The 111,147-nt window shown below is 59.5% G+C and carries 107 protein-coding genes and 2 pseudogenes (2 of these 109 only partly in view); 62 read left to right on the forward strand and 47 right to left on the reverse strand.

Features of this window, described 5'->3' with window-relative positions; translation table 11 throughout:
• Together CAF87_RS10680 and CAF87_RS10685 are read left to right on the forward strand one after the other, a co-directional pair.
• Positions 1-2,391, forward strand: partial view of a fimbria/pilus outer membrane usher protein gene (locus tag CAF87_RS10680; protein WP_085731391.1) — the 3' portion only. 30 nt of this gene lie to the left of the window's left edge; the window shows 2,391 of its 2,421 coding nt (coding positions 31-2,421); its start codon lies beyond the left edge, outside the window; it ends in the stop codon at positions 2,389-2,391.
• A 14-nt stretch (positions 2,392-2,405) separates the two neighbouring features.
• Positions 2,406-2,942, forward strand: coding sequence for a hypothetical protein (locus CAF87_RS10685; protein ID WP_085731392.1), 537 nt, complete (start codon positions 2,406-2,408; stop codon positions 2,940-2,942).
• A gap of 6 nt (positions 2,943-2,948) precedes the next feature.
• Here the strand turns inward: CAF87_RS10685 and CAF87_RS10690 are convergent, their stop codons facing one another.
• Positions 2,949-4,376 carry a PLP-dependent aminotransferase family protein gene (locus tag CAF87_RS10690; protein WP_085731393.1) on the reverse strand — a complete coding sequence of 476 codons (1,428 nt, stop codon included), beginning with the start codon at positions 4,374-4,376 and terminating at the stop codon, positions 2,949-2,951.
• Between the two features lie 179 nt (positions 4,377-4,555).
• On the opposite strand from CAF87_RS10690, the gene CAF87_RS10695 reads away from it, so the two are divergent.
• Positions 4,556-4,801 (forward strand): DUF1127 domain-containing protein, encoded by a 246-nt coding sequence (locus CAF87_RS10695; RefSeq protein WP_085731394.1) that lies wholly within the window; start codon positions 4,556-4,558, stop codon positions 4,799-4,801.
• Positions 4,802-4,857: 56 nt separating this feature from the next.
• Here the strand turns inward: CAF87_RS10695 and CAF87_RS10700 are convergent, their stop codons facing one another.
• Positions 4,858-6,168: an FAD-binding oxidoreductase gene (locus CAF87_RS10700; RefSeq protein ID WP_085731395.1), complete on the reverse strand. Its 1,311-nt coding sequence runs from the start codon at positions 6,166-6,168 to the stop codon at positions 4,858-4,860.
• A gap of 145 nt (positions 6,169-6,313) precedes the next feature.
• Between CAF87_RS10700 and CAF87_RS10705 the strand changes: the two genes are divergently transcribed.
• A complete protein-coding gene (locus CAF87_RS10705) occupies positions 6,314-6,667 on the forward strand; it encodes a YkgJ family cysteine cluster protein (protein WP_007954485.1) in 354 nt (117 codons plus the stop codon).
• Positions 6,668-6,671: 4 nt separating this feature from the next.
• On the opposite strand, the gene CAF87_RS10710 is transcribed toward CAF87_RS10705, so the two are convergent.
• A complete protein-coding gene (locus CAF87_RS10710; RefSeq protein WP_003177284.1) occupies positions 6,672-7,160 on the reverse strand; it encodes an Lrp/AsnC ligand binding domain-containing protein in 489 nt (162 codons plus the stop codon).
• 154 nt (positions 7,161-7,314) lie between these two features.
• On the opposite strand from CAF87_RS10710, the gene dadA reads away from it, so the two are divergent.
• From dadA to CAF87_RS10740, 6 genes are all read left to right on the forward strand, one after another.
• Positions 7,315-8,619 carry a D-amino acid dehydrogenase gene (dadA, locus tag CAF87_RS10715; RefSeq protein ID WP_085731396.1) on the forward strand — a complete coding sequence of 435 codons (1,305 nt, stop codon included), beginning with the start codon at positions 7,315-7,317 and terminating at the stop codon, positions 8,617-8,619.
• Positions 8,591-8,944, forward strand: coding sequence for a RidA family protein (locus CAF87_RS10720; protein WP_039765240.1), 354 nt, complete (start codon positions 8,591-8,593; stop codon positions 8,942-8,944). Before dadA ends, CAF87_RS10720 begins: the two co-directional genes overlap by 29 nt.
• Before the next feature lie 96 nt (positions 8,945-9,040).
• The gene (gene alr / locus CAF87_RS10725; protein ID WP_085731397.1) at positions 9,041-10,114 is read left to right on the forward strand and encodes an alanine racemase; all 1,074 of its coding nucleotides are present in this window, start codon (positions 9,041-9,043) and stop codon (positions 10,112-10,114) included.
• 89 nt (positions 10,115-10,203) lie between these two features.
• Positions 10,204-10,752: a cupin domain-containing protein gene (locus tag CAF87_RS10730; RefSeq protein WP_003229444.1), complete on the forward strand. Its 549-nt coding sequence runs from the start codon at positions 10,204-10,206 to the stop codon at positions 10,750-10,752.
• A 182-nt stretch (positions 10,753-10,934) separates the two neighbouring features.
• Positions 10,935-11,351: a cytochrome c5 family protein gene (locus CAF87_RS10735; RefSeq protein ID WP_041071964.1), complete on the forward strand. Its 417-nt coding sequence runs from the start codon at positions 10,935-10,937 to the stop codon at positions 11,349-11,351.
• A 136-nt stretch (positions 11,352-11,487) separates the two neighbouring features.
• The gene (locus CAF87_RS10740; protein ID WP_085731398.1) at positions 11,488-13,410 is read left to right on the forward strand and encodes an acetyl-CoA hydrolase/transferase C-terminal domain-containing protein; all 1,923 of its coding nucleotides are present in this window, start codon (positions 11,488-11,490) and stop codon (positions 13,408-13,410) included.
• 69 nt (positions 13,411-13,479) lie between these two features.
• Here CAF87_RS10740 and CAF87_RS10745 read toward each other — a convergent pair whose 3' ends face one another.
• The gene (locus CAF87_RS10745; protein WP_007920398.1) at positions 13,480-14,052 is read right to left on the reverse strand and encodes a xanthine phosphoribosyltransferase; all 573 of its coding nucleotides are present in this window, start codon (positions 14,050-14,052) and stop codon (positions 13,480-13,482) included.
• A gap of 57 nt (positions 14,053-14,109) precedes the next feature.
• A complete protein-coding gene (gene rep / locus CAF87_RS10750) occupies positions 14,110-16,119 on the reverse strand; it encodes a DNA helicase Rep (protein WP_085731399.1) in 2,010 nt (669 codons plus the stop codon).
• A 264-nt stretch (positions 16,120-16,383) separates the two neighbouring features.
• On the opposite strand from rep, the gene CAF87_RS10755 reads away from it, so the two are divergent.
• Complete coding sequence (locus CAF87_RS10755; RefSeq protein ID WP_085731400.1) at positions 16,384-18,054, forward strand: bifunctional diguanylate cyclase/phosphodiesterase; 1,671 nt, start codon at positions 16,384-16,386, stop codon at positions 18,052-18,054.
• Between the two features lie 39 nt (positions 18,055-18,093).
• On the opposite strand, the gene CAF87_RS10760 is transcribed toward CAF87_RS10755, so the two are convergent.
• Positions 18,094-19,488 (reverse strand): NorM family multidrug efflux MATE transporter, encoded by a 1,395-nt coding sequence (locus tag CAF87_RS10760; protein WP_085731401.1) that lies wholly within the window; start codon positions 19,486-19,488, stop codon positions 18,094-18,096.
• Between the two features lie 158 nt (positions 19,489-19,646).
• Here CAF87_RS10760 and CAF87_RS10765 point away from each other — a divergent pair, with 158 nt between their 5' ends.
• Together CAF87_RS10765 and CAF87_RS10770 are read left to right on the forward strand one after the other, a co-directional pair.
• Complete coding sequence (locus CAF87_RS10765; protein ID WP_085685856.1) at positions 19,647-20,567, forward strand: LysR substrate-binding domain-containing protein; 921 nt, start codon at positions 19,647-19,649, stop codon at positions 20,565-20,567.
• 181 nt (positions 20,568-20,748) lie between these two features.
• Positions 20,749-22,725: a methyl-accepting chemotaxis protein gene (locus CAF87_RS10770; RefSeq protein WP_085731402.1), complete on the forward strand. Its 1,977-nt coding sequence runs from the start codon at positions 20,749-20,751 to the stop codon at positions 22,723-22,725.
• Between the two features lie 105 nt (positions 22,726-22,830).
• On the opposite strand, the gene CAF87_RS10775 is transcribed toward CAF87_RS10770, so the two are convergent.
• Complete coding sequence (locus CAF87_RS10775) at positions 22,831-23,499, reverse strand: ATP-binding protein (RefSeq protein ID WP_256576008.1); 669 nt, start codon at positions 23,497-23,499, stop codon at positions 22,831-22,833.
• 822 nt (positions 23,500-24,321) lie between these two features.
• On the opposite strand from CAF87_RS10775, the gene CAF87_RS10780 reads away from it, so the two are divergent.
• From CAF87_RS10780 to CAF87_RS28990, 5 genes are all read left to right on the forward strand, one after another.
• The gene (locus CAF87_RS10780) at positions 24,322-25,014 is read left to right on the forward strand and encodes a TnsA endonuclease N-terminal domain-containing protein (RefSeq protein WP_256576004.1); all 693 of its coding nucleotides are present in this window, start codon (positions 24,322-24,324) and stop codon (positions 25,012-25,014) included.
• Positions 25,011-26,933, forward strand: coding sequence for a Mu transposase C-terminal domain-containing protein (locus CAF87_RS10785; protein ID WP_085731403.1), 1,923 nt, complete (start codon positions 25,011-25,013; stop codon positions 26,931-26,933). Before CAF87_RS10780 ends, CAF87_RS10785 begins: the two co-directional genes overlap by 4 nt.
• Positions 26,930-27,817 (forward strand): TniB family NTP-binding protein, encoded by an 888-nt coding sequence (locus tag CAF87_RS10790; RefSeq protein ID WP_085731404.1) that lies wholly within the window; start codon positions 26,930-26,932, stop codon positions 27,815-27,817. The genes CAF87_RS10785 and CAF87_RS10790 overlap by 4 nt, the downstream gene beginning before the upstream one ends.
• A gap of 11 nt (positions 27,818-27,828) precedes the next feature.
• Positions 27,829-28,875 (forward strand): TniQ family protein, encoded by a 1,047-nt coding sequence (locus tag CAF87_RS29690; RefSeq protein WP_085731405.1) that lies wholly within the window; start codon positions 27,829-27,831, stop codon positions 28,873-28,875.
• Between the two features lie 463 nt (positions 28,876-29,338).
• Complete coding sequence (locus CAF87_RS28990; protein ID WP_139831713.1) at positions 29,339-30,316, forward strand: hypothetical protein; 978 nt, start codon at positions 29,339-29,341, stop codon at positions 30,314-30,316.
• Here CAF87_RS28990 and CAF87_RS10800 read toward each other — a convergent pair.
• Together CAF87_RS10800 and CAF87_RS10805 are read right to left on the reverse strand one after the other, a co-directional pair.
• Positions 30,249-32,069 carry a hypothetical protein gene (locus tag CAF87_RS10800; protein ID WP_085731406.1) on the reverse strand — a complete coding sequence of 607 codons (1,821 nt, stop codon included), beginning with the start codon at positions 32,067-32,069 and terminating at the stop codon, positions 30,249-30,251. The genes CAF87_RS28990 and CAF87_RS10800 overlap by 68 nt on opposite strands.
• A 339-nt stretch (positions 32,070-32,408) precedes the next feature.
• Positions 32,409-32,969, reverse strand: coding sequence for a hypothetical protein (locus CAF87_RS10805; RefSeq protein ID WP_085731407.1), 561 nt, complete (start codon positions 32,967-32,969; stop codon positions 32,409-32,411).
• A gap of 251 nt (positions 32,970-33,220) precedes the next feature.
• Here CAF87_RS10805 and CAF87_RS10810 point away from each other — a divergent pair, with 251 nt between their 5' ends.
• The 6 genes from CAF87_RS10810 (at position 33,221) to CAF87_RS10835 (ending at position 37,411) form a co-directional block, all read left to right on the forward strand.
• Positions 33,221-33,784, forward strand: a complete 564-nt coding sequence (locus CAF87_RS10810) for a hypothetical protein (protein ID WP_085731408.1) — start codon at positions 33,221-33,223, stop codon at positions 33,782-33,784.
• A 557-nt stretch (positions 33,785-34,341) separates the two neighbouring features.
• Positions 34,342-34,623 (forward strand): hypothetical protein, encoded by a 282-nt coding sequence (locus tag CAF87_RS10815; protein ID WP_139831714.1) that lies wholly within the window; start codon positions 34,342-34,344, stop codon positions 34,621-34,623.
• The gene (locus tag CAF87_RS10820; protein WP_085731410.1) at positions 34,616-34,972 is read left to right on the forward strand and encodes a helix-turn-helix domain-containing protein; all 357 of its coding nucleotides are present in this window, start codon (positions 34,616-34,618) and stop codon (positions 34,970-34,972) included. The genes CAF87_RS10815 and CAF87_RS10820 overlap by 8 nt, the downstream gene beginning before the upstream one ends.
• Positions 34,973-34,975: 3 nt before the next feature.
• The gene (locus CAF87_RS10825) at positions 34,976-35,992 is read left to right on the forward strand and encodes an ImmA/IrrE family metallo-endopeptidase (RefSeq protein WP_085731411.1); all 1,017 of its coding nucleotides are present in this window, start codon (positions 34,976-34,978) and stop codon (positions 35,990-35,992) included.
• Complete coding sequence (locus tag CAF87_RS28995; protein ID WP_085741065.1) at positions 35,989-36,639, forward strand: C1 family peptidase; 651 nt, start codon at positions 35,989-35,991, stop codon at positions 36,637-36,639. The genes CAF87_RS10825 and CAF87_RS28995 overlap by 4 nt, the downstream gene beginning before the upstream one ends.
• Positions 36,617-37,411 carry a hypothetical protein gene (locus tag CAF87_RS10835; protein WP_085731412.1) on the forward strand — a complete coding sequence of 265 codons (795 nt, stop codon included), beginning with the start codon at positions 36,617-36,619 and terminating at the stop codon, positions 37,409-37,411. Before CAF87_RS28995 ends, CAF87_RS10835 begins: the two co-directional genes overlap by 23 nt.
• 4 nt (positions 37,412-37,415) lie before the next feature.
• Here the strand turns inward: CAF87_RS10835 and CAF87_RS10840 are convergent, their stop codons facing one another.
• From CAF87_RS10840 to CAF87_RS10850, 3 genes are read right to left on the reverse strand one after another with little or no spacing between them, the layout of a single operon-like run.
• Positions 37,416-38,096, reverse strand: a complete 681-nt coding sequence (locus tag CAF87_RS10840) for a uracil-DNA glycosylase (RefSeq protein WP_085731413.1) — start codon at positions 38,094-38,096, stop codon at positions 37,416-37,418.
• A 2-nt stretch (positions 38,097-38,098) separates the two neighbouring features.
• A complete protein-coding gene (locus CAF87_RS10845) occupies positions 38,099-39,307 on the reverse strand; it encodes a nucleoside triphosphate pyrophosphohydrolase family protein (protein ID WP_085731414.1) in 1,209 nt (402 codons plus the stop codon).
• A gap of 25 nt (positions 39,308-39,332) precedes the next feature.
• Positions 39,333-39,623: a DUF4031 domain-containing protein gene (locus CAF87_RS10850; RefSeq protein ID WP_085731415.1), complete on the reverse strand. Its 291-nt coding sequence runs from the start codon at positions 39,621-39,623 to the stop codon at positions 39,333-39,335.
• Between the two features lie 11 nt (positions 39,624-39,634).
• Between CAF87_RS10850 and CAF87_RS10855 the strand changes: the two genes are divergently transcribed.
• The 4 genes and pseudogenes from CAF87_RS10855 (at position 39,635) to CAF87_RS10865 (ending at position 43,582) form a co-directional block, all read left to right on the forward strand.
• Positions 39,635-40,018 (forward strand): helix-turn-helix domain-containing protein, encoded by a 384-nt coding sequence (locus tag CAF87_RS10855; RefSeq protein WP_085731416.1) that lies wholly within the window; start codon positions 39,635-39,637, stop codon positions 40,016-40,018.
• Positions 40,019-40,317: 299 nt separating this feature from the next.
• Positions 40,318-41,625: a HEPN/Toprim-associated domain-containing protein gene (locus CAF87_RS10860; RefSeq protein WP_085731417.1), complete on the forward strand. Its 1,308-nt coding sequence runs from the start codon at positions 40,318-40,320 to the stop codon at positions 41,623-41,625.
• A gap of 102 nt (positions 41,626-41,727) precedes the next feature.
• Positions 41,728-42,047 (forward strand): annotated as a pseudogene (locus tag CAF87_RS29485) (IS5/IS1182 family transposase); the annotation flags it as partial.
• Between the two features lie 257 nt (positions 42,048-42,304).
• Positions 42,305-43,582 (forward strand): HEPN domain-containing protein, encoded by a 1,278-nt coding sequence (locus CAF87_RS10865; protein WP_085731418.1) that lies wholly within the window; start codon positions 42,305-42,307, stop codon positions 43,580-43,582.
• Between the two features lie 391 nt (positions 43,583-43,973).
• On the opposite strand, the pseudogene CAF87_RS10870 reads toward CAF87_RS10865, so the two are convergent.
• The 3 genes and pseudogenes from CAF87_RS10870 to CAF87_RS10875 all read right to left on the reverse strand — a co-directional run.
• Positions 43,974-44,825: pseudogene (locus CAF87_RS10870) on the reverse strand (YifB family Mg chelatase-like AAA ATPase); the annotation flags it as partial.
• Between the two features lie 178 nt (positions 44,826-45,003).
• Positions 45,004-45,174: a hypothetical protein gene (locus tag CAF87_RS29265; protein WP_170929585.1), complete on the reverse strand. Its 171-nt coding sequence runs from the start codon at positions 45,172-45,174 to the stop codon at positions 45,004-45,006.
• Between the two features lie 34 nt (positions 45,175-45,208).
• Entirely contained in the window at positions 45,209-45,559 is a 351-nt protein-coding gene (locus CAF87_RS10875; protein WP_367255185.1) for a hypothetical protein, read from the reverse strand.
• Between the two features lie 779 nt (positions 45,560-46,338).
• Between CAF87_RS10875 and CAF87_RS10885 the strand changes: the two genes are divergently transcribed.
• Entirely contained in the window at positions 46,339-46,608 is a 270-nt protein-coding gene (locus tag CAF87_RS10885; protein ID WP_085731421.1) for a HigA family addiction module antitoxin, read from the forward strand.
• On the opposite strand, the gene CAF87_RS10890 is transcribed toward CAF87_RS10885, so the two are convergent.
• Complete coding sequence (locus CAF87_RS10890; protein WP_085731422.1) at positions 46,603-47,130, reverse strand: Bro-N domain-containing protein; 528 nt, start codon at positions 47,128-47,130, stop codon at positions 46,603-46,605. The two genes, CAF87_RS10885 and CAF87_RS10890, sit on opposite strands and share 6 nt — an antisense overlap.
• A gap of 395 nt (positions 47,131-47,525) precedes the next feature.
• Positions 47,526-47,786 (reverse strand): accessory factor UbiK family protein, encoded by a 261-nt coding sequence (locus CAF87_RS10895; RefSeq protein ID WP_085731423.1) that lies wholly within the window; start codon positions 47,784-47,786, stop codon positions 47,526-47,528.
• A 413-nt stretch (positions 47,787-48,199) separates the two neighbouring features.
• Between CAF87_RS10895 and glnK the strand changes: the two genes are divergently transcribed.
• The 4 genes from glnK (at position 48,200) to sutA (ending at position 50,982) form a co-directional block, all read left to right on the forward strand.
• Positions 48,200-48,538: a P-II family nitrogen regulator gene (glnK, locus tag CAF87_RS10900; protein ID WP_002555808.1), complete on the forward strand. Its 339-nt coding sequence runs from the start codon at positions 48,200-48,202 to the stop codon at positions 48,536-48,538.
• Positions 48,539-48,575: 37 nt separating this feature from the next.
• Positions 48,576-49,913, forward strand: coding sequence for an ammonium transporter (locus tag CAF87_RS10905; protein WP_085731424.1), 1,338 nt, complete (start codon positions 48,576-48,578; stop codon positions 49,911-49,913).
• 214 nt (positions 49,914-50,127) lie between these two features.
• Positions 50,128-50,553, forward strand: coding sequence for a secondary thiamine-phosphate synthase enzyme YjbQ (locus CAF87_RS10910; protein WP_085731425.1), 426 nt, complete (start codon positions 50,128-50,130; stop codon positions 50,551-50,553).
• Positions 50,554-50,655: 102 nt separating this feature from the next.
• Positions 50,656-50,982, forward strand: a complete 327-nt coding sequence (sutA, locus tag CAF87_RS10915; RefSeq protein ID WP_007951900.1) for a transcriptional regulator SutA — start codon at positions 50,656-50,658, stop codon at positions 50,980-50,982.
• A 65-nt stretch (positions 50,983-51,047) separates the two neighbouring features.
• Here sutA and CAF87_RS10920 read toward each other — a convergent pair whose 3' ends face one another.
• Genes CAF87_RS10920 through CAF87_RS10945 form a run of 6 tightly spaced genes read right to left on the reverse strand, consistent with a single transcriptional unit; the run spans position 51,048 to position 55,655 of the window.
• A complete protein-coding gene (locus CAF87_RS10920; protein ID WP_085731426.1) occupies positions 51,048-51,752 on the reverse strand; it encodes an HAD family hydrolase in 705 nt (234 codons plus the stop codon).
• The gene (gene xerC, locus CAF87_RS10925) at positions 51,749-52,648 is read right to left on the reverse strand and encodes a tyrosine recombinase XerC (RefSeq protein WP_085731427.1); all 900 of its coding nucleotides are present in this window, start codon (positions 52,646-52,648) and stop codon (positions 51,749-51,751) included. Before xerC ends, CAF87_RS10920 begins: the two co-directional genes overlap by 4 nt.
• Before the next feature lie 2 nt (positions 52,649-52,650).
• Positions 52,651-53,376: a DUF484 family protein gene (locus CAF87_RS10930; protein WP_085731428.1), complete on the reverse strand. Its 726-nt coding sequence runs from the start codon at positions 53,374-53,376 to the stop codon at positions 52,651-52,653.
• Between the two features lie 13 nt (positions 53,377-53,389).
• On the reverse strand, positions 53,390-54,220 hold the full coding sequence (gene dapF / locus CAF87_RS10935; protein ID WP_085731429.1) for a diaminopimelate epimerase: 831 nt from the start codon (positions 54,218-54,220) through the stop codon (positions 53,390-53,392).
• 4 nt (positions 54,221-54,224) lie between these two features.
• A complete protein-coding gene (lysA, locus tag CAF87_RS10940; protein ID WP_085731430.1) occupies positions 54,225-55,472 on the reverse strand; it encodes a diaminopimelate decarboxylase in 1,248 nt (415 codons plus the stop codon).
• 9 nt (positions 55,473-55,481) lie between these two features.
• Positions 55,482-55,655, reverse strand: a complete 174-nt coding sequence (locus CAF87_RS10945; protein WP_085731736.1) for a lipoprotein — start codon at positions 55,653-55,655, stop codon at positions 55,482-55,484.
• 239 nt (positions 55,656-55,894) lie between these two features.
• On the opposite strand from CAF87_RS10945, the gene cyaY reads away from it, so the two are divergent.
• The 3 genes from cyaY (at position 55,895) to rnk (ending at position 56,995) form a co-directional block, all read left to right on the forward strand.
• Positions 55,895-56,227: an iron donor protein CyaY gene (cyaY, locus tag CAF87_RS10955; protein ID WP_007951887.1), complete on the forward strand. Its 333-nt coding sequence runs from the start codon at positions 55,895-55,897 to the stop codon at positions 56,225-56,227.
• A 4-nt stretch (positions 56,228-56,231) separates the two neighbouring features.
• Positions 56,232-56,456 carry a DUF1289 domain-containing protein gene (locus CAF87_RS10960; RefSeq protein WP_085731431.1) on the forward strand — a complete coding sequence of 75 codons (225 nt, stop codon included), beginning with the start codon at positions 56,232-56,234 and terminating at the stop codon, positions 56,454-56,456.
• A 128-nt stretch (positions 56,457-56,584) separates the two neighbouring features.
• Positions 56,585-56,995: a nucleoside diphosphate kinase regulator gene (rnk, locus tag CAF87_RS10965; protein ID WP_065258140.1), complete on the forward strand. Its 411-nt coding sequence runs from the start codon at positions 56,585-56,587 to the stop codon at positions 56,993-56,995.
• Between the two features lie 6 nt (positions 56,996-57,001).
• On the opposite strand, the gene CAF87_RS10970 is transcribed toward rnk, so the two are convergent.
• From CAF87_RS10970 to CAF87_RS10980, 3 genes are all read right to left on the reverse strand, one after another.
• Positions 57,002-59,845: a class I adenylate cyclase gene (locus CAF87_RS10970; RefSeq protein WP_085731432.1), complete on the reverse strand. Its 2,844-nt coding sequence runs from the start codon at positions 59,843-59,845 to the stop codon at positions 57,002-57,004.
• 194 nt (positions 59,846-60,039) lie between these two features.
• Positions 60,040-60,285, reverse strand: a complete 246-nt coding sequence (locus CAF87_RS10975) for a TIGR02647 family protein (protein WP_085731433.1) — start codon at positions 60,283-60,285, stop codon at positions 60,040-60,042.
• A 191-nt stretch (positions 60,286-60,476) separates the two neighbouring features.
• On the reverse strand, positions 60,477-60,761 hold the full coding sequence (locus CAF87_RS10980; protein WP_085708931.1) for a hypothetical protein: 285 nt from the start codon (positions 60,759-60,761) through the stop codon (positions 60,477-60,479).
• Positions 60,762-60,882: 121 nt separating this feature from the next.
• Between CAF87_RS10980 and CAF87_RS10985 the strand changes: the two genes are divergently transcribed.
• Positions 60,883-61,542 (forward strand): glutathione S-transferase family protein, encoded by a 660-nt coding sequence (locus tag CAF87_RS10985; RefSeq protein WP_085731434.1) that lies wholly within the window; start codon positions 60,883-60,885, stop codon positions 61,540-61,542.
• 59 nt (positions 61,543-61,601) lie between these two features.
• On the opposite strand, the gene argH is transcribed toward CAF87_RS10985, so the two are convergent.
• Entirely contained in the window at positions 61,602-62,996 is a 1,395-nt protein-coding gene (gene argH, locus CAF87_RS10990) for an argininosuccinate lyase (RefSeq protein WP_085731435.1), read from the reverse strand.
• 471 nt (positions 62,997-63,467) lie between these two features.
• On the opposite strand from argH, the gene CAF87_RS10995 reads away from it, so the two are divergent.
• From CAF87_RS10995 to rsd, 7 genes are all read left to right on the forward strand, one after another.
• Entirely contained in the window at positions 63,468-64,214 is a 747-nt protein-coding gene (locus CAF87_RS10995; protein ID WP_085731436.1) for a LytTR family DNA-binding domain-containing protein, read from the forward strand.
• Positions 64,215-64,352: 138 nt separating this feature from the next.
• A complete protein-coding gene (gene hemC, locus CAF87_RS11000) occupies positions 64,353-65,294 on the forward strand; it encodes a hydroxymethylbilane synthase (protein WP_085731437.1) in 942 nt (313 codons plus the stop codon).
• Positions 65,291-66,058, forward strand: coding sequence for a uroporphyrinogen-III synthase (locus tag CAF87_RS11005; protein WP_085731438.1), 768 nt, complete (start codon positions 65,291-65,293; stop codon positions 66,056-66,058). Before hemC ends, CAF87_RS11005 begins: the two co-directional genes overlap by 4 nt.
• 16 nt (positions 66,059-66,074) lie before the next feature.
• The gene (locus CAF87_RS11010; protein WP_085731439.1) at positions 66,075-67,214 is read left to right on the forward strand and encodes a uroporphyrinogen-III C-methyltransferase; all 1,140 of its coding nucleotides are present in this window, start codon (positions 66,075-66,077) and stop codon (positions 67,212-67,214) included.
• On the forward strand, positions 67,211-68,449 hold the full coding sequence (locus CAF87_RS11015) for a heme biosynthesis protein HemY (protein ID WP_085731440.1): 1,239 nt from the start codon (positions 67,211-67,213) through the stop codon (positions 68,447-68,449). Before CAF87_RS11010 ends, CAF87_RS11015 begins: the two co-directional genes overlap by 4 nt.
• A 217-nt stretch (positions 68,450-68,666) precedes the next feature.
• Entirely contained in the window at positions 68,667-69,218 is a 552-nt protein-coding gene (locus CAF87_RS11020) for a disulfide bond formation protein B (protein WP_085731441.1), read from the forward strand.
• A 185-nt stretch (positions 69,219-69,403) separates the two neighbouring features.
• Complete coding sequence (rsd, locus tag CAF87_RS11025) at positions 69,404-69,862, forward strand: sigma D regulator (RefSeq protein WP_085731442.1); 459 nt, start codon at positions 69,404-69,406, stop codon at positions 69,860-69,862.
• Between the two features lie 55 nt (positions 69,863-69,917).
• On the opposite strand, the gene CAF87_RS11030 is transcribed toward rsd, so the two are convergent.
• The gene (locus tag CAF87_RS11030; RefSeq protein WP_085731443.1) at positions 69,918-70,583 is read right to left on the reverse strand and encodes an FKBP-type peptidyl-prolyl cis-trans isomerase; all 666 of its coding nucleotides are present in this window, start codon (positions 70,581-70,583) and stop codon (positions 69,918-69,920) included.
• Positions 70,584-70,775: 192 nt separating this feature from the next.
• Here CAF87_RS11030 and CAF87_RS11035 point away from each other — a divergent pair, with 192 nt between their 5' ends.
• Positions 70,776-71,969, forward strand: coding sequence for an AlgP family protein (locus tag CAF87_RS11035; RefSeq protein ID WP_085731444.1), 1,194 nt, complete (start codon positions 70,776-70,778; stop codon positions 71,967-71,969).
• Here the strand turns inward: CAF87_RS11035 and CAF87_RS11040 are convergent.
• Positions 71,966-72,427, reverse strand: a complete 462-nt coding sequence (locus CAF87_RS11040; RefSeq protein ID WP_085731445.1) for a TIGR02444 family protein — start codon at positions 72,425-72,427, stop codon at positions 71,966-71,968. The two genes, CAF87_RS11035 and CAF87_RS11040, sit on opposite strands and share 4 nt — an antisense overlap.
• 50 nt (positions 72,428-72,477) lie before the next feature.
• Between CAF87_RS11040 and abc-f the strand changes: the two genes are divergently transcribed.
• The 3 genes from abc-f (at position 72,478) to CAF87_RS11055 (ending at position 75,717) form a co-directional block, all read left to right on the forward strand.
• A complete protein-coding gene (gene abc-f, locus CAF87_RS11045; RefSeq protein WP_085731446.1) occupies positions 72,478-74,388 on the forward strand; it encodes a ribosomal protection-like ABC-F family protein in 1,911 nt (636 codons plus the stop codon).
• Entirely contained in the window at positions 74,388-74,969 is a 582-nt protein-coding gene (locus CAF87_RS11050; protein ID WP_085731447.1) for a mechanosensitive ion channel family protein, read from the forward strand. The genes abc-f and CAF87_RS11050 overlap by 1 nt, the downstream gene beginning before the upstream one ends.
• Positions 74,970-75,084: 115 nt before the next feature.
• On the forward strand, positions 75,085-75,717 hold the full coding sequence (locus CAF87_RS11055; protein ID WP_085708946.1) for a LysE family transporter: 633 nt from the start codon (positions 75,085-75,087) through the stop codon (positions 75,715-75,717).
• Between the two features lie 60 nt (positions 75,718-75,777).
• Here CAF87_RS11055 and CAF87_RS11060 read toward each other — a convergent pair whose 3' ends face one another.
• The 5 genes from CAF87_RS11060 to CAF87_RS11080 all read right to left on the reverse strand — a co-directional run bounded on the left by CAF87_RS11060 (position 75,778) and on the right by CAF87_RS11080 (position 80,540).
• Positions 75,778-76,521 (reverse strand): penicillin-binding protein activator LpoB, encoded by a 744-nt coding sequence (locus tag CAF87_RS11060; protein WP_085731448.1) that lies wholly within the window; start codon positions 76,519-76,521, stop codon positions 75,778-75,780.
• Between the two features lie 3 nt (positions 76,522-76,524).
• Positions 76,525-77,112, reverse strand: a complete 588-nt coding sequence (gene lpoB / locus CAF87_RS11065; RefSeq protein ID WP_007951848.1) for a penicillin-binding protein activator LpoB — start codon at positions 77,110-77,112, stop codon at positions 76,525-76,527.
• A gap of 36 nt (positions 77,113-77,148) precedes the next feature.
• Positions 77,149-77,523, reverse strand: coding sequence for a YcfL family protein (locus CAF87_RS11070; RefSeq protein ID WP_085731449.1), 375 nt, complete (start codon positions 77,521-77,523; stop codon positions 77,149-77,151).
• 15 nt (positions 77,524-77,538) lie between these two features.
• Positions 77,539-78,933, reverse strand: coding sequence for a COG3014 family protein (locus tag CAF87_RS11075; protein WP_085731450.1), 1,395 nt, complete (start codon positions 78,931-78,933; stop codon positions 77,539-77,541).
• A 206-nt stretch (positions 78,934-79,139) separates the two neighbouring features.
• Positions 79,140-80,540: a COG3014 family protein gene (locus CAF87_RS11080; protein WP_085731451.1), complete on the reverse strand. Its 1,401-nt coding sequence runs from the start codon at positions 80,538-80,540 to the stop codon at positions 79,140-79,142.
• A 176-nt stretch (positions 80,541-80,716) separates the two neighbouring features.
• Here CAF87_RS11080 and CAF87_RS11085 point away from each other — a divergent pair, with 176 nt between their 5' ends.
• Positions 80,717-82,612, forward strand: a complete 1,896-nt coding sequence (locus CAF87_RS11085; RefSeq protein ID WP_085731452.1) for an FTR1 family protein — start codon at positions 80,717-80,719, stop codon at positions 82,610-82,612.
• Positions 82,613-82,616: 4 nt separating this feature from the next.
• Positions 82,617-83,072, forward strand: coding sequence for a YaiI/YqxD family protein (locus CAF87_RS11090; RefSeq protein ID WP_085731737.1), 456 nt, complete (start codon positions 82,617-82,619; stop codon positions 83,070-83,072).
• A gap of 45 nt (positions 83,073-83,117) precedes the next feature.
• Here CAF87_RS11090 and elbB read toward each other — a convergent pair whose 3' ends face one another.
• Positions 83,118-83,786, reverse strand: coding sequence for an isoprenoid biosynthesis glyoxalase ElbB (elbB, locus tag CAF87_RS11095; RefSeq protein WP_085731453.1), 669 nt, complete (start codon positions 83,784-83,786; stop codon positions 83,118-83,120).
• Positions 83,787-83,902: 116 nt separating this feature from the next.
• Here elbB and CAF87_RS11100 point away from each other — a divergent pair, with 116 nt between their 5' ends.
• A complete protein-coding gene (locus CAF87_RS11100) occupies positions 83,903-85,138 on the forward strand; it encodes a sterol desaturase family protein (protein ID WP_085731454.1) in 1,236 nt (411 codons plus the stop codon).
• Here the strand turns inward: CAF87_RS11100 and CAF87_RS11105 are convergent.
• The gene (locus CAF87_RS11105; RefSeq protein WP_085731455.1) at positions 85,119-85,775 is read right to left on the reverse strand and encodes a DedA family protein; all 657 of its coding nucleotides are present in this window, start codon (positions 85,773-85,775) and stop codon (positions 85,119-85,121) included. The two genes, CAF87_RS11100 and CAF87_RS11105, sit on opposite strands and share 20 nt — an antisense overlap.
• Positions 85,776-85,983: 208 nt before the next feature.
• Here CAF87_RS11105 and hemB point away from each other — a divergent pair, with 208 nt between their 5' ends.
• Positions 85,984-86,997 (forward strand): porphobilinogen synthase, encoded by a 1,014-nt coding sequence (hemB, locus tag CAF87_RS11110; RefSeq protein WP_085731456.1) that lies wholly within the window; start codon positions 85,984-85,986, stop codon positions 86,995-86,997.
• A gap of 18 nt (positions 86,998-87,015) precedes the next feature.
• Positions 87,016-89,241: a polyphosphate kinase 1 gene (gene ppk1, locus CAF87_RS11115; protein WP_085731457.1), complete on the forward strand. Its 2,226-nt coding sequence runs from the start codon at positions 87,016-87,018 to the stop codon at positions 89,239-89,241.
• Between the two features lie 66 nt (positions 89,242-89,307).
• Here ppk1 and ppx read toward each other — a convergent pair whose 3' ends face one another.
• The 5 genes from ppx to CAF87_RS11140 form a co-directional block, all read right to left on the reverse strand.
• Positions 89,308-90,810, reverse strand: coding sequence for an exopolyphosphatase (ppx, locus tag CAF87_RS11120; RefSeq protein ID WP_085731458.1), 1,503 nt, complete (start codon positions 90,808-90,810; stop codon positions 89,308-89,310).
• A 104-nt stretch (positions 90,811-90,914) separates the two neighbouring features.
• Positions 90,915-91,652, reverse strand: coding sequence for an amino acid ABC transporter ATP-binding protein (locus CAF87_RS11125; protein WP_085731459.1), 738 nt, complete (start codon positions 91,650-91,652; stop codon positions 90,915-90,917).
• Positions 91,639-92,289, reverse strand: coding sequence for an amino acid ABC transporter permease (locus CAF87_RS11130; protein ID WP_085731460.1), 651 nt, complete (start codon positions 92,287-92,289; stop codon positions 91,639-91,641). Before CAF87_RS11130 ends, CAF87_RS11125 begins: the two co-directional genes overlap by 14 nt.
• A complete protein-coding gene (locus tag CAF87_RS11135) occupies positions 92,286-92,966 on the reverse strand; it encodes an amino acid ABC transporter permease (RefSeq protein WP_085731461.1) in 681 nt (226 codons plus the stop codon). The genes CAF87_RS11130 and CAF87_RS11135 overlap by 4 nt, the downstream gene beginning before the upstream one ends.
• 21 nt (positions 92,967-92,987) lie before the next feature.
• Positions 92,988-93,773: a transporter substrate-binding domain-containing protein gene (locus CAF87_RS11140; protein WP_085731462.1), complete on the reverse strand. Its 786-nt coding sequence runs from the start codon at positions 93,771-93,773 to the stop codon at positions 92,988-92,990.
• 256 nt (positions 93,774-94,029) lie between these two features.
• Here CAF87_RS11140 and CAF87_RS11145 point away from each other — a divergent pair, with 256 nt between their 5' ends.
• The 6 genes from CAF87_RS11145 (at position 94,030) to CAF87_RS11170 (ending at position 101,372) form a co-directional block, all read left to right on the forward strand.
• Positions 94,030-94,737, forward strand: coding sequence for a FadR/GntR family transcriptional regulator (locus CAF87_RS11145; protein ID WP_085731463.1), 708 nt, complete (start codon positions 94,030-94,032; stop codon positions 94,735-94,737).
• 120 nt (positions 94,738-94,857) lie between these two features.
• Positions 94,858-95,187 (forward strand): thioredoxin TrxA, encoded by a 330-nt coding sequence (trxA, locus tag CAF87_RS11150; protein ID WP_003206727.1) that lies wholly within the window; start codon positions 94,858-94,860, stop codon positions 95,185-95,187.
• Between the two features lie 249 nt (positions 95,188-95,436).
• Entirely contained in the window at positions 95,437-96,696 is a 1,260-nt protein-coding gene (gene rho / locus CAF87_RS11155; RefSeq protein WP_003229334.1) for a transcription termination factor Rho, read from the forward strand.
• A gap of 174 nt (positions 96,697-96,870) precedes the next feature.
• Complete coding sequence (locus CAF87_RS11160; RefSeq protein WP_085731464.1) at positions 96,871-98,868, forward strand: acyltransferase family protein; 1,998 nt, start codon at positions 96,871-96,873, stop codon at positions 98,866-98,868.
• Between the two features lie 69 nt (positions 98,869-98,937).
• On the forward strand, positions 98,938-100,404 hold the full coding sequence (ubiD, locus tag CAF87_RS11165) for a 4-hydroxy-3-polyprenylbenzoate decarboxylase (protein ID WP_085731465.1): 1,467 nt from the start codon (positions 98,938-98,940) through the stop codon (positions 100,402-100,404).
• Entirely contained in the window at positions 100,404-101,372 is a 969-nt protein-coding gene (locus CAF87_RS11170; RefSeq protein ID WP_085731466.1) for a CDP-6-deoxy-delta-3,4-glucoseen reductase, read from the forward strand. Before ubiD ends, CAF87_RS11170 begins: the two co-directional genes overlap by 1 nt.
• A gap of 58 nt (positions 101,373-101,430) precedes the next feature.
• Here the strand turns inward: CAF87_RS11170 and CAF87_RS11175 are convergent, their stop codons facing one another.
• Complete coding sequence (locus CAF87_RS11175) at positions 101,431-101,907, reverse strand: sn-glycerol-3-phosphate transporter (protein WP_085731467.1); 477 nt, start codon at positions 101,905-101,907, stop codon at positions 101,431-101,433.
• A 353-nt stretch (positions 101,908-102,260) separates the two neighbouring features.
• On the opposite strand from CAF87_RS11175, the gene CAF87_RS11180 reads away from it, so the two are divergent.
• Complete coding sequence (locus tag CAF87_RS11180; RefSeq protein WP_085708964.1) at positions 102,261-102,929, forward strand: gamma-glutamylcyclotransferase; 669 nt, start codon at positions 102,261-102,263, stop codon at positions 102,927-102,929.
• Here the strand turns inward: CAF87_RS11180 and glpT are convergent.
• Positions 102,905-104,254: a glycerol-3-phosphate transporter gene (gene glpT / locus CAF87_RS11185; RefSeq protein ID WP_085731468.1), complete on the reverse strand. Its 1,350-nt coding sequence runs from the start codon at positions 104,252-104,254 to the stop codon at positions 102,905-102,907. The genes CAF87_RS11180 and glpT overlap by 25 nt on opposite strands.
• 225 nt (positions 104,255-104,479) lie before the next feature.
• Between glpT and CAF87_RS11190 the strand changes: the two genes are divergently transcribed.
• Positions 104,480-105,112 (forward strand): flagellar basal body-associated protein FliL, encoded by a 633-nt coding sequence (locus CAF87_RS11190; protein ID WP_085731469.1) that lies wholly within the window; start codon positions 104,480-104,482, stop codon positions 105,110-105,112.
• A gap of 15 nt (positions 105,113-105,127) precedes the next feature.
• Here CAF87_RS11190 and CAF87_RS11195 read toward each other — a convergent pair whose 3' ends face one another.
• Positions 105,128-106,105 carry an NADPH:quinone oxidoreductase family protein gene (locus CAF87_RS11195; protein WP_085731470.1) on the reverse strand — a complete coding sequence of 326 codons (978 nt, stop codon included), beginning with the start codon at positions 106,103-106,105 and terminating at the stop codon, positions 105,128-105,130.
• 150 nt (positions 106,106-106,255) lie between these two features.
• On the opposite strand from CAF87_RS11195, the gene CAF87_RS11200 reads away from it, so the two are divergent.
• Entirely contained in the window at positions 106,256-106,663 is a 408-nt protein-coding gene (locus CAF87_RS11200; protein WP_065259922.1) for a flagellar basal body-associated protein FliL, read from the forward strand.
• 16 nt (positions 106,664-106,679) lie between these two features.
• Here CAF87_RS11200 and CAF87_RS11205 read toward each other — a convergent pair whose 3' ends face one another.
• The 3 genes in view from CAF87_RS11205 to CAF87_RS11215 are tightly spaced (each overlapping or abutting the next) and all read right to left on the reverse strand, a layout consistent with a single transcriptional unit that may run on beyond the window.
• Entirely contained in the window at positions 106,680-107,798 is a 1,119-nt protein-coding gene (locus tag CAF87_RS11205) for an ABC transporter permease (RefSeq protein ID WP_085731471.1), read from the reverse strand.
• On the reverse strand, positions 107,798-110,518 hold the full coding sequence (gene rbbA / locus CAF87_RS11210) for a ribosome-associated ATPase/putative transporter RbbA (protein WP_085731472.1): 2,721 nt from the start codon (positions 110,516-110,518) through the stop codon (positions 107,798-107,800). Before rbbA ends, CAF87_RS11205 begins: the two co-directional genes overlap by 1 nt.
• Positions 110,515-111,147: the 3' portion of an HlyD family secretion protein gene (locus tag CAF87_RS11215; RefSeq protein WP_085731473.1), read on the reverse strand. The gene runs 333 nt beyond the window's last position; 633 of the gene's 966 nt are visible here — the last part of the coding sequence; its start codon lies beyond the right edge, outside the window; the stop codon is at positions 110,515-110,517. The genes rbbA and CAF87_RS11215 overlap by 4 nt, the downstream gene beginning before the upstream one ends.

The following is a 111,147-nucleotide window of genomic DNA, read 5'->3' on the forward strand; positions in this document are numbered from 1 at the left end:
TTGATGGGCACCCTTGGCTATTCGTCAAGCCATGGCGCAGAGCCGGTCAGGGTGGAATTCAATCAGGATGTGCTCAAGTCGCGTGGGCTGGATCCGCGCCTGGCTGAGTATTTCAGTCTGGCGCCGCGTTTTCGCGAGGGTGCGCAGGCGGTAACGCTATCGGTCAACGGCGTGGCGAAGGGGCGGTTACAGGTGACGTTCGATGCTGAGGGTGAATTGTGTTTTACACCGTCGCTGCTCGAGCGTGGCGGCATCAGAGACCAGGAGCACGTCGAGTCTTACGCAGAGCCGGGATGCGAGTTGTTCGCCCGGCGTTTTCCGGACTCCGTGGTACAAGCCGACCCGTCCCGTGAACTCATCGCGCTGCTGGTGCCCACCGCCGCGCTGCTGCCCGACAGTCCGCCCCGGCACAGCTTCGTCAACGGTGGTACGGCAGGGCTGTTCAATTACGACGCGTTGTTGCTCGGTAGTCGTTATGCCGGGCACTCCTCGCAGTATCGCAGCCTTAACACGGAAGTCGGCTTGAACGCGGTGGACTGGTCTTTTCGTACTCGCCAGGCCTACACCGGTTTCGATGGACAGGGGCGCGTCGATCACTTGTATGCCTACGCTTCGCACACATCCGAACACTATCGGGCCAATCTGCAGTTGGGGCAGTTGAACATGGTTTCACCACTTTTCTCCGGTGAGGCCTTCAATGGTTTCCAGGTACAGCCGGAACTGGCACTGATGGAACTGGACGAGGACAGTTCCAGTGCCAGAGTCGAGGGTATCGCCTATTCCTCCGCGCGGATCGAAGTGGCCCAGAACGGCGCGTTGATCTATACGACGGTGGTGCCTGCCGGCCCCTTCACTCTGGTGGGTTTGCCGCTGCTCAGTCAGAGCGTGGATCTGGAGGTAACGGTGCACGAAGAAGATGGCCAGCAGCGGCGCTTTCTTGTGCCTGCGTCCCGGTTGCGCGGTGCGATGCCTTGCCGGACTCCCGGCTATGCACTGGCGGCGGGCAGGGTGCGGCGATACACCGGGGATGAACGGGATGCGCCGTCGTTTGCCGCTGCCAGCAGGGACTGGCGGCTTGGCCCGCGCTGGCAGGCTACGGGCGGCGCAATGCTCGGCACGGGCTATCAGTCGCTGGGGTGGGCGATGCAAGGGGCCGTCGGTGATCGACTGGTACTGGGTGGTCGTCAGGTCATTTCCCGGGCGCAGGATCACGCGCTGTCCGGTACACAGTTGCAGTGGACGGCCAACGGGTTGCTCGATGAAGGGCTGTCGGCCAGTCTGACGCTGACACAGCAGACACAGGGTTTCCGGACGCTTTCGGATACCGCTTGGGATTCGCGCAACGATCAGCCTTACCGGCGGGTGCGCAATCAATTGGCGGCGAGCCTCAGCGCCAGTAGCCCGACACTGGGCGGTTTTTCCGCCAGCTACTCGCGGTACTCCATGTTTGAGGGCATCGCGACTTCACGGGTCGCTTTCGCCTGGTCGCAGAATGTGCGCCGGGCCAATCTGACGTTGACCCTGGAGCGCGACGTTGCCGGTTACGAGGATGACGCTCGCGGTACGGCGGTCTATTTGAGTGTCGGCGTGCCGTTGGGCGCGCGTCGCACGTTGCGCGGTGATGTGCGTAATGACTCGATCAGTGGCACTCGCAGCGGTCTGCAATTCAATGAACAGCTCAGCGATACCCTGGCCTACAGCGTCGGCACCGAGCGTTCCGATGGCGGGGTGGCCGGGTATAACGGGCGGGTCAATCTGTTGCCTCGTTACAGTCAGCTGGACACGGGTTACTCGCGTAGCGGTGCCGGCGACCAGAGCTATGACGTCGGTCTGCGTGGCGGTGCGTTGCTGCATGCTGAAGGCGTGACCTTCTCGCCCTATCCATTGCGCGACACTTTTGCCTTGCTCAAGGCGGGCGACAGTGCGGGGATAAAACTCAACACACCGCGCGGCCCTGTATGGACCGACTTCGCAGGCCGTGCCGTGGCGGCCAGTTTGCCGGCCTACAGCAAGGGGCGGGTGGAGCTCGACACCGTGAGTCTTGCGCGCAATGTCGATGTGCACAACGCTTATCAAGAGGTCGAAGCCGGACGAAACGCCGTACCGCAACTGGCCTTCGACATCGTGACCACCCGGCGTGTGCTGTTGCAGGCTCACACGGCGGACAATGGTTTGCTGCGCAAAGGCGTCGGTGTGTTCGACGCACAGGGCCGGTATGTCACCAGCGTGCTGGAGGACGGGCGGATTTTTCTGTCAGACGTTCAGCCCGACCTTCAATTGCACGTGTTGATGCCGGACGGTCAGCGCTGTCGTCTGGAGTTCGCCCTGAGCGAGGAGCGCGACCTCGACGCGTTGTACGAAGCTGCGCAGGCCACCTGTCGAACCGTTTGAACAAGGAAAACATCATGCATGGATTGAAACCGGGAACGTTATGCGGGTGGTTGTTGAGCACAATGAGCTTCATGGAGCCGGCGCAGGCGAACTCCGGATGCGCTGTCAGGCTTGGTCCGTCCGCCATCGATTTTGGCGCGGCCACGCGCGGGCAATTGTTGGCGCAGTCAGCGCCGGGGGATGCATTGAGTCTTGGTCTGCGTCGAGTGCAGGTCAATGTCCAATGCGAGCGACTCGGTCCGTTACGACTGGAGCTGATCGGGCCGGCAGCCGATGCCGCGCAATACCGCTTCGGTCCTGGCACTCTCAAAGTGCGCGTAGTGGCGGTGCGGGTGGACGGAAAACCGGCGCAATGGCTCAGCGAGGGAGACGGACCGGATGCGCATCTCCTGCGCCCGGGAGTCCGCCTGATACCTGCGCTCGCAGGCGTAGGTATTGAGGGCCTGAACATGGAAGTCGAGCTCGAACTGGACGCTCGAATTCCATCAGCTGCGAGCCGGGTCAGCGACCTGACTCGACTCGAGACCGAGCTGGGGTTTCGTATGCGTTGAGAGACGTCAGAGGTCGTGGCTTTCAGCCAGAAGCCTGATTGCCGTCGCGCCGACCTTGCGCACCGCGTCTTCGATCTGCGGCGTCGGTTTGGCCGCGTAGTTCATGCGCAGGCAATTGCGGTACTTGCCCGAGGCGGAAAAGATGCTGCCGACGGCAATCTGTACGCCCTGATCGTGCAGTGCACGATTCAGTTTCAGGGTATCGAAACCTTCCGGCAATTCGACCCAAAGCATGAAGCTGCCCTGCGGGCGGCTGGCGCGGGTACCGGCCGGGAAGTATCGCGTCACCCAATCGATCATCACGTCGCGATTACGCTGATATTGAGTGCGCATCCGCCGCAAATGCGGTTCGAAGTGCCCGGCCTTCAGAAACTCGGCGATGGCGATCTGTGGCTGTGGTGCGGTGGAGCCGGTGCTGATGTATTTCATGTGCAGCACCCGCTCGAGGTATCGACCCGGCGCGACCCAACCTATACGTAGCCCCGGCGCCAGGGTCTTGGAAAACGAACTGCACAGTAAGACGCGGCCATCCTCGTCGAAGGATTTGATCGTGCGCGGACGCGGATAGGTGTAGGCCAGTTCGCCATACACGTCGTCCTCGATGATTGCCACGTCGAAGCGCTGGGCCAGGTTGAGCAGGGCGCGTTTGCGCGACTCCGGCATGATGTAGCCGAGCGGGTTGTTGCAGTTGGGCGTGAGCTGTATGACCTTGATCGGCCATTGCTCCAGTGCCAGTTCCAGCGCTTCGAGGCTGATGCCGGTGAGTGGGTCGGTGGGGATTTCCAGGGCTTTCATGCCCAGCCCCTTGAGGGTCTGCATGGCGCCGTGAAAGCTCGGCGAATCCACTGCGACGATGTCGCCGGGCTCGCAAATCGCGTGGATGCTGGTGGACAGCGCTTCGTGGCAACCGGTGGTGACGACGAGGTCGCTGGCGCTCAACTGGCAGCCCGAATCGAGCATCAACCGGGCGATCTGTTCGCGCAGTTCGAGGGTGCCGTGGATGTTGTCGTAATACAGACCGGGCATGTCCTGACGGCGGCTGATACGGGCCAGTCCGCGCAGGAGTGGCTTCATCGTCGGTGACGAGATATCCGGCATGCCGCGACCGAGCTGCACCACGTCCTTGCGCGGCACGGCGCGAATCAGTTCCAGCACCTGATCCCACTGGGAAATCTCCACCGGGCGCTGGGCCGGACGCCCGATTGCCGGCAGTTCCGGCAACTCACGGCCGACCGGCACGAAGTACCCGGATTTGGGTTTTGGCGTGGCCAGGCCGCTGTCTTCCAGCATTCGATAGGCCTGCTGCACCGTGCTGAGGCTGACCCCATGTTCTACGCTCAAGGCGCGCACCGACGGCAGGCGATCACCAGGACGGTAGAAGCCTTGTTCGATGCGGGTGCCGAGCAACTCGGCAAGGTTCACATACAGGGTCATGGCACTGCCTCGATGCAGGTGATTCGAAAAACCAGTACAGATGCGGCGTAAATCGACAATTCAGTCTCGGAGACAGCAAATCTGTATGGAAATAATACAGATGTGTTGAATCTGTAATGCTTTTGTCGGCCCGCGCATCATGGAATCTCTGGCTACCCAAGTAAACAGGAGCGACAAAAATGAACGGCTTGAGCGATGTGCGGCTGACGTTACACAGTCAGGAACTGGAGGCAGGGCAACAGGACAGGGCGCGCAACGAGATGCTGCGCAACGCGCCGTCCGGCCTGAGTCGCTTGGGCCTGTTCTGGCATCGTCTGCACACGCGCAAGGCGTTGCTGGGGCTGACGCCGGAGCAGCTCAAGGATGTCGGGCTGACCCGGGAACAGGCGCTGGAGGAGGGATTGAAGCCGTTCTGGCGGATCTGAGATCTGTATCAGGATCGTTCCCACGCAGAGCGTGGGAACGATCTCACAGCGGAATCTCAGACCAGCTCTTTAAGGCGATGCCACAACATCCCCAACGCCAGTAATGGCGAGCGCAAATGCTTGCCGCCGGGGAAGGTGATGTGTGGCACTTTGGCGAACAGGTCGAAGCCACCGCTGTGCTGGCCGCTGATGGCCTCGGCCAGCAACTTGCCCGCGAGGTGCGTGGCATTCACGCCGTGACCGGAATAGGCCTGGGCGTAATACACGTTCGGCTGGTCGGCGAGCCGGCCGATCTGCGGCAGACGGTTGGCACCGATGCCGATCATCCCGCCCCACTGATAATCGATTTTCACTGACGCGAGCTGCGGGAACACTTCCAGCATCTTCGGCCGCATGTAGGCGCCGATGTCCTTCGGGTCACGCCCCGAGTAATGACAGGCGCCGCCGAACAACAGGCGACGGTCCGCCGAGAGACGATAGTAATCCAGCGCCACCCGCTGGTCGCAGACCGCCATGTTCTGCGGCAACAGGGCGTGGGCCTGTTCTTCGCTCAGTGGTTCGGTGGCGATGATGTAGCTGCCGGCCGGCAGCACCTTGCCGCTGAGTTGTGGATTCAGATTGTTGAGATAGGCATTGCAGCCAAGTACCAGGGTTTTCGCCCGCACCGAGCCTTGCGCGGTGTGCACGCGGACTTCGGGGCCGTAATCGATGCGGGTCACCGCCGATTGCTCGAACAGCTTCACCCCCGATTGCTGCGCCGCGGCGGCTTCGCCGAGTGCCAGGTTCAGCGGGTGCAAATGACCGGAACCCATGTCGATCAGGCCGCCGACGTAGCGTCTGGAGCCGACCACGGTGTGCATCTCGTTCGCCTGCAACAGACGTGTTTCATAGCGATAACCGAGGCTGCGCAGCTCTACGGCGTCTTCGGCAAAACCTTCCAGGTCGGAGGGTTTGTTGGCGAGGTCGCAGTAACCCCAGGTCAGGTCGCAGGGGATCTGAAATTTCTCGACGCGTCGGCGGACGATTTCCACCGCTTCCAGGCCCATGAGTTTCATCTGCCGCACGCCGTCGGCGCCGATCACGTTGGCGAACTGATCGAGGCCGTGGCCTACCCCGCGAATCAATTGCCCGCCGTTGCGACCGCTGGCGCCCCAGCCGATCCGGTGCGCTTCCAGCAGCACCACGCTCAAACCCTGTTCAGCCAATTCCAGCGCGGTGTTCAGCCCGGAGAAACCGCCACCGACCACGCACACGTCGGCGATCAGTTCACCTTGCAGCACCGGATGGTCGGGTTGCGGCAGGCTGCTGGCGGCGTAGTAAGAGGCAACGTGGTGCTGGCTCGCGGAGGCGTGGGCGCGGGCATTCATGGGCGTCATCCTGAGCGGGTGTCGAGAAAATTTGACGGAGCATAAGCCGCAGGCCCGAGGCCGGGCAACATTGGTCGGCCCGTGGTGTCTGGAACACGGCTTTTGCGGCACAATTGCCGCCTATTTCGCCCCGGTTAATGCTGCAATGAGCTGCAACAGTCAGAAAATCCGCACCCTGCGTCAGCAGATTCCCACGTTTGAGTGCGTGCCGGGCTGCCATGACTGTTGCGGGCCGGTGACCACCTCACCCGAGGAAATGTCCCGCCTCCCGCGCAAGACCCGCGCCGAACAGGACGCGGCCATGGAAGAGCTCAACTGTGTGCACCTGGGGCCGAACGGCTGCACGGTGTATGACGAGCGGCCACTGATATGTCGGTTGTTCGGCACCACCCAGACCCTGCCGTGCCCCAACGGCCGGCGGCCGGTGGAGCTGATTCACCCGAGGGTCGAAAAGCAGGTGTTCGAGTACATGGCGGAAAACCGACAGGTGCTGGTCTGAGCGCTCAGTCCGGAATCGGCAGGCTCAGGCTCTCTTTCACTTCTTCCATCACGATGTAGCTCTTGGATTCGCGCACGTGGGGCAGCTTCAGCAGGATGTCGCCCAGCAGCTTGCGGTACGAGGCCATCTCGGAAATCCGCGCCTTCACCAGATAGTCGAAATCCCCTGACACCAGGTGGCATTCCAGCACGTGGGGCAATTTCAGCACCGCACGTCGGAACTCTTCGAAAGTATCGCCGGATTTGTAGTCGAGACTGATCTCGACGAACACCAGCAGACTACCCTTCAAGTGCTGCGGATTCAGGCGGGCGTTGTAGCCCATGATGATCCCCTCACGCTCCAGGCGTCGCACCCGCTCGGTGCACGGTGTGGTGGAGAGCCCGACCTTCTCGCCCAGTTCAGTGAATGAAATCCGCCCGTCCGCCTGCAGGATCCGCAAGATGTTGCGGTCGATCTTGTCCAGCTCACGTTTGGTCTGAGTGTTGGTACGCATAGGGGATGCGCCTCCGTGAAAAGGGTTTTTGCCGAGAATTGTCGCCAAATATAGGCGCTTATACAGTGAAAAGCACTGGCGAATCTTTTTTACACTGCGCGCATCATTGCTCTAACAACAGACGTACGCGGCACGCCGCGAGAGGGATATAAAAATGCGCGTTATGGTCTTGGGTAGCGGCGTCATCGGTACCGCCAGTGCTTACTATCTGGCCCGTGCCGGGTTTGAAGTGGTGGTGGTCGATCGGCAGCCAGCCGCGGCCATGGAGACCAGCTTCGCCAACGCAGGCCAGGTCTCGCCGGGCTATGCCTCGCCGTGGGCTGCGCCGGGCGTTCCCCTCAAGGCCATCAAATGGCTGCTGCAACGCCACGCGCCGCTGGCGATCAAGGCCACCGCCGACATCGACCAATACCTGTGGATGGCGCAGATGCTGCGCAACTGCACCGCCAACCGTTACGCGGTGAACAAGGAGCGCATGGTGCGTCTGTCCGAGTACAGCCGCGACTGCCTCGACGAATTGCGCGCCGAAACCGGCATTGCCTACGAAGGCCGCAGCCTGGGCACCACCCAGCTGTTCCGCACTCAGGCCCAGCTTGATGGCGCCGCCAAGGACATCGCCGTCCTGAAAGAATCCGGTGTGCCGTTCGAAGTGCTTGACCGCGCCGGTATTGCCCGCGTCGAGCCGGCCCTGGCCAGCGTCACCGATATCCTCGCCGGTGCCCTGCGTCTGCCGAACGACCAGACCGGCGACTGCCAGATCTTCACCACCCGCCTCGCCGAAATGGCCGTGAATCTGGGTGTTGAATTCCGCTTCGGCCAGGACATCCAGCGCCTCGACTTCGCCGGTGACCGCATCAACGGCGTGTGGATCGACGGCAAGCTGGAAACCGCCGACCGCTACGTGCTGGCCCTCGGCAGCTACTCGCCGCAACTGCTCAAGCCGCTGGGCATCAAGGCGCCGGTTTACCCGCTCAAGGGTTACTCGCTGACCGTGCCGATCACCAACCCGGCCATGGCCCCGACTTCGACCATTCTCGATGAGACCTACAAGGTCGCGATCACCCGTTTCGACAACCGCATCCGCGTCGGCGGGATGGCGGAGATCGCCGGTTTTGACCTCTCGCTGAACCCGCGTCGGCGCGAAACCCTGGAGATGATCGTCAACGACCTTTATCCTCAGGGCGGTAATCTGGCCGAGGCGAGTTTCTGGACCGGCCTGCGTCCAACTACGCCGGACGGCACTCCGATCGTCGGCGCCACCCCGTTCAAGAACCTGTTTTTGAACACCGGTCACGGCACGCTCGGGTGGACCATGGCATGCGGTTCCGGTCGCTTGCTGGCTGACCTGATGGCGAAGAAAAAGCCGCAGATCAGCGCCGAAGGCCTCGATATTTCCCGTTATGGCAACAAGACCCAGGAGTCCGCAAAGCATGGCAATCCAGCGCCAGCTCACCAATGAGCGCATGAGTCAGATCGTCAGCCACAACGGTACGGTGTATCTGTCCGGGCAGGTCGGCGATGACTTCAACGCCGGGGTCGAACAACAGACCCGCGACGTACTCGCCAATATCGAGCGTCTGCTGGACCTGGCCGGCACCGATAAACAGCATCTGCTGTCGGCAACGATCTACCTGAACGACATCGAGGCGCACTTTGCCGGCATGAATTCGGTGTGGGATCAGTGGCTGCCCAAAGGTGCAGCACCGGCCCGTGCCACTGTCGAAGCGAAGATGGCCAAGCCGAGCATTCTGGTGGAAATCTCTATCGTTGCCGCGCTGCCGTAACCTTGTTGTAAAGATCCCTCTCCCGGTGCTGTTGGCGGTTCACGCCGCCAGCCAGCGCCGGTTTTTATTCCCATGACCGCCAAGAAGTCTGCTGCCATGCGTCCTGCCCGTGCCCTGATCGATCTAGAAGCCCTGCGTCACAACTACCGTCTCGCCCGTGAAGTGACCGGTGCCAAGGCACTGGCGGTGATCAAGGCCGATGCCTACGGTCATGGCGCTGTGCGCTGCGCCCAGGCGTTGGAGGTCGAAGCGGATGGCTTTGCTGTAGCGTGCATCGAAGAAGCCCTGGAGTTGCGTGCCGCCGGGATTCGTGCGCCGGTGCTGTTGCTTGAAGGCTTTTTCGAGGCCGATGAGCTGGCGCTGATCGTCGAGCATGATTTCTGGTGCGTGGTGCATTCGCTGTGGCAGCTCGAAGCGATCGAGCAGGCGTCCCTGAGTAAACCGATCACCGTATGGCTGAAGCTTGATTCGGGCATGCACCGCGTTGGCTTGCATCCGAAGGATTATCCGGCGGCTTACCAGCGTTTGCTGGCCAGCGGCAAAGTGGCGAAAGTCGTGCTGATGAGCCACTTCGCCCGGGCCGATGAACTGCATGAGCAGAGCAGTGCCGATCAGGTTGCCGTATTCGAGGCTGCGCGTCAGGGCCTGGCGGCCGAAGTCAGCCTGCGCAACTCGCCGGCGGTGCTGGGCTGGCCGCAGATTCACAGCGACTGGGTGCGCCCTGGCATCATGCTCTACGGCGCCACCCCGTTCGAAGAAGCCAACGCGGTGGCCGATCGCCTGCTGCCGGTGATGACCCTGGAATCGAAAGTCATCAGCGTGCGCGAACTGCCGGCCGGCGAACCGGTGGGGTATGGCGCGAAATTCGTCACCGACAAACCGATGCGCATCGGCGTGGTCGCCATGGGTTACGCCGACGGTTATCCGCGCCAGGCGCCGACCGGCACCCCGGTGCTGGTGGCCGGCAAACGCAGCCGCATTCTTGGCCGCGTGTCGATGGACATGCTCTGCATCGACCTGACCGACGTGCCGCAAGCAGGTCTGGGTTCGACCGTCGAGCTGTGGGGCAAGAACATCCTCGCCAGCGACGTGGCGAAGTGGGCGGACACCATTCCGTACCAGATTTTCTGCAACCTGCGTCGGGTGCCAAGGCTCTATTCCGAGGGTTGAAGCCAGGGCCGGGCCCAAGTGTTGTAAATACTGAACGCTGTCGCCATGATAACGCTCAATATTTCTACAACACTCAGGAGGCCCAAGCCTTGGACGTCGGTGAACGACTGCAATCGATCCGCAAGCTCAAAGGGCTTTCCCAGCGTGAACTCGCCAAGCGCGCGGGCGTCACCAACAGCACCATATCGATGATCGAAAAGAATAGCGTCAGCCCTTCGATCAGTTCGTTGAGGAAAGTGCTGGGCGGGATTCCCATGTCCATGGTCGAGTTCTTTTCCGAAGAAATCCTCCAGGAAAAACCGACTCAGATCGTCTACAAGGCCAACGAGCTGATCGACATTTCCGACGGCGCCGTGACCATGAAACTGGTCGGCCGTGCCCACCCGAGTCGGGCCATCGCGTTTCTCAACGAAATCTATCCGCCGGGCGCCGACACTGGCGAAGAAATGCTCACCCATGAAGGCGAGGAAACCGGGATTCTGGTGGAAGGGCGTCTGGAACTGGTGGTGGGCCTTGAAACTTTTATTCTCGAAGCCGGCGACAGCTACTACTTTGAAAGTACCAAGCCGCATCGATTCCGTAATCCGTTTGACGCACCGGCGCGACTAATCAGCGCAGCCACGCCGGCGAATTTTTAAACCGAGAGACGCCAGGCCACTGCGGCAAAGGTGTCCGAACTGTTTGACCGATGCGCAACAAGACCCCTTTAACTTTGGGGTTGTTTCAGTGTGGCGGGCTACCCGCTATACTTGCGCCCGCCTGCGAACCGTGGCCGCAGGCGTGAATAGCCACCATTGAGGGTGAACGCGTGAATCTAATTATGAAAATGCTGGCTGCACCAGCAACCGTACTGGCCCTCTGGGCTGTCAGCGCTCAAGCTGCGACGAATGACGACATTGCCAAACGCCTCGAGCCTGTCGGCCAGGTGTGTGTTCAAGGGCAAGAGTGCAAGGGGATGGAAGTCGCTGCTTCGGCAGGCGGCGGTGGTGGCGCCAAGACGCCGGACGAAGTGATTGCCAAACATTGCAACGCTTGCCACGGCACCGGCCTGCTGGGTGCGCCGAAAATCGGTGACACAGCGGCCTGGAAAGACCGCGCCGATCATCAGGGCGGCCTCGACGGCATCCTCGCCAAGGCGATTACCGGTATCAACTCCATGCCGCCGAAAGGCACCTGCGCCGACTGCTCGGATGACGAGCTGAAGGGTGCGATCCAGAAGATGTCCGGCCTGAAATAAGCCGCGCTTCTGACGAAAAAAACCGTCTTCGGACGGTTTTTTTGTGCCTGCGATTCAGGCTCGAGGCTGTTCATTGCAGCAAACAACCGGCAATCTCGGTCGTACCCCTATTCACGGAACGGGCAGGAGGCTTCAGATGGTGCAGTTGTGTTCGATCGAACAGGCAGTGGACGACGTACTGGCGCGGTTGCCGGCGCATATCCACATGGGCTTGCCGCTGGGGCTGGGAAAACCCAATCCCTTCGTCAACGCGCTGTACCGGCGGCTTACCGGATTGCCCGAACGGCAACTGACGATCTACACCGCGCTGTGTCTCGGCCGTCCAGCGTTGGGGGACGGTTTGCAGAAGCGCTTCATCGAGCCCTTCGTCGAACGGGTGTTCGGTGATTACCCTGAGCTGGAATTCCTCGCCGACCTGCGCCGCGACAGCCTGCCGGGCAACATCCGCATCGAACAGTTCTTCATGCAGCCCGGTAGCCTGCTCAACAGCGCGCCGGCTCAGCAGGACTACGTCAGCAGCAACTACAGCCATGCCGCTCGCGACATCAACGCCGCCGGGTTGAACCTGGTGGCGCAGTTGCTCGCCAGCAGCAGCGAACATCCCGATCGCGTGAGCCTGAGCTGCAACCCGGACATCACCCTCGATCTGTTCCCGATGATCGCCAAACGTCGGGCAGCGGGGGAGACCATTCTGCTGGTCGGTCAGGTGCACACCGAGCTGCCGTACATGCCGGGCGATGCCGAAGTCGACATCGATACTTTCGACCTGCTGATCGACGAGAAGGACAGCAGCACGCTGTTTTCCACACCGAACATGCCCGTCGGGTTTCAGGATCATTTCATCGGTTTGCACGCCAGTACGCTGGTGCGCGACGGCGGCACCTTGCAGATCGGCATCGGCTCGATGGGCGATGCCCTGACCGCTGCGTTGCTGGCGCGGCAGGCCGACAATGCCGGCTACCGTGAGTTGCTGGCCGATGTGAACCTCAGCCAGTGGGCGCAACTGATCGAACGCGAAGGCGGGGTCGAGCCATTCGCCAAAGGGCTTTACGGTTGCAGCGAAATGTTCGTCAACGGCCTGCTGGTGCTGGCGGACGCCGGGATCATCCGGCGCAAGGTCTACCCGGACGTGCAGACCCAGGAACAGGCCAATGCCGGTACCCTCGACGAGGTGGCTCAAACCGACGGTATTTCGGTGCACGGCGGCTTCTTCCTCGGGCCGCGCAGTTTCTATGAGCGACTGCGTGAGCTGCCCCACAGTAAACGCCTTGAATTCAACATGACCCGCATCAGCTACATCAACGAGCTGTACGGCCAGGAAGAACTCAAACGCCTGCAACGCATTGATGCGCGATTCATCAACACCGCATTCACCATGACCCTGCTCGGGGCCGGGGTGTCCGATCAGTTACAGGATGGCCGGGTGCTCAGCGGCGTCGGTGGGCAATACAACTTCGTCGCCCAGGGCCATGCGCTGCACGATGCGCGATCGATTTTGCTGCTACGCAGCTGGCGCGAATCCGGCGGCGATGTCAGTTCGAATATTGTCTGGGAATATGGCCATTGCACGATTCCCCGGCACCTGCGCGACATCGTGGTCACCGAGTACGGCATCGCCGATCTGCGCGGCAAGTCGGATGCGGTTGTGATCGAAGCGTTGCTCAATATCAGCGACTCACGCTTCCAGCAGGGCCTGATCGAGCAGGCGCAGAAGGTCGGCAAGCTGCCGAAGGATTTCCGTCTCGATCCGCGCTTTACCGACAACACCCCGCACCGCTTGCAGGCGATTGCCGCACGGCATCCGAACCTGTTTCCGGAGTATCCGCTGGGCTGCGATTTCACTGAGGTCGAGAAGGATCTACTGCGGGCGCTGAACTGGCTGAAGAGCAAGTTCAAGCTGACGGAGATTCTGGAGTTGGGCAAGGCCGCGCTGGATGCGCCGGATGCGGTGTTGTACCCGGAGCACTTGGCGCGCATGCAGCTCACTGATCCGGAAGGTCTGAAGGAAGACCTGTTTCAGCGGTTGCTGCTCACTGGGCTGAAGGCCACTGCGCAATAACTGTCCATCCCAAAACCAACTGTGGGAGCCAGCAAACTGGCTCCCACAGAAGTCCTGCGGTGTTGCGGGTTACTCGATGAAAGTCACCACGCCATCCTTCAGCGACTTCACGCGAGCCAGCGATTCGACGCGATAGCCCTGCGAATCCAGTTCCGCACGGCCGCCCTGGAACGACTTCTCGATCACGATGCCGAGGCCCGCCACGGTGGCGCCGGCCTGCTTGATGATCGAGATCAGTGCCTGGGACGCCTTACCGTTGGCCAGGAAGTCGTCGATGATCAGCACGCGGTCGCTGCTGGTCAGGTGACGCGGGGAAATGGCCACGGTGCTTTCGGTTTTCTTGGTGAACGAGTAAACGGTCGCCGACAGCAGGTTTTCAGTCAGGGTCAGGGACTGTTGCTTGCGGGCGAAGATCACCGGCACGCCGAGGTTCAGACCGGTCATGATCGCCGGGGCGATGCCCGAGGCTTCGATGGTGACGATCTTGGTGATGCCGGAATCCTTGAACAGCGAGGCGAATTCGTCGCCGATCAGCTTCATCAGGGCCGGGTCGATCTGGTGGTTCAGGAAGGCGTCGACCTTCAGGACCTGGTCGGAAAGCACGATGCCTTGTTCGCGGATTTTCTGGTGCAATGCTTCCATGAAGCTGTCCTCATTTGACGCTTTGTGCGCCGAAGGTCTAGTAAAAAGTGGTCAATTCTAGCGCTTTAACATCGCGCGTATATCAGCCAGTGCGCTATTGCCCCGCACGGCTTTGACTTCGGTCGGTGTGTCGTCGTTGCCTTCCCAGGCCAGGTCGTCCGGCGGCAGCTCATCGAGGAAGCGACTTGGCGCGCAGTCGATGATCTCGCCGTACTGTTTGCGCTTGGCGGCGAAGGTAAATGCCAGGGTCTGGCGCGCGCGGGTAATGCCCACGTAGGCCAGGCGGCGTTCTTCTTCGATGGTGTCGGCTTCGATGCTGGAGCGGTGCGGGAGGATTTCCTCTTCCATGCCCATGATGAACACGTAAGGGAACTCCAGACCCTTGGACGCATGCAGAGTCATCATCTGCACGCCTTCGGCGCCGTCCTCTTCTTCCTGCTGACGTTCGAGCATGTCGCGCAGAACGAGTTTGCCGATGGCGTCCTCGACGGTCATTTCGCCGTCTTCGTCTTTTTCCAGGGTGTTCTTCAAGGCTTCGATCAAGAACCAGACGTTGCTCATCCGGTAGTCCGCGGCCTTGTCGCTGGAGCTGTTGGTGCGCAGCCAGTTCTCGTAGTCGATGTCCATGACCATGCTGCGCAGCGCCGAAATCGGGTCTTCGCCGGCGCACTGCTCGCGCACCTTGTCCATGAAGCGCTTGAAGCGCGACAGGCGATCGGTGAAGCGGCTGTCCAGATGCTCGCCCAGGCCGAGTTCATCGGTGGCGGCGTACATCGAGATCTTGCGTTCGGTGGCGTAGTTGCCGAGTTTTTCCAGGGTCGTCGAGCCGATTTCGCGGCGCGGCACATTGATCACGCGCAGGAAGGCGTTGTCGTCGTCCGGGTTCACGATCAGGCGGAAGTAGGCCATCAGGTCTTTGACTTCCTGACGCCCGAAGAAGCTGTTGCCGCCGCTCAAACGGTACGGCACCTGGTGGTGCTGCAGTTTCAGCTCGATCAGCTTGGCCTGGTAGTTGCCGCGATAGAGGATCGCGAAATCGCTGTACGGGCGGTCGGTGCGCAAGTGCAGGCTGAGGATTTCCATGGCCACGCGCTCGGCTTCGGCGTCCTCGTTGCGGCAGCGGATCACGCGGATCTCGTCACCGTGGCCCATCTCACTCCACAGCTGCTTTTCGAATTCGTGGGGGTTGTTCGAAATCAGGACGTTTGCACAACGCAGGATGCGGCTGGTGGAGCGGTAGTTCTGCTCCAGCATCACCACTTTCAGGGACGGATAGTCGTCCTTGAGCAGCATCAGGTTTTCCGGCCGCGCACCGCGCCAGGCGTAGATCGACTGGTCGTCGTCGCCCACCACGGTGAACTGGTTGCGTTTGCCGATGAGCATTTTCACCAGCAGATACTGGCTGGCGTTGGTGTCCTGGTATTCGTCCACCAGCAGGTAACGCACCTTGTTCTGCCACTTCTCGAGGATGTCGGCGTGCTCTTCGAAGAGCTTCACCGGCAGCAGGATCAGGTCGTCGAAGTCCACTGCGTTGAACGCCTTGAGCGTGCGCTGGTAGTGGGTGTAGACGATGGCAGCGGTCTGTTCCTTGGGATTGCGGGCGTTTTCCAGGGCTTCGGCCGGCAGGATCAGGTCGTTTTTCCAGGCGCCGATCATGTTCTTGATCTCGTCGACGCCGTCGTCGCCCGCGTATTCCTTCTGCATGATGTCAGTCATCAGGGACTTGACGTCGGTTTCGTCGAAGATCGAGAAACCGGGTTTGTAGCCCAGCCGTTCATGTTCCTTGCGGATGATGTTCAGGCCCAGGTTGTGGAAGGTGCAGACCGTCAGGCCACGACCTTCGCCGGCACGCAGCAGGGTGCCGACCCGTTCCTTCATCTCGCGCGCGGCCTTGTTGGTGAAGGTCATGGCGACGATGTACTGGGCACGGATGCCGCAGTTCTGGATCAGGTGCGCAATCTTGCGCGTGATCACGCTGGTCTTGCCGGAGCCAGCACCGGCGAGCACCAATAGAGGGCCGCCGACGTAGTTCACGGCTTCTTGCTGCCGGGGATTGAGTCGGGACATACGAAAATTCGGGAGTCGTTGACGAAATGGGCCGGCATTTTAACAGGCTCAGCGATTTGTGCTGCTCTCTCCGACTTGTGACGCAGCACGCGATTCAAATTTGCCGGTTTTGTTACTTTCACGCAGGATGCGCGGTGATTTTGCGGCTAATGTTCTCATTCGTGACACAAAATAACGTTTTGATAACCGTTGTCGTTTGGTCATTGGTAGCCGCGACGGCATAATGCCCGCCGCCCACATCATTGCAGAGTCTAGGGAGTCAGCTTGACTACGCCTGTCGAACCCTTGCGTTTGCTGCTACTGGCTGAAGAGCCTGCGTGGACAGCGTTATTGCGCGAGTGTCTGGCTCCGTTGGGGAGTGCGGCGGTGCTGATCAGCGCGCCGAGCTGGGAGTCGGTCAGCAGTCTGTTCGAAGACAACCGCCACGCGGTGTTGTTGACCGTTCCCGCCCTGCAGCCGGCCCCCGGCCGTTGCAGCCTGCCGACCGTGTTGCTGCTGGAACACGAACCGGCGACCGCGCCCGATGGCGTCAGCGACTGGCTGGTGTTCGATGCCCTCGATGCCGGCATGCTTCGCCGTTGCCTGCGCCATGTGCGCGAACGCGGCGTGCTGGAAAACACCCTGCAACGCCTGGCTGAACAGGACCCCTTGACCGGCATCGCCAACCGTCAGGGTTTCCAGACTCTGCTCACGGCTCGGCTGGCGGAAAACGACGGTCGCGGCCTGGCGCTCGGGCACCTCGATCTCGACAACTTCCGACATGCCAACGACGCTCTCGGCCATCAGGCGGGCGACCGCTTGATCCTGCAAGTCGTCGCCCGGCTGAAGAGCCAACTGGAGGCCGGTGATCAACTGGCACGTCTGGGGAGCGATGAATTTGCCCTGTTGATCGACACCCGTCGCGCCCCGCAACGCGCCGAATGGATGGCCGAGCGCATCACCGAAGCCCTGGCCGAACCTTACTGGATCGACGGTGAAAGCCTGTTGATCGGCTCCAGCCTGGGCATCGCCCATGCCCGCGCTCAGGGCGGTGCCGATCCGCTGATGTGGCACGCGCATATCGCCATGCAGCAGGCCAAGAGCACTCAAGGCTGCACTTTTCACATCTTCAACGAGCGGATCAACCGCAACGCGCGGAGCATCGCCGACCTCGAAAGTGAACTGCGTCGGGCGTTGCGTCGCGATGAACTGGAGCTGCATTACCAGCCGCGCCTGAATATGCAGGACGGCCAGATTGTCGGCCTCGAAGCCCTGGTGCGCTGGCGCCACAGTGAACGCGGCTTGTTGCCGCCGAGCGAATTCGTGCCGCTGGCCGAGCAGAGCGGTCTGATCGTGCCGCTGGGTTACTGGGTGATTTCCCGGGCCCTGCGTGACATGCAGGCGTTGCGCGAACGCGGATTGCCGGCGCTGCACATGGCGATCAACCTGTCGTTCCGCCAGTTTCAGGACAGCCAATTGCTGCCGACGCTCAGCCGCCTGATCGCCGAGCGTGGTGTCGAGGCGCAATGGCTGGAATTCGAACTCACCGAAACTGCCGTGATGCGCCGCAGCGATCTGGTCAAGCAGACCATGGACGCCCTCGGTCGCCTCGGCGTGCGTTTTTCGCTGGATGACTTCGGCACCGGGTTCTCGTCGTTCGTGCACCTCAACAGCCTGCCGATCACCTTGCTGAAGATCGACAAGAGCTTTGTCGGCGGCATGGAACAGCGCGAAGAGAACCGCAAACTGGTGCACGCGATGATCAACCTCGCGCACAACCTGCACCTGGAAGTGGTGGCCGAAGGGGTGGAAACCCGGGAGCAGCTGGATCTGTTGCGCGGATTCGGCTGCGATCAGGTGCAGGGTTACCTGATCAGCAAACCGTTGCCGTTGGCGGAGTTGATTGACTATCTGATTGCTGACGCCAGCCAGCCTCCGCTGGGCATTGTGGTCTGACCAACAAGCTTACGGGAGCAGGGTTGCTCCCGTAGCCCGTCATTCCGGCTGAGCAATCTTGAATCCTTGAGATTGCGGCTCCAGTCGAATCATCCGCTTCATCTTCCATTCGAACGCCAGTGTCAGGCTGATTGCCGCGCAGGCCAGGCCCAGCGCCAGACCCCACCAGACGCCGGTCGGCCCCCAGTGCAGATGGAACGCCATCAACCACGCTGCCGGCGCGCCGATCAGCCAGTAGCAACCGAGCCCGACGAGGAAGGTGGTCTTGGCATCCTTGAGTCCGCGGATGCAGCCCATGGCAATGGTCTGCGTGCCGTCGAACAGCTCGAACCACGCCGCCACGGCCAACAGGCTCACGGCCAGATGAATCACCTCGGCAAATGCCGGGTCGTTATGGTCGAGGAACAAACCGACCAGCTGATTCGGCAGCAGCCAGAACACCATCGCAAACCCCAGCATCACTACTGCACCGAAGACGATACCGACCCGCCCGGACATCCGCGCATCGCTCAATTGCCCGGCGCCGTAATGCTGGCCGACGCGCATGGTGATCGCATACGACATCCCCGCCGGCACCATGAATGCCACCGAAACGATTTGTAGCGCAATCTGATGCGCCGCCAGTTGGGTGCTGCCCATGGTGCCCATGCACAGCGCCGCGAAGGCGAACAGCCCGACCTCTACCGCGTAGGTGCCGCCAATGGGCAGACCCAGGCGCCAGAGTTCTTTGAGGTACTGCCGGTTAGGCCGCGACAGGCCTTCACGCAGCGGGTAGGCGTTATAGGCCGGATGCCGGCGGATGTGCCAGGCCAGCGCCAGTGCCATGCAGTTGGCAACAATCGCCGTGACCAGGCCGATACCGGTCAGGCCCAGTTTCGGCAGGCCGAACATGCCGGTGATCAACGCGTAATTGAGCACGAAGTTAGCCACGGTGCCGGCGAGACTGATGACCATCACCGGCGTCGCCCGGCCAATCGCGCTGGTGAAGCCGCGCAGGGCCATGAAGCTCAGGTAGCCGGGCAGGGCAAACGGCAGGGCGATCAGAAATTGTCCGGCAGCGTTGACGTTGGTCTCGGTCTGGCCGAACAGCAACAGCACCGGTTTCAGATTCCACAACAGCAACCCGGCACCGAGTGCCATCAGCCACGCCAGCCATAGCCCGGCCTGAGTCAGGCGGGCGGCGCCGATGATGTCGCCGGCACCCTGACGGATCGCCACCAGAGTGCCAACCGCCGCGATCACGCCGATGCAGAAAATCGACACGAACGAATAACTGGCTGCGCCCAGACCACCTCCGGCCAGCGCTTCGGGACTGAGGCGCGCCATCATCAGGGTGTCGGTCAGCACCATCAGCATGTGCGCCAACTGCGAAGCAATCAACGGCCCCGCCAGCCGCAGGATGGCCCAGAGTTCGGTACGCACAGGACGCTGCATGGTGTTCACATCCATATAAAAGAGGGAGCAGGAGACCGTCGATTCTCAGGGTTTGGCGCAGGTTGCACAAAGGGATAAAAAGGATGGGTGGCATGATTAAAACTCATCCATAAGCAATTCTGCTAAGTTGGCGCAATCCCGCCATTGGAGCGCTGTGCATGTCCCGTCGTCTTCCACCCTTGTATGCCCTGCGTGCATTCGAAGCTGCGGCGCGGCACAGTTCGTTCACCCGCGCCGCCGAAGAGTTGTCCATCACTCAGAGTGCGGTGAGCCGGCATATCCGCACGCTCGAAGAGCACTTCGCCTGTCGGCTGTTCCACCGCAGCGGACGCAACCTGCAACTGACCGAATCCGCGCGCCTGCTGTTACCCGGCATCCGTGAAGGCTTTGCGGCGCTTGAGCGAGCCTGCAATACCTTGCGCGCCGAAGATGACATCCTGCGCATGAAAGCTCCGTCGACCTTGACCATGCGTTGGTTGCTGGCGCGGCTCAGTCGTTTCCGGCATTTGCAGCCGGGCAACGAGGTGCAACTGACCAGTGCCTGGATGGACGTGGATTCGGTGGACTTCAACAACGAGCCCTTCGATTGCGCGGTGTTGCTCAGTGACGGGCATTTTCCGCCGGACTGGGAGGCGAGTCTGTTGTTCCCGGAAGAACTGATCCCGGTAGGGGCGCCCAACCTGCTCAATGACCAGCCCTGGGATGTGGCACGGCTGGCCAGCGCCGAATTGCTGCACCCGACGCCGGATCGCCGGGACTGGCGCAGTTGGCTGGAACACATGGGGTTGTCGGATCAGGTGTCACTCAAGGGCGGGCAGGTGTTCGATACCCTGGAACTCGGGATGATTGCGGCGGCCCGGGGCTACGGTGTGTCCATGGGGGATTTGCTGATGGTGGCCGAGGATGTCGCGCAAGGACGCCTGAGTCTGCCGTGGCCGACGGCGGTCGCCAGCGGCCTGAATTATTACCTGGTGTGGCCAAAGACCCGTCCGGGAGGTGAACGTTTGCGCCGCCTGAGCGACTTCCTGCAAGGCGAAGTCCGCGCCATGACGCTGCCGGCGGTCACGCGCTTGAGCTGAAACGTTCGAGCCACCACAATGCCGGCCTCGGGCCATAACCCTGCTGTACGCTCAAGTATTCGCTTTCACCGCCGAATACGTTCAAGTGGAACCGTCGTGCCGGTTCCACGCATCACCCCCATTATTAGAATTTTCCGAGCCGCGATCAGGGAGGATCCGCAGACTCGGCCAGGAGCTGTCCATGTCTCAACCTCGCGCCCGGATCGCCTCGCAGCTGGGCCTTGCGCTCGCCGTGATACTGGCGGTTGTCATCAGTGGCAGTACGGTGTTCGCCCTGCGTTCGCTGGACACCGCCAACCTCGCCACCCGTGAAGAACACCTGGCCAGCGAGGCCCGTCTGCTCGCCGATCAGTTGAGCACCTTCCACGGCACGCTGCGTGAAAGCACCCAGCGCCTGAGCGGGCTGTTCGAGAAGCGCTTCAGCGCAGGCCTGAGCATTCACCCGGACGAGCCGGTCAGCGTGGCGGGCACCCAGACTCCGGGCCTGCACCTGGGCAGCGAAGTGTTGAACAACAACTTCAAGGAAGTCGACGAGTTCAAGCAGATGACGGCGGGCGTTGCCACGCTGTTCGTGCGCAGCGGCGAAGACTTCGTGCGGGTCAGCACCTCGCTGACCAAACAGGACGGCAGCCGCGCCATCGGCACCTTGCTCGATCACGCGCACCCGGCCTACGCGAAGTTGATGGCGGGGCAGGGTTACGTTGGCCGCGCCTTGCTGTTCGATCGCTCCTACATGACTCAATACACCCCGGTGCGTGACAGCAGCGGCAGGGTGATTGCTGTGTTGTTCGTCGGCTTCGATTACACCGACGCGCAGAACGCCCAGTTCGACAACCTCAAGCGCTTCCGCATCGGCCAGACCGGCTCGCTGGCGCTGCTGGACGAAAAGAACCAATGGCTGGTGGCGCCGGCTGGCGTGCAGGCGCTGGATCAAGCGGTTCCTGTGATCAATGATCTGGCGAAAGCGCCGGGTAAAGGCCGGTTCTGGAGCGATAAGTCCGAAGACTTCTACAGCATTGCCGTGCCGTTCGAAGGCGGTCCGTGGTCGGTGGTGGCGAGCATGCCGAAGGCCGAGATTCGCGCGGTGACCTGGAGCGTGGGTACCCAACTGGCCATCGGCAGTCTGCTGGCAATGTTGCTGGCGGTCGGCTCCGTGGTCTGGTTGCTGCGCAGCAAACTGGCGCCTTTGGGTGATCTGGTTCGTCAGGCCGAAGCCTTGGGTGCCGGTGATCTGAGCGTGCGTCTGAGCGTGTCGAGCAATGACGAAATCGGCCAGTTGGCCCGCGCCTTCAACCAGATGAGCCAGGCGCTGTCGACCATGGTCGAGCACATCCGCCGCGCCTCGGAAGAGGTCAACCGTCGGGCTCAAGCGCTGTCCGGCCTGTCTGGCGGCGCCTATGAAGGCATGGAGCAGCAGTCTGGCGAAATCACCAGCATGGCGGGTGCGGTTGAAGAATTCTCCGCCACGTCGCTGAACATTGCCGACAACATGGGCAACACCCAGCGTCTGGCCCAGGAAAACGCTCAGCAGACCCAGATCGGTCGCACATCGATGGAAGAAGCGTCGTCCTCGCTGGAGCAGATTGCCGGCGCACTGAACACCACGGCGACCGTGATCAACACGCTGGGTCAGCGCTCCCAGGAAATCGGCGGCATCGTCAGCGTGATCACCTCGATTGCCGAACAAACCAACCTGCTGGCACTCAACGCCGCCATCGAAGCGGCCCGTGCCGGTGAACAGGGTCGCGGTTTTGCCGTGGTGGCTGACGAAGTGCGCAATCTGGCGTCGCGCACTCGTCAGGCGACCGATGAAATCTCCGGCATGATCCATAGCATCCAGCAGGAAACCGGCAACGCCATCAGCACCATGGAACAAGGCAACGTGCTGATGCAGGAAGGCCTGTCGCGTAACGCCAACGTCGCTTCTGCACTGGCGCGGATCGATGAGCAGAGCCGCTCGGCGGGTCAGCAGTTTGCGGCGATTACCACCGCGACTCAGGAGCAGAGCAGCACCGCGACGCTGTTGAGCAGCAATCTGCAGAGCATTGCGATGGCCAACAGTGAGCAGCGTGAGGTGGTTTCCAATCTGGCGGTAACCGCTAAAGAGCTGGAGAAACTGGCGGCGGATTTGCGTTCCGAGGTTGATCGCTTCCGCTGATGCGTCTCTGAAAAAGCTATCGCGAGCAGGCTCGCTCCCACAGGATTCGTGTTGGACCTGTGAAAGCGAGCCTGCTTGCGTTTGGGCCTTCCCAAAACTCAGCACCTACTGAGTCGCCGGCCGATACTGCAACGCTTCGGCCAGATGCTCGCGACTGATATCCGCGCGCGTTTCCAGATCCGCCAGCGTCCGTGCCACCTTGAGCAACCGATGCGCCGAGCGCAGCGACAACGTCAGCCTTTCGCACGCCGTCTCCAGCCAGGTTTCATCGGCTGTGGATAACTTGCAGTGCCTCTTCAGCCCCGGCAAATCGAGAAACGCATTGGCGCAACCCTGGCGCTTTTGCTGGCGCTCGCGGGCTTCGGCGACCAACGCCGCCGCACTGGCACTGTCCTCTCCCGGTTTCACCGCCGGGTTCAACGCTGTGGCCTCTCGCGCCACCGTCAGGTGCAAGTCGATCCGGTCCAGCAACGGCCCCGACAGCTTGTTGCGATAGCGCTGCACCATGTCCGGTGTACACGAGCACTTGCCGCTTGGCTCGCCAAGATATCCACAGGGACAGGGATTCATTGCCGCCACCAGCTGGAATCTTGCGGGAAACCGCACCCGTTCCTTGGCTCGGGCAATCACGATGCAGCCGGATTCCAATGGTTCGCGCAAAACCTCCAGCACCTTGCGATCAAACTCCGGTAGTTCATCGAGAAACAGCACACCGTGATGGGCGAGGGTGATTTCGCCGGGTTGCGGTTTTGAGCTGCTGTAGGTTTTATTAATTAATGCGACTGTTGTGCTCCGACGCCCGCGTTTTCATGCGTCGACCTGAGGAAATAAATGCGACTGGATACGGAAATAGATGCGGCTGTGTCCAGATGCGCTGGCAATAGATGCGAGTATCCCGAAGGTATCCCGCATCATTTGGGCAAAATCGTACTCTAGGCAAATGTGGCGCCCTGGAGTATCCGGAAAGCCCTGTAAAAGGTCCCCGGTGTCCTGAACGTTAAAAGCACGTTTTTGCCATGGATGAGGAGCCACCAGCTGGGCTGATGGATTGGACGCTGTCAGGGCAGTTCTGAACGAAGGCTGAGTGATGATCTTGGGGAATCTACGTGATCCACTAGTAGACATCACGATTGACACAGTGATTATGGTTTGACTATTGTTCGTCAGCGCCTAGGCGTGAACTACAGGATGGCTACAGGGATCTTCGGATCGCATCCCGCTTCTGATGACCGTCAGATGGCCCAGTGTCAGGTAACAGCGTCCTGCCCCGTCGAACGCATGCAATCGACGGCTGAGAATCCCGCTTAGAGCGGGATTCGCCGTTTCTGGGCCTACACTTTACGGCTTCGTTCGATTCCGTATTTCCTAAGGGCATTGACGATTAGGCTTATTCCTTCCCTGTAGCGAACCATCTTCTTCACTCTCTGAAGCTCCGAGGCCGTAGGCCTCCTAGAATTTCGGGTCAAGCGTGCCTTCTTGGGTCGGCGAAATTTCTCGTCATGCAACGCTTCGCCCCCTGAATGGGGCCGAATTACCGACATTTTTGGCCTACACTCAAAGCATGATTCCTGGCATTCGGTTGACCAGGTGAACATCATGAAGACCCACCGTATTCCCGTCGGCTCCTACCAGCAGACCCGGCCCATTGCCCCCACCCGACGGAGCCTTTCCGGCACCTTTCCACTGCGTAATGGCGATGGCATTCCCTATGAGTCTTTGCTCGAGCGTGATTTCCTAGCGCGAATGACATTTTCCAGCCAGGTGTGTGACGTGATCGCACAGCCGGTTCAAATCCCTTTTCACGGTGACGGAGCGCGCACCCATACCTACACGCCTGATTTCCTTATCAACTACCACTTGGGTGACCGTCAGTTTGGTAACTACCCGGTTCCTTTACTGGTCGAGGTGAAACCTCGCGACCACTGGGTTAAAAACTGGCGCAAATGGCTGCCGAAATGGAAAGCCGCCTGGGGATATGCGCGGGAACAAGGATGGGCTTTCCACATTTACGATGAGTCCCGAATTCGTGACACGGGCCTTGCCAACATCCAGTTCCTCGACCGCTACAAAGCGATGGACTTCTCACGTGAGGAGAGTGAGTGGGTTGTTCAAACGGTTCGTGAAGCCGGATCAGTGCCGGTGCACTACTTGCTGGCGATTCATTTTGCCGGCATCTACCGCGGGCGCGGCATCAGTCACATCTGGCACCTGATCGCGACGCGTCAGCTCGACTGCGACATCCGTCAGCCGCTGAACGATTTTCTCGATGTCTGGATCCCCTCGCCATGAATAAGACAAATACTCACGAGGAAAAACCTCAGGCTTTTGTGCCTGATCGCGCACGTGTTTCCCTCGAACGAAATGCGTTTGTTCGTTATGGCGAAGACGTCTACCGAATCAACCAGGTACTGGACTTCAAGACGGTGGTCGGAATTGACGTATACAGCGGTCGCGCCTCGGCGTTGCCGGTCGAAGGCCTCAAACCGGTTGCCCAAGAGCGGCTGGATGGCCTCTATGTCAATTACGACACCGAGAGCATCACCGAGGAGCAATGGGCGATTGCGAAGAAGCGATTTGAGGCCATTGAGCCATTGCTTGGAGAAGTTGTTCGAACCAAGGCCGAGATCAAGGCTCGCGCGCTGCTGTACCAGGTGGACAGTGCGACGATCTACCGCTGGATGGACCGTTACAAAAGCTGGGGCGAATTGCTGGCCCTAATTCCAAGAAAACGCGGCTGGCAGGCTGGCAACGTCCGTATTCCAGCCGAGGCCGATGCGCTCATCGATGAGGTGATTCACGATTATTATCTCAGCAAGACACGTCCCACGGTCAGCAAGGCGATCAGTGAATTTCGCATTCGTGCCGAAGCACGCGGTGTTCCTATGGTGGCTGAGTCGACCATTCGTCAGCGCATCAGCCGTATCACTGATAACCAGTTTCTTCGTGGTCGGGGATTTGCAGATAAAGCACGCAACGCATACACCCCTTCTCCTGGCGCGTTTCCCGGCGCGGAGTACCCGCTCGCGGTCGTCCAGATCGACCATACGCCGATCGATGTAATGGTCGTCGACGACGTGCATCGTAAATCCATCGGGCGTCTCTGGCTGACACTGGCCATCGATGTCCATTCAAGAATGATCACGGGCTACTACCTGGCGATCGACGCGCCCTCGGTAATCTCCGTCGCCATGTGCGTGGCGCATTCGATTATTCCCAAGGAAGAGTGGTTGCTTGCACACGGCATCGAAGGTGATTGGCCCGTATGGGGCTTTCCTCGCATTCTGCACAGCGACAACGGTGCTGACTTCAGATCTGAAAGCCTGCGCAGGTCCTGCTCCAACTACGGGATTGAGAACCGATTCCGCCCCATCAAACGGCCAAAGTACGGCGGTCATATCGAACGGCTGATGGGCAAGTTTATGCAAGCCATTCATGGCCTGCCCGGCACCACTTTCAGCAATATCCAGCAGCGCGAAGGCATCGACTCCGACGCCCAGGCGGCGCTGACCGTTTCGGAATTTGAAGTCTGGCTGGTACGTGAAATTCTCAAGTACAACGCCAAGTATCACTCGAAGATCTTCATGAGTCCGCTCCATAAGTGGAATGTCGGCATTTTTGGAGGGCGTGATGACACTCCAGCGATTGGCATGCCTCCGCGGCCAGCAGACCCTTTCACCATTCAACGAGACTTCCTGCCCGCTTATGAGCGAACCGTCCAGCACTACGGCGTGGAACTCGATGTGACGTACTACTCCGAAGCGCTGAGACCGTGGATAAACGCCAAGGATGAGTCGGGTAAGACGCGCAAATTTATCTTTCGGCGTGATCCACGCGATATCAGCCAGCTCTGGTTTTACGATCCCCATCTGAAACAGTACTTCAAGATCCCTGTGGCCAATCAGTCATTCCCGGCGACCAGTGTGTGGGAGTTTCGCGCAGCCAAGAAGCAGGCCGTCGAGCGGGGGCTGGCCAATATCGACGATGACCTCATCAAGCGGCTGATCATGGAGAACCGCGAGCTGGTGGAAAGCGCCAAGACCCACACCAAAAAGACGCGTCGATTGGCCCAGCGACAGAAAATCCATCAAACAAACAAAACGCCCGCAGCGCCCGCTGCTCCAGCACCCCTAGAGCCAAAAACGATCATTCCCCACGGTTTGTTGGGATTGCTTGACGATATGGACGAGGTGTTTGAGGAAATCCTATGAGCGATTACCCGCACATTCATCCAGATTTTCGTGCCGTCATGAGCCTGTCTGATGAGGAACGCATCCGGTTTATCCAAGAGCCTAGGTGGATTGGTTACCCCGCCGCGCACGAAATCATTAGTGCCATGAGGGCGCTACTGACGATCCCCTCTCGTCCACGAATGCCGAATCTGCTGCTGGTCGGGGACTCCAACAATGGCAAGACGACCATTATTCGGCGATTTGTGGAGCTGTACGGCCAAGGCTATGTGAACGCCCAGAGTGAGCCAGTCAAACCCGTGATTTTGGTTGAGTCTCCTCCCGCGGCTGATGAGAAAGGCCTCTACATCTCGATTCTTGAGAGTTTTTGGGCGCCTTACCGTGCCAGTGATGCCACAGCAAAATTGCGCTACCAGGTGGTTCACATGTTCCGCTCGTGCCATGTTCGCCTGTTGGTGATCGATGAGTTTCATTCGCTCCTGACCGGCTCGGCAATCAAGCAAAGGGAGGTCATGAACGCTCTCAAGCTGCTGTGTAACACCCTGGCCATACCGATCGTAGGTGTGGGCACCTCTGATGCCGTTCGGGTGCTGCACACCGATCCGCAGCACGCCAGTCGTTTTGATGTGGTCGCTCTTCGCCGCTGGGAGCCGTCTCCAGAGTTTCAGCGCTTGATCAGATCTTTTGAGTCGATTCTTCCACTGCAACAGGCTTCCGTGCTCAGCAAACCTGAGCTTGCGCTGGCTTTACACTCGATTTCTGGCGGGAACACAGGTGATCTGCATCGCTTGCTCATGGAATGTGCCAAGGACGCGATCATCACGGGCAGCGAGAAGATCACTAAATCCACCATTGAAAAGCACGCCTGGCTGCAACCTACGCGCGGGATCCGGGAGCGGGTGTGAACCGTTGGCCGATGTATCAACCGATCCAGAACGATGAGCTGCTTTCCTCGTGGCTCCTCCGTAATGCGCTTGCCCATGGTTGCGCGCCGTTGGCTTTTTGCGGAGCGCTCTGGCCAGGCGCACGTTTATGGACAAAGGATCTGGATTGCGGGCTGGATGAGCGTTTTCTGCGGCAGTTTGATAGCGCGGATTTTCCTGGCGTTGCTTTATCAGCGAACCGGTTCAAGAGTGCCATCAAGACCCTTTCCGGCGTGGACGTCAGACATGCCAATACCCGTTGGTTACTCTCGTTAGGCATGCGTAACCGACGGCATTCCTGCGGACTTCAGTATTGCCCGATGTGCTTTGCTGAGGAGATACCTTATTTGCGATTCCAAGGGCGTTATGCTTGGCATACCGGTTGCCTGATTCATGGCTGTAGTCTGTCCAGTCGATGCCCCTGGTGCCACGCACCTGTCCAGCTTCACTTGCTCGTCCCGCCCGCAATCAACTGTTCCACCTGCCATGCATGCGGTGCAATCTTGGGATCTGTATCAGAACTAGAACCCTGTCTCCCTGATGCACTGGTTTTGCAGTCAATGGCGGACAATCAGCTGTATGGCCGTTCTGACTCAGCGCAAGAGTGGTTTGAATACGCCTATCTGTTGGTGTCGCTGTTGCGGTACGCATTGCGCAGCCGTAGTGCGTCTACGCTGAACTTGCTGAGTCAGCTGGGGGTTGAGCTCGGATCCGGGTACAAGGTGAGTAGTGGCTTACCCTTGGAGCTGCTGGAGGTGAGCGAGCGGATGCAACTTATGGCGTGGTTGGCCCCATTGGTCGCTCACTCTCCTGACCAGGTCGCGCAGGTAATCGCGAGACACCGTTTGCCCGTGTCTATGTTCGGACGAAACTGTAAAAAAACTGCGATCGGAACAATGGCTGGGGTGTTGTGTTCAGCTGCGGCTACCCCTGCCCATAAGGCTTCACCGAAGGATCGCCACTGGCATTCAAACCGAAAAACGGTGGGACGTGAGTGGGCCCGCCTGCAACGCAAGATATTTGCCTATGTCCACTCTTGACCAATCTAGCGGGTGCGATGAATGCGGCAGGTTGATGACAAAGGCCAAAAGAGTGCACGCCGCAAAGCGTTATTGCGCGACGTGCTATGCACGGCTGTTTAAGCGAGGTCTGTGTAAGAGCTGCGGTAACTTTTCACGCTTGCCTGTGTTCGATCCCCAGGCTGAATGCAGTCGATGTGTGAGCGCGCGCCCTTGCGTCAGGTGCGCCCGCGTTGGTCGCCCGGTCGGTAAGCTGACGGATTATGGTCCGGCCTGTAATTCTTGCGCCCATTACTTCAACGCTCCCCGTCCTTGTGAAAAATGCTCGGCACTGTCGACGCGCTTGGTGAATATCCAGATTGACGATTGCACATTGCGTTGCTGCCCCCGTTGCGCCCGGTGTAATGAGCAAACGTGCCCTCAGTGTCACAGGTATCGAAAGCTGGTACTTCAGGCAGACGGCAGGGCGATTTGCCGACAGTGCATGCTGACCTCCGGTTCACATTGTACCGAGTGCCATTGTGAAATTCCTGGCGGGCGGGGGAAGGAATGTGAAAATTGCTATTGGTCGAGGACGTTTCAAAAACGCCTGCTGCTAGATGCGAATGCTCTGGGTGCTCAGGCGGTGGTAGACGACTTCTTGGCATTTGGCGCGTGGCTTGCCGCCAAAGGTGGGCATCAGCGTGCGGCCTTGAGCATCCATCGCCATTTTGACTTCTTCGCAATGATTGATGCTCAGTGGGCCGGGATGCCATCAGCCGAACAACTACTGGAGCATATCGGATGTGAAGGGCTGCGACGGGCGCGAGCTCCTATCCGTTGGTACAAGCTCGCAAAGCAATTCGTGATCAGCGATGAGTTACTGGAGCTGCATGTTGAGCATGAACGGGTGCGTAACATCCTTTCAGGCATGTTGTGCGGCGCGGACCGTGCGTTGCTGGATGACTATCTGACAACCCTGAAGCATCGGGTAAGCATGAGACGGTTGAGACTAGCTTCATTGCGTGGCAGGTTGAACGCGGCAGCGCACTTGCTACTTCTGGCACGATCAGAGGGAGCGAGTGTTCTCGAGCAACGTCATGTGGACCGCCTCTTGAAGATCAAGCCAGGTATTGCAGGCAACCTCTGGGGATTCGTTACCTTTTGCAATGCCCGACAAGCAGGCAGGCCGTTAATCGCAATCGACAAGCAAAAAATCCAAGCAGCAAGGCGCTCCAGGTTGGAGGCGCAGATGATAAAACTGGCTATCGCTGCCAACCGCGGGCGTTATGTAGAGCGCACATGGATTTCACGCTCCTTGGCCTACTTTCATCGCTTGAGTTCGGCCCAAGCAAAGATCGCTATACCCAATCCGGATCCAACCGGAAACGGCTGGCTAGTTGACGTGGATGGCGTTACCTATTGGGTACCTGACCCGCGGCATCTTTCCTTGGTCCAAGAGGTGAACGTTTCGGAAAATTAACACCCAATTTCTCCAGATTGTTCCTCATGCAAGTGAGATGCAGTACTTCGTCCCCTTTAGTTTTGGTGTGATTGAAGGACACGCCGGGATTGTCCAGGCTGTCGACAAAGTCGCGAAATACACCTTCAAAAAAGCGTATCAGACCGAGCACTATTTTTAGCTGTACCAGGGCTTGCGAGAAAGGCATTGATAGTTCAATGAGCATCCCTTGCGCCTTCTGTTCCGTTGCTTTGCCGTCGACCTTCCCATTTCCAGATCGGCGTTGAATTTCAAAGAGGTAAAAATGACGCTGGCCGCAGACGATGCGCAGAATCTGCACGCCACGCACTATTTTATATTTGGGGTCGAGGAAGACCCAGGCTCTTTGCTTTGGTGTTGCGGTTTCGTCCTCCTCAAACTCTTTGATAGGTACCAGCTTGGCCGGTGCTTGAGTTCCCCTTTGGCCGTCCAGCGTCATCCACTCGACCCTGTCGATCACCGTGGGAAAATACGTTTGCAGCTTATTCAGTGCGACCCATACATCGACCAGAACGCCTGATGATTCCCATGGCTCCATGTCTATGATTTCAGCTTTTCCAATCCCCGAACCTCGGCCGCCAGGATCGCCACCTGACAAGACTTCCGTTTCGCCAGTAGGAAGAACTTTTTTACCACGCTCCCCTGGCTTGTGATGCACGTAGCGACTGGTAGCCCGACGCTTGCCCAGTACTTCAAAACTCTCGTGCTCCAGGATGTGCCTTCCAAGATCCGGGTCTGATCCGGAATCGTTGGTCAGCTCGAACTTCTGATTAAGCGGCAAGGTTATGGTCGGGCGGGTGATAAAAAGACCTTGATCTTCCTCGTCACCTGGCTGGAAATTTTCTGTGTGGTATTCCGTACGATGAATTTCAAGCTCCGGACCATCAGGCTCACTTGCGCCGGTTAAACGCAGGCAGAGAAAAGTTTTTTTATTGAGCCAGTAGCCGCTGCCCTTGATCGTCGCGGGTCCCTGAAACCAGGGCGCAATTTGCAGATTGCCAAAGGGCACGTCCGAGACTGGCGAGCTGCTGAACTGGGACTCAAGGTCCGCATAAAGCTTACGGCACAGGCTTTTCGTGTAGCCGTCATGCCTCATGTGGTTGAGAAATACAGCCTCACTTTCCCTCACCGAACGCTGCAGCTTCACCACGTTTTTTGCCCAGGTCTCTTCATGATCGAAAAAGAAGCGAGCTTGCACCTCCTGCCAAGGATAAGTGGTCAGAATCCGGCTGGTCTCGGAACTGCGTCCATACAAACGGATCAGCAGCTCTACGCAAGGGATCAAGATGGTCTGATCATCGACTCCGCTATGCAATGCCACCAGCCAGGTGTCTGCCGACATCGGAAGTTTGTAAGGGCTGCTGCTAGTGGTCAGTCCCAGTTGCGAAGCCCTTACATACGTCCAGCTCTGCGGGCTGAAATCCACTTCCACTGCTGGAAGTGACTCAGAAAACGTGTCTGAACTGATCAAGCCCGCACGCCAGATAGTACCTATCTGGAAAAAACTGAGATAAGGCAGCCCAATCGGAACGGAGTAGAACGCTCCCAACGTACCGTCCGGATCAACAGACCGAAAATGCACGTTGACGAGGGGAACGGTTTTTTCCCTGCTATTCGGCGTGAACGTGCCGTACCACAGCACGAGCAAATCACCTGAAATGTCCTTGAAGCGGCCACCCAGTGAAACCTGTGGCTTGGCAAATGGGAGCGGACTACGAATGACCGAATGCGACAAAACACGCTCCTGCGACAGGGAAAACTGATCATAGGTAGTTCGTGTTAAATCTGACAAGTGTCAGTTTGATATCTTCAGCATAGGAGTTCTGCGTTGCAAACTAGCGGCTCACGGCGGGTTGGCAAAATTACAGCCGTCCACGACCATGGATTGTGGACGCCGCAGAATTGCTCCCGTCGAAAAGTCAATACTCAGAGCATAGCTAAGCTTACGGTCGCCCGTATTTCCAGACTGAAATCATGATGAAGTCGAAATCGATGCGAGATGCAGTATAGGTGTTTTGGCATGCCCATAGACCATGCCAATTCATTGCGTTGAGTATTTCACCTGCCAATTACTTTAAGTGACGCGGCCTCGCATGTTTGCCATGTCCCATCCACGTACCGGATTTTCAGGATACAAAGTTAGCGCAGCATGCAATTTGCTAGGAACTTCCAAGTCTTCCTTGAAGGCTTGCATGTACTCGATGTAACCATCCACTGTGTCGTCGTGGCCGCGAGAGATCCTAATATTGCGATCCCACATGGGAAAAAATTTAGGTGCCGAAAAATGTAAATATTTCGAGGTTGCGACAGTGCCAAATAACGGGATTAGTGCTGTAAGTATTTTATGGATGATATTTTCGCAGTCCTTGATATTTGCTTCTTGTAGCGTGAGAGTACTGACTTCAGAAAAATCTTTACTAACTTTTAGTGTCGCACTCTCTACATCATTTAAAGAAACGCATGACCACTTTGGCCTGCCTCCAACATGCCTGGTGCTCATAAGGCTGTGAGGCATCCATGAGTAGATACACACAGCTTTTTTGGGGATGTCTGCAGAAAGCTCTTCCCAGTTTGCCATTTCGAAAATGGCATCGTATGTTTCATCGTACCAAATATTGTAGGGGATAGATGCCATAATGACGCCTCATATTTGTATGTCGTCGATCTTCCGAAAAGTTAACTTCGTCACGATTGCTGCTCTTCTGAACTGATGAGTATAGGCGTAAAAGCGCGCTGGGCGAAGCTAGCGCCAGCCTGACGCCCTTCGATGACGGAAGCAACCGTTTTAGTGCGCGGCACCTTTACTAACGTTGACTCAAGAAAATAAAGAAGTTGTCGATATTTGAGTCATGATTGTTTTATTAATTAAGCGAAGAGGTATAAGTAATGGATGCGACAATCTTCAGCTCAGTTGTTGCTGCGGCATCGGCAATTATGGGAGGTGGGCTGGTATCTATAATACAACTTCGCTCCGCTAGGGAAGCACAAGCAGCACAGTTACGCCTTGAGGAAATTAAGATCAAGGCGGCGGCTGAAGATAAGCGCAGTGCAACTATTATCAGTGGCTATACCGATACACATAAGATCTTGAGTCGTATTGCTAGGGAGTATTCATTGACATCGTTAGATATTATGTGGAGAGCGGAGCTGAGTGGGGCTGATTATGACCAAAAGTATCTGCTTTCCTGCGAATCTTTAGATGGGGCTCGTGCTATTGCAGATCTTTATTTTCCAGATATATCAGGAGTGATGGAGAAAATTTATGGACAGATGAATATTTTTTGGGGGAACTTCAAAGAAATCCGCTCTCTGACACAGTCCAACGAGTCCTACGCAAAAAAAGAAAAATTTCATGCTGAGGCTGCAGCAGCATCCCTGGAAATTTCAGATTTCGTTATGATTGCAAAGAGTAGACTTAACACCCTTGTTAGCGGCTCAGAAAAATTGTAATTTTTATAATTAATATCTTAGGGTGTTATCAAGCTTTTGTTTAAGTATGGTTGAGTTGGCTATAGGTGATATATATCTTAGGCTTCAGACCTGTTAACGATTGGCTATACGTAATACTGGGGCTCATGACGTGCAAGATGTGTCGAGGCGCTTCTGAGCTTTGCAAACGACATTAGTGGTCGTCGATGGTCGAACGCCACTGCTGAAGTCTTAGCACTCGGCGTTGTCCGCTTAAGCGAGAACTAAGCGTGGCGATGGCAGCTGCCATGCTTCACTTAAAGGGCTAGAAATGGGGCTGAGGGTACATAACCTAATGCGTCCGCTGCTCTTCAATACGACCAGCCCGCAGAGCATCTCGCTTGGCCGACAGCAGCCACTATCAAAAGCAAAAGATTCCGATTACACAGAGGTACCATATTCGCGTCGTGATGCCATTTTAATATTGCGTGCAGATGAGTATGCTCTGCTCAACCCGCATGATGTCGACTTGCAATCCCATGTATGCTGATGTAGGTTTTCTTTACTTAAGTGGTAAGTTTTTCTTACGGAGAGCGCCTGTGGATATCAAGGTCAAGGGTGAGATTGAAAAGCTGCTCGGTGACTTCTGGGACAAGCGTGCTTTGGAGATCCAAGACGATCCCCTGGCAACTGAGGATATGGGCGCGCCCATGGATTCAATAGCCGCTTGTGATGCGTTCATTGGAATCGACAAACTAGTGGGAAAAAAAATACCGGTGGAGCTGATCGTTCGGCACGGTGGCTATGAATCCAGAGCTCAGTTCGTTACTGAAATTACCAAAGGGGTGATTAATCACCTTGAAGGGGGCGCCGGTGGCTGATGATCGGCAAGACGAGCGAAACCAGATTGGCGACCGTCTGCGTAGTGCGCGTGAGTACGTAGGTCTCTCCCAAGACGATGTGGCTTCGGTATTGGGATTGCCCCGACCGTCGATCACCAACATTGAGTTGGGGGTTCGCAAGGTAGAAGCACTTGAGCTCAGCAAGCTAGCGAAGTTGTATCGCCGTACTCTTGATTATCTCTTGACTGGGGTAGAGCCTGAGCCGCAGGGCCCCCAACAGCTGGCCTTCTTGGCGAGGGCGGTCAAAGGCCTGTCGGATAAAGATGTGGAAGAAGTCGCCCGCTTTGCGGAATTTCTGAAGCAATCTTCGCGTAGGGATAGGGAGTAACACATGGCTCGTCGCAACATAGCGCTAATAACAGCGAGGATGGCTGCCGGAGTTATCAACAGCTCCCGCGCTATGGAGCGTATCGAGCAGGACGGCTATACAAGAGTGGATCCGTTCAGGGTCGCCGATTCTGTGGGCCTATCGGTCGCGCTGCGCCCCATGGATAAGCTGCTTGGTGCGTTCATCCGCGATGAGCAATCGGGCATTTTGTTGAATTCCGCCCGATCGGCGGGGCTGATTCATATGACCTGCTCCCATGAACTGGGACATTTCTTCATGGGGCATGATACGACGGTCGATGAGACCATCGAGTATGGCTCCAAAGCAGTTGAAATGGAGCAGGAAGCCGAGGCGTTCGGCCATCACCTTCTTGTGCCACGTTCGTTGTTGATGATCCTCTGCCGGCGTAAGGGATGGAACATCCGAACCATCCAAGATCCTTTCAATCTGTATCAGCTCGCACTTCGGTTGGGTGTGAGCTACGCCGCAGCGGCATGGTCATTGTTTCGCCACGAGTACATCGACTACGACGCTGTCCAGCGATTACTCAAAACCACGCCTGCATCGATCAAGCAATCGTTGTTCAAGAGTCCACTTCCTGATGCAACTAAGGAAGTCTGGGTTTTTGATGAGCACGATCAGTCTTCGGTGCTGGAGCCTCGCCCGGAAGATCATTTGATTATCCGCCTGAAGAGCCACGCCAGCGCTGGTTACCTATGGCTCGCTGATTCGCCTGACCAGGTGAAGGCTGAAGGATTCTCCCTGCAGCCAGCGCCCAGTGCGCCAGTTGACCCCAGGGATTTAACTTTCGGTTCAGAGGCGTCCATGGATTTTTTCTTGGCCGGAGCGCCCACTAGTTTTACTGATCCGCAGGTGGTTGCGCTTGCGGAAATTCGCCCGTGGGAAGGAAAGCAGCCTGGTGATGCGTCTTACGTTTCCAAAGCTCATTTTGAGCCCATCGCCGAAGGCCTGACCCGCGAATCCAAAAAGGCTCTCATTGATGAGGTCCGGAATTCGTGATCACCGTGGAGTGCCTTGTCGATAAGGCTTCAGTCAAAGCGAAGAATCAGGGAAATCGTCCAACCTGCTTGGCTTTTGCGGTCACCGACCTCAATAGGTTTTCAGTGGCTGAGGACTTGGGGCCGGAATACTTCTATCGCGCTACATTATCCAGGATTCCCGACTGGAAGCCTGGGGATGGGCTGCAGATTCCTGCTGCAATCGAAGCTTCCAAGCTGGGGCATCCCACTGAACGCGAATTCCCTTATCGCGACGAAGAACCCGAGATTCCGCTTGAGGACCTTCCCAGTAACCTTGCAATGCACGGGCTCCCAATTAATTTTTTTGCTGTCGAGATAGGCGAGCTGATCGGCAGTATGCAAGCGCTTGTCCCGATGGGCCTTGCGCTGCGGCTCACCGTTGATTTCTATCGGCCCGTTGATGGAATCATTCCTTTCAGCCATAACGTGCTATCCGGCGCGATGATGCACGCGGTAGTTGCGGTCGGCTTGGGTTACGACGCTGGTGGGGAATCTTGGTTCTTGATCAGGAATACCTGGGGCGAAGGCTGGGGACTGGATGGGCATGCTTGGATTTCCGCCACTTACATCGCATCGCACGCAGTGTGCGTTTTTGGAGTAGAACATGGCAGTTCTGATTCACGGTGATCGTATCGTTCCAGCCTGGCTAGAGGCTGCCCGCCATTTGGCGGGTTGCAAGGAAAATACCGAAAGAAATCTTGTACTGGAGATAGCGTCTCCGGGTGTACTGGATGCACAGGATCGCGACGTCATCGGGACAGTTGACGCAGCGCTCAAAGCAAATTGCCCTGGACTAAGCGTGCAGACGGTAGCGAGCACAATTTTCCCAAACAGTCTCTACAAGCTTGATAATCGGCCGGCTTTCTATGAGTCCTATGTCAATGCGATGGCAAAAGGCCAAAAGAAGGGGGGGTGGGGCACGTACGCGCTTCGCATGATTCGACGTGTGGCTCGTAACGGAAAATCTACTTACAACCCGCTCGAAACCTTGGTGCGCAAACTGCAAGCATCGAAGGCTGGTAGGTGTTACCAGGCTGTATACGAACTCGGGGTAATTGATGTCGAGTATGATCTCGAAGATGATGGCTTCGGTTTTGAGCTTCCGCTATACGACCCCGCGGCTGATCAAAACAAGCCCAGGAATATGCCGTGCTTGAGCCATCTCAGCTTCAAGGTTACAGGTGGCAAGCTGGACATTACTGCCATGTACCGATCGCATTGGTACTGTCAAAGGGTTTTGGGCAACTTGGTAGGTCTTAACAACCTACATCATTATGTTGCCACTGAATCTGGGTTTGAGCGTGGGGTGCTCACGGTACTGTCTACCCACGCCCTCCTGGATGTGAAGAGCTTTGGCGGAGCTAAGGCTACCAAGGAACTACTGAACAGCTTCGTTTAATGGCTTAGAACAGAGACGACTGAAGTGTTTGTCGCTTGGGATCAAGATTTTCAACCGGGATGCCATACAGTGCGCTCATCCCGCTTCGGAAGTCTTTGATCCCGCCATAGCTGGGATGCCTGATCGCCACAACCTCAACACCAAACCGGCTGGCGTAATTAAACGCATCTTGTCCAATTGCAACGACACGTCGCACTTTCAGCCACTTGATCAGCGTCTCGTTAAGTAGGTCTACCTGTTGGAGTTCGCGTGCGGTGAATTTGCGATTGGTGAATGGATTGCCCGGCTCGTGTGGGTGGAAAGGGAAAACGTTCCACAACAGTGGGGGGAGTTCTACCGACCGCAGTACCGACCAGATCTCCGAGGCTGTGCGCTCCGCCAGGGCTGGGCCGATAGTGGCCTGTTTGAAATTTGAGCCAGGGTAACGTTGAGTCATCTCTGAAAGGTGATATTCATCGGTGAGCGCTAGGCCTGTGCGCCGACCACCACGGTACCCCAGATCACGCCCCATCCAGATGGTGTCTACGCCAATCTCGGATGCAGCCTTCAAATAGCCACGCAGATTGCGTCGACGTGCAGCCACGGCATCAGTTCGATCGTGAACCGGGCAGGTGTCGGCATAGGGGTTAAAGACATTGTCCAGCTTCAATTCTGACAGTGCCTTCACGAAGGCTGTTGGATTCATGGCTATTGATTCTTCGTTGGTGGATCAAAACGCATTGTGTGGTTGAGAACGTCGACGATCACGGTACCGCGGCGGTATTCTTGCAATTGGCGGAACACCTCAAAACCTTTCAGGATCGCTGTTTCCCACTGCCAGAGCTGGCACTTATCCACCTCGTAACCATCCACCATACTTCTGATCTGCTTAAGTACGTTGTAGTCCAAGCCTCCGTGCTTGTCCTTGTTGTCGAAGCGGTGCACTTTGGCGTGATTGAAAATCCACGTTGCGATACCCTCCTCGATGATCATGGCGCGTGCGCCATCCTCGTTTTCATCTTTCCTAGGGTCTGACTTACGCTTACGTTTGAGCAGGCCTCTGAGGACTGGGGACCAGCCTAGGTACGCCGCATAGGCGAGATGAAATACGTCGTGGAAGCGGTAATCATCGGCTTCATTACTATTGTCCGTCAGGCGGTCGCCAATGAACACACCGTGCAAGCTTTGGACGACATGCGCATTTTGCCCTGTTCCTCGCTCGATGAATTCCATGGCGATGATCGGTGGAAACTGCTCGTGTTCTGGAAAGCCTTCATCAAAAGGCGCCGGATATTTCTTCTCGTCGCCAGGCCAGCGACTGTGAATTTTTTCCAGGTTGGCACGAGCTACGTCCTCAAGCCTCAGATCGAAGCTTGCACAGGCGATCGCGAGTTCTGCTAGGTGCATACCGAGGTTCTCGGCGCGTACGTGGGGCGCCATAGCTTTGTAGGCTTGGAACGTCGTCGCCGCCATCGCTCCTGCGTGGTTGGCTAGCCTGCCCAGCTGTGTGGATCGGTCAATCGAATCCGGTTTTCTGCGGATCTCCGTCAAACTGTCAATGTGACGAAAGGTGACCGGTTCAATCAGCTCTTGCTCCGCTTCGCCATACTGTCTGCGAAGAGCTATCAGGCAGTGGTCGCCAATTTGATTGTGGTCAACCTCAACAAGAGCCGCGACGTTGATCAAATACCAGAGGGCGTCTCCGAGCTCTTCCGCAGCAAGCTCAGTCACGGTCGCGGCTAGGTTGTCACGTCCGGATTTCTTAACCGCAGATAGCAAGCCGCCCACCTCACCAAAGTAGCCAAACTTCAGCTGTTGGAATCCTTCGGGCGTTTGCGGGAACTGGTTGGTCTGGCAGGCCTTGAGGCGGTACTCGGGGATCGATAGGGGCATGGGCTGAGGTACAGGCTTGGGCATTTGAAATCCTTTTCATTGAGCGGACTTAAGCGCTTTGCGACGCAGTCCTGTAGAGCTGAATCATCTCGGATCGCATTCGCTTAGCGCAACGGACAATTTGTTCACGATCCGCGCCTTTAGCACCCATCGCCAGAGCGCGAGTCCTGACTGACTTCGTTACATCATAATGCGGGTAGAGCGTTTTGGACTGAAACCAGCTTCGTTTCAGCCCGAGACGATCGGCAAAGCTGTGCAATTCGTCCAAAGAGTCTGCCACCAGGTGACACCACTCCCTGCCTCGCCAACCGATGCCTTCTGCATCCACATAAACAGCCATTTCGTTCTCGCATGATCAGCAAAACTATGCAAAAATTTAGCATATTTACAGCAAAAATTCCAGCTCAAATGGACATCAAGTTGCTCGGTGCTCAGATAAAGTCAGCACGCAAGAAACAGGGCTTATCACTTAAATCACTGGGTGAAATGGCTGGCGTACACTATACCCAGATCTCTCGGATGGAGCGTGGAGCGGGAGTATTGGTAAGTAAAAATATGCGAAAAGTGTGCAAGATTTTGCAGGTGGGTCTTGCGTCTGCCAGCGACGCCGCTTTGAGCAGCGAGGATCTGCCACAAAAGGTTCAGGGTCTCATCAATACCTGGCCTGGAAGTGAAAAACTGATCCGAAATTTCCTTGATGCATTGGAAGCTGCATTGGCCAAGGCAAAAACTTGATAGCAATTTTAGCCGGGCACATTAATTTTCAATAATCCGCATCTATCTCCATCACTTACACGTTTCGTGCTGGGCATCACTTCCCGTTATACAGCGGACCTGGCTCCTACGCTGACCAATCGCAGTGCATAAGAACTCACACCTGAAGCCTCAGTCGGTTGCGGCGGAGCGAACTTACACCGCAGGAGCAGCCCGCTCACCGACACCGCTGTAATGTGCTATCACGTTCCATCACAATCAGATCCAGAATTGCGGCGACCATTGGCCAACAACGGTTAATTTCAGGGACTGAGATCTTCATGAGTACACCAATCACTCTGTCTGTGGGCGATCTCGATCTCACCTACAATACGGGCCACATGGGTATGGATCACGGCATGCTCTATCAGGAGGGCGACCGTCGGCACCGTCGACATGGCAGCATCGATTACGACTACGCTCACAGCGCTGAAAATCTTCAGCAGATGGAACTGTGCTTCAGCCGGAGCCTCGGCTCCATGGTGTCGCGGTTAGAGCTACTCGGGTACACGTTGCCGGCAGTAAGGTCGGAATATGACGATCAGGTGGCACTCCACCGCGATCAATTCGAGGAATATCGGCCACATGAGCCATGCACCGACCGCTTGACCTTCGAGCAGTTTGTCGACTTCATCAAGAGGCACGCATTGCGAGACCTCAAAAACGATTATGTGCCCACCTACGATTCTGAACATGCCCAGGGGCGGGGCCGCTTCGCAGCCGATCCAGCGGCATCTCTGTTACCGACAGGAGTTTTTGATCGAGACGTCGGAGGATATTCCGAGCGAAGCCACTTCGGCTCGATGATTGGGTTCCTGAGCCCATACGCAACCCTGCGAATCCTTGCTGAAAACCCAACGAATCTGATCGAAGACGTCGTATGGGATTACGGTAATTTCGTTGATGCAGGCTGGGCTAAAAACGAGGATTTCATTGGCAACGCACGTCGAACACAAACCTATTTGATCGCGACTGAAGGCACCTCTGATACCCACATCTTGAAGCGAGGTCTCGCGCTACTGCGACCAGATATCGAAGACTTTTTTCGATTCATCGACATCGAGGAGCGTCACCCTTTTTCGGGCACAGGAAACCTCTCTAAGTTCGCCGAAGGGTTGGTTAAAATTGATGTTCATAATCGCGTGATCTTCCTCTTCGACAACGATGCCGAAGGCGTTGATACCTACAGAAACCTCCTTCAACGCTTCAGGTTCCCAGTGAACATGAGAGCGATGGTTCTTCCTGATCTGGAGGAACTGCGGGCTTTTCCGGCAAAAGGGCCTGGTGGCGTTACAAACGCGGATATCAATGGCTATGCGGCCGCTATTGAATGCTATCTCGATCTCCAGTTGGAGGGGCGGCCCTCAGCGCAGGTAACCTGGACGAATTACAAGGATTCGTTGGGTATTTATCAGGGCGCGCTCGACTACAAAGATAGTTACGCCAAAGCCTTCTACAACACCTCACTTGAGGCTATCGAGTCAGGTGCATATGACGCGAGTAAGCTCCGAGCCGTGATAGCCGCACTTCTAGAGCAGTGCAGTGGCCTAGCTGCTGATATGCTCAATTCGAAATATCAGGCCGAGTGAGTATCAAGAAATTACCTATAAGCTATTCGAGTGGCGCGCCAGTTGTTGGCCGAGGTTGGGATCCAGAAGTAACCCGTGCTTGGCTGGCCTGTGCGGGAAATCCATGCTGGCGTCGAAAAACAGGAAGAACGTGTAGGGTGCCAAGTCATCTGGCAGACTACCACTTGGCGCAGCCACCATAAAAAATATGGCAAACGCAGCGCGTTGTACAAAGCGATACGTAAGTTTGAGCAACCAAGGCTCAGATTTGCTCAAAGGTTGAGCGTCTATGTCGGGAGCTCAAGCGCCAGTTTGGTTACACCGAGGTGCGTTTCCGGGGCTAGGAGGAGGACACTGCTCAGATGGTGAAGCTGTTAGCCCTTTCGAATTTTTGGATAACGCGTCGGCTTTTATTCTGTATTTCGGGAAATGTACGTCCGTAATCAGTGAATTGATGCTAAGAGAGTTTTGCAGCGCTAAAAATGGATAACATGACGGCAAGTTTGATCGGGTTTTGAACAGCTGCTGTTTATGGAAGCATCAATGACGAAGTAGTCGGAAGCAGGGCTTCTACTCAGAATGTCTCTAGTCATATGAGCAAGCTAATTGGCATCTTAACGGTTTATCACCGGCACCGATTTATAGCAGGGTTTTCCCCATTTAAGAATAAATAAAACGGAATTTAGAAGGCAAACAAAAAATGAACGAACCACAAAAAACCAAGAGCGAACTACTAAATGAGAAGCGTGTGCTACAAGAGCTCAGGTCGTTGCTTCCTAGGCATCTGGAGCATCTTAAAACTGAAGATGAGCCAGGCTATTTAGGTTCGTTCCATATCTTTGAGGAAAGTGAGAAGCTATACGAAGCGTTTTTTTCAACTGAATATTCAAAAAGGCACTTAGATTGGGACTTTTTCCAAGGCGTGCTTTATGCGCTTATTTGCAATGAAGGGATTCATGATGCGGCGGAGATCGTCAGTCGCTTGGTAACTATCCTAGAAGCCTCTAAAGAGTCGCGAGACTGGATAGTGATTAATCCCATAAAAATAAACCCATTATTCAGGATTTTTCGCAAGCAGTCATGGGTTGGGGTGAAAAAGTTCGGAAGATTTAATTTAATTTCACCTGCGGCCACCCCTAAAGAGCTAAAGTCCAGACTAGCAAAAATATATGGCGTTAAGGATGTATGCCCTATAAGCTTTGCATATCAAAGCGACGATGGGAAAAGCGATTCGGCTCTGAAGAAACTACCAATGTTGACATTTGAGGTGCATGGATCTGAAGAGTCCCGGAATGAAAGCGCCGAGTTAAAACAAAGCTATTTCTTTAGCTTAATTGAGCTTTACGGGGTTCTGAACGGTGGAAGACGTAAGCCATGGCCTAATGAAATGGGCCCTGTTAACCACGCATTTTTCATTAGAAAGAATGGCGGCGAGATAGATCGAAAAACATTGGATTTTCGCTGCCTCTTGAGCGCTGACTTTTCTGATGACTTCTTCAAATACCTCAAAAAACATAATTTTGAAGATTTTTCCAATCATATATTTTTTCGAAGCGACAAGATTTTCTCGAGAATCAAAAGCGCTTTGTATTTTTTTGCGAAAGGTATGAACACCAGTGACAAGGTTCTTGAGTTTGTAAGCTATGTAATTGCTCTCGAGGCTTTATTTTCGAAAGATAAAAATACGCCAATAAAAATAACGCTGGCAGAATATACAGCCCTTTTATGCTATCCGAAATCTAAGCGTTTGAAGATTCATAACACCATAAGAGATATATATGATGTTCGCTCAGGGCTGGTTCACACTGGGAAATTTAGACTAGAGCACTCGATGATAGATGAAAGTAGAGATATTGCCGCAACGGCCATTTATCATTACTTTAAGCTCTATAAAAAGCTATTAGATGCCCATCGCCCCATTGACATTGAAAAGCAATTGTTTGATCACCTGAGGGATCTGCGTCTAGGAATCGCCTGAATGCTTACTCCAGTCAGTGCAGACATTGCTTGTCTGTGCTGATGGATGAACGCGTGAGTATTTCGCCCCGCAGCCTAGACAGTCTCACCAGAGATCAAGACAACTTTCGCGATCTAGAAGCACGTTACTTCAGCCTTGAAATAACGAAGATGCCGAATGAACGACGCTCAACCCGTCGCACTGGATTCGGCTATCTTATGATGTTCCTAGTGCCATCTTCAGGATCTTGGCAACTCACGATCGCGCGGAATGGCTCATCAGAAGTGTCTCTGTAGCGGACGCAGTGATCCTCATTTATTCGAAAGGGCCATTGTTCGCGGGGCCATCAGCCTAACCATCGCAGCGAAGTCCAGTCGCATTAATTTCGAAAAAATCGCATTTATTTCGAAAACCGACAGCTGCCGCCGACCAGTGCCGGCCCGGAGGCTGAGTGATGCGGTTGGCGGAACGGACGCTGCGGCCAATGAGTGAGCGGCGTGCCGCTGGCGACGGATTGAATCGCCGCCACCTCCAGCGCTTCACTCTCGGCCAGCGGTGGCAGCAACCCCGGTAATCGACTGGCCAGCAACGTCTTGCCCGTCCCCGGCGGCCCGCTGAACAGCAGGTTGTGCGCGCCGGCAGCGGCAATCAGCAGCGCCCGTTTGGCGGCCAGTTGGCCCTGTACTTCATTCAGGTCGGGATAGGGTTTCGCGGCATGGATCAGCCCGTCCGAGACATAAGGCTCGACCGGTGTATGCCCGTTGAAATGAGCCACGGCCTCCAGCAGATGATCCACCGCGATCACCCTCAATCCCGATGCGAGGCATGCCTCCTCGGCATTCGCTCGCGGCACCACCAGCGTCCGCCCGGCCTTGCGCGCCGCCAGTGCCGCCGGCAACACACCGCGCACCGCCCGCACTGCGCCGGACAACGCCAGCTCACCGAGGCACTCCACGTCATCCAGCGTCAACGTCGGCACCTGCACACTCGCCGACAGGATCCCCAACGCAATCGCCAGATCAAACCGCCCGCCGTCCTTGGGCAGATCCGCCGGGGCCAGATTCAACGTGATCCGCCGCGCCGGAAACTGCAGCCCGGAATTGATGATCGCGCTGCGCACCCGGTCCTTGCTCTCCTTCACCGCCGCTTCGGGCAGGCCGACCATGGTCAGCGAGGGCAAGCCGTTGGCGAGGTGGACTTCGACGGTGACGGCGGGAGCATCCACGCCAATCTGGGCGCGGCTGTGGACGATGGCGAGGGACATGGTCGTTCCTTGAGTTGAATCGGGGGCCGCTTCCTGCGGTTTTTTAAGGGTAGTCGGGGAGGAGGGAGTTGAAGGGACAGTTGCCTGGGCAAAGCTTCACTGGATGTTGCTGGAATCGAAAGGACTAATCTTCAAGCGAAAAAAAAACCGCCTACTAGACGGTCTTTTAATGCGGGATTCAGGTTCCGCCACCGGCGAGCCAGCCATCAGGCTCCAATTCTTTGCCATAGGCCGCGGCGACTTTCAAAAAGTGCCGCTGACTGGCAGAAACCGTATCGGTCAAACTGGGCGTTTCTGCACGAAGCCTGGATGCGAGTAACGGCTGTTTTTTCTGTTTCTTCTGTTTCATAGACACCTCTCGTGTCTGGATGAATGAGTCGATCTTATTGGTCGTCCAGTGGAAAGACAAGGCGGTCGGCTGTGTCGAAATGAAACCCAAGTTTTTGGTAGTAGGGGATGGCGCCAGAGTCAGGTTCCTGGACCTCGATTTCAGTGCATCCCAGTCTCCGTGCATAGAATTCAGTTGTCAGTAGCGCCATGGGTGCGATCCAGCCTCGCAAGGTGTGGGTTCTGCCAGTTCGTCCCTGCAAAAGGATGATTTTTATGCAGATCGTGCTTTTGCGCGGAGTTGCGTAACACAAGCCGCACAGCTCTCCTTCGTACCAAAAAGCCAGGTCCAGACCCTTTGCGTCTTTGGTTTTCCACTTCAGCACGTCATCCCATGGATAGCTCACGGGCCCGCTCCACTGGTGGTATGCATTGATTGCTACAGGAGTAATTGGCTCAATTCCGAGTAATGTTGCATCCACCCCGGCCGCTAATGCTTCCGGGTCCATGGATATGGTTTGGTGTGCAAGCTTGCGGGCTTCGGATTTGAGTGTCTGATTACGGAGCTCGGTACCTTTTCCTTTTCTTCGCATTGTCTGAGTTCTGTTTGGATCAGGCCGCAGAAGGTAGCGAAGGCGGGGATACTCACGTAATCAGGCGTGGGGGACAGTCCTTGTAGGACTGTACTTACTTAAGTGAAGGACGTTGGTTTGGGCGGATTCAGGGTGATACGGCTTGGGAGCTAAAAATTCGCTGCGACTACTCCTAAAAAAAGAAAAAGGCGTCCTGTCGGACGCCTTTTTCTTTTTTGATTCAGGATTTTCTGCCCGACAACAGGCCGCTTGGCTCAAGCTCAGGCCCGCACGTAACGGCGACTTCAATAAACCTCCGTTGATTGGCTGACATATTTCCAGCCAGTCGGAGTGCTTGGAGGTGTAATTCAACAATCAGAAGTAGCTTTGTCTTCCTCTTTTTATCTTTCACAGAGACCTCCATCCTGACGGGTACATTTTCGTTTGCCAATGTAATGAGGGGTGTAAGGACGGCATAACCAGGCGGGGACGCTGATTTTTGTAGGGGCATGCCCTAATAGTTGTAGGACGCCAGCGAAAGGGACTCAACGGTCTTGTATTGCAAAGTCGGGTGCCCCAGTTTGGCCGCTCAATGCAGCCTCTGGAGGCGACAAATGAACCGCAATGGTATGCGCCCGATTCATCCCGGCGAAGTTCTGAGTAAGGAATTCATGGAGCCGTTGGGCATGACTGTCATGGACTTGGCCATGCCCACGAACTGGCCTGAAACCGAGATCGAGAAGCTTGTGAAATGCCAGCTCAGGATCTGCGCCGATCTGGCAATCAGGCTGGCAATCCACCTCAACACCACGCCTGAGTTCTGGATGAATCTTCAGTCGACTTACGATTTACGCAGGGCCCAGCTCCGGCATGCGGGCCTATAGCGATTGCAGCATCCGCGAAGCCCTTTTCCACCAAGTGGCCGGCACTGGGTGTTTTCGCTTTTCCCGTTCTACCAGCATCTGCGGCACATCCTGCAACCGAATCCACGGCTGGTTATTCCAGTGCAGCAAACTCAACGACATCTCGGGCCAATTCAGAAGGCTTAGCTGTGGGCGTTCGCTTGTGGTGGGGTGCTGGGCGTCGCGCAGGGTGGGGATGACTTGATGGGTGAGCCATTCGCGCAGGGCACGGTATTCGGGGCAGTAGTGGTAGACGAGGAGGGCATAGATGCCGGATTCGCTGATCAGGAGGGTGTTTTCGATCTGGTTGTGGATCAGGGTTTTGCGGGTTTGGTATTGGTCAGGGTCGAGTTTTCGCAGCATGCGTTCGTTGAGGTAAATGTGTAGCAGGCGGCCCAGGTCGCGAGCAGAGAACCAGGGTTGGTTCTGTATGAGCAGGGCGTGGAGGGGGAGTTTGTGGCGGGTGAAAACGTGAGGAGTGAGGTACGTATCTTCGTTATTCATTGAACAGCTCCTTTTGCTTTAGGGCTGCCCTCAATTGTCGCCAAACAATTGGGTGGCAGTCGTACGCGGGTTGGCGAACCGGAGCAAAAGGAACCCGGCAGACCCGAAGGTCTCCCACGCACAACCGCCATGACTCGATGTGGCGGTAAACATAGCCGCCATCAGGGTTGTCGTGCGCCTTAAGCTTTCCGGATCGCCAAACCCAGTGCTGAACATTCAGCATTGGGTGAGCTTAGGAATCAGGGCTTCATGACGCAATCGGACGGCGGGATTGCAATCTGTAGGATTCTGCCGAGAGTCGATAGCGAATCCTGAATGGCGGGAAGGTCGTTCCGACCTTCATTCGCGGGCAAGCCCGCTCCCACAAGGGGCCGCATTCACAAAGAAACGAGGTGTTATTCGGCTGGTGGGCTGAGCTTCGCTTCCATCTCAGCCACCTTCGCCTCAAGGCTCTCAAGCCGGGCGCGAGTGCGCGCCAGCACCACCATCTGACTATCGAATTCTTCCCGGCTCACCAGGTCCAGTTTGCTGAACGCGCTTTGCAGCAGCATTTTGAACTGGCTTTCGATTTCGGCTTTTGGCAACGGTGTGTCGCCGCTGAACAGGCGGGAGGCGGTGCCGCTCAGGGCGTCGAGGAAGTCTTTGGGCGCGAGCATGGGATATGTCCTGGAAACAATGGCCGGCAGTGTATCACGCAGTGTCTATAGTCATTCGCGCGGGCCGGGATGCACGCTTTTCGCGCAAAAGGACGAACGGCTGCGCACCGTTGTTGTGCGTATCCCGTGTGCCATTTCGGTGATGGCATCGACAGCCACGGCCAAGGGATTGAAATCAGGGGATTTTGGCGAGATGGCAAGCTTTCTGCTTAGTCGGTAGTGACCCATGCACTGATGCAGTCGCTGTGACGAATGCAGTGCGCCGGACGGGACGGGGAGTTTCGTCGGGAGCGGTTAGCTGGCGTCAGTCGGGCAGGTACGGCCGACGATGCGTTACAAAGCCAGGCACTGCGCTTAGACTTGAGTCGGGTTTGTTTTCCTGGGGCAAGTCCACCAATTCGGGAGAGAGTTTCATGAAGCTAGTCACTGCCATCATCAAGCCGTTCAAGTTGGACGACGTGCGCGAGTCGCTGTCCGAAATCGGCGTGCAGGGCATTACCGTTACTGAAGTCAAAGGCTTCGGGCGGCAGAAGGGTCACACCGAGCTGTATCGCGGCGCGGAGTACGTGGTCGATTTTCTGCCCAAGGTGAAAATCGACGTTGCCATCGACGACAAGGATCTGGATCGGGTTATCGAGGCGATAACCAAGGCTGCCAACACCGGCAAGATCGGTGACGGCAAGATCTTCGTGGTCAATCTGGAACAGGCGATCCGCATCCGTACCGGCGAAACCGATACCGACGCGATCTAAACGCCGCCACAAACCCAACGCCCCAGGAGAAAACAATATGACTCTGCGTAAATTCGCAGGGCTAGGCGCCCTGTTGTCCATCGTAATGCCCGGCCTGGCTTTGGCGGCAGATCCGGTGGCGCCTCCAGTCCTCAATTCCGGCGATACCGCCTGGATGCTGACCTCGACGGCCCTCGTGCTGTTCATGACCATTCCCGGCCTCGCGCTGTTCTACGGCGGCATGGTTCGGTCGAAAAACATTCTTTCCGTGATGATGCAGTGCTTCGCCATTACCGGTCTGGTCACCATCCTGTGGTTCCTTTATGGCTACAGCATGGCGTTCGACACCACCGGGATGGAAGCCAACGTCGTCAACTTCAACTCCTTCGTCGGCGGCTTCGGCAAGGCCTTCCTCGCGGGCATCACGCCTGCCAGCATTACTGGCCCGGCGGCGCTGTTCCCTGAAGCCGTATTCGTCACTTACCAGATGACATTCGCCATCATCACCCCGGCGCTGATCGTCGGTGCCTTCGCCGAGCGTATGAAGTTCTCCGCGATGCTGGTGTTCATGGGCATATGGTTCACCGTGGTGTATGCGCCGATTGCGCACATGGTGTGGAGCGGTCCGGGTTCGCTGCTGGGTGACTGGGGCGTGCTCGACTTCGCGGGCGGCACCGTGGTGCACATCAACGCCGGTATCGCCGGTCTGGTGGCGTGCCTGGTGCTGGGCAAGCGCAAAGGTTTCCCGACCACCCCGATGGCGCCACACAACCTCGGTTACACCCTGATGGGCGCCGCCATGTTGTGGGTAGGCTGGTTCGGCTTCAACGCCGGTTCCGCCGCAGCCGCCAACGGCACCGCCGGCATGGCGATGCTGGTCACCCAGATCGCAACCGCTGCTGCTGCACTGGGCTGGATGTTCGCCGAGTGGGTCACCCACGGCAAACCGAGCGCACTGGGTATCGCGTCGGGCGTGGTTGCCGGTCTGGTGGCAATCACTCCGGCGGCCGGCACCGTGGGCCCTATGGGTTCGCTGATCATTGGCCTGGCCGCTGGTGTGGTGTGCTTCTTCTGCGCCACCAGCCTGAAACGCAAACTCGGCTATGACGACTCCCTGGACGCCTTCGGTGTGCACGGTATCGGCGGTATCCTCGGCGCAATCCTTACCGGTGTGTTCGCTGCTCCGGCGCTGGGTGGTTTCGGCACCGTCACCGACATTGCTTCCCAAGTGTGGATTCAGTGCAAAGGCGTCGGCTTCACTGTGATCTACACCGCGATCGTCACCTTCATCATCCTCAAGGTGCTGGATGCCGTGATGGGGCTGCGCGCTACCGAGGAAGAAGAATCGGTGGGCCTGGACCTGGCACAACACAACGAGCGCGGCTACAACCTGTAAGTACGCGCCTCAAAAACTTGCCCGGTTCGCCGGGCATTTTTTTGTCCGGAATTTGTCATCCTTGAGATGGCTGAAAGGATTTTTCGTACTGCTTTGGTCGTGTTTACGACGGGTGTTTTTCTACGGCCAATGGCTTACATCATTGAAGGAATATTAGGGCCTTTGTTTTTTTTCAGAGCGCGCTAGAATGCGCCCCGAACGTGCGGAGAACTGTATGTGGCAACAGACTCTGATAACCCTGCGGGCACGGCCCCGGGGCTTTCATCTGGTGACGGAAGAGTTGCTCGCCGGACTGCCTGAACTCAAGGCATGCCGGGTCGGTCTGTTGCATTTGTGGCTGCAGCATACCTCGGCGTCGTTGACCATCAACGAGAACGCCGATCCGGCGGTACGTCGCGACTTCGAACGATTTTTCAATCGTCTGATCCCACAAGGAACAGACGGCTATGAGCATAACGACGAAGGCCTGGACGACCTCCCGGCGCACTTCAAGGCCAGCGTGCTGGGCTGTCAGATCAGCTTGCCGGTTTCGGCGGGTCGGTTGGCACTGGGTACCTGGCAAGGCGTTTATCTGGGCGAGCATCGCGATCATGGCGGTGCCCGTAAAGTCCTCGCCACCTTGCACGGTGAAGAGGCATAAACCGTTGGTCACCAATGGTTACCGATTTTTTTACGGCGGCTTTCGACAGTCGCCAAAGCTGGTCTATAACTAATCTGCTTTTCGCAAGTCATGAGGTAGAACATGAGCGACGATGATCTGGAAAACGACGACCTCGAAGTAGGCGACGAAGACGAGGCCGAAGACGGTCTGGAAGCAGCAGCGGAAGACGTTGCTGAAGACGATGGCGGTGACGATACGCCGGCCCCGGCTGCCAAAGGCAAGGCCAAGGCTGCGGTGTCGGTCGACGAGTTGCCGAGCATCGAAGCCAAGAACAAGGAGCGTGATGCCCTGGCCAAGGCCATGGAAGAGTTCCTTGCGCGCGGTGGCAAGGTGCAGGAAGTGGAGGCCAACGTGGTCGCCGATCCGCCCAAGAAGCCGGACAACAAGTACGGCAGCCGCCCTATCTGAGGCGTGCCGCTTGCTTGCTGAAAAAGCCCGCCGTCGCTGCGGGCTTTTTCATGGGCGAAAGAAATCTAGCCGAGGCTGTTCCAGCGGGCGAGCACCGCAGGCAGATCGATCAGGCTGCGAATCTCGGCATCCGGCAAGCGCTCCGCTTCCCAGACCTTGCCCGTCGGGTTGAACCAGATCGCGCGCAAGCCTGCCTGCTGCGCCCCGGCGATGTCGTCCCCCGGATGATCGCCAATATGCACTGCGGCTTCGGCGCTCACGCCACCGCGCTGCAGGGCTTCATGGAACAGGCGCGCATCCGGTTTGGCGATGCCGATGTCTTCGGCACACAGCGCGAATTTGAAGTAATCCGCCAGCCCGAGACGACGTACATCGGCGTTGCCGTTGGTGACCACGCCGAGGGCGTAGTGTTTGGCCAGGGTTTCCAGGATCGGCTCGACTTCCGGGAACACCTCGATCTGATGCCGGGCATGCAGAAACACTTCAAAACTCTTGTCCGCCAGATCCGACGCTTCGCCGTGGGCATAACCGGCTTCTTCCAGGGCGTGGAACAGCACCCGCCGACGCAACGCACTGATGCGGTGCTTGAGCCCCGGCTCGCTGGCCAGCACCCGCTCGCGGATCGACCACAGATGTTCCACCGGCACCGCGCCCAGATTCGGCGCATGTTCGCTCAGCCATTGGCGCAAAGTCGCTTCGGCGCTGACGATCACCGGGGCGGTATCCCACAGGGTGTCGTCGAGGTCGAAGGTGATCAACTGGATGCTCATGAATCGTCGCCTTTCATGCGTTTGGCCCGTGGATGGGCGCTGTCGTAGACCGCCGCCAGGTGCTGGAAGTCCAGGTGGGTATAGATCTGGGTGGTCTTGATGTCCGAGTGTCCGAGCAGTTCCTGCACCGCGCGCAGGTCCTGGGAGGACTCCAGCAAATGGCTGGCGAAGGAGTGCCGCAGCATGTGCGGATGCAGGTTCTGCCCCAGCTCGCGCTCGCCGGCCAGTTTGACCCGCACCTGGATCGCTCGCGGGCCCAGGCGTCGGCCTTGCTGGCTGACGAACACGGCATCGTCCGCCGGGTTGGTCAGCGCTCGCAACGGCAACCATTGCTCCAGCGCTTCCCGGGCCTTTTTGCCGACGGGCAACAGACGCGTCTTGCTGCCCTTGCCGAGCACCTGAACCATGCCGTCGGCGAGGTCGAGTTGATCGAGATTGAGCCCGGTCAGCTCCGACAGGCGCAGGCCCGAGGAATAGAACAGTTCCAGAATCGCCTGATCGCGTCGGGCCAGAAAGTCGTCCTCGACCGCGCCTTCAAGCAATTGCAACGCTCGGTCGGTATCAAGGGTTTTCGGCAGCCGGCGTTCGCCTTTTGGCGGCGCCAGACCGGTCGCCGGGTCGTGATCGCAGAGGCCTTCGCGATTCAGATAGTGATAGAGCCCGCGCACAGCCGAGAGCAAACGCGCCAGGCTGCGCGAGGACTGGCCCTGGGCGTGCAAGCGGGCGATCAGGCTGCGCAGGCGCTGGATGTCCAACGCCTGCCAGCTGCCGATGTTCTGTTTAACGCACCAGCCGAGGACTTTATCGAGGTCGCGCCGGTAGGCCGACAATGTGTGCGGCGACACCTGTCGCTCACTGCGCAGGTGTTCGCAGTAAGCGTCCAGTTGTCGTTCCATGTTCAGCGTACCGAGCGCAGGGAGCTGTTGACCCGTGGCAGCACGCGGCCCATGACTTCGGCGATGTAGCTGAGGAACAACGTGCCGACCGAACTCTTGTAATGCTGCGGATCACGGCTGGCGATGGCCAGAATCCCGTGGATGCCCTGGTGGCTGACAGCGACCACGGCGGTGGAGCCGATCTGTTGGCGCTGCTCCTCGCCGAACAGGAAGTCCAGCTCGTGTTCGCGCAGGCTGCCGCTGACGCTCTTACCTTCGGTGAGCAGGCCACCGATGGCGGTCTGCGCGTCGGCGTGAGTGACCCAGCGGCCGACCGGTGCGGGGTTGTCGCCAAGCAGGATCAGGCTGACGAAGGGCACCTGAAAGTCCTGACGCAGACTGTCTTCGACGCTGATCACCACGTCTTCCAGAGTGGCGGCGTCCATCAGGGCGAGGATCAGGCGGCGGGTCTTGTCGAACAGGCGATCGTTGTCCCGGGCCACGTCCATCAAGTGCGAGAGGCGGTGACGCATCTCGATGTTGCGGTCGCGCAGAATGGACATCTGGCGCTCGACCAGCGACACGGTGTCGCCGCGACGATGGGGGATGCGCAGGGACGGCAGCAGTTCTTCATGTTCGACGAAGAAGTCCGGATGAGCCTCCAGGTACGCGGCAACCGCTGCCGCCTCCAGGCTCTCGGACGCTGTTTCACCGGACTGTCGGGCGGGTACCTGAGGCTTATCGGTCATGGCTTCTGCTCACTCAAAGACGGACTTGTCCTTCGTATACACGCACTGCCGGCCCGGTCATCAGCACCGGTTGGCCAGGACCTGCCCATTCGATGGACAGGCGCCCGCCCGGCAGGTCGATCAACAGTGGCGAATCCATCCACCCCTGGCTGATCGCAGCTACGGCAGCAGCGCAGGCGCCGGTGCCGCAGGCCTGGGTTTCCCCGGCGCCGCGTTCCCAGACGCGCAGTTGTGCGCGATTACGGTCGATGACCTGGAGAAAACCGACATTGACCCGCGCCGGAAAGCGCGGATGGTGTTCGATCTTCGGCCCCAGCTCATGCACCGGTGCGGTGTTGATGTCCTGCACGCGCAGCACTGCGTGTGGGTTACCCATCGACACCGCTGCCAGCTCGACCGGCGTACCGTCGACATCGACCTGATAGCTCAAGGCCTGCTCGGTCGCCTGGAACGGAATGTCCGCCGGCACCTGACGCGGTGCGCCCATGTTCACGCCGATCTGGCCGTCGTTACGTACGTCCAGCTCGATGATGCCGCCCTTGGTCTCGACGCGGATCTTCCGTTTGGCGGTCAGGCGCTTGTCGAGCACGAAGCGAGCGAAGCAGCGCGCACCGTTGCCGCACTGCTCCACTTCGGAGCCGTCGGAATTGAAGATCCGGTAACGGAAATCCACGTCCGGGTTGCTCGGTGCCTCGACGAGCAGCAACTGGTCGAAACCGATGCCGGTGTGCCGGTCGCCCCACATTTTTGCGTGCTTGGGCTGAATGTGCGCGTGCTGGCTGACCAGGTCGAGGACCATGAAGTCGTTGCCCAGGCCGTGCATCTTGGTAAAACGCAGCAGCATGGGGTTACTCCGGCAGCAGGCTTTCGCCGGCAAACAGCTCGGCCACGGTCTCGCGGCGACGCACTTCAAAAGCCTGATCGCCATCTACCAGCACTTCGGCGGCACGGCCGCGAGTGTTGTAGTTGGAGCTCATCACAAAACCGTAGGCACCGGCCGAATGCACGGCCAGCAGGTCGCCTTCTTCCAGCGCCAGTTCGCGATCCTTGGCGAGGAAATCGCCGGTCTCGCAGATCGGGCCCACTACGTCGTACTTGCGTGCGGCGGTGTCGCGCGGTTTGACCGCGGTCACGTCCATCCACGCCTGGTACAGGGCCGGGCGAATCAGGTCGTTCATGGCGGCATCGACGATGGCGAAGTCTTTGTGCTCGGTGTGCTTGAGGTATTCGACCTGGGTCAGCAGCACGCCGGCGTTGGCGACGATGAAGCGGCCCGGTTCGAACACCAGTGCCAGATCACGACCGTCGAGACGCTCGCGCACGGCCTTGATGTAGTCGGCTGCCAATGGCGGCTCTTCATCGCGGTAACGCACACCCAGGCCACCACCGAGGTCGATGTGGCGCAAGTGGATGCCGCAATCGCCCAGACGATCCACCAGATCGAGCAGGCGATCGAGGGCGTCGAGGAACGGTGGCAGGGTGGTCAGTTGCGAGCCGATATGGCAGTCGACGCCAATCACTTCCAGGTTCGGCAGGTGCGCGGCGCGCACGTACACATCTTCGGCGTCGGCGATGGCGATGCCGAACTTGTTCTCTTTGAGACCGGTGGAAATGTAAGGGTGGGTGCCGGCGTCGACGTCCGGGTTCACACGCAGGGAGATCGGTGCACGAACGCCCAGTTCGGCGGCGACTACTTGCAGGCGCTCCAGCTCGTCGGTGGATTCGACGTTGAAGCAATGCACGCCGACTTCCAGCGCGCGACGCATGTCGTCACGGGTCTTGCCGACGCCGGAGAACACGATCTTGTCAGGGCTGCCGCCGGCGGCCAGGACGCGTTCCAGCTCGCCACGGGAAACAATGTCGAAACCGGCGCCGATACGGGCCAGGACACTCAGTACACCGAGGTTGGAGTTGGCCTTCACCGCGAAGCAGACCAGGTGCGGCATGCCGGCCAGTGCATCGGCGTAGGCCAGATACTGGGCCTCGATGTGGGCGCGGGAGTAGACGTAGGTCGGTGTGCCGAAGCGGTCGGCGATGGCGGACAGCGCCACACCTTCCGCGAACAGCTCCCCGCCACGGTAGTTAAAAGCGTCCATGGCGATCCCTTAGTAAACGTCGTGCTTGTGTGCCTTGGAGGCAGGCTGCTTTTGCGAAGACTGGGCTTGCGCGGCCGGGTCCTGATCTTCATCGGGCAGGTACAGCGGGCCTTTCTGACCGCAGGCCGAAACGAGACAGGCAACCGCGACGAGCGCAGCAAGGGAAGAGATCAGGCGCTTCATGGCGAAATCCTTGAATATGCGTTAATTGCGCCGGAGTATACCGGCCACCCGGCAGCTTGCCTATGCGACGGAACTCCCGTCCGGCGGGGCTCGGGCTGCGACGCGGAAACTTTTCCTGCATGAGGGGTGCATATTTCGTCGCCGGGCAGGGCGCTTGGTCGTTATCCTTTGCAATCGGCTGGCAGCGACCGTATCTTGCGGCGCTTGAGCCTGATCAGACATTTTTTGAGGTTGCCGCAATGAGTTTGTCCGAAGCCCGTTTCCACGATCTGGTCGATGAAACCCAGGAAAAACTGGAAGACATCTTCGACGACAGCGACCTGGACATCGACATGGAGAACTCGGCCGGTGTGCTGACCGTCAAGTTCGAGAACGGCACCCAGCTGATCTTCAGTCGTCAGGAACCGTTGCGTCAGCTGTGGCTGGCCGCGGTGTCCGGTGGTTTCCACTTTGACTACGACGAAGAAAGCGAACGCTGGATGTGCGACAAGAGCGAAGAGCAACTGGGGGAGATGCTCGAGCGCATCGTCAAGCAGCAGGCCGGTACCGAATTCGATTTCGAAGGCCTGTGATTTCGTGACCGACACCGCTCCCGCCCGTCTGCCGAAGCCGCTCTTCAGCAACGTCAGTCCGGCCGTGCCTTCGCCGTGCACCGGCGTGTGTCGGCTGGATGAGCAGAAAGTCTGTCTCGGCTGCATGCGGCATGTCGAAGACATCCGTGAATGGCGCTCGGCCGATGACGAACGGCGCCGGGTAATCTGCGCGCAGGCGATGCAACGCCGGCAGCTCGCCGGAGCGTAGCTTGTATATTTTTTGAGCTGTGATAGTGTCCGGAAACGCCTCAACCCATCGAGGCCTGGTGAAAACCCCGTCTTTTTTGGCGGGGTTTTGCTTTTTTTGTGTGCAGAAGAAAGGAGTCTGCCCGGATCATGACCGCACCTTCCATCACCCTTACCCGTCTGGACGTGCAACGTCTGGAACGCCTGATCGACAGCCTGGATGACACGCTGCCGGGCGTGATCGCGCTGCAAACCGAACTGGACCGCGCCGATACGCTGGTCGGCCACGATGAAGTGCCCGCCGATGTCGTGACGATGAATTCCCGTGTGCACTGTCGCGAAGAGGGCAGTGGCAAGGACTACCACCTGACCCTCGTCTACCCGAAACACGCCAACGCAGACGAAGGCAAAATCTCGATCCTGGCCCCGGTCGGCAGTGCGCTGCTGGGTCTGAAAGTCGGCCAGCACATCGACTGGCCGGCCCCGGGTGGCAAGACCCTGAAGCTGACCTTGCTGGAAGTCGAATCGCAGCCGGCCAACGGCGGTGATTTCCCGGAATAACCCGCCTCAGACCTGCTCGAGCGCCTCGTTCAGAGAGCGCTCCAGGTCGGCCTTGTAACGCAGATACAGATTGCTCGAACTCTGCCCGTCACCGATCACGCCCGACAGGTCCAGGTCGGTGATGTAGCAGCGATAGCGCTCGGCTTCCCGGCGCTGCCCGACGATCTCCCGGGCGACCACGCTGAACAGCTGGTCGCCATGTTCCAGCTCGCTGAATTCCCGCTGATTGCAATACAACGTGACCTGCACCTCGCCCGGTGCGGCTTTGCCGATGATCGCCTGCACGTCGTAGAACGGTTTGTTGGCTGGCGTCTGCGGTGCCGGGCGCATTTCGACCCGTCGTGCGCGTCCCGGCCCTGATGGCAATAACTGGTAATACAAGATTTCAAGGCTGGCGGCGTGGTTCGAGTCCATCGGCAACAGTGCTTCGCGCCGGAACTGGATCGATTGCAGGAAACGCTGCAACGGCACCAACAGACTCTGCTCGTCGTGATAGGGCAAATGTTGTTGCCACAGTGCGTTGAATTCGTCGAGCACGTACAGCTCCGCCGCTTGCTCGGTGATCCGGTAGAACACCTGAATGCATTCGGGCTGGCCCATCGGCAGGATCAGCGCGAGGTCGTGGTCTTCCAGCGCCATCGGGTCCAGGTGCAGCGGGCTGTAGCGCGGTTGCTCCTCGCCCAGGTAATCGAGCAGCGCCGGCAGGGTGGCGAGGGCGACATGGCTGACCTGTCCCGGCACCAGTTCCAATACGTGATAGTGCTGCTGCACCTGGATCAGGTAGCGGTGATTCAAATCGCTTAACAACAGTGTCTGCGCGGTATCGACGATTTCTTCCACCCGGCGGGCGATGAATTGCGCGCGGTTGTGACAGAAGCAACGCACTCGCAGCGATGGTTGTTGCGGCCCGCGCGGCAGGTTGTTGAGGTAATCGCGCAGGCAGTCCATCAAGGCATGCGGACCATCAAAGCGGTTGACCAGTACCTCGTTCCAGCTGTTGAGCGTGACCTGATCCAGGGTCAGCACCAGGTTCTCGCGCACGCCGGCGTAGCTCAGCGAATCGGTACGCTCGGTGGTCATCAGGATGTTCAGGTCGCGGTGATGCTTGAGCGGATCGACGCCGACATTCACCAGAATCAGCACTTCGCTTGGCACGCTGGCGTGCAGCAGCGGTTCTTCGGCAACGGTGGGCAGGGGCAGCGCGATGCTTTGTTGCAGGCTGCCGAGCAGGTTGAACAGCTCGAACTCGCTCAGGTCGCTGGTGCCGGGGTGCAGGGCCAGTCGGGTGCTGCTGTCGATCACGCCGTTGCGATGGCTCCAGGTCAACAGTTCCAGCAACTGGCGGCTGCGCTTGATCGGCGCGAAGTGTTCCCACTCCAGCGCCGTCAAGCTGCCGTTGTACAGGCCCCACTGGGTTTGCCCGGGTTCCTTTTTGTTTGGCGATTGCACCAGGGTCAGGGTGTCTTCGGCCAGATCCGGGGCGATGCCGGGGTTGATGAACTCGACTTTGTCGGCCTTGCGTTCGAATGCGGCGTACAGGCGTCGGCCGAGAACGTTGAGATCACGTTTGTTGATCAGGCTGACAGTCTGCTCGGTGCGGGCGAACTGGGTCAGAAAGCGGTAGCTGTAGTTCAGCTCGTTGACCAGGGCCCGGCGCTCGGCGCTGACCTGACGGACTTTCCACTGACTGCGACTGTCGAGCAGTGCCAGTTGCCGCTGGTCCCAGTGCCATTCGCTGGCCAGTCTTTCCAGCAACGAACGCTGCCAGCTCTGGGTGCGGCTGTTGCCTGTGAGCTTGCGGTTGACCTTGAGGTACAGCGCACGGCGTACCAGTTCCAGGCGTTCGGGTTCATTGCGGGCGGTGAGGTATTCCTCGATCCGGCGGTAGACCACCATGTACGGATCCAGCTCGTCGAGGTCCAGCCGGTTGGCGAATACCGCCTGCTTGAAGCGCAGGCTCAGGCACTGCACCTGCGGGTGTTCGCTCGCGTAGACCTCGATCAGCAGCAGTTTGAGCACCGACTTGTAAGGCGACTCGATACCCTTGAACAACTGCCACAACCCGGCGCCAACGAACTCGCCCGGCGGTATGTGCGCCAGTGGGCCAAGGTCGAGGGTCTCATCGTTGCGGATGAAACGCTTGGACAGCAGCGTGTGAGTGTACTGATCGTAGGTCCGCTCTTCATAGACCGGCACCAGCCACCAGATCGGTGTGCGCCCGGCCAGCCAGATCGCGGTGCGGTAAAACTCGTCCAGCAACAGATAATGCTGGGTGGTGCCGCAATCCTCGGAACTGAGCTGGGTATCGCGCTCGCCTTTGACGAAGCGTGCCGGGTCGATCAGGAAAAAATGCGCCTCGGCGCCCTGGCTCGCGGCCCAGGTTTCGAGCAACTGGCACTTCTTGCGCAGCTCGGCTAGCTCGCTGTCGCTCAGGTCCGGCGCGTGGCACACCCACACGTCCATGTCGCTCTGGTCGGCCTGGGCCAGGGTGCCGAGGCTGCCCATCAGGAACAGGCCATGAATCGGCCGTGGCGGATTGCTGCCATGGCGCGGCTTGTAGGAAAACGAACGTGTCAGGCGCTGGGCTTCGGCGAGGGCGTCGGTGTCCGGCTCGTAATTCGACAGCCCGGCCGGCGTGCTGCCCGAGACATAACCGGGCAGCAGCGGATGATTGACGTGGAAAAACAGCGGCAGCAACGTCAGTACGCTTTGCTGGCGCGTCGACAGGCCTTCCAGCGCCCGGTTCAGGCGGCCAGCGTTGAGCTTGAGAAAGCGTGCGCGCAGCTGGCTGAGTACCTTGCGGTCGATTCCCTCGTCCAGGTCGGGGCGGATTTCATGGGTGCGGGTCATGTCGACTCAAACCGGCTCGCAGGGCTCGGAGGCAGAGGGTCACGGAATGCGGGGGAGTTTAGCGCCTGTGCAGCGCGAGCATTAAGCTGAATTTGTTTTTTGACGTCAGATTTACATCGCGTGGCGATTGCTTGCAGCCGGGCTGGCCCGCGGAAATCCCGTGGCAGAGGTTTCCGTGGGCAAAATCGGGAGGGTCAGGCGGTTTGTTGCTCTTTCAGAATCGTCAGTACGGTCTGCACGCTTTGTGCGGCATCGCGACCGAGACTGGTCAGGTAACCGCCATCAGGCTGGTCTGTCAGTTCTTTTTCAAAGAGGCGTTGGGCAGCAGCGATGTGCTTCGGGGCAGCGGTCTGATGAATTTTCAGACCTTCCTGGGAACTGTCCAGGTTGAAGAGTGCGAGGACTTCCAGTTCGGCAACCAACTCAGGGGTAAGCGACATAAGGACTCCAGACTTTCTAGGAATTGGACAACAGCGCCCCTAAGGTGAACCTGCCGACGCGGCGTGTCCAGTGTGCGCCAGGGTTTTTGTCTCGGGGGTGGATTCCAGTGTAGTCAGGGGCCGGGAGAAGGCCGGATGGAAGGGTGACAAATTGTGTGGGAGCCCGGCTGCTCCCACATCGGGTTGCCCGGTTACGGCTTTTCCGGTGGCAACTCAGGCAGGGCGCGAAGGGCCGCTTCGTACCATTCGGTATTGAACGCGCGGTCGTCATCGAGCATGGCGTCGATTTCGTAGGCCAGCACGTGGGCCATCAGGTTCAGGATGTCTTCGCGCTCGTAACCGACCAGGGTCAGCTTGTTGAATGTGGCCTTGGCCGCTGGCGGGTTGTCGCTTTCGATCTGGTTTTCGATGGCTTCGATCAAAGTGCTCTCGGTGAACTCTTCTTCGTCGTTATCGATGTCTGTCGGCTCGCTCATGGCAGGCTCCTCAAGGAAAGGCGCCAGTTTACCCGCATTCAGCGGCGTGATGCTGCTGGCGGGAATCCCCGGAGCGATCTATAAACAGGCACTGCCCACCGCACGGCCTGGAGGCTATGTGATGTTCAAGCTCTACGGATTCTCAGTCAGCAACTACTACAACATGGTCAAACTGGCGCTGCTGGAAAAGGGCCTGCCGTTCGAGGAAGTCACGTTCTACCCGACGCCAACGCCGGAGTCTCTGGCCATCAGCCCGCGCGGCAAGGTGCCGGTGCTGGGGGCCGAAGGCGGTTACATCAATGAAACGATGGTGATGCTCGAATACCTCGAAAGCACCCAGAAGGGTGTTCCGCTGCTGCCGAGCGAGCCATTTGCGCGCGCCCAGGTGCTGGCGGTGGCCAAGGAGATCGAGCTGTACATCGAGCTGCCGGCCCGTGCCTGTTACGGCGAAGCGTTCTTCGGCGCGGCGCTGCCGGAGGCGATCAAGGAAAAAACCAAATCCGAACTGCTGCTGGGTTTTGCGGCGCTGGGGCGTCACGGCAAGTTCGCCCCGTATGTGGCGGGCGACAGCCTGAGCATCGCTGACCTGTACTTCCTCTACAGCGTGCCGCTGGCGGCTGCGGTGGGGCACAAACTGTTCGGTCTGGACCTGCTGGCGGACATGCCGAAGGCCAAGGCACTCCTGGAGCGACTGGAACAGAATCCGCATGTGCAGAAGATTGCAGCGGACAAGGAAGCGGCGATGCCGACGTTTTTGGCGATGATCGCGGCCAAAAAGTAGAAATTTTTTCTGAGGCCAGCTCGCGGGCAAGTCGATGATTCGACTTGCCCGCGATGCTTTTAACGGCTGGCGATCAGCGCCTGACCGCGAGCAACGGCAGCCTTGACCTGCGCCGGGGCAGTGCCGCCGATGTGGTCACGGGCATTCACCGAGCCTTCCAGGGTCAGCACGGCAAACACGTCCTGCTCGATCTGGTCGCTGAACTGACGCAGTTCTTCCAGGCTCATTTCCGCCAGATCCTTGCCGGTATCAACGCCGTACTTCACGGCGTGGCCGACGATTTCGTGGCAGTCGCGGAACGGCAGGCCACGGCGAACCAGGTAGTCGGCGAGGTCGGTGGCGGTGGAGAAACCGCGCAGCGCCGCTTCACGCATGATCGCGTGCTTCGGTTTGATCGCCGGGATCATGTCGGCAAAGGCACGCAGCGAGTCGCGCAGGGTGTCGGCGGCGTCGAACAGCGGTTCCTTGTCTTCCTGGTTGTCCTTGTTGTAGGCCAGCGGCTGGCCTTTCATCAGGGTCAGCAGGCCCATCAGAGCGCCGAACACACGGCCGGTCTTGCCGCGTACCAGTTCCGGCACGTCGGGGTTTTTCTTTTGCGGCATGATCGAGCTGCCGGTGCAGAAGCGGTCCGGCAGATCGATGAACTGGAACTGCGCGCTGGTCCACAGCACCAGCTCTTCGGAGAAGCGCGACAGGTGCATCATCGCGATGCTCGCGGCGGAGCAGAATTCAATGGCGAAGTCACGGTCGGACACGTTGTCCAGCGAGTTGCCGCCGACGGCGTCGAAGCCCAACAGTTGCGCGGTGTATTCGCGGTCGATCGGGTAAGTGGTGCCGGCCAGCGCGGCGCTGCCCAGCGGCATGCGGTTGGTGCGCTTGCGGCAGTCGACCAGACGCTCGTAGTCGCGGCTGAGCATTTCGAACCAGGCCAGCATGTGGTGCCCGAAGGTCACAGGCTGAGCGGTCTGCAGGTGGGTGAAGCCCGGCATGATGCTCGCGGCTTCACGCTCGGCCTGCTCCAGCAGGCCTTTTTGCAGGCGGGTGATTTCGCTCAGGATCAGGTCGATTTCGTCACGCAGCCACAGGCGGATGTCGGTGGCGACCTGGTCATTGCGGCTGCGGCCGGTGTGCAGCTTCTTGCCGGTGATGCCGATGCGGTCGGTCAGGCGTGCTTCGATGTTCATGTGCACGTCTTCGAGGTCGACGCGCCAGTCGAACTGGCCGGCCTCGATTTCGCCCTGGATGGTCTTCAGGCCATCGATGATGCTGTCGCGCTCGGCATCCGTCAGCACGCCGACCTTGGCCAGCATGGTGGCGTGGGCGATCGAGCCCATGATGTCGTGGCGATACAGGCGCTGGTCGAAAGTGACGGAGGCGGTGAAGCGGGCGACGAAGGCGTCGACGGGTTCACTGAAGCGGCCGCCCCAGGACTGATTGGTCTTGTCAGTGCTCATGAATTCGCTCGTATCGGCTTGAAGAAAGAAGGCGTGAAACGCTGGCGGGGATAATAACAGGGTTGCCAATCCTGTCGCTGACACTGGTCGATACGTTTTTTTCTCATGTCGGCGTTCATAGTCGCCGCCGGTTCCGGGGGATTTGCTCAAGGATATTTTCCGATTGAGCAATATCGGCCCGGCGAGCGTCTACAGTAGGACTAAGGGTCGGCGCGGCTGTGGATCGCGCAAAGGTCTGGTCGCCGACTATAAGAAGAGAGGGGTGGGTGTATTGACCATCGGCATACCCTGCGTAAAACGCAGAGATAAGCGAGCCTTGAGCGGTGCGTCCCGGGTGTCGGCAAATATTGCCGGCCGACGTACGGCACTTTTTGGCGCTCGCGCTAGTCTTAGCGTGGATCGCGGTGACGGACGTCACTCCACTTGTCTACGCTATCCTTGTGCGAGACTCACGCAGGAATCCAGCGCAATATGAATGTCCTGATCGTTGATGACGAACCACTGGCCCGCGAGCGCCTCGCCCGAATGGTGAGCGAGCTCGAGGGCTACACAGTCCTGGAGCCCAGCGCCACCAATGGCGAAGAGGCGTTGGCACTGATCGACAGCCACAAGCCGGATATCGTGCTGCTCGATATCCGCATGCCAGGCCTCGATGGCCTGCAAGTGGCTGCCCGTCTGTGCGAACGCGAAACCCCGCCCGCGGTGGTGTTCTGCTCTGGTATCGATGAATTTCCCTTGGAGGCCCTGCAGGCCAGTGCCGTGGGCCATGTGGTGAAACCCGTGCGAACCGAACATCTGCAGGAAGCCCTGAAAAGGGCTGAACGTCCGAATCGGGCTCAGCTTTCGGCCCTGACGCGTCCCGCCGCCGAAAGCGGCACCGGCCCGCGTAGCCACATCAGCGCCCGAACCCGCAAAGGCATCGAGCTGATCCCGCTGGATCAGGTGGTGTACTTCATTGCCGACCACAAATACGTGACCTTGCGCCATGAAACCGGTGAAGTCCTGCTGGACGAGCCACTCAAGGCCCTGGAAGACGAATTTGGCGAGCGTTTCGTGCGGATTCACCGCAACGCGCTGGTGGCTCGCGACCGCATCGAGCGACTGCAGCGCACGCCATTGGGCCACTTCCAGCTTTTCCTCAAAGGCTTGAACGGTGACGCGCTGATCGTCAGCCGCCGCCATGTGGCGGGTGTGCGCAAGATGATGCAAGGGCTTTAGCCAGCAGGCGTCAGGCGGTTCTCTATTCTCTTTACCAGGCATTGCCGGCCAGGGAGGCCACGCCGTTTCTGATTCAGGTCAAAGTGGATTTGGCTGAGCTGTTATTATCCGCCGTATCTATTCAGTACGGATTGATCCATGTCCTCTCGCGAAATCCGCATCGCCACCCGCAAAAGTGCACTGGCCCTCTGGCAGGCCGAATACGTCAAAGCCCGTTTGGAAGCAGCCCACCCGGGACTGTTGGTGACGCTGGTGCCCATGGTCAGTCGCGGCGACAAGCTGCTCGATTCCCCCCTGTCGAAAATCGGCGGCAAGGGTCTGTTCGTCAAGGAACTGGAAACTGCGCTGCTGGAGAACGAAGCCGACATCGCCGTCCATTCGATGAAAGACGTGCCGATGGACTTCCCTGAAGGCCTCGGTCTGTTCTGCATCTGCGAGCGCGAAGACCCTCGAGACGCGTTTGTTTCCAATACCTATTCCAGCCTCGATGCATTGCCTGCCGGCAGCATCGTCGGCACCTCCAGCCTGCGCCGCCAGGCACAGTTGCTGACCCGTCGCCCCGACCTGGAAATCCGTTTCCTGCGCGGCAACGTCAATACCCGTCTGGCCAAGCTCGATGCCGGCGAGTACGACGCGATCATCCTCGCGGCGGCCGGTCTGATTCGCCTCGGTTTCGAAGATCGCATCACCTCTGCGATCAGCGTCGACGACAGCCTGCCGGCGGGTGGCCAGGGTGCAGTCGGTATCGAATGTCGCAGTGCCGATACCGAAATCCATGCCTTGCTCGCGCCTTTGCATCACGCCGATACGGCTGACCGTGTGAGCGCCGAACGTGCCCTCAACAAACACTTGAATGGCGGCTGCCAGGTGCCGATCGCCTGCTACGCCGTGCTTGAAGGCGAACAACTGTGGCTGCGTGGTCTGGTCGGCGAGCCGAGCGGTGGCAAGTTGCTGAGCGCCGAAGCTCGTGCGCCGCGCGCTGACGCTGAAACGCTGGGCGTGCAAGTCGCTGAAGATTTGCTCCGCCAGGGTGCCGCCGACATTCTCAAGGCTGTCTACGGCGAGGCAGGTCACGAGTGACGGCCTGGCGTCTGCTGCTGACGCGCCCCGCTGACGATTGCGAGGCGCTGGCCGACGTGCTGGCCGGACAGGGGATTTTCAGCAGCTGCCTGCCGCTTTTGGAAATCGCGCCGCTGCCGGTCTCTGACACAATGCGCCAGACGTTTGCCAGGTTGTCGCGCTACAGCGCGGTGATCGTGGTCAGCAAACCGGCGGCGCGCATCGCTGTGCAATTGCTTGATGCCGACGGGGCGATTCTGTCGGTCATGCCCTGGTTCAGCGTTGGCGCGGCGACGGCGCAGATTCTTCGGGATCGGGGCCTGGATGCGCATTGTCCGGACGAGGGTGATGACAGCGAAGCGTTACTGCAATTGCCGCGTCTGCTCGAAGCTGTTGCCCGGCCCGGAGCGCAGGTGCTGATCCTGCGCGGAGAAGGCGGTCGCGAGCTGCTGGCCGAGCGCCTGCGCGAGCTTGGTGCTAGTGTCGAGTATCTGGAACTGTACCGCCGTGACCTTCCGGACTATCCGCCGCAGGAGCTGCCCCGCAGGATTGCGGCGGAACGCCTGAACGGGCTGGTGGTCAGCAGTGGACAGGGTTTTGAGCACCTGCGTCAATTGGCCGGCGATACATGGCCGGCGCTTGCGCAGATGCCGTTGTTTGTTCCAAGCCCAAGGGTCGCCGAGCAGGCACGTGCCGCCGGGGCCCGAACAGTTGTGGATTGTCGCGGCGCCAGCGCCGCGGCCTTGCTGACGGCGTTACGGGAGCATCCCGTGCCCGTTCTCTAATGCAAAGGATGGATACGTGAGCGAAACAGCCTTGCCTAAAGATGACGTTCAACCTGTGATCGATGCACCGGTTGAAGTACCGCCACCGGCCGCCGAACCGCGCCGAGGCAACGGATTGGCCATTGTCGCGCTGCTGCTCGGCGCCGCCGGAATCGCGGTGGGTGGCTGGGGTGTCTGGCAGGTGCGACACCTGCAAGCCAACACGCAGGAGCAATTGAGTCAGGTGCAGGCGTTGAATGATCAGGCGCAGACCCTGAAGCTCAACGAGCAGCGTCTGACCGAGCGTCTGGGGCAGTTGCCCGGTGCCGACGAGCTCGCCGAGCGCCAGCGTCTCGTCACGCAACTGCAGGGCGATCAGCAGCGCCTCAATCAACGTTTGGAAACCGTCCTCGGAGCAAGCCGCAAGGACTGGCGTCTGGCCGAGGCCGAGCATCTGCTGCGACTGGCCAGCCTGCGCCTTTCTGCCTTGCAGGACATCAGCAGCGCTCAGGCACTGGTGCAGGGTGCCGACGATATTCTGAAGGAGCAAAACGATCCGGGTTCGTTTGCCGCGCGTGAGCAAGTGGCGAAAACCCTGGTGGCGTTGCGCAGTACCGAGCAGCCAGATCGTACCGGTCTGTTCCTGAAGCTGGGCGCACTGCGCGATCAGGTCATCGGGCTCACCGAGCTGGCCCCCGAATACAAGGATCGCGGCGATTCGCTGCTGGGCCTGACCTCCGATGGCGACGGTGCCAGCCGCTGGTCGCAGTGGTGGGATCAGATCTCGCGCTACATCCGCATCGATTTCAATGCCGACAAGAACGTGCGGCCGCTGCTTGCCGGCCAGAGCCTCAGCCAGGTACGCCTGGCCCTGAGTCTCTCTCTGGAACAGGCGCAATGGGCGGCGCTCAACGGTCAGGCGGCGGTCTACACCCAGGCACTGACTGAGGCGCGGGACGTGCTCAAGGGTAATTTCAACCCGGACAACCCGCAGAGCAAAATCATGCTCGAGCAAGTGGCGGAACTGAGCAAGCAGCCGGTCACAGTTGTTACGCCGGATCTGGCGGGCACCCTCAGCGCCGTGCAGGCCTATCTTGAGCGTCGTAATGTCAACGCTGAAGACTCGGTGAAACCCTTCGCCAAACCTGCTGCCACCGTGCAGGAGGCCACGCCATGAAACGCCTGTATGTCATCGTGTTTCTGGTGATCGCTGCGACGGCGGCCCTTGGTCTGGCGATTGCCGAGCATTCCGGTTACGTATTGGTGGCTTACAAAAGCTTCCGTTATGAGTCGAGCCTGTGGGCGACGTTGGCGCTCGTGGCGGTGCTGTGGCTGCTGATCTGGGGCATCAAGGCGCTGGTCGAGCTGGTGCTGACTTCCGGTGGTGTGGTCAATCCATGGTCGCGCCGCAACCGCAGTCGTCGTGTGCAAGTGGCGATCGAACACGGTCAACTGGATCTGGCCGAAGGTCGCTGGGCGAGCGCCCAGCGTCACCTTTATCGGGCTGCCGAGGCCGAGCGCCAACCGTTGCTGTATTACCTCGGTGCCGCCCGTGCTGCCAACGAGCAAGGCAATTACGAGGAAAGTGATCGTCTGCTGGAGCGCGCCCTCGAGCGCCAGCCTCAGGCAGAACTGGCGATTGCCTTGAGCCACGCGCAGCTGCAAACCGACCGTGGCGACACGGAGGGCGCGCTGGTGACTTTGCAGGCGATGCGCGAGCGTCATCCGCACAACGTCCAGACCCTGCGTCAGTTGCAGCGTTTGCATCAACAGCGTGGTGACTGGTCGGCGGTGATCCGCATGCTGCCCGAGCTGCGCAAGGACAAAGTCCTGCCGCCTGCCGAACTGGCCGAGCTGGAGCGTCGCGCCTGGGGCGAGAACCTGTCGCTGGCGGCGCACCGCGAGGAAGATGGCGCGGTGGGTCTGCAGTCGCTCAATCGTGCCTGGCAGCAACTGACCTCGTCGCAGCGTCAGGAACCCCCGCTGGTCCTGGCTTACGCTGAGCAACTGCGCCAGCTCGGTGCTCAGGTCGAAGCGGAAGAGGTGCTGCGCAATGCCCTCAAGCGTAAGTACGACAGTCACCTGGCGCGCCTCTATGGCTTGGTGCGCGGCAGCGATCCGACGCGTCAATTGCAAGCGGCCGAGGGCTGGCTCAAGGATCATCCCGCCGACCCGAGCTTGCTGCTGACGCTCGGTCGACTGTGCCTGCAAGCCAGTCTGTGGGGCAAGGCGAGGGATTATCTGGAAAGCAGCCTGCGCACTCAGCGCAACCCGGAAGCCTGTGCGGAACTGGCTCGATTGCTGGCCCGACTCGGCGACACCGAGCGCAGCAACCAGTTGTTCCAGGAAGGCCTGGGGTTGTTGGATGAGCGTCTGCTGGCTGCGCCTCTACCGATACAGGCTAACGCCTGAATGGGCGAGGGAGTGCGCTCCCTCGCTGATGTTCTTGACTGAATAGTTACCTCTATTTCGCTTCTTTGGCAAAGTCCTACAGAGGCCTACATCCTTTCCTCTCAAGCCTGTCGGGATTTCCCTACACTTCTGGTGAAGTGTCGTCAGCGACTCGCCTTGAAAGGCCGCGTCCCTTTCCTCTACCGTAACTGCCTGTCTTTATTGTTACGGATAACCCATGTCGTTGACCTGCTCACGCTCCCTGTTTTTTATGGCTTTCACGGCGGGAACACTGGCGCTGGGAGCTTCCTACTACCTCGAGTACGCGGTCGGTCTGGTGCCTTGCAGCCTGTGTCTGGTGCAACGGCTTTTCCTGAGCATTCTCACCGCCTGCTGTGGCGTGGCGGCTGTGCATGGGCCCGGTCGTTCCGGTCTGTCGCTCTACTGGTCTGGCGCGTTGTCAGCCGCTCTGGGTGGAACAATGGCAGCCTGGCGACAGGTGCTGCTGCAAGGCGATTCGATGCAGCATCTGGCGCAATGCGCACCCAACCCGGAAGAGTTTTTCAGTCGTCTGCCCTGGCTCTGCGCCCTGGCACGGATGTTCAACGACAGCGAGGATTGTGCACAACTGTCCTGGACGCTGTTCGACCTGAGCATTCCGGAGTGGAGCCTGCTGTTCTTCGTCGCGATGTCGATCCTTGCGGTTTACCAGTTGCTTCGGCTGGCCTGGAGCGCTCTGCAGCGGCCGCTCAGCGGCGAAGCGTCGCACCGGGTGCTGGTCAGGGATTAAACACTTGTATGAACTTTCTCTCCTGCGTACCTTGAAGCCATAGGCGTGCGGGCATAATCTGGCCCGCACGTGTCATTGGATTTGTGTTGCTCGATGACGCTCTGCCTGAACGCCTCTCAAAGCAATAGCCAAAAGAAGGGGCGCAGGTGTAGGGCAGCATGACCCACAAGGGAAGAGAGATCGCCATGCTCGAAAGTTGTCAGAATGCTCAGGAACGTTGGGGTGGAGTTCATCTGCTGATCGACCGTTGGCTCCAGGAGCGTGAGGAGCTGATCGCTGCCTACGACAAGTTGGGCGCAGAACCTCAGTCACTCTCCGTGGATCGAAAGCCCTTGCAGGAGTTCTGCGGCGTGCTGGTCGATTACGTCTCGGCCGGGCACTTCGAAATCTACGAACAGCTGACGGGCGAGGCCAAGGCCTTCAACGACAAGCGCGGCCTGGAACTGGCCGAGACGATCTACCCGCGCATCGATGTCATCACGGAGAAACTGCTGGCCTTCAACGATCTTTGCGACGAAGGCAAATGCGTTGCCGAAAAATTCAAGGAGCTGGGTGGGCTGCTCCACGAGCGCTTCGAACTGGAGGACTGCCTCATCGAAGTGCTGCATACCGCCCACAAGGAAGAGGATTCGGTTCAGGCCTGAACCGACCCTGACACAAAAACGGTGCGCCAACAGCGCACCGTTTTTTATTGGGCGATCAACTGGTCGCGCCGCGCAACTCGACTTCGAACACCAACGGTGTGAACGGCGCGATCAAGTCGCCGGCACCGTCGGCGCCGTAAGCCTGATCGGATGGAATCACCAATCGCCACTTCGCACCCACCGGCATGTTTTGCAGCGCGGTGCGCCATCCTGCGATCACGCTGTCGAGATTGAACCACTGTGGCTGAGTGTTCTGATCGAACACGGTACCGTCCGGCAGTCGACCGACATACAGCACCTGTACTTTTCCATCCGGGCCGGCCTTCGTGCCATTCCCCGGCGCCAGCTCGGTCAGCAGGATGCCGTCAGCCAACTCTTTCACTCCCGGTTTGGCTTTTTCGGCGGTGAGAAAGCGTCGCTCGTTTTCCATCGCAGCTTCAGTCGACGGCATGGCTGCATGCTCGGCCGTCTGCGATTCGTGATCGGCCAGGATCTGTTCGATGCGTGCCTCGCTCAACGCCAGCGGCTTGCCTTGATAGGCCTGTTGCAGACCTTCGATCAGGGCCTGGATCTGTAGTTGCGGCACTTCCTGACGCAGCCGTTCACCGAGGCTCGCACCGAGGCTGTAGGCCAGATCGTGAGCGTCATTCGCGGTGTTTTTCTCGTCGGCCTGGACCGCCGAAAAGATCATGCAGAGGGATAAAAAAAGATAGCGCGACATGGGCACTCTCCGTCCTGAATTGCGGTGGATTATGCCAGCGCGAAGGTCTGCAACGGTGAACTGCTTTCGCCAATGTGCAGAAGTTTTTCGCAAGCCTGCAACCGAGTGCTTTCGATACTGTCAACATGCCCTAGCGGCGGTAGCAGCAGAGGTCTAGTATGAGCCGCACTCACGTCAGCCAGGAGGTAAACCATGTCGGCCACCAAGAAGCCTGTAAATACTCCGTTGCACTTACTCCAACAGCTCTCGGGCAGCCTGCTCGAACATTTGGAAAACGCTTGCTCCCAAGCCTTGGCTGATGCTGAAAAACTGCTCGCCAAACTGGAAAAGCAACGCGGCAAGGCACAAGAAAAACTGCACAAATCCCGCACCAAATTGCAGGACGCAGCCACAGCCGGTAAAGCCAAGGCGCAGACCAAGGCCAAGACTGCCGTGAAGGAACTCGAAGACCTGCTGGATGCGCTGAAGGATCGTCAGTCCGACACCCGCAGCTACATTCTGCAACTCAAGCGCGATGCCCAGGAAAGCCTGAAACTGGCCCAGGGTGTCGGTCGTGTTCAAGAAGCCGTCGGCAAGGTGTTGTCCCTGCGTTCGGCAAAACCGGCAGCGGCGCCTGCGAAAAAAGCGGCCGCCAAACCTGCTGCAAAAGCCCCGGCCAAGGCGCCAGTGAAAGCCGCTGTAAAACCTGCAGCGAAGAAACCCGCAGCCGCAAGCGTTGCTAAACCTGCGGCTAAAACCACGGCGGCCAAACCAGCTGCCGCCAAACCGGCTGCTGCAAAACCAGCCGCCAAACCTGCGGCGAAAAGCGCTGCTGCGAAAGCGGCTCCGGCTAGAACTGCCGCTGCGAAACCTGCAGCCAAGCCAGCCACCAAAGTGGCCGCTAAACCGGTAGCAAAACCAGCCGTTAAAGCCGCCGCTAAGCCGGCTGCCAAAACTGCTGCTGCCAAGCCTGCGGCGAAAACCGCTGCCAAGCCGGTTGCTGCGAAACCTGCAGCCAAAGCGGCGGCGAAACCGGCGGCCAAGCCTGCGGTAAAAGCTGCGGCCAAACCTGCTGCAAAACCAGCGGCCAAACCGGCTGCTGCAGCGAAGCCTGCAACTACCGCAGCCAAGCCAGCAACCGCCGCTAAACCGGCCGCCAAGCCAGCCGCGAAACCTGCTGCAAAACCAGCAGTGAAAAAACCTGCCGCTGCCAAGCCGGCTGCCGCCAAACCAGCAGCCAAACCAGCTGCAGCAAAACCTGCCACTGCGCCTGCTGCCAAACCTGCTGCCGCACCGGCAACCCCGGCTCCGACTGCAGCACCGGCCGCCACTGCCTCGACCACCGCAACCACGCCATCGTCGGCACCGGTGTCGAGCGTCGCCAGCAACCCGTCCAGCGCTTCCTAAGCGCCGGTCGCCGCGACGCGCAGCACTTGCAGCGCGTCGCGGTTCAGGTTGGCCGCACTGCCGGCCAGAACCTCCAGCCAGTCACTCGATTCCTTCGAACTACGCTTCCAGCCTTGCGCGGCGCCTTCAAGTCGCGACAGCAGCGCACGCTCAGCCTCCAGCTCCAATCCCTTGATCTGCTCGCGCATCCCCTTGAGCACCGGATCGGTGTCGGCCAGGGCTTTCCACTGCATGCGCAATGCGCGTAACGGCTGGACTACTTCCCGGTCCCAAGGCTCTGTCAGTTCCAGAAGCTGCCGGGCGCGCCCCTCGTCGCAGGTCACATCGCGCTGTTCCAGCCACAAGCCACACAGCATCAGGCACACATTGGCCCCTGCCGATTGCAGGCGCAGGCAGGCATCCTCCACACCGGGACGGGCGTAGACGGCAAGGGCAAAGCTCCACAGGTCAGAGGACATCGTGCTACTCGCGCCAGTTGCGGACGAAGCTGGTAGACTCCGCCGCCATTATGATCCGACTTCAGAACCTGACTTTACAGCGTGGCCCGCAACGTCTGCTAGAAGACGCCGAGCTGACCCTGCACGCCGGCCACAAAGCCGGCCTCATCGGTGCCAACGGCGCCGGCAAATCCAGCCTGTTCGCCTTGCTCCGCGGTGAGTTGCACCCGGACTCGGGCGATTGCCTGTTGCCGGCCGATTGGCGTATCGCCCACATGCGCCAGGAGGTCGATACCCTCGAGCGTCTGGCGGTCGACTACGTGCTCGATGGCGACCTGCGCCTGCGCGAGGTCCAGCGTGACCTCGCAGCGGCCGAAGAGGCCCACGACGGGGCTGCTCTGGCGCGCCTGCACGCCGAACTCGACAGCGCCGACGGTTACACCGCCGATGCGCGGGCGCGCAAGTTGCTGGCCGGTCTCGGTTTCACCAATGAGCAGATGGATCGTCAGGTAGGAGATTTCTCCGGTGGCTGGCGGATGCGTCTGAACCTTGCGCAGGCTTTGATGTGCCCGTCAGACCTGCTGCTGCTCGACGAGCCGACCAACCACCTGGACCTCGACGCCATCATCTGGCTCGAAGAGTGGCTGAAAAGTTACCCCGGCACTTTGTTGCTGATTTCCCACGACCGGGATTTCCTCGATGAAGTGGTCGATCACGTGGCTCACGTCGATCAGCGCAAGCTGGTGCTCTACCGTGGCGGCTACACCGCGTTCGAACGCGCCCGCGCCGAGCGTCTGGCCCAGCAGCAACAGGCCTACGAGAAGCAGCAGGCGCAGCGTGCGCACATGGAAAGCTACATTGCCCGGTTCAAGGCCCAGGCCACCAAGGCCCGTCAGGCTCAGAGCCGGATCAAGGCGCTTGAGCGGATGGAAGAGCTGTCGGCGGCCCACGTCGATTCGCCGTTCGACTTCGTGTTCCGCGAGTCGACCAAGATCTCCAGCCCGCTGATCGACCTGTCCGATGCGCGTTTGGGTTACGGCGAGAAAACCGTGCTGGAGAAGGTCAAGCTGCAACTGACCCCCGGTGCGCGAATCGGTCTGCTCGGCCCCAACGGCGCCGGTAAATCGACCCTGATCAAGAACCTCGCCGGCGAGCTGTCGCCGCTGGCCGGGCGCCTGACCCGTGGCGAGAACACGGTGGTCGGCTACTTCGCCCAGCATCAGCTCGATTCGCTGGATGCCAAGGCCAGCCCGTTGCTGCACCTGCAACGTCTGGCGCCGACCGAGCGTGAGCAGACCCTGCGCGACTTCCTTGGCGGTTTCGACTTCCGTGGCGCACGGATCGACGAGCCGGTGCTGAACTTCTCCGGTGGCGAAAAAGCCCGTCTGGCCCTGGCGTTGATCGCCTGGGAACGGCCGAACCTGTTGCTGCTCGACGAACCGACCAACCACCTGGACCTGGAAATGCGCCTGGCGCTGACCATGGCGTTGCAGGAGTTCAGTGGCGCGGTGCTGGTGGTTTCCCACGATCGGCACCTGCTCAAGAGCACCACCGACAACTTCTTCCTGGTCGCCGACGGCAAGGTCGAAGAGTTCGATGGCGACCTCGAAGACTACGCCCGTTGGCTGGTCGAGTACCGTCAGCGCAACGCCCCGGTCAGCAACACGCCGGTCAACCCGGACAAGACCGACAAGAAAGCCCAGCGCCAGGCCGCCGCTGCGTTGCGTCAGCAACTGGCGCCGCACAAGCGCGAAGCCGACAAGCTCGAAGCCGAGCTGGGCAAGCTGCACGAGAAACTGGCCAAGGTCGATGCCAGCCTCGGCGACAGCGACATCTACGAGCCTGCACGCAAGAACGAATTGCGCGACCTGCTGGCCGAACAGGCCAAGCTGAAAGTCCGCGAAGGCGAACTTGAAGAGGCGTGGATGCAGGCGCTGGAAACCCTGGAAACCATGCAGTCGGAGCTGGAGGCGCTGTCCTGATGGAGGCGTTCAAGCTGCCGCTGCCGGCGGTGTGGATCGAGCCGATCTGGCTCGGCGTGCAGATTCTGCTGATCCTGCTGGCCGGCTATTTCGCCCAGCGTGTCGTCGCGCGATTCCTGACGCGCCTGGGCGAGAAATATCCGTTCCCGCCGCAGTTGCTGATGCCGCTTCGCGGGGGCCTGCGCTGGCTGATCATGGGCAGTGCGCTGATCTTCGTGCTGGAACGTCTCGGTGTTTCTGCCACCGTGCTGTGGACAGCGTTGTCCGGTTTCGTCGCCGTTGCAGCCGTGGCGTTCTTCGCCATGTGGAGCGTGCTGTCGAACCTGCTCTGCGCGATTCTGATCTTCACCGTCGGCCCGTTTCGTCTGGGCGATGTGGTGGAGCTGGTGGACACCACCGACAAGCCCGGCGTCAAAGGCCGGGTGGTGGCGATCAATCTGCTCTACACCACGCTGATCGAGGCCGAAGAACTCGGCACCGGCAGCGCCATGGTGCAGGTGCCCAATAGCCTGTTCTTCCAGCGCTCGGTAAGACGCTGGCGCGGGTCGGATGTGCTTCCTTCCAGCGGCTTCGAAAAGTGATCGGACGCCGGCCACGTTGGTCGGCGGCCGCAACATCCTGAAAAAAAATCGGTAGTCATCCAGCCTGAATCCCATTAGCTTGGACGTTTGTCACGAGTCTGAGTCGAGGTGTGCGATGGAGCTTCAAACATGGCTGGCGTTTTTTGCCGCGTGTTGGGTAATCAGCCTTTCTCCGGGCGCCGGCGCGATTGCGTCGATGTCCAGCGGTCTGCAATACGGTTTCTGGCGCGGTTACTGGAACGCCCTGGGCCTGCAACTTGGCCTGGCCCTGCAGATTGCCATCGTCGGCGCCGGTGTCGGCGCAATCCTCACCGCTTCGGCCACTGCGTTCCATGCGATCAAATGGTTTGGTGTCGCCTACCTGGTTTACCTGGCGATCAAGCAGTGGCGCGCACTGCCGATGGACATGAGCGATGACGCGGCGGTACGTCCGATCGGTCGGCCGATGGCTCTGGTGTTCCGTGGATTCCTGGTGAACATCAGCAACCCCAAGGCCCTGGTGTTCATGCTGGCGGTGCTGCCGCAGTTCATCAATCCTCACGCACCGCTGTTGATCCAGTATGTGGTGATCGGCGTGACCATGATTTGCGTCGACCTGATCGTCATGGCCGGTTACACCGGGCTGGCGTCGAAGGTGCTTCGCCTGTTGCGCACACCGACCCAGCAGAAACGCATGAACCGTACGTTTGCCGGGCTGTTCATCGGCGCGGCGGCATTCATGGCGACGTTGCGCAAAGCCGCGGCCTAAAGCAGGCAGGCATAAAAAAGGCGACCTTTTCAGGTCGCCTTTTTCGTTTCCGGCAGCCGGTCAGTGAAGAATCACCGGCGCCGTATCACGCGGCAGATTGTTGCGCTGCTGCGGTTCGCGCGGCTGCTCGTAACCGCCACCGCCGAGCTGCATGCTCAGCTGTCCGGCCACGTCTTCGCCCAGTGCCTTCGAGACATCGCGAACCACCCGTGGGCGGTTCAGCGAGATCTTGATGTCGCGGTGGTTCACCAGTTTGGTGTCCTGCGCTTCACCCATGGCCGTGAAGGCCGAGGTGATTTCGTAGGTCTTGGTGTTGATCAGGCTGAAATCCGCCACCAGCGTCAGGCCCAGTACGGCTGAATAGCTGTCGGTGTTGGCCAGCTCGTTCATGTCCTGGGTGAAGTCGATGTCCGAAACGGTACCGAACAGCACGTAGTCGGCGCCCTTGAAGTTGCCGGCCTTGATCCGCTTGATTACGTCGTAGACGTCACCCTTGGACGAAGCCGTGTACGGCGTGCCCTGCACCAGCTGGAACATGCCGGTGCGCAGGATTTCACCCTTGATGTCGCCGGTGAATTTACGCAGCTCGCCTTGTTCGATGTAGCTGGTGGAGGCTTCGAGCTCGTTGTAGTTCGAAGAACCGCTGGAGCTGTAGTAGCCCTCACGGTAATTGTTCTGCGCCGAAACGATGTGGATGTATTGCTCCACGCGTTCCTGATAAGCCAGATCCGTCACCGCAACTTTCGGGGCCGCTTGCGCGCTGAACGCGCAAGCCAGGGCCATCATGCCAATCCATGCACGCATCGATCAACGCTCCGTGGTTTTGCGGATCTCTTTCTCGTCCATCCACTCAGCCAGACCGCTTTCGACGTCGATCAGTTGCAGGCTGAATTTGTAGAAGACGTCCTTGTAGTCGCTGCTGCGCTTGACGATCGAGCTGATCGAACCTTCAAGACGGTATTTGGCGGCGATCATGTTGCCGGTCTTGGCCACGGTGCTTTTCTTGTACAGGCCGCTCTGGTTTTGCAGCTTGAGCTGGTCGACCTGGCTCTGCATTGCGGTGTTGTCGCTGGCGAAGCGGGCGGTGCCGGACTTCATCAGCTGGGTCTTGATGCTGGTGGTGATTTCACGGGTGTCGATGTATTCGCTGGTCTTGTTCTTCACGTCGTAGACTTGAACCACCGGGCGGCCCTGCAGAATGCCGGACTGGGCCAGGGAGCGGGTCATCGATTCGGCGATCATCTGCAGGTCGGTCGAGCCGAACTCGTTGGTCACGGTTTCAACGGCCTTGGTGTCGCCGTAGCTGATGTTCTTGCTGCCCAGGGTCGGCGAAGTGTTGGCGCAACCGGAGGCCAGCAGGGCGAGGACAGCGATGAAGGAAAAGCGTGCAAACATGGGAATGTTCTCTGAATCGGGAATAGGGTGTCGGGCTTAAGGCGTCTTCATTTCAAGACGGAAGTCCACGGCTTTCGGCGTCGGGGCGATGCCCTGGATGAAGCTGGTCTGGGCGCCGTACATCATCTGGCTCTTCCAGACTTCTTCCTCGGCGATCGGGAAGCCTTCCGCGCCGAGCCAGGCAAAGCGGTAGTAGAACGTCTTGTTGCTGTTGAGGGTGTTGGTCAACTGCACATTGACGGTCATGAAGCCGTTCTCACGGGCAACGCGCATGGCGCCGACCGCGATGTGTTTCTGCGGGCCCATGGCCACGACCTTGCTCGCGGCGCTGCCCGGCTCCGGTGGTGGCGGGGTGGCGCAGCCGCTGGCCAACACGGCGAGGGCGGCGACGGCGAAGAGTTTGAAACGCATGCAAAGACTCCGTTCTTAAGGTTGTTTGAGGCTGGCTACGGCGGTGGTGCCGGCGCTCGGGGTCACGTGAGCGGCGAGGCCCGCGGCGAACACCTGATTGCCGACGGCGCGCAGGGTGATGACCTGATAACGCTGATCGACGGTAACTTTGACCTGCGTGCCACCCACGGCGCTCGGCAGAGTAACCTGATGCTCACCCTTTTTCAGGCGCAGACGTACCACTTGAGTGGTGTCCGGCAGGGTACGCCATGTACGGGTATCGGCACCTTCGAGCACCGCTGAAGAGATACCCACGGCCAGACCCGCCAGTGGGTTGGTTTCGTTGATCTTCTTCTGCGCCACGCCTTTGGTGATTGCCCGCACCATGGTGCGCACGATGATCCCTGGCATGTCATCGCGCAGGGCGCGGCGGGACATGGCAGTGGTGCTGTTGAGGGCGGTCAGGTTCAGTTGCTGGCCGTCGACACCGATCTGCGCGAAGGTCGCGGTCGAGGTGTCAGGCTTGATGATCGGGAACGACAGCGGGGTGATCACCACGTTGTCGGAGATCGGCAGCGGCAGCGGCACGCGGATCGAGTCGCGGGCCGGTGCCAGGCCGCTTTGCACCACGATCAGGACGTCGCTGTCATCGCTCTTGACCGGTTTGTCGAGGTTGACCAGCGCCTGTTCCAGCAGCGGCGTGTTCGGACGCAGTTCGGCCGCTTTGCGGTAACCCGGCGCGGCCAGGTCTTTTTCGTCCAGGGCTTCGTAGACGAAACCGGCCAGATAGTGGCTGAACGCACTCTGGTAGCTGTTCTTCAGGCCGACCACTTCCGGGGCGTCGAGGCTGGCGACCGGGTAGCCTTGCAGGTCCTTGTACTGGGTCTTGATGCCTTCATTCTCGGCTTCCTCTTCGCTCTTGAGGTATTCCTTGTCACGCAGGTCGGCGATCACGGCTTCACGTTCGTGGGTCTTCTTGATCGCGGTGCGGGCGCCGTCGAAATCGTTGACCGCCAGCAGGTTCAGGGCCATCTGCGTGGTCAGCATGACTTTTTCGTAGTCGTAGCCTTCGTAGCGACGGACCTTGTCATTGACCAGGAAACTGCCGAACTGGGCCAGGTATTTGTCGGTGTCGAGCTTGACCGAGTCTTCCCACTTGCCCACCACCTGGTCGGCGCTGGTCCAGGCGTTCTGGCTGCCGGACAAGTCGCCCTTGGCGCGCAGCAGTTCACCTTTCTCGAAGTAATAGAGCAGGTCCTTGTCCGGGCTGGTGTTGTTCTTTTCCAGCAGAGTCAGGGCGGCGTCGACGTTGCCGGTGGCCAGTTGCTGGTTGGTCTGGGCCAGTTCGGAATCGTAGTTGCGAAACGCCGAACAGCCGGACAGCAGAGTGACTGCGCCAAGCGCGATCAGAGTGGGAGCGCGAAATGCCATGGGGTACTTCTTCCATGAGTAGCGACAGCCTCGGGTGCGGGTCGGGCTGCTGGGACCGATCGGCAGTGGCGTTGGCCTCCTGCCAATTCCTCATAAACAGAGGAGCTTTAATGCCGCATCGCGATAACGAGGGCGCGGCATTATAAGCGGGCGATGCTGGCTATGTAATAGCTATTTAATTGCACCGGTTAGTTAGATGCCATTATTTATTTCAGGCCGGATACCGCGCGGCTTTCCACTGAAACGGGCGCCTGGAAAGCACTGCCGTTGGCATAGATTCGGTCGCCCAGGGCACGCAGGCCGATGATCTGGCGATCCTGATCGATACGGATTTTCAGCGGTGCGACACCGGGAGCGGTGGGCAGGCTGATCAAGTGCTCGCCTTTCTTCAGACGCAGGCGCAGCAATTGTGTGAGGTTGGGCAGGGTGCGCCAGGTGCGGGTGTCTGCGTGCTCGAATCCATCGTAATGGGTTACATAGGACGCCTTCGCCGGGTTGCGCCGATTGTCGGTGCCTTGGACGTCTGCGGCGAGGAACGCTCGATACGTGGTGCGCTGAATGATCCCGGGCATGTCGTCACGCAGGGTGCGCAGGGACATGTCGGTGATGTTGTTGACCGTGATCAGCTTCTTTTGGTGGCCGTCGAGGCTTATCTGATTGAAAGGCTGGGTGGAGGTGTCGGGCACCATTACCGGAAACGATACATTGGCGACGATCACCTGACCGTCCTCAAGCTTCACCGGATACGGCACACGCACCGAGCTGCGAGCCGGTGCCAGCCCGCTTTGCACGATGATCAGCACGTCGCTTTCGCCGGCCTTGAGCCCGGGGCTGTCGAGGTCACGCAAGGCCTGTTGGAAGAACGGCATGTCAGGGCGCAGTTCTATGGCCTGACGATAACCCGGTGCAGCCAGATCCTTTTCACCCAGGGCTTCATAAGTGAAGCCGGCCAGATAGTGGCTGAACGCACTTTGATAGCCGTTCTTCAGAGCGATGACTGCAGGCGCATCCAGCATGACCACCGGGTAACCTTGCAGGTCCTTGTAATGCACACGGGCGCCCTGGTCCTTGGCGGCGTTTTCAACACGCTCGTATTCGAGCTCTCGTTGCCGGGCGATCAGTGTTTCGCGCTCGTGGGTCTTCTTGATGTCCGCACGAGCGCCGTCGAAGTCGTTCACGGCTAACTGATTCAGGGCCATTTGCGTGGTCAGCATGACCTTTTCATAGTCGTAACCATCGTAGCGACGAATCTTATCGTTGATGATGCTGCCCCATTGATTGCCCAGGGCGGAAAGCAGCTTGTCGCCAGTGGTCTCAATGGCGTCCTGGCGCTGAATCACCATCTGTTCGGCGCTGCGCCAGGCAACCTGACTTTGCGGCAACTCGCCGGCAGCGCTGAGTACCGCGCCTTTCTCGAAGTAATAAAGCAGGTCTTTCTCTTCATCCGGGTTATGCGCCTCGATCAGGGCCAGCGCACCGTCGGTGTTGCCCGCTTTCAACTGTTCGGTTGTCTGTTGCAGTTCCAGGTCGTAATTGCGGTAGGCCCCGCAACCGCTCAATTGCAGGACCGCGCTAAACAGCAAGGGAAACAGCAGACAATGGCGCATGACCACGAGATTTTCCTTAATCGAAAGGGGTGAGAGGCGACGCAGTATAGAAGCGAGTGATGGCTATTTGCTGCAGCACAATGCGCGTAATTACGATGCGGCCAACGAGAAAGCTTGAGTCAGCCTTCATCGGCGTGAACAATGTGTTACTTCGCATTTCCAATTGAGACCCATTCATGACTGCCTCGTCCCGATTCCTGGCCTGGCTGGTGTTCCCGTTGTTTGCCCTGAGCAGCTTCAATCTGCTGGCCGATACCGTGGAAGGCGCGCCGCAAGCGCTGCACCTGCTCGATTACATCAGCGCCGACTACCCGCCGACGGTAGAGGCCGGCAAGGTCATCGACGATGCCGAATACCGTGAACAACTGGAGTTCACCCGCGCGCTGCAAGGCTTGATTGCCGGTATGCCGGCCAAACCGGAGAAGGTCGGTCTGGAGCAGGGCATCGACGCTCTGCTGGCCGCCATCACCGCGAAGCAGGACGGCGCGGACGTCGCGCGTCAGGCCCGGCAACTGGGAGCGAAACTGGCGGTGGCCTATGAAGTCAACCAGGCGCCGATTATCACCCCGGACCCGACCCGTGGCGCGCCGCTCTATACCCAGCACTGCTCGGTGTGTCATGGCACCCGCGGTGCCGGTGATGGCCCCGCGGGTGTCGGCATGGAGCCCGCGCCGGCCAACCTGCGTGATGCCAAACGTCTGGATCATCTGAGCCTCTACGCGATCTACAACACCCTCGGCCAAGGCGTCGAAGGCACCGACATGCCGGCCTTCGCCGATCAACTGGACGACCGTCAGCGCTGGGATCTGGCGACCTACATCGCTCAGTTCAGCGCCGATCCGGCCACGGCCAAAACAGACAAGACCTATAACATCGCCGACCTCGCCCGTCAGACGCCGGCCGAAGTGCAGGCCGCCGAAGGCCCGGCCGCCGCCGCGACCTTCCGCGCGCAACGGGCGCAACCGCCGCAGGTCAAGCGTGGCCCGGCGCAGTTGCTCGACTACACCGCCGCGACCCTGGACAAGAGCCTTGCCGCTTACCGCGCAGGCGAGCGTGATCAGGCTTATGACTTGTCCGTTGCAGCGTATCTGGAAGGTTTCGAACTGGTTGAAAGCTCGCTGGACAACGTCGATGCCAACGTGCGCAAGGACACTGAAAAATCCCTGATGGCCTATCGGCAATCGCTGCAGGACGGCTTGTCGGTGGAGCAGGCTGAGCAGCGTCTTGACGCGGCCAAGGCCAAACTCAAGGAATCCGCTGGCCTGCTGGGCAGTGACGGACTGAGCTGGTCGCTGAGTTACATCTCCGGTCTGTTGATCCTGCTGCGTGAAGGCCTGGAAGCGATTCTGGTACTGGCGGCGATCCTCGCGTTCCTGCGCAATACCGGTCAGCAATCGGCGGTGCGCAGTGTCAACGTCGGCTGGGGCCTGGCGCTGTTGGCCGGTCTCGGTACCTGGGCGCTGGCGGCGTACGTGATCGATGTCAGCGGCTCCCAGCGGGAATTGCTGGAAGGCGCCACGGCGTTGTTCGCCAGTGTCATGGTGCTGTGGCTCGGGGTTTGGATGCATGACCGCCGGCACGCGGCAGCCTGGCAGGATTACATCAAGCAGAGCCTGGTCGGTGGTGGCGGGCGTTTCGGCTTCGCGATCCTGGCGTTCTTCTCGGTGTACCGCGAATTGTTCGAAGTGATCCTGTTCTACGAAACCCTGTGGCTGCAGGCCGGTCCCGCCGGGCACAACGCGGTGTTGGCGGGTGGTGCGACAGCGCTGGTGCTGCTGTTCGGTCTGGCGTGGGTGATCCTGCGCGGCTCGGCGAAACTGCCGCTGGCGCTGTTCTTCAGCATCAATGCGGGGTTGCTGTGTGCGCTGTCGGTGGTGTTTGCCGGTCATGGTGTGAAGGCGTTGCAGGAAGCCGGGATCTTCGGCACCCGGCCGGTGGCGTTCTTCGATTTCGAATGGCTGGGGATTCACGCCGACGCCTACTCGCTGACGGCGCAGGCCGTGGCGATTGCAGCGATCATCGTGCTGTACGGCCGCAGCCGGGTGGCGGAAAAGCGCCGAGTGGCGGCCTGAGATGATGCGCGTATGGATCGATGCCGACGCCTGCCCGAAGATGGCCAAGGAGCTGGTGGTCAAATTCGCCCTCAAGCGCCGCTTCGAGGTGGTGCTGGTGGCGGGGCAGCCGCAGAGCAAACCGGCACTGTCGATCGTCAAGCTGATCGTGGTGCCGAGTGGCCCGGATGCGGCGGATGATTATCTGGTGGAACACGCGGTGCCGGGCGAGCTGGTGATCTGCAGTGATATCCCGCTGGCCGACCGGCTGGTGAAGAAGGGCGTGGCAGCGCTCGACCCGCGAGGCAAGGAGTTCGACGCGCAGAACATGGGTGAACGGCTGGCGACTCGCAACCTGTTCACCGACCTGCGAGAGCAGGGCCAGGTCAGCGGCGGCCCGGCGCCGTTCGGTGACCGGGAGAAGCAGGCGTTCGCCAATGCGCTGGACCGGTTCCTGACGCGGCTGGCGCGCCAGTCCTGAGTCAATCATTCCCACGTAGCGCGTGGGAATGGTCATTGTCGCGGGTCAGGCGTCGTTTTCGTGGGTCAGCTCGAGGACGCGATCCACCAATTTGTTGATCCCCGAAGCCGCTTCACTGATCGACTGCGCCAGCATGTAGGCCGGGGTGGTCACCAGTTTGCGCGCCTTGTCTTCGATGATGTCGGTCACCGCGCAGTCTTCGTGGGTTGCGCCCATCTTGCCGATGGCCTTGGCCGTCTCCGCGTCATTACCGATGGTGCAGGTCACGCCCGGGCCGTAGATCTTGGCGGCTAGTGCCGGCGAGATGCACATCAGGCCCACCGGTTTGCCCGCTTCGGCAAACGCCTCGGTCAGCGCCAGCACGTCCGGCTGAACGCAGCAGCCCGCGCCGTCGACGGCGAAGTTCGACAGGTTCTTCGCTGCACCAAAACCGCCAGGCACGATCAGCGCATCGAAATCATCGACATCGGCTTCACGGACATCCTTGACGTTGCCCCGGGCGATGCGCGCCGACTCCACCAGCACGTTGCGCGACTCGGGCATTTCCTTGCCGGTGAGGTGGTTGATCACATGCAATTGCGCGATGTCCGGGGCGAAGCACTGCACCTGGGCGCCGCGCTGGTCGAGGCGAAGCAGGGTGATGACGCTTTCGTGGATCTCGGCGCCGTCGTACACGCCGCAACCGGACAGGATCACTGCAACTTTTTTGCTCATGGGTTTCTCTCCAGATTCATGGCGCTAAATGTCCACTAATTTGTCGTTCGTTGCCATAGGGCCAAGCCGTGGCTACACCTAGGATCTGTGCACACGGATCTCGATCAGGGCGCGTCATGAACTTCATTCTGTATGCGGTGCCGTTTTTCTTCGTATTGATTGCGGCCGAGCTGATCGCCGACCGTTGGCGCGGGGTGAGCAACTATCGCCTGGCCGATGCGGTGAACAGCATCAGCACCGGGGTGTTGTCGACCACCACCGGCCTGCTGACCAAAGGCGTGGGGCTGGTGACCTACGGCTTTGCCCTGGAGCATCTGGCGCTGCTCAGGTTGCCGGCGGACAGTGTCTGGGCATGGGGCTTCGCTTTCGTCCTCTACGACTTCTGCTACTACTGGCTGCACCGCATGGGGCACGAGCGGAACATTCTCTGGGCGGCGCATTCGGTGCATCACCAGAGCGAGGACTACAACCTTTCCACCGCCTTGCGCCAGACCAGCACAGGGTTTCTGCTGGGCTGGATCTTTTACCTGCCGATGGCCGTGCTCGGTGTGCCGCTGCTGGTGTTCGTCAGTGTCGCGGCGATGAACCTGCTGTATCAGTTCTGGGTGCATACAAAGCACATTCCCAAGCTCGGCTGGTTCGAATGGATCTTCGTCACGCCGTCCAATCATCGGGCCCACCATGCGCAGAACGCTCTCTACATGGATCGCAACTACGGCGGGGTGTTCATTATTTGGGATCGCCTGTTCGGCTCGTTCCAGGAAGAGGACGACAACGAACCGGTGATTTTCGGCGTGACCACACCGCTGGCGAGCTGGAATCCGTTGTGGGCCAACGTGCAGTTTTACGCGCAGCTGTGGGATGACGCGCGCCGGGCCGAGCGTATGTGGGACAGGATCCGGATCTGGTTCATGCGTACAGGATGGCGCCCGGCGGACGTGGCGGCGAAGTACCCGATGCACAAGCCGGACTTGAGCCGGTTCCGCAAATTCGAAGTGCCGCTGGGCGCCCGACAGCAGTGGTACGTGCTGCTGCAATTCGGCGTGTACGTTGCGCTGGGCAGTTACCTGATGAACCTGGAGCGCAGCCTGTCAACCGGCGCCCTGGTGCTGGGCTGGGGCGCGGTGGCGTTTGGTTTGTTTGTGTTGGGCGTGGCCCTGGAGAATCGCCCTTGGGCGGGGAAGTTGGAGGTACTGCGGTTGGCGGCGAACGTGCCGCTGGTGTGGCTGGCGCCGCAGGTCGGGCTTTGGCCGGCCAGCCCCGGGGTCTGGGCCGGCCTGCTCGGTTACAGCCTGTTCAGTGGCATCGGGCTGTATTACTGCCGCCAGCGGTTTACTCGGCTGGCGTCTTAGGTTCGGCGGATTTGGCCTGTTCGGCTTTATGCCGTTCAGCCTTGGCCAGTTGTTCGGCCTGCTCGTCTTCGTAGACCTTCCTGGCCAGCCGGGCATTCTTGAACCGGCGGCGCAGCCAAAGACCGACGCCCAGTACCAGCAGCGCGCCCAGTACCCACAGTTCATACTTCTTGATGCTGCCCAGCATGCCTTCGAGCACCGCACCGAAGTGGTACGCGGCCGCAGCCAGGGCGGCGGCCCAAATCGCAGCGCCAATGCCATTCAGCAGCAGATAGCGTCCCGGCGGGTAGCCCGACAGGCCGATCGCCACCGGCATCACCGTGCGCAGGCCGTAAACGAAGCGGAAGCTCAGGACCCAGATGTCCGGGTGCTTGCGGATATGCTCCAGCGCGCGGTCGCCCATCATTTGCCAGCGCGGCTTGCGCGCCAGCAACTTGCGCCCGTGCTTGCGGCCCAGGAAGTACCACAGCTGATCGCCGGCATAGCTGCCGAAGAACGCCACGACCACCACCAGATTGATGTCCATGTAACCACGGAACGCGAGGAAGCCCGCGAGCACCAGGATGGTTTCGCCTTCGAAGAACGTGCCGAGAAACAGGGCAAAGTAGCCGAAGTCATGCAGAAATTGTTGGAGCATTGTCTGGGTGCTGGCGAAATGAACGCGCAGCCTAACCCTTCGGACACATTCAGGAAAGTGTCGAAATGTGTCTCGACGTTAACATTTCCTACAACGACAATGGATTGCGGCTACATGTCACGGGGGTGCACATAACTGTAATACGACCGTCATAATGGCCGCTTATAACTGCCACACTCGCCCGTCTGCGCGGGCTCAGGAGTCTGCCGTGAGCTTTACCCCAGCCAACCGCCTGTTCCCCGCCACCCGCCTGCGTCGCAATCGTCGTGATGATTTTTCCCGGCGCCTGGTGCGTGAGAACGTGTTGACGGTCGATGACCTGATCCTGCCGGTGTTCGTGCTCGACGGTGAAAACCGCCGCGAAGCCGTGGCCTCGATGCCGGGTGTCGAGCGTCTGACCATCGACCTGCTGCTTGAAGAAGCGACGAAATGGGTTGAACTGGGGATTCCGGCGCTGGCGCTGTTCCCGGTCACGCCACCTGAACTCAAATCCCTCGATGCTGCCGAAGCCTGGAATCCCGAAGGTATCGCCCAGCGCGCCACCCGCGCCCTGCGTGACCGCTTCCCGGAGCTGGGCGTGATCACCGACGTCGCCCTGGATCCGTTCACCACTCATGGTCAGGACGGCATTCTCGACGAAGAAGGTTATGTGCAGAACGACATCACCGTCGATGCACTGGTCAAGCAGGCGTTGTCCCACGCCGCCGCTGGCGCCCAGGTGGTGGCCCCGTCGGACATGATGGACGGCCGCATCCAGGCGATCCGTGAGGCGCTGGAACTGGCCGGTTACGTCAACGTGCGGATCATGGCCTACTCGGCCAAGTACGCCAGCGCCTATTACGGCCCGTTCCGCGATGCCGTGGGTTCAGCCGCGAACCTGGGCAAGGCGAACAAGGCTTCCTACCAGATGGACCCGGCCAACAGTGACGAAGCGTTGCACGAAGTGGGCGCGGACCTGTCTGAAGGCGCGGACATGGTCATGGTCAAACCCGGCATGCCTTACCTGGATATTTTGTTCCGGGTAAAAGATGCCTTCAAAGTGCCGACGTTCGTCTATCAGGTTAGCGGCGAATACGCCATGCACATGGCGGCGATCCAGAATGGCTGGTTGAGCGAAGGCGTGATCCTCGAATCCCTGACCGCCTTTAAACGTGCCGGCGCTGATGGCATCCTGACTTACTTTGCTGTCCGCGCCGCTCAATTGTTACGAGAGCAGAAATAGCCCTCCCAGGAACATTCGATGAATACCGAAGGACTCAGTGAAGTTGCCGTAAAAGAAGCTCAACCCGTGGTCGAGCAGATTACCGAAACCCCGCCGGAACTCGAGCCTGCGCCACCCGCGCCGGCGTCAGAGCCCGCAGCGGCGGCTCCGGTGATCGCGATTCCCGGTCTGGATGACAGCAGCCTGTATATCCACCGGGAATTGTCGCAACTGCAGTTCAACATCCGCGTGCTGGAACAGGCGCTGGACGAGTCCTACCCGTTGCTGGAGCGGCTGAAGTTCCTGCTGATCTTCTCCAGCAACCTCGACGAATTCTTCGAGATCCGCGTCGCTGGCCTCAAGAAGCAGATCACTTTCGCTCGTGAACAGGCCGGCGCCGACGGCCTGCAACCGCATCAGGCATTGGCGCGGATCAGCGAACTGGTGCACGGTCACGTCGACCGCCAGTACGCGATCCTCAACGACATCCTGCTGCCCGAGCTGGAAAAGCACCAGATCCGCTTTATCCGTCGCCGCTACTGGACCACCAAGCTCAAGACCTGGGTGCGCCGTTATTTTCGCGACGAGATCGCGCCGATCATTACGCCGATCGGCCTCGACCCGACGCACCCGTTCCCGTTGCTGGTGAACAAGAGCCTGAACTTCATCGTCGAGCTCGAAGGTATCGACGCCTTCGGTCGCGACTCCGGTCTGGCGATCATCCCGGCGCCGCGTCTGCTGCCACGGATCATCAAGGTGCCGGAAGAAGTCGGCGGCCCTGGCGACAACTATGTGTTCCTGTCGTCAATGATTCACGCTCACGCCGATGACCTGTTCCAGGGCATGAAGGTAAAGGGCTGTTACCAGTTCCGTCTGACCCGGAACGCCGACCTTGCGCTCGATTCCGAAGACGTCGAAGACTTGGCCCGCGCCCTGCGTGGCGAGTTGTTCTCCCGTCGTTACGGCGACGCCGTGCGCCTGGAAGTCGCCGACACCTGCCCGAAACATCTGTCGGATTACCTGCTCAAGCAGTTCAACCTGAGCGAGACCGAGCTGTATCAGGTCAACGGTCCGGTCAACCTGACGCGTCTGTTCAGCATCACCGGTCTGGACAGCCATCCGGAGCTGCAATACACGCCGTTCACGCCGCAGATTCCGAAACTGCTGCAAAACAGCGAGAATATTTTCAGCGTGATCAGCAAGCAGGACATTCTGCTGCTGCACCCGTTCGAGTCGTTCACCCCGGTGGTCGACCTGCTGCGCCAGGCCGCGAAAGACCCGCACGTTCTTGCCGTGCGCCAGACCCTGTACCGTTCCGGCGCCAACTCGGAAATCGTCGATGCGCTGGTAGATGCCGCGCGTAACGGCAAGGAAGTGACGGCGGTCATCGAGCTGCGGGCGCGCTTCGACGAAGAATCCAACCTGCAACTGGCCAGCCGTCTGCAAGCGGCCGGTGCGGTGGTGATCTACGGCGTGGTCGGCTTCAAGACCCACGCCAAGATGATGCTGATCCTGCGCCGCGAGGCCGGCGAGATCGTGCGTTATGCGCACCTCGGCACCGGTAACTACCACGCCGGCAACGCCCGACTGTACACCGACTACAGCCTGCTGACCTCCGACGACGCCTTGTGCGAAGACGTCGGCAAACTGTTCAGCCAGTTGATCGGCATGGGCAAGACGCTGCGCATGAAGAAGCTGCTGCACGCGCCGTTCACCCTGAAGAAGGGCATGCTCGACATGATCCTGCGCGAGACGCAATTCGCGCTCGACGGCAAGCCTGCGCACATCATCGCCAAGTTCAACTCGCTGACCGATCCGAAGATCATCCGCGCGCTGTACAAGGCCAGCCAGTCCGGTGTGCGCATCGATCTGGTGGTGCGCGGCATGTGCTGCCTGCGTCCGGGCATCGCCGGGGTTTCGCACAACATCCACGTGCGCTCGATCATCGGTCGCTTCCTTGAACACACCCGGGTTTTCTACTTCCTCAATGGCGGCGAGGAGCAGATGTTCCTGTCCAGTGCCGACTGGATGGAGCGCAACCTCGACAAGCGCGTCGAGACTTGCTTCCCGGTGGAAGGCAAGAAGCTGCTGACCCGGGTCAAGAAAGAGCTGGAGCTGTACCTGACCGACAACACCCACAGCTGGAGCCTGCAGTCGGATGGCCGCTACATCCGCAACACGCCGACCGGCAACCAGAACCCGCGCAGTGCGCAGGCGACGTTGCTGGAGCGGTTGGGCAGCCCGATTCTGCCGGTCAGCAGTTGACTGAAGATTTCGGCGCAATAAAAAAGGCGATCCATCCGGATCGCCTTTTTTGTGCCTGTCGGTTATTCAGTGCACGGTCAGGACGATGCCCACCCGTGTCAGCCACTCGGCCTCAAGCGCGAAATCCGCCTGGGTCAGCTGATTTTCATCCAGCCAGTTCTCCGGGAATTCCACGTCGAGGTTGTTGCCGTTGGCATGCAGCGCCACTTGCGGCATGGTCTGGGTACCGCGAATGTGATGGAACAGGATCGCGAAGCGCAGCAGCACGCACAGGCGGATCAGCTTGTCGCCGTCGTCGCCGAACTCGGCGAACTTGTCCTTGGGGATGTTGCGGCGGTGGCCGCGCACCAGCAGGGCGAGCATTTGCTGGTCTTCGCGGGAGAACCCGGCGAGGTCCGAGTGCTCGATCAGGTAGGCGCCGTGCTTGTGGTAGTGGTAGTGAGCGATGTCGAGCCCGACTTCGTGCACTTTCGCCGCCCAGCCCAGCAGTTCGCGCCAGATACCGTCGTCCAGCTCCCAGTCCACGGCGACCTGATCGAAGGCGTGCAGGGCTTTGCGCTCGACCCGCGCGGCTTGTTCCAGGTCGACGTGGTAGCGCTCCATGAGCGAGGTCAGGGTGCGTTCGCGCACGTCTTCGTGATGATGGCGGCCAAGCAGGTCGTAGAGCACGCCTTCACGCAGCGCGCCTTCGCAGTGATCCATACGTTGCAGTTCGAGGGCGTCGAAGATCGCTTCAAGAATCGCTAAACCTGCGGGGAAGATCGCGCGGCGATCCGGTTTGATCCCTTCGAAATCGATCTTGTCGACATCGCCCAGCTTGAACAGGCGACGCTTGAGCCACGCCAGGCCTTCGGCGTTCACTTCGCCGGTGCCGTGTCCGCCGGCCTTCAGTGCCAAGCCGATGGCACGGATGGTGCCCGAGGAGCCGATGGCTTCATCCCAGGTCAGACGGTGCAGGGCGTGTTCGATGCTCATGATCTCCAGCCGCGCCGCCGTGTAAGCCTGGGCGTAGCGTGCCGGGGTGATCTTGCCGTCCTTGAAATAGCGCTGGGTGAAGCTCACGCAGCCCATTTGCAGGCTTTCGCGCAACAACGGCTCGAATCGTTGCCCGATGATGAATTCGGTACTGCCACCGCCGATGTCGGCGACCAGGCGTTTGCCCGGGGTGTCGGCGAGGGTGTGGGACACGCCGAGGTAGATCAGACGCGCTTCTTCACGGCCGGAGATGACTTCCACCGGGTGGCCGAGGATTTCTTCGGCGCGGCGGATGAATTCGCCACGGTTGCGCGCCTCACGCAGGGCGTTGGTACCGACGATCCGCACAGCGCCCAGCGGCATGCCGTTGATCAGTTGGGCAAAGCGCTTGAGGCAGTCGAGCCCGCGCTGCATGGATTCTTCGTTGAGCTGACGCTCATCGTCGATGCCGGCGGCCAGCTGAACCTTTTCCCCGAGCCGTTCGAGAATACGGATTTCGCCGTTCTGGGCCTTGGCCACGACCATATGGAAGCTGTTGGAGCCCAGGTCGATCGCGGCGATCAGGGACAGATTCTTGGCTTGGGATTGGGGCATGGTCAGGGGGTCTCGGTCGATAACCCCGACATCGTGCCACGATCAAACGCTGCCGCCAACGCGCACGGTTCAAACCCTTGATTTAGCGCACTGACGGCCTGCTTTCAGCCTGCGACTTCCACGGTTCCGATGAAATTCGCCAGCTCCGGCGTCTGCGGATCGGCAAACAGCACCTTCGGGTCGCCCACCTCATGCACCTTGCCCTGGTGCATGAACACCAGTTTATCCCCAACCTCCCGTGCGAAGCGCATTTCGTGGGTGACCATGATCAGCGTCATGCCTTCTTTGGCCAGTTGTCGAACCACGCTCAGGACTTCGTTGACCAGTTCCGGGTCCAGCGCCGAGGTGATCTCGTCGCACAGCAGTACCTTGGGCGACATCGCCAGCGCCCGGGCAATTGCCACGCGTTGTTGCTGGCCGCCCGAGAGGCGCTCCGGGAAGGCATCGAACTTTTCACCCAGGCCGACGCGCTCCAGCATCTGCCGCGCCAGTTCCGCAGCTTTGGCCTTGGACACTTTCTGCACCACTTGAGGTGCGAGCATCACGTTTTCGCCCACCGTCAGGTGCGGGAACAGGTTGAACTGCTGAAACACCATTCCGACTTTCTGCCGCAGGCTGCGCAGGTCGGCGCGGGCCGCGTCGAGGTATTCGCCGTCGACTTCGATCACGCCGTCGTTGATCGACTCCAGGCCGTTGAGGGTGCGCAACAGGGTGGATTTTCCCGAGCCGCTACGGCCGATGATCGCCACCACTTGGCCTTCCTCGACACTCAGGTCGATGCCTTTGAGCACGTGGTGATCGCCGTAGTATTTATGCAGGGCGGAAATTCTAAGCAGAGGCATGCAGTCTCCTTTCCAGGTAGCGCGCACTGAGGGACAGGGGGTAGCAGAGCAGGAAGTAGCCCAGGGCAACGAGGCCGTAGACCATGAACGGTTCGAAGGTGGCGTTGGCGAGCATGCCGCCGGTCTTGGTCAGTTCGGTGAAGCCGATGATTGAGGTCACCGCGGTGCCCTTGATCACTTGCACCGAGAAGCCCACGGTCGGCGCCACGGCGATGCGCAGCGCTTGCGGCAGGATCACGTAGCGCAGTTGCTCAAGCGGATTGAGCGCCAGGCTCGACGAAGCCTCCCACTGGCCATTGGGAATTGCCTCGACGCATCCACGCCAGATCTCCGCCAGATAGGCGCTGGTGAACAGCGTCAGGGCAATCGCCGCCGCCATCCACGGCGAAATCTCGACCCCGGCCAGCGCCACGCCGAAGAACACCAGAAACAGCTGCATCAACAGCGGGGTGCCCTGGAACAGTTCGATCCAGGTGCGGGCGATACTGCTGGGCAGCGGGTTTTTCGAGATACGCATGATCAGGATCAGCAACCCGACGATCCCGCCGCCGATGAATGCCACCAGCGACAACGCCAGCGTCCATTGCAGGCCGGTGAGCAGGTTGCGCAGGATGTCCCAGAACGTGAAATCGCTCATCGGCTGCTCCTTGCGCTGCTTTTCGACAGGTAGCGCCGGCCGAGCCAGTTCAGCAACTGACGGATCAGCAGCGCCATGCACAGATAAATGAGGGTAGTCAGGGCGTAGGTTTCAAAGGCGCGGAAGTTACGCGATTGAATGAAGTTGGCGGCGAAGCTCAACTCTTCGGTGGCGATCTGCGAACACACCGCCGAACCGAGCATGACGATGATGATCTGGCTGCTCAGGGCCGGCCAGACCTTGCCCAGCGCCGGCAACAGCACCACGTGCCGGAACGCTTCAAAACGACTCATCGCCAATGCGGCTGCGGCTTCCAGCTGCCCGCGCGGAATCGCCTGGATACCGGCGCGGATGATCTCGGTCGAGTACGCGCCGAGGTTGATCACCATCGCCAGCACTGCGGCCTGCCACTCGGAAATCTGCACGCCGAGGGACGGCAGGCCGAAAAAGATGAAAAACAGTTGCACCAGGAACGGCGTGTTGCGGATCAACTCGACGTAGACACCGAAGATCGTCGAAAACGGGCGGATGTTCCACGCCCGCACCAGCGCCCCGGCGATGCCCACGCCAACCCCGAACAGCGCACCGATGGCCGTCAGCTCAAGGGTGAACAACGCCCCGCGGAGCAGCAGGTCGGTGTTTTCCACCACCGGCAAGAAATCGAACTGATAGGCCATGAAAGTCTCCCGCAGCGCCGGTCAGAGGTCGGCCGGCAGCGGCTCTTTGAGCCAGCTCTGCGCGTTCTTTTCCAGCGCGCCGTCAGCCTTGGCGGTGGCGAGGATCTCGTTGACCTTGCCCAGCAGCGCCGGCTCGTTCTTGTTCACGCCGACGTAGACCGGCGAATCCTTGAGCTTCACCTTCAGCGCCGGTACGCGCTTCGGGCTCTTTTCGCTGATTGCGACCATCACCACGTTGCCACTGGCGATCAGATCGACTTGCCCTGCGAGGTAGGCGGCGATGGTCGAGTTGTTGTCTTCGAAGCGCTTGATGGTCACGCCTTCGGGAGCGACCTTGGTCAGCTCGATGTCTTCGATGGCGCCACGAGTGACGCTGATGGTCTTGCCCTTGAGGTCGTCCAGGGTGCTGACGGCTGCATCCGGCGGCCCGAACACGGCGAGATAGAACGGTGCATAAGCGCGGGAGAAATCGATGACTTTCTCGCGTTCGGGGTTCTTGCCGAGGCTGGAGATCACCAGATCGACCTTGCCGGTGGTGAGGAACGGGATGCGGTTGGTACTGTTGACCGGGGTCAGTTCGAGTTTGACCTTGAGCTGGTCGGCCAGCAGTTTCGCAGTATCGATGTCCAGGCCGCGCGGCTTCATGTCCGGGCCGACCGAACCGAAGGGCGGGAAGTCCTGAGGTACCGCGACTTTCAAGGTGCCGCGTTTGACTACGTCGTCCAGACCGTCGGCATGGGCGGGGGCCTGGCTGAGCATCAGACCGGCAAACAGGGCGGCGAGGAGGGCGCTGTAACGCTTCGTCATGGACAATCTCCGGATCGGCGGGAAGTGAATTCTGCGATCGGACAGAGCACGGGGCGTGCCAAGACAGCGGTTTGGCTGCGCAAAGCCACGGGTTTAGCGGGTTCTCTCGGTCTTACTGGTCTGAACAGTGCGGTTGGATTTCGCACTGCGATAGCGCATCGGCGTGCGCCGTCGAACCCCGCTGGGGCATGACTTGCCTGACGCCTCGAATAGCTTTACAACTGGCCGCACCTTGGCCTGGTCCGACTGGAAAACCATGAACTCGATCTCCCGCGCCGTACCCGAAGTGGCGCTGCAAGCGATCCGCAAACTGATTACCGAGCAGGGTTTCGGCCCCGGTGATGCACTGCCGTCGCAGCGAGATCTGGCGGTGCAACTGGGGGTCAGCCGGGCGTCGTTGCGCGAGGCGTTGTCGTCCTTGAGTGCGCTGGGGTTGGTCAGTATTCAGCCGGGCAAAGGCGTGTTCGTGCAGGCACCGGTGGAGCTGCCGCGCGGGGAGGGTGCACCGGCCTGGCCGTTTGCAGCGCAGGCCTCGCCGCTGGAGATCTTCCAGTTGCGCTATGCGTTGGAAGGGTTCGCGGCCGGGTTGGCGGCAGTGACGCTGAGCACGTTTGACCTGGACGAACTGGAAGACAATGTGGCCGCCATGCGTGAGCAACTGCGCGCCGGTGACTTTGAAGCAGCAGCAAAACTGGATTTCGAATTTCACCGTCGAATCCTGCGGGCCAGCGGCAATCAGGCGATGCTGAGCATCCTCACCGCCAGCGCCGACATCTTTCTGGAGAGCCAGAAACTACCGTTCATCCGCGCCGAACGGGCCATGGAAACCTGGCAGGAACACCGCAAGATCCTCCGCGCCCTTGCGCGCCGGGCTTCCGCTGCCGCGCAGAAAGCCATGCAGGAGCACGTGCGCAACGCGGCACTTCGCACAGGAATTGCCTTCATCGCCCCCGCCAGCGCGTGACTTGAGCTATACCCAAACTCATCGAGTGCCATAGCAAGACTCAATCATCTGCGGCTTCCTGAACAAGGGAAGGGCGGCTATGATGGGCCACGTTTTTTTGCTTACAACCTGGAGAATTCCATGAGCAGCGATCTGATCAAACACGTTAGCGACGCTAGCTTCGAAGCCGACGTACTCAAGGCCGAAGGCGCTGTCCTGGTCGACTACTGGGCTGAATGGTGCGGCCCTTGCAAAATGATCGCTCCGGTTCTGGACGAGATTGCAGAGACTTACAAAGGCAAGCTGACCGTTGCCAAACTGAACATCGACGAGAACCAGGAAACCCCGGCCAAGCACGGCGTACGTGGTATCCCGACCCTGATGCTGTTCAAGAACGGCAACGTGGAAGCGACCAAGGTCGGCGCTCTGTCGAAGTCGCAACTGGCTGCTTTCCTCGACGCCAACATCTAAGCGTCGCAGTAAAGATTGTCCTCAAAAAGCCCCGCAAATCGCGGGGCTTTTTGCGTATTCAGGGCTAGACGCTCCGAAATTCAGGTGGTACATTCGGCCCCGCACTGGTTTCTCCACTGCCCCCTGCTAGCCGTCGCCGACGCACTCCTTTTCGAACAAGTACGCGATCCTGTCGCCTTCTCCGCGGCGCGGCCTCATTAAGCCAAAAGCTTAATTTCCCCCCTCCATAAATGATTACGTCATTCCTATATGAATCTGACTGAACTCAAGCAAAAGCCGATTACCGAACTGCTCGAATTGGCCGAACAGATGGGCATAGAAAATATGGCCCGTTCGCGCAAGCAGGACGTGATTTTCTCCCTGCTGAAAAAGCACGCGAAAAGCGGTGAGGAAATCTCCGGTGATGGCGTGCTGGAGATTCTCCAGGACGGCTTCGGCTTCCTGCGCTCCGCTGACGCTTCCTACCTCGCCGGCCCTGACGACATCTACGTCTCGCCGAGCCAGATCCGCCGTTTCAACCTGCGCACCGGTGACACCATCGTTGGCAAGATCCGGCCGCCGAAGGAAGGCGAGCGTTATTTCGCCCTGCTCAAGGTCGACACGATCAACTTCGATCGTCCAGAGAATGCGAAGAACAAGATTCTCTTCGAGAACCTGACCCCGCTGTTCCCGACCGTGCGCATGAAGATGGAAGCCGGCAACGGTTCCACCGAAGACCTGACCGGTCGTGTGATCGACCTGTGCGCCCCGATCGGTAAAGGCCAGCGTGGTCTGATCGTTGCTCCGCCGAAAGCGGGCAAGACAATCATGCTGCAGAACATCGCCGCGAATATTGCGCGAAACAACCCTGAAGTTCACCTGATCGTGCTGTTGATCGACGAACGTCCGGAAGAAGTGACCGAAATGCAGCGCACCGTGCGCGGCGAAGTGGTTGCCTCGACCTTCGACGAGCCGCCGACCCGTCACGTGCAAGTGGCTGAAATGGTGATCGAGAAGGCCAAGCGTCTGGTCGAACACAAAAAGGACGTAGTGATCCTGCTCGACTCCATCACCCGTCTGGCCCGGGCCTACAACACCGTGATCCCGAGCTCCGGCAAGGTGCTGACCGGTGGTGTCGATGCCCACGCCCTGGAGAAGCCGAAGCGTTTCTTCGGTGCCGCGCGTAACATCGAAGAAGGCGGCTCGCTGACCATTATCGCCACCGCGCTGGTTGAAACTGGCTCGAAGATGGACGAAGTGATCTACGAAGAGTTCAAGGGTACCGGCAACATGGAGCTGCCTCTGGATCGCAAGATCGCCGAGAAGCGTGTGTTCCCGGCCATCAACATCAACCGTTCCGGCACCCGCCGCGAAGAGTTGCTGACGGCCGACGACGAACTGCAGCGCATGTGGATCCTGCGCAAGCTGCTGCACCCGATGGACGAAGTGGCTGCCATCGAGTTCCTGGTCGACAAGCTGAAAACGACCAAGACCAACGACGAGTTCTTCCTGTCGATGAAGCGCAAGTAACATCGTCGGTTGAGTCCGAAAAGTGGCGTCCCCCCAGGGGGGCGCCATTTTTTTGCCTGTTTTTTGTCCGAACGATGGGAGGTTTGCGATCTGGTAAGGTCAGTGAGTTGGCAAAACAACAGGCAGCGTCCGAGGCTGTACAAAAAATAACCACATGATTGGCATTCAGGATTTATGAGCACACTCGCTTACCGAAGGGATATCGACGGCTTGCGCGCAGTCGCAGTGATTGCCGTGGTGCTGTTTCATTTTGGCGTCCCGGGGTTCACCGGCGGATTTGTCGGCGTGGACGTGTTTTTCGTGATTTCCGGTTACCTGATCACCTCGATCATCTGGAACCAGCGCCAGGCCGGGCGTTTCAGCTTCGTCGAGTTCTGGGCCCGGCGTGCCCGGCGGATCCTGCCGGCGCTGTTTGCGATGATCATCGCGGTGCTGGCGGTGGGCTGGTTCCTGCTGGCGCCCAGGGATTACGAAGAGCTCGGACGCTCGGTGCGCTATCAAGTGACCTTTGTCTCGAACATCCTGTTCATGCGCCAGGATGGCTATTTCGACGTTGCCTCTGATCTCAAACCGCTGCTGCACACCTGGTCGCTGGCGGTGGAGGAACAGTTCTACATTATCTTCCCGCTACTGCTGACCTTGCTCTCGAGCCGCCTGAAACACTGGCGACTGGCATTGTTCGGCGTGTTGCTGTTGTCCTTCGGGCTGAGCGTGTGGGCGGTCAATCATCACCCGGAAAAAGCCTTCTTCCTGTTGCCGATGCGGGCATGGGAGCTGTTGGCCGGGGCGATGCTCGCTGTGGCACCCCGGCATTCGTGGCGGCTCAAGCCGATGGCCGCGCAGTGGTTGAGCCTGCTCGGCATGGGGCTGATCCTGCTGGCAGTGTTCGCGTACGACAAAAGCACGCCGTTCCCCGGTGTCACCGCGCTGCTACCCGTGTTGGGTGTGGTGGCGCTGATTCTGGCCAACGGTCATCGAGAGACGCTGATTGGCCGACTCCTGAGCAGTAGGGGGATGGTCGGCCTCGGCCTGATTTCTTACTCCTGGTACTTGTGGCACTGGCCGGTGTTCGTGTTTTCCAGCTACGCCAGCGTCGAGGAACCGGGCGCGCTGGACATTGCGGGTTTGATCCTGTTGACGCTGGTACTGGGTTATCTGTCATGGAGGTTTGTCGAGACGCCATTTCGTGAACGTCGCCTGCTCGGTGGGCGCCGGCAGGTTCTGCTGGCCGGTTTCTGCGGCATTCTGGTGCTCGGTCTGGCCGGGCAGTCCCTGCGCTGGACCGATGGCTTGCCGTGGCGTCTGTCCGATCAGGCGCTGCAATATGCGAAGGGGCGCGAGTGGCGTCCGGAGTTGATGGCATGCCTGGCGGACGACAAAACCCCGGACGACAAGCTGTTCTGTCATTACGGTGTGGAAAACCTGCCAACCCAGGCGATGGTCTGGGGTGACAGTCACGCCACGGCGCTGATTCCGGTATTCGATGATGGCGCGAAAGCCCACGGGGTCAGCGTGATCCTCGCCAGCTCTCCCGGCTGCATCCCGGTTGACGGGCTGGAGCATGACGGTGTCTGTGCGCGTTTCAATCGACGGGTCGAGCAAAGCTTGAGTGCGCAACGTGTCAGCGATGTGGTGCTGGTCGCGCGCTGGAGCCTCTATCTGTATGGCGATGCCAAAGGTGACCTTGGCCATGTGCTCAGAACGACTGACGGGAAATACGATCGCGCCGCTGCCGAACAGCGTCTGGCCGATGGTTTGCGTGCACGGATTGCGCAACTGCGCGCGGGTGGGCATCGCGTCTGGCTGGTGAAAGAGGTGCCGTTGCAGGCGTTCAGTCCGCCTTATCGCCTCACGCGTCTGGCGATGCTCAATCATCCGGTGGAAGGTGTTGGTCTGGCCGTTGGCGAGCATTACAAGCGTCAGGCATTCATCAGCCAGTTGTTCGCTCAATTGGCAAGAGACCCGGCGGTACGGGTGGTCGACCCGGCGCCACGGCTGTGTGATGAAAGTGGTCTGTGCCGCACGGAGCTTGATGGTTATTCCCTTTACACCGATGACAATCACCTTTCAGAAGTCGGCGCCCGTTTCGTGGCACCGATCCTTGAACCGTTGTTTGTCGGTCTGCAAGCCGGGAAAAAACTCGCGAAAGGTCAGGTGAATGCAGCCAAGTAAGCAGTGACGGGCTGCCAGCGACCGGCATAGCAGGTAGGATGTACGCCTATTTTGAGGGTGCCATCGTCAATGAAATTCAAGGATCTTCGGGATTTCGTGCAGCAGCTTGAGCAGCGCGGAGAGTTGAAACGCATCCAGATTCCCGTTTCGCCGGTGCTGGAAATGACCGAAGTGTGCGACCGCACACTGCGGGCCAAGGGCCCGGCGCTGCTGTTCGAGAAACCGACCGGCTATGACATTCCGGTGCTCGGCAACCTGTTCGGCACCCCCGAGCGGGTTGCCATGGGCATGGGCGCCGAATCGGTCAGCGAACTGCGCGAGATCGGCAAGCTGCTGGCGTTCCTCAAGGAACCGGAGCCACCGAAGGGCTTGAAGGACGCGTGGTCGAAGCTGCCTATCTTCCGCAAGATCATCGCGATGGCGCCGAAAGTCGTCAAAGAAGCACCGTGCCAGGAAGTGGTCATCGAAGGCGATGACGTCGACCTGGCGATGCTGCCGGTGCAGACCTGCTGGCCGGGCGACGTGGCGCCGCTGATCACCTGGGGCCTGACCGTCACCAAAGGCCCGAACAAGGATCGGCAGAACCTCGGCATCTACCGTCAGCAGGTGATCGGCCGCAACAAGGTCATCATGCGCTGGCTCAGTCACCGTGGCGGCGCGCTGGATTTCCGTGAGTGGTGCGAGAAGCATCCGGGCCAGCCGTTCCCGGTGTCCGTGGCCCTCGGCGCGGATCCGGCTACCATTCTTGGCGCGGTCACCCCGGTGCCGGACAGCCTCTCCGAATACGCTTTCGCCGGTCTGCTGCGCGACAGTCGCACGGAGTTGGTGAAGTGCCGTGGCAACGACCTGCAAGTGCCGGCCACTGCCGAAATCATCCTCGAAGGCGTGATCCATCCGGGAGAAATGGCCGATGAAGGCCCGTACGGCGACCACACCGGTTACTACAACGAAGTCGACAGCTTCCCGGTGTTCACCGTCGAGCGCATCACTCACCGGATCAAGCCGATCTACCACAGCACCTACACCGGCCGTCCACCGGATGAGCCGGCGATTCTCGGTGTGGCGCTGAACGAAGTGTTCGTGCCGATCCTGCAGAAGCAGTTCCCGGAGATCACCGACTTCTACCTGCCGCCGGAAGGCTGCTCGTACCGCATGGCCGTGGTGACGATGAAGAAGTCGTATCCGGGCCACGCCAAGCGCGTGATGCTGGGTGTCTGGTCGTTTTTGCGACAGTTCATGTACACCAAGTTCGTTATCGTCACCGACGACGATATCAACGCGCGGGACTGGAACGACGTGATCTGGGCCATCACCACGCGCATGGACCCCAAGCGCGACACGGTGATGATCGACAACACGCCGATCGACTACCTCGACTTCGCCTCGCCGGTGTCGGGACTTGGCTCGAAAATGGGTCTGGATGCCACCCACAAATGGCCGGGCGAAACCACTCGCGAGTGGGGCCGCGTCATCATTAAGGATGATGCCGTCACCCAACGGATCGATGCCATCTGGAATCAGTTAGGAATAGATTGATGCGTGTAACCCTGCAGCCCTCCGGAGCGGTGCTTGAGATACGGCCCGGAGAGCGGATTCTCGATGGTGCGCGGCGCCTGGGCTACGAATGCCCGCAAAGCTGCCGCAACGGCAATTGTCACGTGTGCGCAGCGCTGCTGGTGGAAGGCCGGGTCGAACAGGCCGGCAAGGTGCATGACCACGGCGAGTTCTACACTTGCATAGCGCAGCCGCTGGAAGACTGCATCCTGCTGTGGGATGGCGTGCTTGCGCTGGGAGAACTGCCGGTGCGCAGCCTGTCGTGTCAGGTCATCGAATGCCGGGACGTCGGTGGCGATACCTGGCGCGTGCGCCTGCGGGCGCCGGCCGGCAAGCCGCCGCGTTATCACGCAGGTCAGTACCTGATGATCGAGCGCGAGAGCGGCGAGAAGTCAGCCTTTTCCATGGCCTCGGCGCCCCACGGCGGGCGAGACCTGGAAATCCACGTCCTGGCGCGCGAAGCCAGTGCCCTGAGCCTGATCGAGCAACTGCAGCGCAATTCGATGGTGCGGGTCGAACTGCCGTTCGGCGACACCCATCTCGCGGAGTTGCCGGACGGGCCGCTGGTGCTGATTGCCGCCGGCACTGGCATGGGCCAGATCCACAGCCTGATCGAACATTGCCGGGCCAACGGCTTCAAGCATCCGGTGCATTTGTACTGGGGCGTGCGTCGTCCGGAAGATTTCTATGAAATCGAGCATTGGGACGAATGGCTGAAGCTGCCCAACCTGTTCCTGCACAAGGTCGTCAGCGACCAGTGCGGCTGGGAAGGGCGCTGCGGGATGTTGCATGAAGCCGTGTGTGAGGATTTTCCGGACCTGAAATCCCTGCACGTCTACGCCAGCGGCTCGCCGGCGATGGTCTACGGCACGCTGGATGCGCTGGTGGAATCCGGAATGGACGCCCACCAGATGCGCGCCGATGTGTTTGCGTATGCGCCGCGCTCTTGAGCCGCGCTCTTGAGCCGCGCGAATTGAGCCGCGCGATTGAGCCCTCGGCTTAGCCTTCCTAGAACCGCACGCCCGTCGTCACCATGGCCGCGTTGGCGCCGAGAAAAACCAGCTCGGCGCCCAGCGGGCCATAATGGGTGCCGACCGAGGGAATGATCACCGGTGCAACGCCGAAGTGATTGAGCGGGATCTTGTCCTTGTAGTCACCCCGATAGCCCTGCAGCAACCCGCCCGTGAGTTTCACATACACCGGATAAACGGCGCTCTCGAAGCGTTTGCCGGCATAGGCGTAATTGGAGCGCTCACTGAACGAGTTACGGAAAGTTGCCCCGCCAAATACCCAGCCGGAAGCCTGATTGCGTTCAATGCCGATCAAGTCCTGATGATTATTGTGTTCGGGGTCGGGTGAGTAATGTTTGGTATAGACACTGGTTTGTGCGTACCAGAAACCCTTGTCCTCTTGCGAGTCATCTGCGGCCAGTGCCAGGCCGGTCTGAATCAATAAAAGTGCGGCCAAAAGCCTTGGTGTGTTCATCGTGCAGCCTCGGTTGAACGGGTGGCTTGCGCCAGAGGAAAGCCGTTGTACGTAGGCGTTCAGCGACGGTAAATATGGAAAGTCCGAAATTTTAGTAGGAAAAATCCCGGGACTTCATGAACGAAACCTGAACGAGCGAAGGCTTATGCATATTTCATTCGGGTATTTAAGATATCTGCGCAATGGTATTAGGCTATATCAAACAAGATAGCCATCGCGGATAACCCCGAATTAGCGCTATTGAAGGTGTCATACATCCTTTAGCACTTTTCGTTTTACAGTTACTGCTATATGTTCTATCAAGCGAATAGTGCTTACATCTTGTAATACTTGCGGGGCCGAATACTTCCGTCATGACAGCCATAGAATCTGCTTTTCTGAATCTGGCTTATCCTCCGCGGCTCGACCTGGGGCCGCAGCTGACTCACGAACAACTTCTCGCTTCCATGCAATCGACCATGGCGCGTCACAAGGGCGGGCCGGTGTGGTTGTTCGCGTACGGTTCATTGATCTGGCGTCCGGAGTGTTCGGCGGTAGAGCGTGTGCGCGGACGGGTGCATGGCTACCATCGCGGTCTGTACCTGTGGTCACACGAACATCGCGGCACGCCGGAAATGCCGGGGCTGGTTTTCGGTCTGGATCGCGGCGGTTCGTGCAGCGGCTTTGCCTATCGGTTGCCGGAAGACAACCTCGACAGTGCGCTGTATGCGCTGTGGAAACGCGAGATGCCGTTCCCGTCCTATCGGCCACACTGGCTCAACTGCCGTCTCGAAGATGGCAGCCAGGTACAGGCATTGGGATTTGTCTTGGAGCGACACCTGCCCAGCTATGCCGGCAATCTGCCGGATCACGTGCTGAGCCAGGTGTTCGAAAGCGCTTGCGGGCGTTACGGCACGACTCGCGATTATGTCGAGCAGACCGCTCACGCCCTGCGCAGCCACGCCATGCCAGACCGGAATCTGGAGGCGCGGCTCAAGCGCTGTAAGTCAAAAGCCGATCAGGCGACTGCTTCGCGGCTCTGACTGGCGACTTGCTTGTGCCACAGGGTCGGGGCCAGGAAGGCCATCGACAGCAGGCAAGCGCCCACCAGCAGCACGAAACCGCCATCCCAACCGAAGTGGTCCACGGTGTAGCCCATCGCTGCACTGGCTGCGACCGAGCCACCCAGATAACCGAACAGGCCGGTGAAGCCCGCCGCAGTACCGGCGGCTTTCTTCGGCGCCAGCTCCAGTGCCTGCAGGCCGATCAGCATCACCGGGCCGTAGATCAGGAAGCCGATCGAGAACAGCGCGATCATGTCGACCGTCGGGTTGCCGGCCGGGTTCAGCCAGTAAACCAGGGTTGCGACGGTCACCAGGGTCATGAACACCATGCCGGTCAGGCCACGGTTGCCACGGAAGATCTTGTCCGACATCCAGCCGCACAGCAGCGTGCCCGGAATACCCGCCCACTCATAAAAGAAGTACGCCCACGAAGTCTTGTCGACGTCGAAGTGTTTGGCTTCCTTGAGGTAGGTCGGCGCCCAGTCCAGTACACCGTAGCGCAGCAGGTAGACGAACACGTTGGCCATGGCGATGTACCAGAGCATTTTGTTGCGCAGCACGTATTTGACGAAGATTTCCTTGGCGCTGAATTCGTCTTCGTGGCTGGCATCGTAGCCTTCCGGGTAGTCGTTCTTGTACTTCTCGATCGGCGGCAGGCCAACCGATTGCGGGGTGTCGCGCATGGTGATGAAGGCAAATGCCGCCACCGCCAGGGCTACCGCCGCCGGTACATAGAACGCTGCGTGCCAGTCGTTGAACAGGCCCATGCCGATCAGGAACAGCGGGCCGATCAGACCACCGCCGACGTTGTGCGCCACGTTCCACACGGACACCACGCCACCGCGCTCCTTCTGCGACCACCAGTGCACCATGGTCCGTCCGCTCGGCGGCCAGCCCATGCCCTGGGCCCAGCCGTTGATGAACAGCAGGATGAACATCATGGTCACGCTGGACGTTGCCCAGGGCGCGAAACCGAAAATGAACATCACCCCCGCCGAGACCAGCAGGCCGAAGGGCAGGAAGTAGCGCGGATTGGAACGGTCGGAGACAAGGCCCATGAGGAACTTGGACAGACCGTAGGCGATTGCGATGGCCGACATCGCCAGACCCAGTTCGCCGCGGGTGTAACCCTCGTCGATCAGGTACGGCATGGCCAGGGAGAAGTTTTTGCGCAGCAGGTAGTAACCCGCGTAGCCAAAGAAGATACCGGCGAAGATCTGCCAGCGCAGGCGTCGGTAGGTACTGTCTATTTTTTCTTCAGGCAATGGAGCCTGATGTGCGGCAGGTCGAAAGAAAGCAAACATTCAAGAGCTCCAGATTTCTTGTTTTGACTGCGGATGCGAATGTTACAGTTTCGTTACCGAAAATAGCACCGGTTCGCATCGGCAAAACAGCGGAAAATGTTGGAAGTCGCACGTTCTTTTACGAACCTGTCGCTCTGCTGTAAGAACAGGGCGTTTTCACCACTTGTGAACATGGGTTGGCTTAGACTCGCGATCCGTCGACCGACTGATCAACAGAGATGAATGATGGCTTTGAAGGTTCGCATGCTGATGCGCCGATTATTGGCGGTGACGGTCATTGCCGTTGCGGTGCTGACATTGATTTACGCCGATCATCCGGCCCAGTCCGGTTTGCGTAATGCAACCGTGCTGATCATCCGCCATGCGGAAAAGCCCACTGAGGGAGCTGTACTCAATGCCCGGGGCGAAGAAAGGGCTCGCGCCTATGTCAACTATTTCAATCCGTTGAAACTGGATGGCCAGACACTGACCCCGGAACGACTGATTGCCGCAGGGGATAGCCCGGTGAGTTCCCGCTCACGCCTGACGTTGACCCCGCTGGCCGAACGCCTGGGCCTGACTGTCGAACAGCCTTACATCAATAACGATGCCCACGAACTGGTCAAGCTGCTGCGCAAGAGCAATCAGGCGCCGACGATCCTGATTGCCTGGCATCACGGCCATATCAACCACCTGATTCAAGCGTTCGGTGGCGACAGCACGGCCCTGATGGGCCAGAAAAAATGGCCGGACGAAGTCTACGATTGGCTGATCGTTCTGCGATTCGATGAAGAGGGCCACCTTATCAAGGCCAGCAGCCGGAAGGTTCAGGAGCACCTGTTGCCGGGCGATGCTGAGGACTCTCCCGGCAACAAATGACGGCTCCGAGGTGCTTCAGCGCACCTTCACCACAACCTTGCCCACCGCCTTGCGCTGCCCAAGATCATTGATCGCCTGTGCCGCCTCACTCAGCGGATAGACCTGCGACACCAGCGGCTTCAGCTTGCCTTCGGCGAACCAGCCGAACAGTTGCCGGAAGTTCGCTGCGTTGTCCTGCGGTTGGCGCTGGGCGAAGGAGCCCCAGAACACGCCGAGCACGGCCGCGCCCTTGAGCAGGGCGAGGTTGACCGGCAGTTCGGGGATGCGTCCGCTGGCGAAACCGACCACCAGCAGGCGGCCGTTCCAGGCGATGGCGCGGATGGCCTGGTCGAACAGATCGCCGCCGACCGGGTCGTAGATCACGTCGGCACCCTGGCCGTCGGTCAGGCGTTTGATTTCGTCCTTGAGGCTGGTTTCGCTGTAGTTGATCAGTTCGTCCGCACCGGCAGCCTTGGCCACGGCGAGTTTTTCGGCGCTGCTGGCGGCGGCAATCACCCGGGCGCCCATGGCTTTGCCGATTTCCACGGCAGCCAGGCCGACACCGCCGGAGGCGCCAAGCACCAACAGAGTTTCCCCCGGTTGCAGGTTGCCGCGCTGCCTGAGCGCGTGCATCGAAGTGCCATAGGTCATGCTGAACGCGGCGGCGGTGTTGAAATCCATCGATGGCGGGATCGGCAGCACGTTGTAGCCCGGCACTGCCACCTGCTCGGCGAAGCTGCCCCAGCCGGTCAGGGCCATGACCCGGTCGCCGACTTTCAAGTGGACGACCTTTTCACCTACCGCGCTGACCACGCCGGCGGCTTCGCCACCCGGGGAAAACGGGAAGGGCGGCTTGAACTGGTACTTGCCCTCGATGATCAGCGTGTCCGGGAAGTTGACCCCGGCGGCGTGCACGTCCAGCAGGATTTCATTCTTCTTCGCGACAGGACTGGCGACGTCTTCCAGCACCAGCGATTCGGCAGGACCGAAGGCTTTGCACAGCACGGCTTTCATCAGGGCTATTCCTTTGGGAGTGATGGCCGATAAGTGTAGGTGTGGCAGTCAACGGGTCAACGAGCATGCCCGGCCCTGATAGTCCGCCATAAGCTTGTGCTTGCGCGGCGGGTCGTTATGCTAGGCCGCAAACCGGATAAGGAGCGAATTGTGAAAGCGTGGATCATGTTGTTGCTGGCCCTGTCTCTGCCTGTGGCAGCGCTGGCCGAAGAAGCCAAAGAAGGCGAGGCGCCGAAGGTCAACTACATCACCCTGAGCCCGCCGTTCGTGGGCAACTACGGGCTGGACGGTACGCCGAAGCTCAAGGTCTACAAGGCCGACGTGGCGTTGCGAGTGACGGGTGACGAGGCGACCAAGCTGGTCAAGGCCAACGAGCCGCTGATCCGCAATCAACTGGTGGCGCTGTTCACCCAGCAGACCACCGATGCGATGGGCAGCATCGAAGGCAAGGAAAAACTGCGTCAGGAAGCCTTGAAGCAGACCCAGCAAGTGATGAATGACGAGACCGGCAAACCGGTGGTTGAAGATCTGTTGTTCAACAATCTGATCATTCAGTAAGCATCGCGGCTGCGGTTCAGGACGCCAGGCTTCTGCGAAAGCGCGCCAGGGCGATGAAGAAGAACAGTAATCCGATGACGGTCAGGGCCAGCAAGTCTGGCCAGACCACACTCAGCCCGGCGTCGCGGAACAGAATCGCGGCGCCGAGGCTGACGAAATGGGTGGAAGGCGATCCCTGCATGACCCATTGCAGCCATTGCGGCATGCTGTCCAGCGGCGTACTCCCGCCCGACAGCAGCAACATCGGGATAATCACCGGGATGGCCAGCAGGCCGAACTGCGGTGTCGAACGCGCCAGCGTTGCCAGGAAAATACCTAACGCGGTGCTGGCGAACAGATAAACCGCCGTGACCAGCAAAAACAGGCTCAGCGAGCCGGACAGCGGCACGCCGAGTGCGCCTTTGACGATCACCTCCAGCGACAGCCAGGTGCATAGCACCACCACCAGCAGATTGCTCCAGATTTTCGCCAGCATGATTTCCAGCGCGGTCAGCGGCAGCACCAGCAAATGGTCGAGGGTGCCATGTTCGCGTTCCCGCAGCAGTGCTGTGCCGGTCAGGATGATCGCCAGAATGGTGATGTTGTTGACGATCTGGATCACGGCCAGGAACCAGCCCCCCTCCAGGTTGGTATTGAACAGGGCACGGGTCGTCAGTTGCACCGGGGCATAGGCCTGCGCATTGCCCTGGCCGGCATAAGCCAACAGCTCGCGCTGGAATATCCGGCCGATGTAGCCGGCGCCCATGAACGCCTGGCTCATGGCGGTGGCATCGACATTGACTTGCACGGCCGGGTGACGGCCCGCGAGCAGGTCGGTCTGGAAGCGAGCCGGGATATTGATGACGAACGTGTACTGGCCACTGTCCATGACTTCATCCAGTCGTTCGTAGCGCAGCGGGACGGGAGACTGGAACTCCGGAGGTTGCAGCGCCTGGGCCAATTGTCGGGAGAGGGCGCTATGGTCCTCGTCGACAATCGCCACGCTGGCGTTATGCACACCGATTACCGATCCGGCGGCCGGCATGTAGATGGCCACGGTAAAGGCGTAGAACAGGAACAGCAGCAACACGCTGTCATGCCGCAGACTCGTCAGTTCCTTGAGTCCCAATCGCAGGATATGCGCGAACTTGTGCATCAGGCCTCCTGCTTTTTCAACATGACCAGGCTCAATCCGGTGAACGCGATAAAGAAGCCGGACAGCGCCAGGCATTGCGGCCAGAGCTGTCGCAGATCCAGCGCTTTGGTGAACGTTCCTACTGCGATGTCGAGGAAGTGGCCGGCCGGGAACAGCGTGCCCATCACGGCAGCGGCACCCTCCAGTGACGAGCGCGGCACGATCAGACCGGAGAACTGGATGGTCGGCAGGCTGGTGATGATCATGGTGCCGAGAATTGCCGCGATCTGCGTTCGGGTGAACGCAGAGATCAGCAGCCCCATGCTGGTGGTGGCCAGTACATACAGCAGCCCGCCGAAAGCGAGGGTCAGCCCGCTGCCCTTGAACGGTACGCCGAACAGCCAGCGATTCATGGCCACCAGGACGGCCAGGTTGACCAGGCTGACCAGCAGATAAGGCATCTGCTTGCCCAGCAAAAACTCCAGACGCGTCAGGGGCGTGGCGTAGAAATTGGTGATCGACCCCAGCTCTTTCTCACGCACGATGCCGAGGGCCGTCAGCATCGCCGGAATGAACGCCAGGATCAGCGCCATCACGCCTGGGCCGATCGCGTTGACGCTGACCACGTCCTGGTTATAACGAAAACGGGTTTCCAGGCTGGCGGCAGCCTGGCGGTTGAGCGCGGGGCTGCTCTGTTCGGCGAGTTGCTCGAGATTGGCCTGATGGACGGCTTCGACATAGTTGCGACTGGTTTCCGCGCGAAACGGCATGCCGCCATCCAGCCACGCCGCCACCGCCGGCCGGCGCCCGGCGTACAGGTCGCGGCCGAAACCGGGCGGGATCTCCAGCGCCAGTTTGATTTCCGAACGTTGCAGGCGTCGGTGCAAGGCCTGCGCGTCTTCAATTGCCGGCTGTTCGGCGAAGTAGCGCGAGCCGCGAAAGGCCTCCAGGTAGGCACGGCTTTGGGGGGTCTGATCCTGGTCGTACACGGCAAAGGCAAGATTTTCCACGTCGAGGGAAATCCCGTAGCCAAAAATCACCATCATGAAAATGGCGCCCAGAAGAGCGAACGCCAAGCGCACTTTGTCGCGCAGCAATTCCTTGCCTTCACGGCTGGCCACCGCTGTCAGACGCCCGAAGCTGAAACCGTGTTCAGTGACGGACATGGCCGGGGCCATCGCGGCCGGCGGTGGTTCGGCTGCCGGTGGCGCCTCGGTGTTGCCCTGGGCCTGTTCGAGACAAGTCACGAACGCAGCCTCAAGGGATTCGCCATTGAATTGCTGCTGCAGGGCGGCCGGCGCGTCACAGGCCAGGACCCGGCCCGCATGCATCAGGGAGATGCGGTCGCATCGCTGTGCTTCGTTCATGAAATGGGTGGAGAGAAAAATGGTCACGCCCTGATCACGGGACAGTTCGATCAACAGTCGCCAGAAATCGTCCCGTGCTGCCGGATCGACGCCGGAAGTTGGCTCATCCAGTATCAATACTTCCGGACGATGCAGGACAGCGACGGCCAATGACAGGCGTTGGCGCAGTCCCAGGGGCAAGGCGCCTGACGGCTGATCGGCGACGCCGTGCAGATCGAAGCGCTGAATCAAGGCATCGATGCGCGGGGCGCTCTCGGCCTTGGGCATATCGAACAGGCGTGCGTGCAGATCAAGGTTCTGCCGGACGCTGAGCTCGCCATACAGCGAAAAGCTCTGGGACATGAAGCCGACCCGCTTGCGCGTGGCCAGATCCCTTGCATCCACCGGGTTGCCCAGCAGCGTTGCGCTGCCCTCACTGGCTGGCATCAGCCCGGTCAAGACTTTCATGGTGGTGGTCTTGCCGCAGCCGTTGGAGCCGAGAAATCCGAAAATTTCACCGCGTCCGATGGCGAAGCTGACGTGATCCACTGCAGTAAAGTCGCCGAAACGCAACGTCAGCTCGTGGGCTTCGATGGCGATATCGGTGTTGGTGGTACGCGGCGGGATCTGCAGCGGTTGCAGGTCGCGACGGCTGTCGCCCTGAAAGTGAGTGAAGGCATCATCGAGTTTGCCGCTGGGAGTGGCCGCTGCCAGCTCGCGGCTTGATCCCGAAGCAATCATCCGGCCGCCATCGAGCATCAGACAATGTTCGAATTGTTCGGCTTCTTCCATATACGCCGTGGCGACCAGCAAGGTCAGTTGCGGCCGCTGGCGTCGCACGTCGTCGATCAGCTCCCAGAAGCGCCGCCGAGAGAGTGGGTCGACACCCGTGGTGGGCTCGTCAAGGATCAGCAGATCCGGCTCATGGATCAACGCGCAACACAGCCCCAGTTTCTGTTTCATGCCGCCGGACAGTTTGCCGGCCGGGCGATCAGCAAACCTCAACAGGTCCGTGGCGAGCAGCAGGTTGTGCAGCCGCTGTTCGCTTTCGTTGGCAGACAAGCCGAACAGTGTGGAAAAAAACTGCACGTTTTCGCGGATCGACAGTTCCGGGTACAGGTTGCCACCCAGCCCTTGCGGCATGAAGGCGATGCGCGCGTACAACGTGTTGCGATGGGCGCGATCCTGAATCGGGCCGCCAAGGACTTCCAGTTGTCCCTGCTGAAGGGCTTTTACCCCGGCGATCAGGCCCAGCAGGCTGGACTTGCCCGCGCCGTCAGGGCCGATCAAACCGCACCGGGTGCCCGCCGGCAGATCGAACGCGATTGCATCCAGGGCTTGCCGCTGGCCATAGCGGTGCGCAATGGCGCTCGCTCGAACCGCGATGCCGTTCATTGCAAATTGGCCGGCCAACCGATCGGCGCCGTGCGCACGTAGCCGACGCCGGGCATGCCAGGCTTGGCCTGCGGTACGTTGCCAGGCTCAGTCAGGCGCAGCTTGACGCGAAAGACCAGTTTCTGTCGCTCATCGCGGGTCTCGACCTCTTTGGGGGTAAATTGCGATTTGGCCGCCACGAAACTGACTTTCGCCGGTAACGACCGGTCGGGCAGGGCATCCAGCAGGATCCGAGCGTCATCGCCCACCGCCAGGCGTCCGGCGACGGAGGCCGGAAGGTACAGGTTCATGTACTGGTCAGTGGGATCGATCATCAGCAAGACTCGCCCCCCGGCACCCAACACTTCACCGGGCTCGGCCATGCGTAGCTGGATCACGCCGTCGATCGGCGCACGCAAACTGCTGTCATCAATTTCACTGGCCAATTGCGCCACCTGGGCCTGTGCGGCACCGATGGCGGCGCTGACAGCGGCGACCTGCGCCCGGGCCGCCGCTACGGCGGCGTTGCCCGTGCCGATGCGTGACTGCAACTGATCGATGACCTGTGCGCTGACGAAACCATGCTTGAACAACGACTGTGAGCGGCCGAGCTCTTGCTGGGCCAGCAGTTGCTCGCTCAGGCGCAACTG

The sequence above is a fragment of the Pseudomonas sp. R38(2017) genome, from assembly GCF_002112395.1.
In the GTDB taxonomy this organism is placed as follows: domain Bacteria; phylum Pseudomonadota; class Gammaproteobacteria; order Pseudomonadales; family Pseudomonadaceae; genus Aquipseudomonas.

What these genes read in the sequence shown, in the direction of transcription:
- dapF (WP_085731429.1), bottom strand. Translation starts at nt 54,220, where the DNA reads ATGCTGCTGCGTTTTACCAAGATGCACGGCCTGGGCAACGACTTCATG.
- alr (WP_085731397.1), top strand. Translation starts at nt 9,041, where the DNA reads ATGCGTCCTGCCCGTGCCCTGATCGATCTAGAAGCCCTGCGTCACAAC.
- ppx (WP_085731458.1), bottom strand. Translation starts at nt 90,810, where the DNA reads ATGCCCCAATCCCAAGCCAAGAATCTGTCCCTGATCGCCGCGATCGAC.
- CAF87_RS11070 (WP_085731449.1), bottom strand. Translation starts at nt 77,523, where the DNA reads ATGCGTTTCAAACTCTTCGCCGTCGCCGCCCTCGCCGTGTTGGCCAGC.
- elbB (WP_085731453.1), bottom strand. Translation starts at nt 83,786, where the DNA reads ATGAGCAAAAAAGTTGCAGTGATCCTGTCCGGTTGCGGCGTGTACGAC.
- CAF87_RS11160 (WP_085731464.1), top strand. Translation starts at nt 96,871, where the DNA reads ATGAGCACACTCGCTTACCGAAGGGATATCGACGGCTTGCGCGCAGTC.
- CAF87_RS10930 (WP_085731428.1), bottom strand. Translation starts at nt 53,376, where the DNA reads ATGACCGATAAGCCTCAGGTACCCGCCCGACAGTCCGGTGAAACAGCG.
- CAF87_RS11030 (WP_085731443.1), bottom strand. Translation starts at nt 70,583, where the DNA reads ATGTCGCGCTATCTTTTTTTATCCCTCTGCATGATCTTTTCGGCGGTC.
- CAF87_RS10740 (WP_085731398.1), top strand. Translation starts at nt 11,488, where the DNA reads ATGGTGCAGTTGTGTTCGATCGAACAGGCAGTGGACGACGTACTGGCG.
- CAF87_RS10910 (WP_085731425.1), top strand. Translation starts at nt 50,128, where the DNA reads ATGTGGCAACAGACTCTGATAACCCTGCGGGCACGGCCCCGGGGCTTT.
- CAF87_RS11125 (WP_085731459.1), bottom strand. Translation starts at nt 91,652, where the DNA reads ATGCCTCTGCTTAGAATTTCCGCCCTGCATAAATACTACGGCGATCAC.
- rsd (WP_085731442.1), top strand. Translation starts at nt 69,404, where the DNA reads ATGCTCGAAAGTTGTCAGAATGCTCAGGAACGTTGGGGTGGAGTTCAT.
- CAF87_RS10905 (WP_085731424.1), top strand. Translation starts at nt 48,576, where the DNA reads ATGACTCTGCGTAAATTCGCAGGGCTAGGCGCCCTGTTGTCCATCGTA.
- trxA (WP_003206727.1), top strand. Translation starts at nt 94,858, where the DNA reads ATGAGCAGCGATCTGATCAAACACGTTAGCGACGCTAGCTTCGAAGCC.
- CAF87_RS10825 (WP_085731411.1), top strand. Translation starts at nt 34,976, where the DNA reads ATGGCTCGTCGCAACATAGCGCTAATAACAGCGAGGATGGCTGCCGGA.
- CAF87_RS10690 (WP_085731393.1), bottom strand. Translation starts at nt 4,376, where the DNA reads ATGACCCTGTATGTGAACCTTGCCGAGTTGCTCGGCACCCGCATCGAA.
- CAF87_RS10760 (WP_085731401.1), bottom strand. Translation starts at nt 19,488, where the DNA reads ATGCAGCGTCCTGTGCGTACCGAACTCTGGGCCATCCTGCGGCTGGCG.
- CAF87_RS10840 (WP_085731413.1), bottom strand. Translation starts at nt 38,096, where the DNA reads ATGAATCCAACAGCCTTCGTGAAGGCACTGTCAGAATTGAAGCTGGAC.
- CAF87_RS10885 (WP_085731421.1), top strand. Translation starts at nt 46,339, where the DNA reads ATGAACCGCAATGGTATGCGCCCGATTCATCCCGGCGAAGTTCTGAGT.
- hemC (WP_085731437.1), top strand. Translation starts at nt 64,353, where the DNA reads ATGTCCTCTCGCGAAATCCGCATCGCCACCCGCAAAAGTGCACTGGCC.
- CAF87_RS11080 (WP_085731451.1), bottom strand. Translation starts at nt 80,540, where the DNA reads ATGCGCCATTGTCTGCTGTTTCCCTTGCTGTTTAGCGCGGTCCTGCAA.
- CAF87_RS10765 (WP_085685856.1), top strand. Translation starts at nt 19,647, where the DNA reads ATGTCCCGTCGTCTTCCACCCTTGTATGCCCTGCGTGCATTCGAAGCT.
- CAF87_RS11175 (WP_085731467.1), bottom strand. Translation starts at nt 101,907, where the DNA reads ATGAACACACCAAGGCTTTTGGCCGCACTTTTATTGATTCAGACCGGC.
- rbbA (WP_085731472.1), bottom strand. Translation starts at nt 110,518, where the DNA reads ATGAACGGCATCGCGGTTCGAGCGAGCGCCATTGCGCACCGCTATGGC.
- CAF87_RS10920 (WP_085731426.1), bottom strand. Translation starts at nt 51,752, where the DNA reads ATGAGCATCCAGTTGATCACCTTCGACCTCGACGACACCCTGTGGGAT.
- CAF87_RS11020 (WP_085731441.1), top strand. Translation starts at nt 68,667, where the DNA reads ATGTCGTTGACCTGCTCACGCTCCCTGTTTTTTATGGCTTTCACGGCG.
- CAF87_RS10685 (WP_085731392.1), top strand. Translation starts at nt 2,406, where the DNA reads ATGCATGGATTGAAACCGGGAACGTTATGCGGGTGGTTGTTGAGCACA.
- CAF87_RS11075 (WP_085731450.1), bottom strand. Translation starts at nt 78,933, where the DNA reads ATGGCATTTCGCGCTCCCACTCTGATCGCGCTTGGCGCAGTCACTCTG.
- CAF87_RS10845 (WP_085731414.1), bottom strand. Translation starts at nt 39,307, where the DNA reads ATGCCCAAGCCTGTACCTCAGCCCATGCCCCTATCGATCCCCGAGTAC.
- CAF87_RS11135 (WP_085731461.1), bottom strand. Translation starts at nt 92,966, where the DNA reads ATGGCCTATCAGTTCGATTTCTTGCCGGTGGTGGAAAACACCGACCTG.
- dadA (WP_085731396.1), top strand. Translation starts at nt 7,315, where the DNA reads ATGCGCGTTATGGTCTTGGGTAGCGGCGTCATCGGTACCGCCAGTGCT.
- lysA (WP_085731430.1), bottom strand. Translation starts at nt 55,472, where the DNA reads ATGGACGCTTTTAACTACCGTGGCGGGGAGCTGTTCGCGGAAGGTGTG.
- CAF87_RS10810 (WP_085731408.1), top strand. Translation starts at nt 33,221, where the DNA reads ATGGATGCGACAATCTTCAGCTCAGTTGTTGCTGCGGCATCGGCAATT.
- CAF87_RS29265 (WP_170929585.1), bottom strand. Translation starts at nt 45,174, where the DNA reads ATGAAACAGAAGAAACAGAAAAAACAGCCGTTACTCGCATCCAGGCTT.
- CAF87_RS10835 (WP_085731412.1), top strand. Translation starts at nt 36,617, where the DNA reads ATGGCAGTTCTGATTCACGGTGATCGTATCGTTCCAGCCTGGCTAGAG.
- ubiD (WP_085731465.1), top strand. Translation starts at nt 98,938, where the DNA reads ATGAAATTCAAGGATCTTCGGGATTTCGTGCAGCAGCTTGAGCAGCGC.
- CAF87_RS11180 (WP_085708964.1), top strand. Translation starts at nt 102,261, where the DNA reads ATGACAGCCATAGAATCTGCTTTTCTGAATCTGGCTTATCCTCCGCGG.
- rnk (WP_065258140.1), top strand. Translation starts at nt 56,585, where the DNA reads ATGACCGCACCTTCCATCACCCTTACCCGTCTGGACGTGCAACGTCTG.
- ppk1 (WP_085731457.1), top strand. Translation starts at nt 87,016, where the DNA reads ATGAATACCGAAGGACTCAGTGAAGTTGCCGTAAAAGAAGCTCAACCC.
- CAF87_RS11130 (WP_085731460.1), bottom strand. Translation starts at nt 92,289, where the DNA reads ATGAGCGATTTCACGTTCTGGGACATCCTGCGCAACCTGCTCACCGGC.
- glnK (WP_002555808.1), top strand. Translation starts at nt 48,200, where the DNA reads ATGAAGCTAGTCACTGCCATCATCAAGCCGTTCAAGTTGGACGACGTG.
- CAF87_RS10805 (WP_085731407.1), bottom strand. Translation starts at nt 32,969, where the DNA reads ATGGCATCTATCCCCTACAATATTTGGTACGATGAAACATACGATGCC.
- lpoB (WP_007951848.1), bottom strand. Translation starts at nt 77,112, where the DNA reads ATGTTTGCACGCTTTTCCTTCATCGCTGTCCTCGCCCTGCTGGCCTCC.
- CAF87_RS10850 (WP_085731415.1), bottom strand. Translation starts at nt 39,623, where the DNA reads ATGGCTGTTTATGTGGATGCAGAAGGCATCGGTTGGCGAGGCAGGGAG.
- CAF87_RS11090 (WP_085731737.1), top strand. Translation starts at nt 82,617, where the DNA reads ATGCGCGTATGGATCGATGCCGACGCCTGCCCGAAGATGGCCAAGGAG.
- CAF87_RS11170 (WP_085731466.1), top strand. Translation starts at nt 100,404, where the DNA reads ATGCGTGTAACCCTGCAGCCCTCCGGAGCGGTGCTTGAGATACGGCCC.
- CAF87_RS11035 (WP_085731444.1), top strand. Translation starts at nt 70,776, where the DNA reads ATGTCGGCCACCAAGAAGCCTGTAAATACTCCGTTGCACTTACTCCAA.
- CAF87_RS11100 (WP_085731454.1), top strand. Translation starts at nt 83,903, where the DNA reads ATGAACTTCATTCTGTATGCGGTGCCGTTTTTCTTCGTATTGATTGCG.
- xerC (WP_085731427.1), bottom strand. Translation starts at nt 52,648, where the DNA reads ATGGAACGACAACTGGACGCTTACTGCGAACACCTGCGCAGTGAGCGA.
- CAF87_RS10975 (WP_085731433.1), bottom strand. Translation starts at nt 60,285, where the DNA reads ATGTCGCTTACCCCTGAGTTGGTTGCCGAACTGGAAGTCCTCGCACTC.
- rho (WP_003229334.1), top strand. Translation starts at nt 95,437, where the DNA reads ATGAATCTGACTGAACTCAAGCAAAAGCCGATTACCGAACTGCTCGAA.
- glpT (WP_085731468.1), bottom strand. Translation starts at nt 104,254, where the DNA reads ATGTTTGCTTTCTTTCGACCTGCCGCACATCAGGCTCCATTGCCTGAA.
- CAF87_RS11040 (WP_085731445.1), bottom strand. Translation starts at nt 72,427, where the DNA reads ATGTCCTCTGACCTGTGGAGCTTTGCCCTTGCCGTCTACGCCCGTCCC.
- CAF87_RS11055 (WP_085708946.1), top strand. Translation starts at nt 75,085, where the DNA reads ATGGAGCTTCAAACATGGCTGGCGTTTTTTGCCGCGTGTTGGGTAATC.
- CAF87_RS11140 (WP_085731462.1), bottom strand. Translation starts at nt 93,773, where the DNA reads ATGACGAAGCGTTACAGCGCCCTCCTCGCCGCCCTGTTTGCCGGTCTG.
- CAF87_RS11015 (WP_085731440.1), top strand. Translation starts at nt 67,211, where the DNA reads ATGAAACGCCTGTATGTCATCGTGTTTCTGGTGATCGCTGCGACGGCG.
- CAF87_RS11105 (WP_085731455.1), bottom strand. Translation starts at nt 85,775, where the DNA reads ATGCTCCAACAATTTCTGCATGACTTCGGCTACTTTGCCCTGTTTCTC.
- CAF87_RS10700 (WP_085731395.1), bottom strand. Translation starts at nt 6,168, where the DNA reads ATGAATGCCCGCGCCCACGCCTCCGCGAGCCAGCACCACGTTGCCTCT.
- CAF87_RS10790 (WP_085731404.1), top strand. Translation starts at nt 26,930, where the DNA reads ATGAGCGATTACCCGCACATTCATCCAGATTTTCGTGCCGTCATGAGC.
- CAF87_RS10855 (WP_085731416.1), top strand. Translation starts at nt 39,635, where the DNA reads ATGATCAGCAAAACTATGCAAAAATTTAGCATATTTACAGCAAAAATT.
- CAF87_RS10785 (WP_085731403.1), top strand. Translation starts at nt 25,011, where the DNA reads ATGAATAAGACAAATACTCACGAGGAAAAACCTCAGGCTTTTGTGCCT.
- CAF87_RS11195 (WP_085731470.1), bottom strand. Translation starts at nt 106,105, where the DNA reads ATGAAAGCCGTGCTGTGCAAAGCCTTCGGTCCTGCCGAATCGCTGGTG.
- CAF87_RS29690 (WP_085731405.1), top strand. Translation starts at nt 27,829, where the DNA reads ATGTATCAACCGATCCAGAACGATGAGCTGCTTTCCTCGTGGCTCCTC.
- CAF87_RS11145 (WP_085731463.1), top strand. Translation starts at nt 94,030, where the DNA reads ATGAACTCGATCTCCCGCGCCGTACCCGAAGTGGCGCTGCAAGCGATC.
- CAF87_RS11205 (WP_085731471.1), bottom strand. Translation starts at nt 107,798, where the DNA reads ATGCACAAGTTCGCGCATATCCTGCGATTGGGACTCAAGGAACTGACG.
- rep (WP_085731399.1), bottom strand. Translation starts at nt 16,119, where the DNA reads ATGTCCCGACTCAATCCCCGGCAGCAAGAAGCCGTGAACTACGTCGGC.
- CAF87_RS10695 (WP_085731394.1), top strand. Translation starts at nt 4,556, where the DNA reads ATGAACGGCTTGAGCGATGTGCGGCTGACGTTACACAGTCAGGAACTG.
- CAF87_RS11050 (WP_085731447.1), top strand. Translation starts at nt 74,388, where the DNA reads ATGGAGGCGTTCAAGCTGCCGCTGCCGGCGGTGTGGATCGAGCCGATC.
- abc-f (WP_085731446.1), top strand. Translation starts at nt 72,478, where the DNA reads ATGATCCGACTTCAGAACCTGACTTTACAGCGTGGCCCGCAACGTCTG.
- cyaY (WP_007951887.1), top strand. Translation starts at nt 55,895, where the DNA reads ATGAGTTTGTCCGAAGCCCGTTTCCACGATCTGGTCGATGAAACCCAG.
- CAF87_RS10860 (WP_085731417.1), top strand. Translation starts at nt 40,318, where the DNA reads ATGAGTACACCAATCACTCTGTCTGTGGGCGATCTCGATCTCACCTAC.
- argH (WP_085731435.1), bottom strand. Translation starts at nt 62,996, where the DNA reads ATGAGCACTGACAAGACCAATCAGTCCTGGGGCGGCCGCTTCAGTGAA.
- CAF87_RS10865 (WP_085731418.1), top strand. Translation starts at nt 42,305, where the DNA reads ATGAACGAACCACAAAAAACCAAGAGCGAACTACTAAATGAGAAGCGT.
- CAF87_RS10770 (WP_085731402.1), top strand. Translation starts at nt 20,749, where the DNA reads ATGTCTCAACCTCGCGCCCGGATCGCCTCGCAGCTGGGCCTTGCGCTC.
- CAF87_RS10735 (WP_041071964.1), top strand. Translation starts at nt 10,935, where the DNA reads ATGAAAATGCTGGCTGCACCAGCAACCGTACTGGCCCTCTGGGCTGTC.
- CAF87_RS10710 (WP_003177284.1), bottom strand. Translation starts at nt 7,160, where the DNA reads ATGCGTACCAACACTCAGACCAAACGTGAGCTGGACAAGATCGACCGC.
- CAF87_RS10720 (WP_039765240.1), top strand. Translation starts at nt 8,591, where the DNA reads ATGGCAATCCAGCGCCAGCTCACCAATGAGCGCATGAGTCAGATCGTC.
- CAF87_RS10890 (WP_085731422.1), bottom strand. Translation starts at nt 47,130, where the DNA reads ATGAATAACGAAGATACGTACCTCACTCCTCACGTTTTCACCCGCCAC.
- CAF87_RS10985 (WP_085731434.1), top strand. Translation starts at nt 60,883, where the DNA reads ATGTTCAAGCTCTACGGATTCTCAGTCAGCAACTACTACAACATGGTC.
- CAF87_RS10780 (WP_256576004.1), top strand. Translation starts at nt 24,322, where the DNA reads ATGAAGACCCACCGTATTCCCGTCGGCTCCTACCAGCAGACCCGGCCC.
- CAF87_RS10895 (WP_085731423.1), bottom strand. Translation starts at nt 47,786, where the DNA reads ATGCTCGCGCCCAAAGACTTCCTCGACGCCCTGAGCGGCACCGCCTCC.
- CAF87_RS11190 (WP_085731469.1), top strand. Translation starts at nt 104,480, where the DNA reads ATGGCTTTGAAGGTTCGCATGCTGATGCGCCGATTATTGGCGGTGACG.
- CAF87_RS10945 (WP_085731736.1), bottom strand. Translation starts at nt 55,655, where the DNA reads ATGAAGCGCCTGATCTCTTCCCTTGCTGCGCTCGTCGCGGTTGCCTGT.
- CAF87_RS10995 (WP_085731436.1), top strand. Translation starts at nt 63,468, where the DNA reads ATGAATGTCCTGATCGTTGATGACGAACCACTGGCCCGCGAGCGCCTC.
- CAF87_RS28990 (WP_139831713.1), top strand. Translation starts at nt 29,339, where the DNA reads ATGCTGACCTCCGGTTCACATTGTACCGAGTGCCATTGTGAAATTCCT.
- sutA (WP_007951900.1), top strand. Translation starts at nt 50,656, where the DNA reads ATGAGCGACGATGATCTGGAAAACGACGACCTCGAAGTAGGCGACGAA.
- CAF87_RS11085 (WP_085731452.1), top strand. Translation starts at nt 80,717, where the DNA reads ATGACTGCCTCGTCCCGATTCCTGGCCTGGCTGGTGTTCCCGTTGTTT.
- CAF87_RS10970 (WP_085731432.1), bottom strand. Translation starts at nt 59,845, where the DNA reads ATGACCCGCACCCATGAAATCCGCCCCGACCTGGACGAGGGAATCGAC.
- CAF87_RS10705 (WP_007954485.1), top strand. Translation starts at nt 6,314, where the DNA reads ATGAGCTGCAACAGTCAGAAAATCCGCACCCTGCGTCAGCAGATTCCC.
- CAF87_RS10745 (WP_007920398.1), bottom strand. Translation starts at nt 14,052, where the DNA reads ATGGAAGCATTGCACCAGAAAATCCGCGAACAAGGCATCGTGCTTTCC.
- CAF87_RS11060 (WP_085731448.1), bottom strand. Translation starts at nt 76,521, where the DNA reads ATGCGTGCATGGATTGGCATGATGGCCCTGGCTTGCGCGTTCAGCGCG.
- CAF87_RS10980 (WP_085708931.1), bottom strand. Translation starts at nt 60,761, where the DNA reads ATGAGCGAGCCGACAGACATCGATAACGACGAAGAAGAGTTCACCGAG.